The 99,244-nt window shown below is 51.6% G+C and carries 83 protein-coding genes, 1 pseudogene, 1 riboswitch and 1 other annotated feature; of the genes and pseudogenes, 38 read left to right on the top strand and 46 right to left on the bottom strand.

What is annotated here, in order from left to right:
* The 7 genes and pseudogenes from ACFMKP_RS11855 to ACFMKP_RS11825 form a co-directional block, all read left to right on the top strand.
* Positions 1-2,681 (top strand): annotated as a pseudogene (locus ACFMKP_RS11855) (hypothetical protein); the annotation flags it as partial.
* Positions 2,678-3,343, top strand: a complete 666-nt coding sequence (locus ACFMKP_RS11850; protein WP_382292063.1) for a hypothetical protein — start codon at positions 2,678-2,680, stop codon at positions 3,341-3,343. The pseudogene ACFMKP_RS11855 and the gene ACFMKP_RS11850, both read left to right, overlap by 4 nt.
* 19 nt (positions 3,344-3,362) lie before the next feature.
* On the top strand, positions 3,363-5,543 hold the full coding sequence (locus ACFMKP_RS11845; protein WP_382292061.1) for a glutamate mutase L: 2,181 nt from the start codon (positions 3,363-3,365) through the stop codon (positions 5,541-5,543).
* 258 nt (positions 5,544-5,801) lie between these two features.
* Positions 5,802-6,851 (top strand): DUF11 domain-containing protein, encoded by a 1,050-nt coding sequence (locus ACFMKP_RS11840; protein WP_382292059.1) that lies wholly within the window; start codon positions 5,802-5,804, stop codon positions 6,849-6,851.
* 3 nt (positions 6,852-6,854) lie between these two features.
* Complete coding sequence (locus ACFMKP_RS11835; protein ID WP_382292057.1) at positions 6,855-8,582, top strand: polysaccharide biosynthesis tyrosine autokinase; 1,728 nt, start codon at positions 6,855-6,857, stop codon at positions 8,580-8,582.
* Entirely contained in the window at positions 8,566-11,397 is a 2,832-nt protein-coding gene (locus ACFMKP_RS11830) for a DUF4012 domain-containing protein (protein WP_382292055.1), read from the top strand. Before ACFMKP_RS11835 ends, ACFMKP_RS11830 begins: the two co-directional genes overlap by 17 nt.
* Complete coding sequence (locus ACFMKP_RS11825; protein ID WP_382292053.1) at positions 11,394-12,809, top strand: lipopolysaccharide biosynthesis protein; 1,416 nt, start codon at positions 11,394-11,396, stop codon at positions 12,807-12,809. The genes ACFMKP_RS11830 and ACFMKP_RS11825 overlap by 4 nt, the downstream gene beginning before the upstream one ends.
* Positions 12,810-13,031: 222 nt before the next feature.
* Here the strand turns inward: ACFMKP_RS11825 and ACFMKP_RS11820 are convergent, their stop codons facing one another.
* The 9 genes from ACFMKP_RS11820 to ACFMKP_RS11780 all read right to left on the bottom strand — a co-directional run bounded on the left by ACFMKP_RS11820 (position 13,032) and on the right by ACFMKP_RS11780 (position 19,839).
* Positions 13,032-13,535, bottom strand: a complete 504-nt coding sequence (locus ACFMKP_RS11820) for a DinB family protein (RefSeq protein ID WP_382292051.1) — start codon at positions 13,533-13,535, stop codon at positions 13,032-13,034.
* Positions 13,536-13,642: 107 nt separating this feature from the next.
* Positions 13,643-13,807, bottom strand: coding sequence for a hypothetical protein (locus tag ACFMKP_RS11815; RefSeq protein ID WP_382292049.1), 165 nt, complete (start codon positions 13,805-13,807; stop codon positions 13,643-13,645).
* 76 nt (positions 13,808-13,883) lie between these two features.
* Positions 13,884-14,360 (bottom strand): hypothetical protein, encoded by a 477-nt coding sequence (locus ACFMKP_RS11810; RefSeq protein ID WP_382292047.1) that lies wholly within the window; start codon positions 14,358-14,360, stop codon positions 13,884-13,886.
* Between the two features lie 183 nt (positions 14,361-14,543).
* The gene (locus ACFMKP_RS11805; RefSeq protein ID WP_382292045.1) at positions 14,544-15,254 is read right to left on the bottom strand and encodes a DUF4145 domain-containing protein; all 711 of its coding nucleotides are present in this window, start codon (positions 15,252-15,254) and stop codon (positions 14,544-14,546) included.
* A gap of 53 nt (positions 15,255-15,307) precedes the next feature.
* A complete protein-coding gene (locus ACFMKP_RS11800; protein ID WP_382292043.1) occupies positions 15,308-16,048 on the bottom strand; it encodes a DUF4386 domain-containing protein in 741 nt (246 codons plus the stop codon).
* Positions 16,045-16,635: a TetR/AcrR family transcriptional regulator gene (locus tag ACFMKP_RS11795; RefSeq protein WP_382292041.1), complete on the bottom strand. Its 591-nt coding sequence runs from the start codon at positions 16,633-16,635 to the stop codon at positions 16,045-16,047. Before ACFMKP_RS11795 ends, ACFMKP_RS11800 begins: the two co-directional genes overlap by 4 nt.
* 75 nt (positions 16,636-16,710) lie before the next feature.
* Positions 16,711-18,033, bottom strand: a complete 1,323-nt coding sequence (locus tag ACFMKP_RS11790; protein WP_382292039.1) for an RtcB family protein — start codon at positions 18,031-18,033, stop codon at positions 16,711-16,713.
* Positions 18,034-18,179: 146 nt separating this feature from the next.
* Positions 18,180-18,551 (bottom strand): response regulator transcription factor, encoded by a 372-nt coding sequence (locus ACFMKP_RS11785; protein ID WP_204753790.1) that lies wholly within the window; start codon positions 18,549-18,551, stop codon positions 18,180-18,182.
* Positions 18,552-18,585: 34 nt separating this feature from the next.
* Positions 18,586-19,839, bottom strand: a complete 1,254-nt coding sequence (locus tag ACFMKP_RS11780; RefSeq protein WP_382292036.1) for a DUF3095 domain-containing protein — start codon at positions 19,837-19,839, stop codon at positions 18,586-18,588.
* Positions 19,840-19,976: 137 nt separating this feature from the next.
* Between ACFMKP_RS11780 and ACFMKP_RS11775 the strand changes: the two genes are divergently transcribed.
* The 6 genes from ACFMKP_RS11775 to ACFMKP_RS11750 all read left to right on the top strand — a co-directional run bounded on the left by ACFMKP_RS11775 (position 19,977) and on the right by ACFMKP_RS11750 (position 25,594).
* Positions 19,977-20,729, top strand: coding sequence for a sortase domain-bontaining protein (locus tag ACFMKP_RS11775; RefSeq protein WP_382292034.1), 753 nt, complete (start codon positions 19,977-19,979; stop codon positions 20,727-20,729).
* A 13-nt stretch (positions 20,730-20,742) separates the two neighbouring features.
* Entirely contained in the window at positions 20,743-21,414 is a 672-nt protein-coding gene (locus ACFMKP_RS11770; protein WP_382292032.1) for a hypothetical protein, read from the top strand.
* 28 nt (positions 21,415-21,442) lie between these two features.
* Positions 21,443-22,762 (top strand): uridine diphosphate-N-acetylglucosamine-binding protein YvcK, encoded by a 1,320-nt coding sequence (yvcK, locus tag ACFMKP_RS11765; protein ID WP_382292030.1) that lies wholly within the window; start codon positions 21,443-21,445, stop codon positions 22,760-22,762.
* A 461-nt stretch (positions 22,763-23,223) separates the two neighbouring features.
* The gene (locus ACFMKP_RS11760; RefSeq protein WP_382292028.1) at positions 23,224-24,402 is read left to right on the top strand and encodes a DNA double-strand break repair nuclease NurA; all 1,179 of its coding nucleotides are present in this window, start codon (positions 23,224-23,226) and stop codon (positions 24,400-24,402) included.
* A 45-nt stretch (positions 24,403-24,447) separates the two neighbouring features.
* Entirely contained in the window at positions 24,448-25,056 is a 609-nt protein-coding gene (locus tag ACFMKP_RS11755; RefSeq protein WP_054536806.1) for a hypothetical protein, read from the top strand.
* Between the two features lie 13 nt (positions 25,057-25,069).
* Positions 25,070-25,594, top strand: a complete 525-nt coding sequence (locus ACFMKP_RS11750; protein WP_382292025.1) for a hypothetical protein — start codon at positions 25,070-25,072, stop codon at positions 25,592-25,594.
* A gap of 24 nt (positions 25,595-25,618) precedes the next feature.
* Here the strand turns inward: ACFMKP_RS11750 and ACFMKP_RS11745 are convergent, their stop codons facing one another.
* The 6 genes from ACFMKP_RS11745 to ACFMKP_RS11720 all read right to left on the bottom strand — a co-directional run bounded on the left by ACFMKP_RS11745 (position 25,619) and on the right by ACFMKP_RS11720 (position 34,480).
* On the bottom strand, positions 25,619-26,635 hold the full coding sequence (locus ACFMKP_RS11745; protein WP_382292023.1) for a TolB family protein: 1,017 nt from the start codon (positions 26,633-26,635) through the stop codon (positions 25,619-25,621).
* A 60-nt stretch (positions 26,636-26,695) separates the two neighbouring features.
* Positions 26,696-27,691, bottom strand: a complete 996-nt coding sequence (locus tag ACFMKP_RS11740; RefSeq protein WP_382292021.1) for a TolB family protein — start codon at positions 27,689-27,691, stop codon at positions 26,696-26,698.
* Positions 27,688-29,295, bottom strand: coding sequence for a WXG100 family type VII secretion target (locus tag ACFMKP_RS11735; protein WP_382292019.1), 1,608 nt, complete (start codon positions 29,293-29,295; stop codon positions 27,688-27,690). The genes ACFMKP_RS11740 and ACFMKP_RS11735 overlap by 4 nt, the downstream gene beginning before the upstream one ends.
* A gap of 201 nt (positions 29,296-29,496) precedes the next feature.
* Positions 29,497-30,576, bottom strand: a complete 1,080-nt coding sequence (locus ACFMKP_RS11730; RefSeq protein ID WP_382292017.1) for an adenylate/guanylate cyclase domain-containing protein — start codon at positions 30,574-30,576, stop codon at positions 29,497-29,499.
* Between the two features lie 76 nt (positions 30,577-30,652).
* Positions 30,653-32,464 (bottom strand): ABC transporter ATP-binding protein, encoded by a 1,812-nt coding sequence (locus tag ACFMKP_RS11725; protein WP_382292015.1) that lies wholly within the window; start codon positions 32,462-32,464, stop codon positions 30,653-30,655.
* Positions 32,465-32,731: 267 nt separating this feature from the next.
* Positions 32,732-34,480, bottom strand: a complete 1,749-nt coding sequence (locus ACFMKP_RS11720; RefSeq protein ID WP_382292013.1) for an ABC transporter ATP-binding protein — start codon at positions 34,478-34,480, stop codon at positions 32,732-32,734.
* Positions 34,481-34,953: 473 nt separating this feature from the next.
* Positions 34,954-35,196 (top strand) — a binding site (T-box leader).
* Positions 35,197-35,240: 44 nt separating this feature from the next.
* Here ACFMKP_RS11720 and trpS point away from each other — a divergent pair.
* On the top strand, positions 35,241-36,227 hold the full coding sequence (gene trpS / locus ACFMKP_RS11715; RefSeq protein ID WP_382292011.1) for a tryptophan--tRNA ligase: 987 nt from the start codon (positions 35,241-35,243) through the stop codon (positions 36,225-36,227).
* 251 nt (positions 36,228-36,478) lie between these two features.
* Here the strand turns inward: trpS and ACFMKP_RS11710 are convergent, their stop codons facing one another.
* The 6 genes from ACFMKP_RS11710 to rplS form a co-directional block, all read right to left on the bottom strand.
* On the bottom strand, positions 36,479-38,101 hold the full coding sequence (locus ACFMKP_RS11710; RefSeq protein ID WP_382292009.1) for a hypothetical protein: 1,623 nt from the start codon (positions 38,099-38,101) through the stop codon (positions 36,479-36,481).
* Positions 38,102-38,141: 40 nt separating this feature from the next.
* Positions 38,142-39,341: a tryptophan synthase subunit beta gene (trpB, locus tag ACFMKP_RS11705; RefSeq protein WP_382292007.1), complete on the bottom strand. Its 1,200-nt coding sequence runs from the start codon at positions 39,339-39,341 to the stop codon at positions 38,142-38,144.
* Between the two features lie 10 nt (positions 39,342-39,351).
* Positions 39,352-39,894 (bottom strand): SH3 domain-containing protein, encoded by a 543-nt coding sequence (locus tag ACFMKP_RS11700; RefSeq protein ID WP_382292005.1) that lies wholly within the window; start codon positions 39,892-39,894, stop codon positions 39,352-39,354.
* A gap of 55 nt (positions 39,895-39,949) precedes the next feature.
* Positions 39,950-40,573 (bottom strand): ribonuclease HII, encoded by a 624-nt coding sequence (locus ACFMKP_RS11695; RefSeq protein WP_382292069.1) that lies wholly within the window; start codon positions 40,571-40,573, stop codon positions 39,950-39,952.
* A gap of 67 nt (positions 40,574-40,640) precedes the next feature.
* On the bottom strand, positions 40,641-41,288 hold the full coding sequence (locus ACFMKP_RS11690; RefSeq protein WP_382292003.1) for a methyltransferase domain-containing protein: 648 nt from the start codon (positions 41,286-41,288) through the stop codon (positions 40,641-40,643).
* An 81-nt stretch (positions 41,289-41,369) separates the two neighbouring features.
* Positions 41,370-41,726 carry a 50S ribosomal protein L19 gene (gene rplS / locus ACFMKP_RS11685; protein WP_012187786.1) on the bottom strand — a complete coding sequence of 119 codons (357 nt, stop codon included), beginning with the start codon at positions 41,724-41,726 and terminating at the stop codon, positions 41,370-41,372.
* Between the two features lie 650 nt (positions 41,727-42,376).
* Between rplS and ACFMKP_RS11680 the strand changes: the two genes are divergently transcribed.
* The 6 genes from ACFMKP_RS11680 (at position 42,377) to ACFMKP_RS11655 (ending at position 47,840) form a co-directional block, all read left to right on the top strand.
* On the top strand, positions 42,377-43,291 hold the full coding sequence (locus ACFMKP_RS11680; protein WP_382292001.1) for a multidrug resistance efflux transporter family protein: 915 nt from the start codon (positions 42,377-42,379) through the stop codon (positions 43,289-43,291).
* 64 nt (positions 43,292-43,355) lie between these two features.
* Positions 43,356-44,042 carry a hypothetical protein gene (locus ACFMKP_RS11675; RefSeq protein ID WP_382291999.1) on the top strand — a complete coding sequence of 229 codons (687 nt, stop codon included), beginning with the start codon at positions 43,356-43,358 and terminating at the stop codon, positions 44,040-44,042.
* Positions 44,043-44,076: 34 nt separating this feature from the next.
* The gene (locus ACFMKP_RS11670; RefSeq protein WP_382291997.1) at positions 44,077-44,457 is read left to right on the top strand and encodes a hypothetical protein; all 381 of its coding nucleotides are present in this window, start codon (positions 44,077-44,079) and stop codon (positions 44,455-44,457) included.
* An 87-nt stretch (positions 44,458-44,544) separates the two neighbouring features.
* Entirely contained in the window at positions 44,545-45,639 is a 1,095-nt protein-coding gene (locus tag ACFMKP_RS11665; RefSeq protein WP_382291995.1) for an alpha-hydroxy acid oxidase, read from the top strand.
* Positions 45,640-45,972: 333 nt separating this feature from the next.
* Complete coding sequence (locus ACFMKP_RS11660; RefSeq protein ID WP_382291993.1) at positions 45,973-46,224, top strand: hypothetical protein; 252 nt, start codon at positions 45,973-45,975, stop codon at positions 46,222-46,224.
* 17 nt (positions 46,225-46,241) lie between these two features.
* Entirely contained in the window at positions 46,242-47,840 is a 1,599-nt protein-coding gene (locus ACFMKP_RS11655; protein ID WP_382291991.1) for an ABC transporter ATP-binding protein, read from the top strand.
* 43 nt (positions 47,841-47,883) lie between these two features.
* On the opposite strand, the gene ACFMKP_RS11650 is transcribed toward ACFMKP_RS11655, so the two are convergent.
* Positions 47,884-48,543, bottom strand: coding sequence for a PspA/IM30 family protein (locus tag ACFMKP_RS11650; protein WP_382291989.1), 660 nt, complete (start codon positions 48,541-48,543; stop codon positions 47,884-47,886).
* A 175-nt stretch (positions 48,544-48,718) separates the two neighbouring features.
* Between ACFMKP_RS11650 and ACFMKP_RS11645 the strand changes: the two genes are divergently transcribed.
* From ACFMKP_RS11645 to ACFMKP_RS11615, 7 genes are all read left to right on the top strand, one after another.
* Complete coding sequence (locus ACFMKP_RS11645; RefSeq protein ID WP_382291988.1) at positions 48,719-49,483, top strand: LysM peptidoglycan-binding domain-containing protein; 765 nt, start codon at positions 48,719-48,721, stop codon at positions 49,481-49,483.
* A 491-nt stretch (positions 49,484-49,974) separates the two neighbouring features.
* The gene (locus ACFMKP_RS11640) at positions 49,975-51,081 is read left to right on the top strand and encodes a glycosyltransferase (RefSeq protein ID WP_382291986.1); all 1,107 of its coding nucleotides are present in this window, start codon (positions 49,975-49,977) and stop codon (positions 51,079-51,081) included.
* Positions 51,082-51,083: 2 nt separating this feature from the next.
* A complete protein-coding gene (locus ACFMKP_RS11635; protein WP_382291984.1) occupies positions 51,084-52,331 on the top strand; it encodes a serine/threonine protein kinase in 1,248 nt (415 codons plus the stop codon).
* A gap of 9 nt (positions 52,332-52,340) precedes the next feature.
* Positions 52,341-53,411, top strand: a complete 1,071-nt coding sequence (locus ACFMKP_RS11630) for a serine/threonine-protein kinase (protein ID WP_382291982.1) — start codon at positions 52,341-52,343, stop codon at positions 53,409-53,411.
* Between the two features lie 139 nt (positions 53,412-53,550).
* The gene (locus ACFMKP_RS11625; protein ID WP_382292067.1) at positions 53,551-54,081 is read left to right on the top strand and encodes an SIS domain-containing protein; all 531 of its coding nucleotides are present in this window, start codon (positions 53,551-53,553) and stop codon (positions 54,079-54,081) included.
* A gap of 79 nt (positions 54,082-54,160) precedes the next feature.
* On the top strand, positions 54,161-54,700 hold the full coding sequence (gene gmhB / locus ACFMKP_RS11620) for a D-glycero-beta-D-manno-heptose 1,7-bisphosphate 7-phosphatase (RefSeq protein ID WP_382291980.1): 540 nt from the start codon (positions 54,161-54,163) through the stop codon (positions 54,698-54,700).
* Between the two features lie 2 nt (positions 54,701-54,702).
* Positions 54,703-55,092, top strand: a complete 390-nt coding sequence (locus tag ACFMKP_RS11615) for a YbjQ family protein (protein WP_382291978.1) — start codon at positions 54,703-54,705, stop codon at positions 55,090-55,092.
* Between the two features lie 87 nt (positions 55,093-55,179).
* Here ACFMKP_RS11615 and rpoC read toward each other — a convergent pair whose 3' ends face one another.
* The 4 genes from rpoC to ACFMKP_RS11595 form a co-directional block, all read right to left on the bottom strand.
* Positions 55,180-59,811 (bottom strand): DNA-directed RNA polymerase subunit beta', encoded by a 4,632-nt coding sequence (rpoC, locus tag ACFMKP_RS11610; protein ID WP_382291977.1) that lies wholly within the window; start codon positions 59,809-59,811, stop codon positions 55,180-55,182.
* Positions 59,812-59,828: 17 nt separating this feature from the next.
* Positions 59,829-60,524: an LAGLIDADG family homing endonuclease gene (locus ACFMKP_RS11605; RefSeq protein ID WP_382291975.1), complete on the bottom strand. Its 696-nt coding sequence runs from the start codon at positions 60,522-60,524 to the stop codon at positions 59,829-59,831.
* A 77-nt stretch (positions 60,525-60,601) separates the two neighbouring features.
* Positions 60,602-64,255, bottom strand: a complete 3,654-nt coding sequence (locus ACFMKP_RS11600) for a DNA-directed RNA polymerase subunit beta (protein WP_382291973.1) — start codon at positions 64,253-64,255, stop codon at positions 60,602-60,604.
* Positions 64,256-64,614: 359 nt separating this feature from the next.
* Entirely contained in the window at positions 64,615-65,541 is a 927-nt protein-coding gene (locus ACFMKP_RS11595; RefSeq protein WP_382291971.1) for a bifunctional riboflavin kinase/FAD synthetase, read from the bottom strand.
* 777 nt (positions 65,542-66,318) lie between these two features.
* On the opposite strand from ACFMKP_RS11595, the gene ACFMKP_RS11590 reads away from it, so the two are divergent.
* Positions 66,319-66,726, top strand: a complete 408-nt coding sequence (locus tag ACFMKP_RS11590) for a hypothetical protein (protein WP_382291969.1) — start codon at positions 66,319-66,321, stop codon at positions 66,724-66,726.
* 62 nt (positions 66,727-66,788) lie between these two features.
* Positions 66,789-67,256: a GNAT family N-acetyltransferase gene (locus ACFMKP_RS11585; RefSeq protein ID WP_382291967.1), complete on the top strand. Its 468-nt coding sequence runs from the start codon at positions 66,789-66,791 to the stop codon at positions 67,254-67,256.
* A 378-nt stretch (positions 67,257-67,634) separates the two neighbouring features.
* Here ACFMKP_RS11585 and ACFMKP_RS11580 read toward each other — a convergent pair whose 3' ends face one another.
* The 10 genes from ACFMKP_RS11580 to ACFMKP_RS11535 all read right to left on the bottom strand — a co-directional run bounded on the left by ACFMKP_RS11580 (position 67,635) and on the right by ACFMKP_RS11535 (position 78,493).
* Positions 67,635-70,487 (bottom strand): VWA domain-containing protein, encoded by a 2,853-nt coding sequence (locus ACFMKP_RS11580; RefSeq protein WP_382291965.1) that lies wholly within the window; start codon positions 70,485-70,487, stop codon positions 67,635-67,637.
* Between the two features lie 99 nt (positions 70,488-70,586).
* Positions 70,587-70,976 carry a tautomerase family protein gene (locus ACFMKP_RS11575; RefSeq protein ID WP_382291963.1) on the bottom strand — a complete coding sequence of 130 codons (390 nt, stop codon included), beginning with the start codon at positions 70,974-70,976 and terminating at the stop codon, positions 70,587-70,589.
* A gap of 16 nt (positions 70,977-70,992) precedes the next feature.
* Positions 70,993-72,897 (bottom strand): VWA domain-containing protein, encoded by a 1,905-nt coding sequence (locus ACFMKP_RS11570; protein WP_382291961.1) that lies wholly within the window; start codon positions 72,895-72,897, stop codon positions 70,993-70,995.
* A 10-nt stretch (positions 72,898-72,907) separates the two neighbouring features.
* Complete coding sequence (locus tag ACFMKP_RS11565; RefSeq protein WP_382291959.1) at positions 72,908-73,468, bottom strand: hypothetical protein; 561 nt, start codon at positions 73,466-73,468, stop codon at positions 72,908-72,910.
* A 1-nt stretch (position 73,469) separates the two neighbouring features.
* Complete coding sequence (locus ACFMKP_RS11560) at positions 73,470-73,835, bottom strand: hypothetical protein (protein ID WP_382291957.1); 366 nt, start codon at positions 73,833-73,835, stop codon at positions 73,470-73,472.
* A gap of 14 nt (positions 73,836-73,849) precedes the next feature.
* Positions 73,850-74,734, bottom strand: a complete 885-nt coding sequence (locus ACFMKP_RS11555) for a DUF58 domain-containing protein (protein ID WP_382291955.1) — start codon at positions 74,732-74,734, stop codon at positions 73,850-73,852.
* Positions 74,735-74,761: 27 nt separating this feature from the next.
* Complete coding sequence (locus ACFMKP_RS11550) at positions 74,762-75,487, bottom strand: DsbA family protein (RefSeq protein ID WP_382291953.1); 726 nt, start codon at positions 75,485-75,487, stop codon at positions 74,762-74,764.
* Positions 75,484-76,473: a MoxR family ATPase gene (locus ACFMKP_RS11545; protein WP_054536848.1), complete on the bottom strand. Its 990-nt coding sequence runs from the start codon at positions 76,471-76,473 to the stop codon at positions 75,484-75,486. Before ACFMKP_RS11545 ends, ACFMKP_RS11550 begins: the two co-directional genes overlap by 4 nt.
* 94 nt (positions 76,474-76,567) lie before the next feature.
* The gene (locus ACFMKP_RS11540) at positions 76,568-76,762 is read right to left on the bottom strand and encodes a hypothetical protein (protein ID WP_054536849.1); all 195 of its coding nucleotides are present in this window, start codon (positions 76,760-76,762) and stop codon (positions 76,568-76,570) included.
* A 9-nt stretch (positions 76,763-76,771) separates the two neighbouring features.
* Entirely contained in the window at positions 76,772-78,493 is a 1,722-nt protein-coding gene (locus tag ACFMKP_RS11535; RefSeq protein ID WP_382291950.1) for a hypothetical protein, read from the bottom strand.
* 340 nt (positions 78,494-78,833) lie between these two features.
* On the opposite strand from ACFMKP_RS11535, the gene ACFMKP_RS11530 reads away from it, so the two are divergent.
* Positions 78,834-79,334, top strand: a complete 501-nt coding sequence (locus ACFMKP_RS11530) for an FKBP-type peptidyl-prolyl cis-trans isomerase (RefSeq protein WP_382291948.1) — start codon at positions 78,834-78,836, stop codon at positions 79,332-79,334.
* A 344-nt stretch (positions 79,335-79,678) separates the two neighbouring features.
* Here the strand turns inward: ACFMKP_RS11530 and ACFMKP_RS11525 are convergent, their stop codons facing one another.
* From ACFMKP_RS11525 to ACFMKP_RS11510, 4 genes are read right to left on the bottom strand one after another with little or no spacing between them, the layout of a single operon-like run.
* Complete coding sequence (locus tag ACFMKP_RS11525; protein ID WP_382291946.1) at positions 79,679-80,491, bottom strand: sulfate ABC transporter permease; 813 nt, start codon at positions 80,489-80,491, stop codon at positions 79,679-79,681.
* On the bottom strand, positions 80,488-81,330 hold the full coding sequence (cysT, locus tag ACFMKP_RS11520; protein ID WP_204753835.1) for a sulfate ABC transporter permease subunit CysT: 843 nt from the start codon (positions 81,328-81,330) through the stop codon (positions 80,488-80,490). Before cysT ends, ACFMKP_RS11525 begins: the two co-directional genes overlap by 4 nt.
* Positions 81,327-82,367: a sulfate ABC transporter substrate-binding protein gene (locus tag ACFMKP_RS11515; RefSeq protein ID WP_382291944.1), complete on the bottom strand. Its 1,041-nt coding sequence runs from the start codon at positions 82,365-82,367 to the stop codon at positions 81,327-81,329. The genes cysT and ACFMKP_RS11515 overlap by 4 nt, the downstream gene beginning before the upstream one ends.
* Entirely contained in the window at positions 82,364-84,262 is a 1,899-nt protein-coding gene (locus ACFMKP_RS11510; RefSeq protein ID WP_382291942.1) for an ATP-binding cassette domain-containing protein, read from the bottom strand. The genes ACFMKP_RS11515 and ACFMKP_RS11510 overlap by 4 nt, the downstream gene beginning before the upstream one ends.
* Before the next feature lie 436 nt (positions 84,263-84,698).
* Positions 84,699-84,801: riboswitch (TPP riboswitch) on the top strand.
* Positions 84,802-84,858: 57 nt separating this feature from the next.
* Here ACFMKP_RS11510 and ACFMKP_RS11505 point away from each other — a divergent pair.
* Positions 84,859-86,019, top strand: a complete 1,161-nt coding sequence (locus ACFMKP_RS11505) for a thiamine ABC transporter substrate binding subunit (protein WP_382291940.1) — start codon at positions 84,859-84,861, stop codon at positions 86,017-86,019.
* Positions 86,020-86,083: 64 nt separating this feature from the next.
* On the opposite strand, the gene ACFMKP_RS11500 is transcribed toward ACFMKP_RS11505, so the two are convergent.
* Complete coding sequence (locus ACFMKP_RS11500; RefSeq protein ID WP_382291938.1) at positions 86,084-86,668, bottom strand: hypothetical protein; 585 nt, start codon at positions 86,666-86,668, stop codon at positions 86,084-86,086.
* A 386-nt stretch (positions 86,669-87,054) separates the two neighbouring features.
* Here ACFMKP_RS11500 and ftcD point away from each other — a divergent pair, with 386 nt between their 5' ends.
* The 3 genes from ftcD (at position 87,055) to ACFMKP_RS11485 (ending at position 89,085) form a co-directional block, all read left to right on the top strand.
* Positions 87,055-88,539 carry a glutamate formimidoyltransferase gene (gene ftcD / locus ACFMKP_RS11495; RefSeq protein ID WP_382291936.1) on the top strand — a complete coding sequence of 495 codons (1,485 nt, stop codon included), beginning with the start codon at positions 87,055-87,057 and terminating at the stop codon, positions 88,537-88,539.
* A gap of 61 nt (positions 88,540-88,600) precedes the next feature.
* Complete coding sequence (locus ACFMKP_RS11490; RefSeq protein WP_164689801.1) at positions 88,601-88,765, top strand: hypothetical protein; 165 nt, start codon at positions 88,601-88,603, stop codon at positions 88,763-88,765.
* Between the two features lie 182 nt (positions 88,766-88,947).
* Positions 88,948-89,085 (top strand): hypothetical protein, encoded by a 138-nt coding sequence (locus tag ACFMKP_RS11485; RefSeq protein ID WP_204753841.1) that lies wholly within the window; start codon positions 88,948-88,950, stop codon positions 89,083-89,085.
* On the opposite strand, the gene ACFMKP_RS11480 is transcribed toward ACFMKP_RS11485, so the two are convergent.
* The gene (locus ACFMKP_RS11480) at positions 89,056-90,609 is read right to left on the bottom strand and encodes an HD domain-containing protein (RefSeq protein ID WP_382291933.1); all 1,554 of its coding nucleotides are present in this window, start codon (positions 90,607-90,609) and stop codon (positions 89,056-89,058) included. The two genes, ACFMKP_RS11485 and ACFMKP_RS11480, sit on opposite strands and share 30 nt — an antisense overlap.
* Before the next feature lie 77 nt (positions 90,610-90,686).
* Between ACFMKP_RS11480 and rfbC the strand changes: the two genes are divergently transcribed.
* On the top strand, positions 90,687-91,253 hold the full coding sequence (gene rfbC, locus ACFMKP_RS11475) for a dTDP-4-dehydrorhamnose 3,5-epimerase (protein WP_382291931.1): 567 nt from the start codon (positions 90,687-90,689) through the stop codon (positions 91,251-91,253).
* A 191-nt stretch (positions 91,254-91,444) separates the two neighbouring features.
* Here the strand turns inward: rfbC and aroB are convergent, their stop codons facing one another.
* Together aroB and ACFMKP_RS11465 are read right to left on the bottom strand one after the other, a co-directional pair.
* Positions 91,445-93,064, bottom strand: a complete 1,620-nt coding sequence (gene aroB / locus ACFMKP_RS11470) for a 3-dehydroquinate synthase (RefSeq protein ID WP_382291929.1) — start codon at positions 93,062-93,064, stop codon at positions 91,445-91,447.
* 76 nt (positions 93,065-93,140) lie between these two features.
* Positions 93,141-93,278 (bottom strand): hypothetical protein, encoded by a 138-nt coding sequence (locus tag ACFMKP_RS11465; protein WP_382291927.1) that lies wholly within the window; start codon positions 93,276-93,278, stop codon positions 93,141-93,143.
* A 155-nt stretch (positions 93,279-93,433) separates the two neighbouring features.
* Here ACFMKP_RS11465 and prmC point away from each other — a divergent pair, with 155 nt between their 5' ends.
* The gene (prmC, locus tag ACFMKP_RS11460) at positions 93,434-94,276 is read left to right on the top strand and encodes a peptide chain release factor N(5)-glutamine methyltransferase (protein ID WP_382292065.1); all 843 of its coding nucleotides are present in this window, start codon (positions 93,434-93,436) and stop codon (positions 94,274-94,276) included.
* On the opposite strand, the gene ACFMKP_RS11455 is transcribed toward prmC, so the two are convergent.
* On the bottom strand, positions 94,273-95,319 hold the full coding sequence (locus ACFMKP_RS11455; RefSeq protein WP_382291925.1) for a CAP domain-containing protein: 1,047 nt from the start codon (positions 95,317-95,319) through the stop codon (positions 94,273-94,275). The genes prmC and ACFMKP_RS11455 overlap by 4 nt on opposite strands.
* 205 nt (positions 95,320-95,524) lie before the next feature.
* Here ACFMKP_RS11455 and ACFMKP_RS11450 point away from each other — a divergent pair, with 205 nt between their 5' ends.
* Complete coding sequence (locus ACFMKP_RS11450) at positions 95,525-97,714, top strand: ATP-binding protein (protein ID WP_382291923.1); 2,190 nt, start codon at positions 95,525-95,527, stop codon at positions 97,712-97,714.
* On the opposite strand, the gene ACFMKP_RS11445 is transcribed toward ACFMKP_RS11450, so the two are convergent.
* Positions 97,705-98,202 (bottom strand): MarR family winged helix-turn-helix transcriptional regulator, encoded by a 498-nt coding sequence (locus ACFMKP_RS11445; protein ID WP_382291921.1) that lies wholly within the window; start codon positions 98,200-98,202, stop codon positions 97,705-97,707. The genes ACFMKP_RS11450 and ACFMKP_RS11445 overlap by 10 nt on opposite strands.
* A 128-nt stretch (positions 98,203-98,330) precedes the next feature.
* Between ACFMKP_RS11445 and ACFMKP_RS11440 the strand changes: the two genes are divergently transcribed.
* Positions 98,331-99,212 carry an EamA family transporter gene (locus ACFMKP_RS11440; RefSeq protein WP_382291919.1) on the top strand — a complete coding sequence of 294 codons (882 nt, stop codon included), beginning with the start codon at positions 98,331-98,333 and terminating at the stop codon, positions 99,210-99,212.
* Positions 99,213-99,244: the final 32 nt, after the last annotated feature.

Genomic DNA, 99,244 nt, shown 5'->3' with positions numbered 1-99,244 from the left:
ATTTGGAAACCCCAGCGCCAACGGCTCCAGCAGCGAGTAGCGACGTGCCGTCGTGGATGCAAACCGATGCTCCGGCAGCACCAGTAGCCAGTGCGGGCGATGATGTGCCCGCATGGTTGCGAGGCGATTTGGAAACCCCAGCGCCAACGGCTCCAGCAGCGAGTAGCGACGTGCCGTCGTGGATGCAAACCGATGCTCCGGCATCACCAGCAGCGGCAAATGCGGGCGATGATGTGCCAGCGTGGTTACGCGGTGATTTGGCTGATACAGCGCAAACGCCACCAGCAGCGAGCGGCGATGTGCCAGCGTGGTTACGCGGCGACATGGCTGATGCAGCGCAAACGCCACCAGTAGCGAGCAGCGACGTGCCGTCGTGGATGCAAGCTGACGCTCCGGCAACGCCACCAGCCGCCAGTGCGGGCGATGATGTACCAGCGTGGTTACGCGGCGACATGGCTGATACAGCGCCAACGCCACCAGCAGCAAGTAGCGACGTGCCGTCGTGGATGCAAGCGGATGCTCCGGCAACGCCACCAGCCGCCAGTGCGGGCGATGATGTACCAGCGTGGTTACGCGGCGACATGGCTGATATGCCACAAGCCACCCCGACGGTCAAACTTGACAGCACAGAGCAGGATGTGCCCGCGTGGCTGAAGGCTGATTTGGATGCAGCGCCAACGGCTCCTGTAGCAAGCGGCGATGTGCCGTCGTGGTTACAAGCCGATGCTCCGGCAGCGCCACCAGCGGCGAATGCAGGCGATGATGTGCCCGCGTGGTTGCGCGGCGACATGGCTGATATGCCACAAGCCACCCCGACAGTTAAACTTGATAGCACAGAGCAGGATGTACCGGCGTGGCTGAAGGCTGATTTGGATGCAGCGCCAACGGCTCCGGTAGCAAGCGGCGATGTGCCGTCGTGGTTGCAGGCCGATGCTCCGGCAGTGCCACCAGTAGCGAGCGGCGATATTCCGTCGTGGTTGCAGGCCGATGTTGCTGATTTACCGCCTGTGAATCCAACTATCAAACTTGACTCAAATGAGCAAGATCCGAATGTTCCTGCTTGGCTCAATGAGCTTGAAACGCCGCCTTCAGCTGCACCAACTGATTCGCTCAATTGGATGCATGAAGAAGCGCCAACCGTCAAGCTTGATAATCAAGCAGCAGGCTTGCCAACCTGGCTGCAAGAAGATCTGCCAACCGTCAGGTTGGATAGCGCTGCCAGCAATGTGCCTGCTTGGTTGCAAGACGATGTAACGCCGATCGTTCCACCAACCAAGGCTGAGCCGAGCATTCCGCAAACGCCCAGCACAAAGGCTGAAGCTGCGAACGTGCCTGCTTGGTTGCGCGATGATTTAGATATTGAAATTCCTGCTACGCCAGCAACCGCTGCGCCAAGTATTCCTGGCAACACACCTTCGTGGCTATTGGATGATGAGCCAGCTCAAGCTGCGCAAGATGATGGTTTGTTGGGTAGTGTTGATTTGCCTGCTTGGTTGCGTCAAACAGTTAAACAAGAAGAATCAGCTCCCGTTGTTGAACCAGAAGCGGCTCCAACTATCGCTGAATCAGCAGATTGGCTGCGAGTTTTAGGTGAACCAGAGCCTGTGGTTGCGGCAAACGCTGCAACAACTGGCCGTTTGCTCGATCAAGCTCCGCCTGCCTTGCTGAACCGAACGCCTGAGCGGGTTTCGGCCATGCACTTGCTGCAAGATTTGGTTACGAAGCCACTGCCCGAGCCAGCCGAAGTACCAATTGTTGCAACGCCACCATGGTGGCAACGCATTGGCACACAGCGAATTGTGGCAATTTTGATGTTGCTCAGCTTGGTTGTTGGGCTGCTCGTGCCGAATCTGCTTGCGATCAATACTCAAGCCTTGACGATTGGCGGTAATACCAGCGATCTCTACAATTATGTTGAAACGCTCAACCCTGAAAGTCGCGTGCTGATTGCCTATGAAGGCGATTTACGCCATAACGCCGAGTTGGGGCCACTCGAACAATCAATCACTCAACACTTGATCGATCGCAAAGTGCCAATGCTGTTGCTTTCGACCGATACCGAAGGCAGCTTGCTTGCTAGCCAACGAGCCGCCCAATTCCCAATCATCGATCCAACGACCGGCTACACTGGCGAAGGTGCCGAATATCTGAATCTTGGTTGGGTCAAAGGCAACGAAGTTGGAATTGCACAGCTTGGCAGTAATTTGCGCGGTACAATTGCCAATCTCTTGCAAAATCGCGAAGGTGCTGACGTTAATTTATTGCGCATTATGTCGAAGCTCAATTCGAATAATCAGCTTGATCGACCGCGCATTACCACCACCAGAGATCTTGATCTGTTGATTGTGGTTGCTGATGAGCCAAGCGACGTTCAGCGCTGGATGGAACAATTCTGGTCACGTGAACCATCTTTGCCTGTGGCAATTTTAACCACAAACGAAGTTTTGCCCCAAATTCAACCCTATGTTGATGTTAACGTCAACGGCAACCAAGCGGCGATTTATACTGCTGCTGGCTTAGTTGGCGAGCAGCAATATACGGCGCTGCGTTCGATCGACACGACGAGTAATGGCTCGATCAACGCGCTGAGTTTGGGCATGATCACCACGATTCTGGTGGTGCTGGTGGGCGGGGTGCTTCAGTTGCAACGGCGTATCCGTGGAAAGAGGAATAGCTTGTGACAACGCTTGGCCCTTGGATCGCCTTTGGCTTGACATTAATTGTGCTCAGCCGGGCATTTGGCGAAAATCCACTCTTTCGCTTCAGCCAATATTTGTTTGTTGGTTTGGCGCTTGGCTATACCCTAACTGTGGTCATTACAACCGTGTTTATCGTGCCAAGCGGCGATATGATCGATAATCCCGATAGCGTTGGCACGGCATTGTTTATTGTGCCGGTGCTGGTTGGGTTACTGTTGTTGACCCGTTTGCGCACCCAACAGCTTTCATGGCTGGCCAACGTGCCATTGGCACTGTTGTTTGGGGTGGCCGCCGCCATTGCGATTGCTGGCACCATTCTTGGCACGTTGCTGCCTCAACTCCAATCATCGTTCTTCTCGGTCACGAGTTTTACCGATGGCAGTAGTTTAGCCGTCGCCCTTGGCAAACTTGTCTTGGTCATTGGGGTTGTCTTGGTCTTACTGTCGTTTCGCTTTAGCAAGGCCGCAACGCCAGAAGCCGCTGATCATAGCGAAACACTCAAGCCAAGCGTGGTAGCAAAAGTCGGTCGGATGTGGCTCTTGCTAAGTTTGGGGGCGGTCTTTGCCGCTACGTTGATCACCTATCAATCAGCCTTGATTGATCGAATCCAGTTTTTGCTGCGGCAAATAGGCGTGATCTCTTAGGGGTTGCGAAAGGATTGATATGACGACCGCTGATCCTGCTGCACTGCTTGTCGTTGATATTGGCACATTGTTTACCCATGTGGCGTTGCTCGAATTGGTTGCTGGCGAGTATCGCTTGTTGGGTCGTGCCCAAGCACTCTCAACCTTAGAGCCACCAATCGCCGATGCATGGCAAGGAATTCTGACCGCAATTCGCGAAATTGAGCAACTGACCTTTCGGGCGATTGCCCATGTTGATGGTTTGATGACTCCGCATCGCCCTGATGGCTCTGGTGTTGATGGCATGGTGGTCAGCACCAGCGCTGCCGGAACCTTGCCAATTGTGCTGGCGGCGATTTCGAATGATACCACTGGTGCGAGTTTGCGGCGGGTGGCCCGTTCGAGCTACACTACCGTGCTCGATATGGTGACGCTCGATGAATACGGCGACCCCGATTTGGCCGAAGGCGAAAGCTGGATTGACTATCAATTAGCCAATTTGGTGCGCTTGCCAGCCGCCACGGTTTTGATGGCTGGTGGTATCGATGGCGGCAACTCCGCGCCACTTGAGCGTTTGGCCCACATGCTTGGCTTTACAGTGTTGCGGCTCGAACAAATCAATTCGCGCGAGTTTGCCCACGTTATTTTTGCTGGCAATACTGCCGCCTACCCTGGCATCGAAGATGCGCTTTCAACGATTGCGCCGATTACCGCAACCTCGAATGTGCTGCCAGCAATTGGCGTTGAGCAATTAATGCCAGCCCGCTTGGAATTAATTCGCTCCTACAACGATCGGGTGCTCCCAAAATTGCCAAGCTTTAACCGCATGCGCGCAATGAGCAGCGATTTTGTGCGTTCTACCAGCGATGGTTTTGGGCCATTGGTGCGCTTTATTGCCAAACATCATGGCCGCAATACCTTAATTGTCGATATTGGCGCGATGACCAGCGCTGGCTATGCCTCCGATGGCACCCAATTGCATATCACCGTTGAAACCAATTGTGGCACAGCTTATGGGATTGCTGGCTTGGTTGATCAAGCTGGGCCTAGCAATATCACCCGTTGGCTGCCCTTTGAAATGAGCGATTCGGCCTTGCGCGAACATATGCTCAATCGGCTGATTCGCCCGCAAATTGTGCCAATCGATCGCGAAAGTCTTTTGATTGAACAAGCCTTGGTCCGCGAAGCGTTACGAGTTGTCTCAAATGATCTGTTTGATGAACAGCCGCAATTAGCCAGCGATTTGATTATTGCCACTGGCGGCCCCTTGGCTCATACCATTCACCCAGCCCAAGCATTGTTGAGCCTTGTCGATGGGCTTGATTTCGGGCGCTTGCAACAATATCGCGATCGTAGTTTGTTAATTAGCGATATTTACCTTGATCGTGATGGTTTGCTGGCGCTGGCTGGCGCAACCGCATGGAAGTATCCTGATGCAAGTTTTTGCTTGCTCGAACAAGATATTTTGCGCAATGGAGCCTTGGCCAGCTATTTGTTGATCAATAGCTCGTTGCGCTTGGGTGATTTGGTGGCTGAAGTTGAGCTTGTGCCAGTCAGCGGCGCGCCAATCATTATCCAAATTCACCATGGCGAGATTCGGCGCTTGCCATTGGCCCACGGCAAACGGGCAACCTTGCGCTTGCGCCCAACCAAGCAAGTGCAAATTGGCGCAAATTTGCCAGGCGAAGTGGTCGAAACTGCCTTGGCAGCGATTACCGGCAGCACGCTTGGTTTGGTGATTGACGCACGGCCTCGGCCTTTAGCCCAACGCAACAGCGACGCGCAAAGCCGCAATCAACAATGGCAATGGCTCAATCAATTAGGTGTGGTTGATGGACTCATTCCGTATGCACCCCAATCTGATGAGCAACCGCTGCCAGCATTTGAGCCAATTCCGGCAATTAGCCGCATTCCTGAACCTGCGCCTGCGGCAGCCCAAATGCTGCCAGAGCGCGAGGAGCCAAACGCGATTCCCGATTGGCTGCGCGAAGAAGGCGAGAACGCCAACGATCTGGCAATGCCAGCGCCAAGCGAATTTGGCGTAGAAGAACCATTGCCCGATTGGCTGAGCGGCCTTGATGTGCCAGTCAATAGCGAGCCAGTGTTGGATTTAGGCGAACGCCAAGCATCGCAACCAGTTGCGCCCGCCGACTTTAGCGCCTTGCGCAGCGAGTTGGAAGAACAAAACAAACCCAAGCGTGGCTTTTTCCGCCGTAAATAAGCCAATTGTAAGGCGGCCAGCTTTTGGTTAAGCTGGCTGCCCTGCGTTTAATCCCGCTAAAAATCCCCCACAGGATCAAAACTTCTGCGCCAAAAGGGTTTGACAGCGTTTGCTGGCGCGTGTTATGCTGATCGATAGTTCACAGCATTGCGCAAAGAGCTTGATTATTGGCATTTATGCCATTCTAAAGCGCTAGATTGCTGTTTGTAAATTGTTGTCATTTTCCCCTTTTTCACTCTAGCTTAGAAGGAGCAAGCCATGCACAAACGCCTCACGCGGGTACTGGGAACTATTTTCTGTGTCCTCGGCTTGGGTTTGGCGCTCTTTGGCTTTGACGGCGCATGGCGTGCCTATGGTCAAACCGCAGGCCCAACCCCAACTCCTGATTTTGATCTGCCGATTACCAAAGCCGTTAGCCCAAGCAATGGCTTGCCCGGCGATACGGTGACGTTTTCGATCAATGTCACCAACGATCAGCCACAAGCTCAAACCAATGTGGTGATTACCGATAGTGTGGTTAATTTCTTGGAAGTTGTTGGCGCAAGCAGTAGCAAAGGAACTGCCAGCTTCAGCGGACAAGAGGTGCGCGCCGATGTTGGCACTTTAGCCAGCGGCGAATCGGTAACATTAACCATTACAACCAGAATTCGGGCGGGCACGGCAGCTGGCACAGTCGGCCAAAACGTGGCGATTGTCAATACTGCCAGTGGTTCAAGCTCATCAAGTAATATCGTGACTGTCACAGTTGGCGGCGATACGACCGTTACGCCTACGCCGCTACCAACCCAAGCCCCAAGCGGGCCAAAATTGGTAGTTGAAAAGTCGGCTAGCCCAGCAAGTGGCAAAGTTGGCGATTTGATTAGCTTTAAAATTGTCGTGCGTAACACTGGCGGCACAACCGCGCCCGCTGTGGTGGTCAACGACCGAATTCTTGATTTCTTAGAAGTTGTCAGTGTGCAAACCAGCAAGGGTAGCGCAACCACCACTGGCCAAGCTGTCAAGGTGAGCGTTGGTGATTTGGCTGCTGGCGAAAGCGTCACGATTGTGATCACCACCAAGATTCGAGCTGGCACAACCAGCGGCCAACAAGGCATCAACATTGCCGAAGCAGTTGCCAGCGATGGTAGCGGCGGTTCTTCAACCACGCCCAGCAATCCAGTTGCGATTGCGGTTGATCGCAGCGCCCCAGTCGGCTTGCCCGACACCAGCGCTCCGAGCCAAGCCCCATGGATTTTCTGGCTTGGTTTGGGCTTGGCAATCACTGGCGGGTTGTTGCTTATGGTCAGTCGCCGCCGGAGCGAAGCTTAATCAATGAATATCTTTCGTCGTTATCTCACTGGTTTGCGACGTTGGCTCTGGCTGTTAGTGCTAGGGCCAATTGTCGCTGCTGGCGCGGCCTATGCGATCAGCAGCCGCCAAACGCCACGCTATGCCAGCAGCACGCGGGTGATTGTTGGTCAAACCCTGCAAAATAGTAACCCCGATTATGGCAGTTTGGTTGCCAGCGAACGCTTGGTTTCGACTTATGCCCAAATTGCTCAAAGTCGCACAACCATCGAGGCGGTTGAGCAACGCTTAAATGTGCGCGATATTGCCAGTTCGGCGATTATCACGACGCGGCCAGTTCAGGAAACTGAGTTTTTGGATATTGCGGTTGAGGCCGACGATCCGCAGCAGGCTGCCGATATTGCCAATGCCATTGCTGAACAGCTGATTTTGACTAGTCCGGCGGGGCCACAAAGCGCCGAGGCCAAATTGCTCGATGAGGTTAATCGCCAGATTGCGACGCTCAACGAGGAAATTACCCGCACCGACGAGGAAATTAAAACTCTCAAAGCTGAAATTGAACAAATCGGGGCCGATAAGCCAGCCGCCGAATCGTTAATTGCCAATCTGCAGCTCAAGCAACAAAGCCAAAATCAAAATCGCCAAACGCTGAGCACGTTGTATAGCACGGCGCTGGGCAATCGGGCCAATTCAATTAGCGTCGTCGAATCGGCGTTGGTCAATCCTACGCCGATTGCACCACGGCCAATTCGTAGCGCCATTTTGGCTGGCATTTTGGGCTTTGCCTTGGTCTTTGGCTTGGCCTTGCTGCTCGAATATTTCGATGATAGCGTGCAAACGCCAGATGAAGGCGTTGATTTGGTCAATGCGCCGTTGCTGGCAGCGATTGTTAAGCAAGAAACCAAAGTCACCAAAGCTGCTCAGCGCTTGGTTTCGCGGCTCGATCCGCGTTCGCCAACCGCCGAAACTTTTCGTACTTTGCGCACCAATTTGCAGTTTTCGAACGTCGATACCAAAGCCCGCACCTTGATTGTGACTAGCAGCCAACCAGAGGAAGGCAAAAGCACTGTCGCGGCCAATTTGGCGTGGGTGCTGGCTCAAGCAGGCCAAAAAGTCGTGCTGATTGATGCCGATTTGCGTAAGCCAATGATGCATCGGGTGTTTGAGGTCAGCAGCGAATATGGCTTGACCAACTTGCTTACCAATAACGAAGATCCAACCATTCGCGATCGCACGGTGCTGCCAGTTGCCGAAAATTTGTGGCTGATTCCAAGTGGCCCGTTGCCGCCGAATCCATCGGAATTGCTCGGCAGCAAGCGCATGGAAATGCTAATTTGGCTGTTGCAGCAGGAATACGATTGGATCTTATTCGACACGCCGCCAATTTTGACCGTAACCGACCCAATTGCTTTGATTCCGCGTGTCGATGGGGTTGTGCTGGTGGCAGAAGCCAAACGCACCCGCCGCGATATGCTGGCTAAATGTCGTGCCGCAGTTCAAACGGTCGGCGGTCGGCTGATTGGCTTGGTCTTTAATAAGCTTGATGCGCGCTCCGAGGGCTATGGTGTCTACTACACCTACTACTACGATCAGCATCATAACGCGAATCGTGGCCGCCGCTTCTGGAATCGTAAAGATGAGCATCAGCCAGTGCCAAGCATGAGCGAGCCAGCGCCGTTGGATTTGCACGATTCAACGCTTGAGCGCTCAGAATCGGCCTATGAGATGGCTAGCCATGAGCAAACCAAGTAACTCAAGCGCAACCAATCAAGCTCCTACAAAACGCCGCTTGCGGCGTTTTTTCCTATATGCTTTGGGGTTGCTTGGGGTTTGGCTTGGGATACTGGCTTGGTTTAGCTACCAACTCTCTATCCAAAGCCAAAACGTACACGATGTGTTGCAAACTCGACCGCTGGGTAGCAGCCAAGCCCAAGCGTTGTGTGATGAGCTTGCTGCAACCCACAAGAGCGTTATTTGGCTGCGCCGATTGAGCTTGCCGTTACACCCCATCCTGCGCCAAAGTGATGCTTGGATTGGTGCGCTGCCCGCTGCTAGCGATGTTGCGCATCAAGGCTTGGGCTTAACAGCGGGTTATTGCCACCAATTTAATCCCTTGCTTGCGCTGCTCGATCTGCCTGCTGAACAACGGAGCAAGCAAATGTTGGATTGGCTGAATGCCAATCAACCACATTGGCAGCAACTCCAAAGCGATGTGCAGCAATTGCAACAAACATGGCGCAGCGTGCCAACCAGCCTGCAAACAGCGCCATTTTTGGCCAACTATCAAGCCCAAATTGCTCAATTTGACCAGCAATTGACTGCAGCCCAAACCAGCCTTGGCTTGCTTGAACGAGCGTGGCCGTTGCTTGCTGATGGTTGGGGCACGCAAAAACCGTTGCGTTTATTGATTGCTGGCCAAAATCCGCTCGAATTGCGGCCAAGTGGCGGCTTTATTGGCAGCATTGCAACCTTGACGCTTGAGCAAGGCCGCATTAGCAAGCTGGCTTACTTCAATAGCGCCGATTTTGCGGCGGTTGCGCCTGCTGGCTCGGCTATGCCCAAGCCCTACAACCAGTATTTGCGGGCCTCAATTTGGACCTTGCGCGATGCCAATTGGTGGCCTGATTGGCCAACCTCGGCCCAAAGTTTGCAAACATTTTGGCAATTAAACCAACAACCTGAAGTCGATGCGGTGATTGCGCTCGATTTGTATGGCTTGCAAGGTCTGATTCAGGTGCTCGCGCCGTTGGAAATTGCTGGCTACGGCCAAATGGCGCAAGCAGCAAGCCTTGAGCACATTTTTGGGTTTTACGACGGCCAGAACGTAACTGGCGATAAACAATTTTTGGCGGCTTTGTTTCGTAGCACCCTTGAAACTGCTCGCCATGCCAATTTTGGCCAATGGCTAGAGCTTGGCGCGAGCTTGCAAGCATCGTTGCAACAACGCCATTTAAGCATCTATTTCAATGATCAAACCAGCCAAAATCTGATGCTAGCCAATGGCTGGGCTGGCACAATGCCGCAGGTTGAGCACGATCTGCTGGCCTTGGTCGATGCTGATCTATCCTATAGCGATGGCCAAAACTTTATTGAACAGCGCATGCAGCTTGATGTGCAACTCGATGCCCAAGCGCGGCCATTGACCAACACGCTGACAATTACCTACACCAATCGCTACGATACTTGGCGCGCCGATTTGAGCAAGCACGCGGTTTATGGCTATTGCTACAACATCGGCTTGGCAATTCAGCAGCGCATTCCAGGCTGTTATGGCGATTATGCGCGGGCTTATTTGCCGATTAATGCGCTGCCCTTGCAATTGGAAGGCGCTGATACGCCGCCGGATATTGCCCAAGAAGGCCACTTGACCAGCGTTGGTTGGTATATGTTGCTCTACCCGGGCCAAACGCGCACGATTCGGCTGAGTTATTTGCCCAATCTGCAAAGCCAGCCCTACCGATTAAGCTGGTTCAAACAAGCTGGTACGTTGGCGCATCCGATTCATGTTCGTGTTAGTCAAGCTGGGCAACAGGTCGAATGGCGTGGTACGTTGCAACACGATCGCGAGCTGAGCTTGATTGATGCTGCAATTCAGCCAGCTCCAAGCGACATGCCAATAACCACTGATCAGCAGGCCGCCGAACAAGCTTGGCAACGCTGGCAGCAAGGCGAAACCAGCGCCGCCCTTGAGCTTTGGCAAGCTAGCAATACACTTGATCGGGCCTTGGATGCAGTGGTTAGCCTGCGCTGGACGCACGATCCAAGCACTGCCAACCAACTTTTGCGCCAACTGCAACCATTGTTGCCCGATTCTGGGCGCGCGGCCTTTTTAGCTGGTTGGCTGGTCGAGCTAAATAATGATGATGACGCTGCCTTGCAAGCTTATCAAACAGCCTTGGAGCGTGAACCGACCAGCCAAGCCGCGCGTTTGGCCTTGGCCTTGCTACAACTCAAGCGTGGCGATGGCGCTGCTGCCCAAGCAACCTTGCAAAAGCTAGAAAATCCACGTTTGGCGCTCCAACGCTTGGCGTTTGACCAACGTATGGCTGGCGATTTGGCCCAAGCTGAGCGCTATTATCAATTGCTTTTAACCCTCGATCCCACTGATCGCACAGTGTGGGACGATCGCTATTGGCTGCGGCGTTATGCCAACGATCATCCAAATTGGTCAGCAGTTGAGCAATTGGCAAATGAGGGAATTGGCGCTTTTCCAAATGATGTTACGTGGTTGAGCCGCCGCGCTGAGAGCTACGAGCGCCAGAATCTACCTCAACAGGCAATTGACGATTGGCAGCAAGTTACCATAATCTCGCCAACCAATAGCTTGGCTTGGTATTATTTGGGGTTGCAGCAACGGGCTGTGGGCGATTGGCCAGCAGCCCAATCCTCGCTTGAACAATCGATTAAACTTGATCCACAAGCTGATTATTATTTGGTGCTGGGCGATACGCTGCGCGAATTGAATTTACTGGCTGAGGCGCGTAATGCTTATGCCAACGCCGCGAAAATCAACCCTGATCATCCTGGTTTGGCCGAGCGTTTGCGGCTGGTGGATGCAAGCCCGTGAGTCGTCGCTTGCTCAAAGATACTGCGCTCTATGCCTTGACGGGCGTGGCAACCAAGCTGATTGGGGCTTTGCTGTTGCCGTTTATCACCCGTTTGCTCAGCCCCGAACTGTATGGCAGCGTCGATCTGATTAGTTTGGTTGGTTTATTTGCAATCGAGTTGGTGACCTTGGGCAGCGATTTTGCCTTGGCGCTCTATTTTCATGAAGCAACGCTTGATCGACGGCGTTTGGTTGGCTCGCTCTGGCTGGCGCGCTTGCTTTTGGGATTATTCATGGGATTAATTGGCCATGCACTTGCCCCATGGCTCGCCATGCAACTGCTTGAACGCAGCGATCAGCAAACAATTTTGGCCTTGCGCTTGGGCTTGTGGAGCCAGCTGGCGAATGGCATCATCGGCCTGTGGTTTACAACCTTGCGCCAAGAGAGCAAAGCCCTGCGTTTATTTGGCCTGACTGTGTTGCGGGTTGCGGCGACGGCCTTGCTGACGATTGGCTGGATGCTGCAAAGTCGCCAGCGCTTGAGCGCCTATTTTGGTGCGATGTTGGTCGTTGATTGTTTATTGGCGCTTGGTTTGACGCTGCTGATGCGTGGTCAACTTGGCAAGCCCGATTGGCAGCTATTACGAACATTATTGGGCAAAGGCTTGGGCTTTTTGCCGCGCTCGATCTATTTTGTGGCTATGACCTTGATCAATCGCCAAATTTTGCTGCATTTTGGCTCGTTGGAGCAAATTGGCCACTATGCAGCGGCTACCAAAATTAGCTTTATCGTCTGGATTGTGATTAGTGCTGCCAATCAGGCTTGGTTGCCGTATAGCTTAGCGATTGCCAACACGCCGACCGCCAACGCCAGCTATCGCCAATATCTGACCAGCTACACGATGCTGCTGGGCGCTGCAACAACTGGCTTGGCCTTATTTGCCCCCGAACTGCTGCGAATTTTGACGACTGGCGATTATCTGCCAGCAGCGCCTGCAGTTGGTTGGTATGCAGTTAATTTGATGGCGATTGGCTTATTGACGGTGGTGGCAACAGGCCTGACGATTACCAAAGCAACAGCTGTTTTAGGCCAAACTAGCTTATTGAGCGCTATTTTGAATGTTGGTTTGGCGATTATGCTTGTGCCGTGGTTGGGCTTGGTTGGTGCTGCCATCGCCGCCGCAGGCGATCAGTTGATCGCGGCGTGGTTGGTCTATCGCGCGGCCCAAAAGCGCTATCCAATCGATTTTGATGTTAAGGCAGTGCTTGCTTGGCTCGGCCTAACTATCGCCTGTGTGGCGCTGGCAAGTTGGTTGCCGTTGGCGTTTAGTTGGCCATTGATTGGCCTCAAATTGGCGCTTGTTGGCGTGTGGTTGGGCTGTTGTTGGCGTTGGGGCCAGCCCAAAATGTTGTTGAGCTTGCTGCGGAAATAAATGTTAATCCCCTCACCCCCAACCCCTCTCCCGTGGCGCGAGCGAGGGGCGTTCATTCTGTGGTTCTGCTGCAATTATGCGTTGAACAAGATGTGGCTCCTCCTCGCCCGCGTCCAGAGGATTAAAGGCGTAGCGGCTCAGAAAATCGTTGATTTGAACAATCTGCGGCTCCCCCTCGCCCGCGTCCAGTGGGAGAGGGGGCTGGGGGGTGAGGGGATCAGCTTATTGCTCGCTAGGCAGGTTGCGGCCTCGCCCAGTTTCATGGGCATAAGCCCATGGCTGAATATCTGGGGGCTCGATGCCTAAAGATGTCAGGATTGCACAAATCTGCTCGCGGTGAATGTTGCTATGGTGCAGCGCTTGAGCAATCAAGGCTCCGGCGTGAATTTCATAATCCCCTGAAACAAGGATCGTTAGCTGCTCGCCATCGACTGGCTGGGTGAAGAATTGCTGCCAATTGTTGGCTGCTTCGTCAGCGCGCGCTTCAAGCACAGCAAAATCATTGCTCAGATCGCGATTGAGCAGCCAATCAGGTGCATTGCCTGAAAGATGATGCAAATAGCGCGCATCCGATAAAATAATGTGGTTGAAGGTCGCGATGATATTGCCATAACTGCCAACAACCGTTGTGACAAGTTGCTCCTCGTTAAGCTCGCTACAGACCTTTAGGAGCACCTTGGTTGCCCAACTATTGTGCTGAAATGAGTCGAACAGAATCCCATTCATACGATCACCTCTTGCGCAATTGAATAGGACAAATGTACTATACGCCTAGCCATGTGTCAACGCAAGCAGCCAGCAAAACGACAGAATGGCAGCTACGGTTTATCGAATTATTGTTGGGATTTGGAGCGTTGCGCGAGGAGTTGTTGGCGCAGAACGGCTTGTTTGAGGCTGTTGGTTGAGCGTGGTTTGCTCTGCTTGGTCAGCTTAAAGCTGGCGATCAATAAGCCACCGCCAAGCGCTAATTGCAAACAACCAAAAAGTAGATCAACCATCGTTGCCTCAATAAAAACAATTTAATCGGAAGAAACTGTCTAATCAAGTATAGCGATGGCTGATCTGCTTGTCAAATTATTCTAAATGTTTGAAGCTCAGGTCAATCGAACGGGCATGCAGGTGGTTAACTGCGAGGGTAGCCGGATGGGTACGCAAAAATTGCTCAAACTCGCCCAGCTCCTCAGGATGTAAACACCATTGATTGCCCTGGCCCAAACTAGCTAACTTTAAATTGGAAATATAGCGAAACGTCAGCGAAAGCTGCTTAACCGAATCGTCGATCCACTCGCCATCATCATCAACATAGGTTTTTTCAACCACCAAATGGCGGGTCAAATTATAACTAAAATGTGCATTTAAGCCGTTCTGTTCAACACCCCATTGAAACAGCAACATATCACCATCATTGGCCAGATCACAATCGTCAATCCGAATTTCGCGATAGAATCCAAGCATAAGGTTGAGCGCATCTTCAATGGCAAGGTATTCAAGCACTTTGTCAGATTGTTCTAGCCACAGGTTAAAGCGGTCTAGCACATGTTTTGCTTGCATTCCATGTTCCTATTCTAGGTCTATGATTTCGATCCTTGCATGATGTTGTATTGTAAACTATTTATTGTCGTAATTGAAAATGATTCCACCAAACAGCCTAAAATAGGAAACCCCTTGGCTGAATTGCGCAGCCAAGGGGCTTAGTTTAACAATTATTGAAAGCATTGAACTTATAAATTACTCTTATTCTCCTGATTCAGAATCCCGCATTCTTGTTAATATCCTCATCTTAGTCTTCAATTCATTTTGAGCTTCATACATATAGTCGATCATTATTTCAATAGCTTCGATAGCATACTTTATCTCAATGAGAGAAGGATTAATCTTTGTGAGATCATGAATTGCCTCATTTCCCATAAACCGAAATGTATGTAATAATTTTGCTATATCATTTGATAATATTCCTTGAGATGCAAAATTTTCAATCTTTGTATATAAATCCTTACCGGTAATACCTTTATTACTTAATATTCCTTCTAATGCAGCCCTTAAGCAAACAGCACTTGCTCTATAAGCACCAGTGTTATAGCATAATACACTTTCACGATATATACTAATAATTTCTGATGGTAAAATCTTAAAATTTTTTGTACTTTTCTTATTAGAGTTATATTCTGGATAAAAATTTACGTTTGATCTAGTAATTCCATCAGGAAACTCCATGAAGTTTTTTACTTCAAATGTAACATTTTTACATCCCAAACAAACCCAGCTTATATAGAATATTTCTTCAAGATCCTGATAAGTACTATCAGGATTTTGAGGATTGTAATCTTCATCAGCGGTTGTAAAGGTATAGTGTTGGAATATATTCTTATGGGCAGTAATCGTGTTGCAATGGTGACAGCGGATAGATTTTTCTTGACCTTGTTCTGGCCTGCTTTCTTCAGACATGTTTATCATCTCCGTCTATGCGATAAATTTTCAAGAAACAAACATTCTTAAGATTAATTGATTCTAGCATGAAATACCTCATTTATAGCATTTTTCTGGCGCAAAATCATAATGCCAAGGCTGGTCATCCACGCCAACCACAGCAAACTCCCAACCAATCCCGTCCAATCAATCACTGGAATTGTGGGCAGCACGGTTGCCAAAAGCTCAGTTTGGGCAAGGCTATAGATGAATGCCGCCAGCCAGCCCAACCACGCCAGCCACTTCGGAAAGCTCGCCGAACGATAGATAATTGCACTTAGCAGCAGCATCCAGATAATCATAAATAGTTGGCCGATGTGCTCACCCAACACCACGCCGCCATATTGATGCACCACCTGAAACATTGTTGCTAGGCTGGCCTTGGTTGCCGCCGAAGCCAGCGGATCAAGGTAGCTTTGGGCGATTATTGGCACCACAAATACCCAACGTAACAAGCCAATAACCTGCATCACAAAGCCAATTACGCCAATCGTGCTCGCAGTTTCGCTCAAGGCCGCGCCAGCAAATTCGGGCAGGCGTTTGAGCATAATGCTGGCGAACAATAAGGGCAAGCCGACCCAAGCAAATGCCAGCCATATATAAATTAGGCCACTGCCACCAGCAGCAAATTGGCGCAAAATCTGATCAACAGGTGCACGCAAAATGTCGGGATAATCGAAATTGCTAATCAACAAGGCATAGGGAATATTGACCAACAATGAGCCAAGAATCAAACTCCAGCCCGTTAGTTGGCGTACGTATTTGCTGGTCATCGGTTGCTTCCTTGAATGATGTAGGGTTGCAGCACGTGGAGCATCAAGTTCACGCCAGTGTTGATGTTGGTTGGCTCGATTGGGCGTTGATTAATTTCGAGATTGTTAAGCCAAAATTCGCTAATTAACCAACAAACTTGAATTAATTGATCAAGCGTTTTTGGCTCAATTGGCTGCATAATCCCTGCGGCGATGAATTGCTCGACCAAGCTCTGGAAGCCTGCAAAACCACGTTGACGGGTGGCTAAAAAGCTGGCATGTAAAGATGAATCGTGGTGGAGCAACGCCACCAATTCACGGTAGGCAAAACGGTAGCGCCAAATAATTTGGTAGTTGGTTTCCACCAGCGCGGTTAAATCGCGCAATTGGACTGGGCGCTCGCTCGGCACGCTCAGTTCTGTATCCCACGCCGTATACAGTTGTTCAAACAAGGCTTGAATAATCGCGGCTTTGTTACGAAAGTGATAGTACAAGTTGCCCGGGCTGATGCCACAGGCCTCGGCAATATGGTTGGTGCTTACATCAGCAGTGCCTTGGCGATTGAACAGCTCAAGCGCCGTGCTCAAAATTAAATCACGTTTGCTCATGGCTTTAACCCAAACTAGAGTAAATACTCTAAAAATAGTAGAGTATTTACTCTAGTTTGTCAAGCCCTCAATAATTTAGCTTTGGCCTGGCTCGCCGGCCATAATTACGGCAATTGGCTTCATGCGGGCCAATGGCTTAATCAAATCGGCTTCAATTTGCAATTCCATCACCCGTTCGATGTCTTTGTAAGCCAAGGGCGATTCGTCAACGCTCCAGCCTTCGACATGCACGCCATGGGCCTTGATGATTTTTTTGGCCTCGCTCGGGCTAATGAGTTCGCGGGCTTTGGAGCGGCTGTACAAGCGGCCTGCACCGTGTGAGGCGCTATGCAAGGCTTCAGGGTTGCCCAAGCCTTCGACCACATACGAAGCCGAGGCCATGCTGCCTGGAATCACGCCGCGCACGCCTACGCCTGCTGGTGTCGCGCCCTTGCGATGCACAATTACATCGCCTTCGCGCCAAGCAAAATTATGGTGATTTTGAATTGTGGCAACTGGCTTGAGCTTGGTGCGTTGGGCAAATAAGCGGTGAATAACTTCATGATTGGCTTGGGCAAAGGCTCCGGCTAATTCCATCGCTGCCCAATATTCTTGGCCTGCTTCGCTATCCAAATCGAGCCATTCATACATTTTGGGGACGTTGGCTTTGGTGGCGGTTTCTTGCACTGCAATGTTGCTATAGTGCTTGGCGATGGCGTAGCCAACCCCGCGCGAGCCGCTATGAGTCAGCAAGCCAACAAATTCGCGTGGCAAATCGTTCTCGCCCATTCGCTCGCCAATAACGATGTTGGCAAAGTGGTTGCCACTGCCGCTGGTGCCAAGCTGGGCAATCGCCTTTTCACGCAGGCTGCGGGTTTGGGCAGTCAAATTCCAGTTTTTTATGCCTAAAATTGGGTGATCCGGCCCGCGTTTGCGAGTTGCGCCCGAGCCAAACACGGTTACTTCAGCTAAATCACGAAACAATTGCTCGCGATGGCGTTGAATTTCCATTGGCGCTTCAGCAAAAATGGTCAGATGCATACGACAGCCAATATCGACCCCAACCATCATCGGCGAGACGGCGTTGTGAGCGGCAAAAACTCCGCCGATTGGCAAGGCAAAGCCAGGGTGGGCATCGGGCATCAAGGCTCCTTGGGCGGCAATTGGCAGACGCAAAGCAAGTTGCAATTGCTCCAAGGCAGCGGCTTCAATATCGACCCCAATTTGGCCATAGGCTTTGTAGGGTTGGGCCTGCTCATTGAGGCGAGCCAATTCAGCAGGTTTGCCAAATTCGGCCTCAACTTGAGCCACAATTTGCAAATCCTTGGAGCCGCTCTTTTTCAGGGCGGCGGCATACTTGGCAATGGCCGTGAAGCGTTTATCGCCACGCCATGGCTTCAGCAAAACATTTAGTTTCATAAATGTGAGACTCAGTTCTAGTATATGTTGGTTTAGCTGCAACCACTATAATCAACGCAGGCAGGCTTGCATATCAGGCGCAATGTTGACATCTGCTCAGACTAAATCCGTAGCATTGACTCAGCCCATCGCCAACAACTGGCGCGCTAGACGGTTTTGCCATAGCGCAAACGCAACATTGTATTGAGGTATTCGATGAAAACGGGGATGTCAAAGGGTTTGGAGAGGTAGGCATCTGCGCCAGCATCGGCTCCACGTTGAAAATCGACTTGTTCCGAGCGCACAGTCAGCATCATCACCGGAATGCTATAGTTGGTTTTGATCCGGCGGCAAACTTCGGTGCCTTCGATCATAGGCATATTCACGTCGAGAATCACCGCATCTGGGCGTTGGCTGGCAACTTTTTGCAAGGCTTCCAAGCCATCGCGGGCCACCGAAACCCGATGCCCTTCGAGCGCTAAAACCTGTTGAACTAAACGCAGAATATCGTGACTATCATCAACCAATAAAATGTGCATACGGCCTCCAAAAAGTGCAATGAAGCCATTATACTCAGCATGTCCCCCATGATGGTGATGAAGTATCCCCCAATAGTCCTGTTTTAGAGGATGCCACAGCGTTCAGCGTGATCGCTACTTGGTGGGCATGGCTCTGTTGCTTGAGTTGATCGGCGGCCTTCGCATAGCCACCGTTATTGCCATCAATAAAATGAACTTGCCGCCCCATGCGCTCAAAGACAATGCAGGTCATCAAAGCACTATCTGCAACATGCAGGCCATAATTTAAATTGCCAGCCTGGCGTTCTTGATCGAGAAATTGCTCAAGTTGTTGGCGTTGGGCTGGCGTGCCTGCAATCACCATGCGCAACATTGCATCGTATTTGCGATAATCGGTGCTGGCCTGCAAAATCTGAGGATATTCGGCCCAATCAGTTAGTTCGGTTTTGGCCCCAGTTGCCAACAAGAACTTCCCAAGCACATTGAGCCACCAAATGTTGTTAAGATAGCGTAATTGTTGTAATTTGCTAGAGCCGCCGCGCAAACGAGCTTCGGCCCACAGATCTTTGGGCCACAACGATAAGCTGATTTGCTGCACATCAACCGGATGGTGCTCAGCGTCTGCGCCATAAATTGCCTCGATTTGCTCGATCACATGGCGATTGATCCGATTGCGCTCGGTACTGGTAGCAGCTTCGGCCCGTACCAACAACGAAACCGTCTCGCCATAACGACTTGGAATCTCTTGCCAACGGCATTCGAGGCCATCGAGCAAACCTGGCTGATCGCTGGGCTGGGCTGCGAGCAAATATTTGGCTCCCAAAATTGGATCTTTAATCGTTTGCTCGACAAAAGTTAAACCATCGCCATTAATCATGGCTTGGGCATAATTCTCCGAGACCGCAAATTTGGCAATTTCAAGCTGATAGCGATGAGCATAAACTTCGCTGATTGGAATAATACCAACCCGCAGATGCAGATTGTAGATTGATTGGCTCAGATGTTGAACCGCTTGCAGTGCGGGCTTGGCTTGCTCAACCAACCATGGCGGCAACAATAAGGTTGCACCATCGCCACCAAAAACAAATGGCAAATCGAGGTTGGGCTGTAAATTAAGCAAGGCCACAATCGTGCTAGCACCAATGAAATTCACATCTTTATAGCGACCTTCAGCAATCGCTTTGGTCGATTGCTCAATATCACTCACCACAATATACCAATCGGCAGGGACTTTTTGATAGCAACTGGCATCGGTAATTTGGACAAAATCGGTGATAATAGGTAAGGTTGCATAGAAGTTGTGCGCCATTGATGACCTCGATTTGTGAAAAGGTTTCCAAACACCGTGAACAGGGCTATAAAGCTCATAGCGTAGTTAATCGACATTACAATTTAGATTACGCAATTCGTGCCATGTGGATGGATTGCTGAATAAGGAGTTTTGGCATGCGTCGGATGCTATTCGGTTTATTAGGTTGCATTTTAGTTGGATGTGGTGGGACGGTCGGCAATCCGAGTGCAACTCCGTTGCCGAGCCTTGAGCCAACTACGCAGGCAGTGGTGGCAAGTGTTGTGCCAACAAATACGCCTGTTGCCACTGCTGCTACTGCTGCTAGCCCCACTCGTTTGCCAACCCAAACAGTTGCGCCCGAAATTACTAGCAAACCAGTCGAGTTGGATACGCCAACTTTGAACGAGCAAAACGCGCCGCCAACTGCTGCGCCGCAACCAACCGCCAACCCAAGTAGCAACCCTGGCCAACCAGTGCGCATGGTGATTGATGTGATTGGGCTGGATCTTGCGCCGATTTCAGTTGGCCTTGATCAACGCAATGTGCCAATTGTACCAAAACACGATGTTGGTTGGTACAATCTGAGTGCGCAGCCTGGCCAAGGCGAAAATGTGGTGCTTTGGGGCCATGTGTTGCGCTGGAAGGATGCGCCGAATGTGCCAGCGCCCTTTGCACGAGTGAAAGATGTGGCGATTGGTGAGACAATTAAAGTCTATAGTGCCGATGGCAGCGAATATCGCTACCGCGTGACGGAACAAGTGTGGGCTACGCCTGATCAAGTGCAATATATTTTGCCAGTTGGCTCAGAGCGTTTGACCTTGGTTTCGTGCATTGGCGATCAAGTGATTGTTGAAGGTAATTTAGAGCTAAGCCATCGCCTAATTACGATTGCCGAGCCAATTCGCTAAAAGGAACTTGCCAATGCCTGAAAATCTGCCCGCCTTGCATGTGCCATCAGTTCAGACCTTTGGCGAGCGCTATGGCAACGGGCGCTTGTGGTGGTATATGTTTGTGGTGCTGTTTGTGGGCGTTTTCTTTGGCATGATGGCAATTGTTGGCATTAACGATCTTAATGATAGCGTGCGCTTGCCCGTTATTTGGCAATTGGGCATGCAGCGCTTGAGCCTTGTGAGCATTGGCCTTGCGAGCCTGATTTTTGCCAGCTTTGGTTGGCTGATGGGCTGGATGCTGCGCAAAGTGGCAATTTGCCGCGTGCGCTCAGTGGTTTTGGCGACGCTGTTTGGCTATTGGGCGGCCTATATTCTGTTTAATTGGCCGCCTAGCTTATTGTGGCTTACCAATAGCCCGCATACAACCTACTATCGGCATATGCTGAGCGCGATGTTGGTGGCGATTGGCTGTGTGGCTGGACCAATTGCCTTGGTCATGCGACCTCGCCGTTGGGCTGGGATTTGGCTGTTTAGTCAATTGGGGCTTGGTTTTGTGATTGCCAGCATCACTCATTGGCTGGTAATAAACGATTTTGATGGTTTTGGATTAACCTTTTTCTTGCTAGCGATCCTCGTTATCTACCCACTTGGCCTAAGTTGGTGGTTTAGCTATTATTTACGTCGCCAAATAATGCCCTTATAACCGCATTTAGGTCTATAATTGGGGAACTATGAAACAATCTGTACCTGCATCTGCCCGCAAATTATTGGATAGCCGCTGGCTTAAAGTTGGCATTGGGGTCAAGCGTTGGCTGGTACTCATGCTGCTGGGCCTGATGTTTTCGGCGCTGGGCTTGGCATTTGGCCTGCGCGAACTGTATACGACGGTTGAACTGCCAGCGATTTTCTATTATTTGACCTTGCAATTCTGGCCGCGCACCATTCGCATGATCATCTTGTGTTTGGTGGGCATTATGGCGACTGGGATTGCGTTTCGCCATCTGAATCGGGTTTTGCTGAGTGCAGCCTTGCCCCGCAACACCGCGCCAATCGATTTGGCCGAAACCTTGATTGGTCGTAGCCGCACCCGTCATGGCCCCAAAGTGGTGGCAATTGGCGGTGGTCACGGGCTTTCGACCTTGCTCAGTGGCCTGAAACAATATACTGACAATATTACGGCGATTGTGGCGGTTGCCGACGATGGTGGCTCTTCAGGCCGCATTCGCCAAGAATTTGGCATCTTGCCTCCAGGCGATATTCGGCGCTGTTTGGCAGCTTTGGCTGAAGCAGAGCCATTGATGACCCGCTTGTTTGAGCATCGGTTCCAAGCTGGCAGCCTCGAAGGCCATACCTTTGGTAATTTGTTTATCACCGCGCTGGCCGAAGTAACTGGCTCGTTTGGCGAAGGCGTGCGCGAAGCCAATCGGGTTCTTGCGGTGCGCGGTCAAATTGTGCCAGCCACGCTTGATGATGTGGTGCTGTGGGCCGAGTTGGAAAATGGCGAGCATATTAGCGGCGAATCACGGATTGCCAAAAGCGGCCAGCGGATCAAACGGGTCTATTTGCAGCCGCAAACTGCCTTAGCCGTGCGCACCGCGATCAAAGCAATCGAAGAAGCCGATTTGATTATTGTTGGGCCTGGTAGTTTATACACCAGCTTGCTTTCGAGCTTGATGATTAGCGAAGTCAACCAAGCCATCCGCGAGGCGACTCAAGCGGTGCGGGTGTATGTGTGTAATGTGGCAACTGAACCAGGCGAAACCGACCATTTTGGCGTGCGCGACCACTTGCAAGCGCTTGTCGAGCACGTTGGCCCCGATGTGTTTGATGTGGCTTTGGCTAATAGCGATGACCGTCAGAACCATCGTTTTGCGCCAGAATGGCAAGGCCGAACGACGATTGTGCCGCTTGATCAAACCACAGATTTGCCAATTCGCGTGCGCACTGCCAACGTCATCAATCCAGCCAATCCATTGCGCCATGATCCAGTTCGTTTGGCGCGTGAGTTAATGCGGGTTTTGGAAAAAGAGCGCCAAATGGGCCGCTTGTGACATAGATTGACACAGGAAGATGCTAGGGTCTGGAACTAGAGAGCAGGGATACGGAACCACGAAGTTTCGATGTTGATCCACGAAGAGCACGAAGAGCACGAAGGGCTTGGAAACGCGAAGATTACAATGATTGCAACTGAAACAATAACAACAATCCAACAAGCAAATATTAGGGGGTGCAGGGGGATGAAAACCTCTACAAGGATAGGTTTTAAGTATTGATTTGATGTGGCTCATTCCCTCACCCCCCAGCCCCCTCTCCCACGAAAACGCGGGCGAGGGGGAGCCATCGTTTTTCACCAAGGAATTGGGTGAGAACCATGCAGTTAAAGCCCCTCACCCGCGCCACAGGAGAGGGGTTGGGGTGAGGGTCTATCAAAACCCCTACCTCTCTTCGGTGGATAGAAGGGTAGTGAAAACATTGGAATGGTTGATTAAGCCAACTAGGTTAGGAGCACCGCATGCCACTCGATTTTAATCAAGTTGGCCAACAAATTAAACGCATGGGCGGCGATTTGCGCCAAACAGCCAATCAACATGATCAATTGGTTGCTACCGCTTGGGCAAATCTGGAAAAAGAAAGCCCGCGCTGGGAACATTGGGCGCGCCATGCAGAGGAAAATTATCTGCGCAGCCCGTGGCTGTTGGCTGCTCCCGCCGAACCAATAACCAATCGCTATCGTTTGCCCAAATTTGCGCCAAATTATTGTTTGGCAGCGGTTGATGGCTCGCAGATCGACCTTGATCGGCATTGGGCGGTCGAGTGTTTTTTGATTAATCTTGGTTTGGTGACGATTCAATATGGCCAACAGCCCTATTCCAAATTGCATTCGGTGCCAGCCTTGCACTACAACGATCAAGAATTATTGCTGCGCGATAAAGATGGCCGCAGTTATAAAATGGCTGGAGCCTTGGTCCATGCCGAACGCGATACTCGCGAAGGGATTGCGCTGGCGAGCTTAGCCCAAGAGATTTTGGCTACCAGCACTGCACCGTTAGTCGCAATGCAAGATGGTACACTGATTCGCTGGTCGTTGAGCGGGCTTGATCCGTGGGTGCGCAGCCATTTTTTGCAACGCTATCTTGATGAAGGTTTGGCTGCTTTACGCGCCGCCGATGTGCCAACCTGCTCCTACATTAGCCATCCCAAAGCGCCTGAAGTGACTGGAATTGCCCGTTTGATCGCCAAACCAACCCTGAACAGTGCCAGCAAAGCCGAAGGCATTATCGATCCCTATCCTGGGATCAACGATACAAAATTATTTGGCAATGGCTGGTTGGGCAATGGCGAACGCAGCGCATTATTCAAAAGCCTCTCCAAAATTAATGTTGAAGAATATGGCGAGCACGCAATTTACTTCTTCTACCTGAATGTTGGGGCCGAATTAGCGCGAATCGAAATGCCCGAATGGGTGGCGCAACGGCCAGAATGGGTTGATTTGATTCACTCAGTCGCGTATGATCAAGCGCATCGTGGTGGTGGCTATCCGGTGGCGTTGGCGCGGGCGCATGAGCAAGCAGTAGTGCGCGAAAGCGATCGTCGGGTGTTTCGCCAAATGATTGAGCAAGCTCTCTGGCATGCTCGCTTGAGCAATGGCTCATCATTAAAACAAGATGCCAAAGTTCAAGTGCGGGTTTAACTCTTTTAGCTATAGCCTATCCTCGATAGCCTATACCCAACATATATGCAAGAACAACGTATTGGTGAAGTGATCGAAGCAAGCTCAACTCAATGGACAACTGGCGCATATGAGCTGCTGAATGCGCCGCCGTTTGGCTCGTTGATCAAGGCTGGTTGCTACGACAACGATTTATGTGTCTATGGCTTGGTCTACGATATTCGGACTGGCAGCCGTGATCTTGGCGGCAAAGCCATGGTACGTGGTGGGCGGCGCTACGATGGTAGCGAGTTCTACGACGACCAAATTTATAGCGAACACCCTGATCTTGCAGCCGTGTTGCAGACCGAGTGGAGTGCCTTGGTGATAGGCTACGAGCGGGCTGGCCGCATTATCCATTATCTGCCACCGCAACCGCCAACCGTCCACTACAGCGTCCATTTGTGCGATGATAATACCGTGCATCGTTTTACCCAACACTGCGATTTCTTTCGCATGGTCTTACACGCCAATTTGCCGATTGTTGATGAACTTTTGGGCACAGCGATTCGTAATGCGGCAGAATTGCAAGCCAATCGGCGCGAATATGAGCTGTACGCAGGCCGCGAATTAGCCCGTTTGCTGCGCGACGATTATGATCGTTTGCGCGTATTGGTGCGTATGTTGACCAGTTAAATTGGGAGGATGTATGCCGAGTTATGTTGTTAATGGGCGTAAATACAACAGCATCGATGAAATGTCCGCTACCGATCGCCAAGCCTATCAACAAGCGATGGACGCATTAGCTGATAATGACGGTTTTTCTAACCTCTTCGATAAAAATACAACCGTCCAAACAACCCATACAACCAATGTTAGCGAGCAGCATGTGATCAATGGCAGCAGCGATCAGCTGAACGCCATGTTTGCTGATCGCGATGGCAATGGCATTCCCGATATTATGGAAGGAAGCAACGAGCAATTTAGTGCGATGTTTGCTGATCGCGATGGCAATGGCATTCCCGACATCATGCAAGAGCAAAGCAACTTTAGTAGCCAGCAAGCCCCAAATTCCTCAAACACTTGGAAAACTTCTACTCCAAGCGCTGATCCGCTGGCTGGTTCGTCATTACCATGGAATCAACCACAAAAAAGCAATGGCTTTTTGCTAGGTTTGATCGTTGGCGGCGTGGCGATCGGCGCAGCCTTATTGGCATGGTATCTCTTGATGTAAGTGCACCACGCAGCATGCAATCAACTACCGCCGCACCAGATCGGGCACATCAAGCACGATCACGGCATCCTTGTCATCGTCGCCGGTGTTGCTCGGGTCATACCAAATGACGGCGATTTGGCTGCCATCGGGCGACCACGCGGGCCATTGATAGCGACCAGGTGGAGTCAGAGCCAAGCGTTGGCCCGTGGTAGGCTTGAACAGCCACACTTGGTCGGAGGAACGGTCGAAATTGGCGACAAAGACGAGCCATTGGCCATCAGGTGACCATTGCAACCCCGCAATATTGTAGGCATCGGTAAGCCCAACCCGCCGATTGCCCGCCTCAGCATCCATGAAATAGAGATTTTCGGGGCGGGTGAGGGCACTAACCACGCCAGAGCCAGCATCGGGCAAGCCGAAGAAGGCGATGGTGGTGCCATCAGGCGACCACGCGAAATACTGCGCGACATCCACTTCAAGGTCGAGGGGCTGAAAGCCGTCGCTCGCAGTCCACCAATAATACTGTGAGCCAAGATACTGCCCATCAGTCACCAAGGCCCGATCCATGGCGGGATTCCAAATTGCTGAACCAGATTTTAGAATCTCACGCGGCGCGGGGCGTGGGATTAATTCGCTGAGGGTGTTGGTGGTCGGGTCAAACGCACTATAGCCATGTTGGTCCGTTGGGGGGCCATTGATCACCTGCATGTCGGTGCTGTATTTAAACCCAAGTCGTCCATCGGGCAGGCGATCGGGAAGCCGATGGAGGGTAATATCGGCATCGATTGCATCAGGAATGGCAACGAGATCGCCGAGTTTGCGGTCAAAGGTAAGCCAGAAGAGGCGGTAGCGTGAAGGTGCACCGCTTTTAGTGGCAAGCACAACCAGCCCCTGATCGATCCAAGCCAGTCCACTATAATCACCAAGATTTTCCGTTGGCAGCGCTAATGGTTGCGGTGTGTATGAGAGGATGGTTGTGGGTTCTGAAGGATTCCCACAGGAAATGAGCAACAGCGCCATCCCCCAGAGCGCAATCAAATTTCTCATAAAACGCAGCATCGATCCTCTCCGCTCTCTGATAGCAGGTCGTGTCGCATCCGCCGCTCTGCCAGTTGTTTGTCACTTTACGAAGCCTGAAACATCGACGGTTATTACATAATCATTGGGTGCAAACTCAGCTGGTTTCCGCCAAATGACGGCGATCTGTGTGCCATCGGGCGACCACGCAGGCCATTGATAGTCGCCAACAGTATTGGTGAGTTGCCGCCATTCAGCAGTGGTAGGATTGACTAACCAAATCTGATTGTCGAAGCCATCGAAGTAGCAAATGACGACCAGCCACCGACCATCAGGTGACCACTGCAACCCAGCAATACCGCGCAGCTTTGTGCCAATTTCGCGTCGATTCGAGCCATCGCTATCCATAAGATACAGATTTGAACGGATGTTCCTTAAGCCACCGAAGGAGCCAGCAGTATCAGGTGAACCGATCAGGGCAATGGTTGCGCCATCAGGCGACCAAGCGACGTATTGACAGATGCCAAGGCCCGCATCAAGTGGCTCGTGGCCAGTGTCAGCAGACCACCAAAAAAGCCGCGACTGGAGATAACCGCCATCGGAGAGGATGGCGCGTTGCATGTCGGGGGCAAGACTGAAACGAAGATGTTGGCTGAGATCTTGAGGCATGGCAGGCTGCAAGAGCGGCGTAAGCGCATTCGTGGTCGGATCAAATTGCCATAATCCAAACTCCCTATCAGCTGCCCCAGTTTTAAGATTTGGAGTCCAGTTATAGCGTCTCAACCCCAATTTTCCGTTAGGAAGACGCTGGGGGAAATAATAGGAAGTCATAATAAATGACTGTTCGAGTGGAATTGATAATGGGTCATCAAGATTGCCATATTGATCGATCCAATAAAGATTCTCTACAGGATTGCTGGTGGTTCTTGCCTGAAGAACTAAACCTTGATCAAGCCATGCAAGGCCCGAATAGCTTCCTGCGGGAACCGCTAATTGAGTGGGTGTAATGGGCGTTGTAGAAATGTGAGTCATAGGAATGGCCTTCGTGCATCCAATAATGGTTAATAAAAAAGCTAAAAGGATAAAAAGTCGTTTCATTTAGCACTTGTTCCATCACTTAATGTATATGATCCATCTGGGTTCATGCGGGTACCGGCTGCGGGAATCAATCGACCTGTGGCAGTTGTAACAGTTCCATTTGCCCTAATAATCGTGCCATCAACTAACCTTGCATCCCCATTTACCTCAATAATCGTTCCATTATCCAATTGAACTTCACCACTAGGGTCAATCTTGATATGTGGAAGAGTTGGAATAAGCTCATATTCAACTAATTTGGACATATAATAGGTATTACCATGAGTCATGACAACATTCCAAGGTTCAGTTGGCTTGCCTGATGGGGGGAAGAGCGGCATATGGGGTGGTAATTTGGGAAAGGATAACGGTGGTGTTCTAGAATCGGTATACATATCGATTCCAATCACATTTTTTGGATCAAAGAACCATGAGCCTGCTTCATCAGGAACAACAAAATCTGCTGCTTCTCCGCCTATCTCTTGACCTATTGGGGTTACTTTTGGTAACCATATAGCATTCAAGATCTCTTTAACTGGTAAATCAACCCCAAAAGATCTATTAAATATAAAATCGCCGATTGTTGTGGTAAATTGGGTTCCTTCTTGTGCAATGGTTCCACCAACATCTTGGCCAATTCGTGAGCTATAGCGATTAACAAACACATTCCCACCTCCCTCATTACGGGCAATAAAGCGATAGAGATTGCCATAGGCTACGAATTGGGGTATAAGATCGCCTGCCGCTGTTCCGCGCGCTGGAATACCAGCCCGTAAGTTTGCTGCATCTGAGCCATAATTTACCCCCATTTGTTCAGCCATTGCCCAATATGGGATGAGTTTTTCTTCTGCTAAACCGCTTAATTGTTGAACAAAGAACTCTTTCCATGCAAATGCTGCCCCAGCACAATCATTGAATCCAGCAGGGATTGGTCTTCCTTCGTTCTGGAATAAGAAAAAGCCATTTTGAATTGCTTCTAAAACCCCTGCATCAGCCCACGAAGCCCATGTGCCTGGACCCATATGCCCAAGCGCCGATGATTCATCGAAAAACGCAATAATATCTTGAATATTATGAAAAGAATTTGGAGAATCTATTTTTCTTTCTAAGGCTTCGACCCATTGAATGCGTTCGGGGACGGTGAGCATTTCAAACTCAGCAAGGGTTAAATCGAAACGAATTATGTTGCCAGCGGCATCGAAGACTGGCCCACCTGGTAGTTTTGCTGCACCGAGGCGTGGTGCAGGTGGAGCTGTGCTTAAGTTAAAGAGTGTAGCAAACCCTGCCTCCAAGCCTGCTGCAGCGATGTCGATCCCACCATCAAAATTGGCTCTGAAGAGCGCCGCCGCTGCCTCTTCGGCATTCCGCATACCTGTGTGAATTGCGATAGCAACATCGCGGGCGGTTTCAAGCGCCTTACGTAAACGCTCAAACGCCGGTTCAACTTCATCTTGATACTCATGGAAAAAGCTTGTAGCCGCTGTGCCACTCCAACTGTGTTGAAGTTGGCTCACCATGCTTTGAAGCTGCTGGCGCAGGGTAAGCACCGTTTCAGCTTTGGTTTGGAACCGCTGGGCAACCTGAAGAAGCTGGTTGTACTCCACCAGAACAATTGGGGTAGCCATATGCTCTCCCGTTGGGTAGGTTGATAGCGTGGATGCTTCTCTCTCGGGGGTGAGGATTGCTAGAATGGGTGATGCTGCATCCTTTGCCGAAAAGTATACGCCATGTGGTATAGAAAAAACTCACTCGCATGGGGGATTTTGGCTTTTAAACAACAAACCCTTCTCAATTGCTGAGAAGGGTTGCCTAACAATAATCTGCTTTTAGTTGGTATGCTGAAGTCGCACAACATTAAATGGCAGATCATCAAGCCCACGCAAAATCAGGGTTTCGTTGGCCAAATCAGCGGGCAAGATTTCGGCCACGCCTGGCGCTTCGAGCACTTGCTGGGTTACCACCAATTCTGCATAGTTGGCGCTCGATTGTACCCGCGCCGCTGCATTAACCGTCGTGCCAAAGTAATCAAGCCGATCATTGAGCGTGACGGCAAGCGTTGGCCCTGCATGCACACCAACTTTGAGCGTCAAGCGCTCGTCATCGGCCAACTCGCGCTCGCGGTTGAAGGCTTCGATTGCAATCAAGGCGTTTTGGCCAGCCTTGACCGCCGCCGCACCATCTACAAACACTGCCATAATTGCATCGCCAATGGTTTTGACGACTGCGCCACCTGCTTGATTAACTACATTAAACAAGATGTTGAAGTGTTCGCGTACCAAGCTGTAGGCCCGTGGGTCGCCTTTGCGTGCATACAAGGCGGTCGAGCCGCCAAGGTCGGTGAACATCAGTGCCGCCCATTTAATCTGGAAGCTCTCGCCGTCGGGCAATGGCTCGTCGATAAACAAATCGCGGAAGGCCTGCACCGTCAGTAATTCATGCGAAGTCGTTACGCCCAAACGGCGGTCGGTTGCTTCGCGCCATGCTTCATTATCGATGCCTGCTGGCAAACTGCGCACCCGCTCAGCCACTGAGAAGGTCACATGAATGCCATCATCGAGCTTGGCTTGGAAATCGTCGCGGCACATTGCACAATATTGTTTCGAATGGGCTTGGGTCAATTTATCAAAGGCATGAGCTTGGTAGCCGCAATAAATACAGCGCGCTTCCCAATTCAGGTTGAATAGGCCAACCTGAACGGCCGCCGCCATGAGTTGCAAGCCCGCGCGACGCGAAAGCGCAACTTCTTCGGCCAAATAGGCCGGATTAAAGCGATAGAGCATCGCGCCTGGAGCTGTATCGACCATGCTTGCCAAGGCGTTGCGAACCGTTTCGTCGATGCCGTAATTCGCCAATTCTGCTACCAACGTGCTACTTGATGGTGTGTGTTGTGCTTCATCTAAAGCCATAGCATAGCCTCCTAGATACCTATGAAATTGTAGCACGCTCTTGCTACTATTGGCAGCCCTAAGGATAAAATAATTGCTAAACGCTGCGGGCTGCACCACGCGATTCAATGTAGCTCAACGATTGATGGCGGAAGTAGGTATCGTATAAATCGGCATAATGCCCACCCTGATCCATCAGTTGCTCATGGCTGCCTTCTTCGATAATTTGGCCTTGGTTGAGCACAATAATCCGGTCGGCTGAGCGCACGGTCGAAAGTCGGTGGGCAATCAGAATCGCCGTCGAGCGCGAGAGAATCAGATCCATCGCTTGCTGAATTTGGGTTTCAGTAAATGGGTCGATGCTCGCCGTGGCTTCATCTAAAATGAAGATTGCTGGTTGCGCTGCCAAAACCCGCGTCAAGGCCACCAATTGGCGCTGACCAAGCGAAAGTTTGTTGCCGCGCTCGCCAACTTGCGATTGCAAGCCTTGGGGCAGGGTTTCGAGCCATTCGCCGCCACCAATTTGGGTCGCCACCGCTTCAAGCTCTGCATCGCTCAAGTGTGGCGCTGCATAACGAATGTTGTCGGCAACCGTGCCATCAAACAAAAACGGAGTTTGGGTCACAATCCCCAATTGTTGGCGATAGCTGCGCAAATCGAGCGAGCGAATATCATGGCCATCAACCGTGATTTTGCCCGTCTGAAACTCATAAAACCGCGTAATTAATTTGGCGATGCTCGATTTGCCAGCACCAGTATGCCCAACCAAGGCAATACTTTCGCCTGGCGCAATCGTGAGGCTGAAATCGTTCAGCACTGGCTCTTTGCGGCCATAACGAAATTCCACATGATCAAACACAATTTCGCCGCGCAAACGCTCGGTCGTCTGCTGATCGGTTTGTTTGACGCTATGCTCTGCATCAATTAGGGCAAAAATGCGCTCAGCAGCGGCCAAGCCAGCCTGAAATTGGCTCCAAAAGGCCGAGATATTCAGCAAGGGAAACCAAAAAAGGTCAACCGAGCGCACAAACACATACCAAGCAGCCAAGGTAATCGAGAGATCGATAACCGACAAACCGCCCCAATAAATCAGCGCTGCCGTGCCAAAGCCAGAAACAATGTTCAGGGTTGGGAATACATTCGAGAGCACGAAGCCGCGGCGCAGGTTTACGCCATACGATTGCTGGTTGATCTCGCTGAATTCGCCATAAATGCGGGCTTCTTGGCGAAAATTCTTGGCAATGCTGATCCCAGTTACGGCCTCTTGAATTGAGCTATTGACCTCGCCCAGCACCTGAAAGCCTTTGCGCGTGACGAAGCGCGCCAAACGCCGAAAGCCCAAAGCCAAGCCAATAACGATTGGGGTAAAGCCGATAATGCCCAAACTGAGTGGCACCGAAACGCTGAGCAAATAAATCAGCAAGGCAATCACGGTCAGCACTTGGCTCACAATTTCGATGATCAAGCGTGAAACTTGGGCAAACTCTTGCGTGTCCGAGGTGATCCGGCTGATAATTCGGCCAGAGCGTAGATCATCGAAGAACGAAAGATCATGGCTGATAGCGGCATTAAACGCATCGTTGCGCAAGGCGCTAATCACATCGGCCACGATTTTGGCGGTTAGGCGTTGGCGTACCCAGCCCATGGCCCATTGCAGCACGCCAAAAACCACCCCGCCGCTCGCCAGCAACCAGATAAAATTCCAATCTGGGTTGGCCTCGCCAATCCGTTGCACCGCTTGGGCCACCAAAAATGGCGGTACGGTGTTGAGCAAGCCCAAACCACAAATCAGCAGCACTGTCCACAATGCGGTGCGCCGATGAGCACGAAAATAGCTCAGCATCCGCCCCATTAATTCGCGGTCGCCATACTGACGATCATAATTTTCGGTATCTAATCCTGCAAACATAAGCACCCTTTTGAAAGGATGAAGGATGAATTATGAGGGATGAAATATTAAATTCATCCTTCACATTGCATTCTTCGTAATTCATAATTTCGCGAAAATTGCCCGATTTGAAAGGATGAAGGATGAATTATGAGGGATGAAGCATTGCATTAATGGCTATTTTGCAATCATCCTTGGTTGTTCTTCCTTCATTATTGATATTTCAATCGCTGAAGAATCAATGAATCGAAAGCCTGATCCCTGATCCCCAACCCCTGAACCCTACTTTTATAATTTCGCGAAAATTGCCCGATAGGCTTCGGATTGCTGCATGAGATCTTCGTGCGTGCCAACGGCGCTAATTGTGCCTTTGCGAATCACGATGATCAGGTCGGCCCAGCGAATTTGCGAAAGCCGATGGGTAATCAAAATCGTGGTGCGATCTTGCGAGGCTTGTTCAATTGCTTGTTGAATTCGATCTTCGGTCGCGCTATCAATGGCGCTGGTCGAATCGTCAAGCACCAAAATTGTTGGGTCGGTCAAGAATGCCCGTGCCAAGGCCAAGCGTTGACGTTGCCCACCAGAGAGGGTCACGCCGCGCTCGCCAATAATCGTATCGTAGCCATCGGCCAAGCGCCCAATAAAATCGTGGGCTTGGGCGGCCTTGGCGGCTTCGATAATTTGCTCGCGGGTGGCGTTTGGCACACCAAAGCCAATGTTATCGGCGATTGAGCGCGAAAAGAGGAAAATATCTTGCTCAATGATTGAGATTTGGCGGCGCAAGGCTGCTAAATTCCAATCGCGCAGATCAACGCCATCGATCAAAATTCGGCCAGATCGGGCATCGTAGGTGCGGTTGAGCAGCTTGGTCAGCGTGGTTTTGCCTGCGCCAGTTTGGCCAACCAAGGCTACGGTTTGGCCTGGCGCAATCCGAAAATTCACATTTTGGATTGCATCAACCTCGCTGTGATAGCCAAATGCCACATTTTCAAAGACAATTTCGCCGCGCATTGGCTCGGCATAGCCTTGGGCATTTTCGTCTAACTCAGTTTCGGTGGTAATTAATTCCAAAATCCGTCGCCCACCAGCAAGGCCGCTCGAAAGCTGCGAGTAGGCAAATTGGGCGGTAAAGGTGGGGAAGCCAAACAGCAACAATAAGCCGTTGAACGAAACCACATCGCCAACGCTAATCAAGCCATTGCGGAAAAGAATCAGGCTATGGATAAAGCCCAAGCCTTGGCCCAAGCCCAACAACAGCACTGGCAAAAAGACCGCTTCCACATTGCCTTGGGCGACAAAAGCATTGCGCCATTTGGTGACCGCAGCCCGAAAACGGTTGCGTTCGCGTTCTTCTTGGGCAGTGGCTTTGACGGTTTCCACACCGTCGATTGCTTCGGCCAAGGTGGCGTTCAATTCGCCAAAGCTTTGGCGCACAGCGGTGGTTACGGGCTTGAGTTGACGTAAATAGTGCCAAACCAACAACCCATAAAATACCAAATAGAGAATCGGCACGACCAGCAGTTGCGGGTGCGGCGAGGCGATCAGCGGCATAATTAAGAACATCGCTGAGCCAACGACCAAATTGACCCCGGGATTGAGCATCAAGTTCATTTCGCGCACGTCATTGGTGGCGCGGGCCATCACATCGCCGGTTGGTTGGCTATCGTGGAAGGCCATGCTTTTGCCCAATAAACTGGTGTAGAGTTCATCGCGCACATCGCGTTCGAGCCGTTGGCCAATTACTTCCGAGGAGAAATTGCGCAAGAGCTGCACAAACGCCCGCAAGAATTGCCCGCCAACAATCAGCAACGCCGCCCACCACAAGCCGTTTTTATCGCCAGCTTTAACCGCCTCGAAGGCTTGGCCAGTGACCACTGGCACTTGCGCGGCAAATAATGCGTTGCCAAACGCCCCGATAAACAGCCCGATAATCCACCAAAGATTGCGCCGCGCATGCGACCAAACCCAGCGTACTGGCGTTGAACGATTGATCTTCCACGATCGTTCAACTACAAATTCACTATTTGAAAGCGCCATGAAATCCCTTTCCAGTTGGAAGCATCTGCTCAATATTCTACCATTGAAACAGGTTTGCTATCCCCGCCTTATGACCGATTGCACATAAGCTGATAAATTTTGAGCGAGGGATTAGGGTTAAGTTGTCAGGGGCTGGGACGATAGAACATAGAACAAAGAGCATAGAACATAACCCAAGAAAAGCAAAAGTCAGGGCGAGGATTTTAACGCAGCGGCGCAGAGAACGAAAGGATGAGGGATGAAGGATGAGGGATAAGGGATGAAGGATGAAGGATGAGAGCTATGGCAATGCAAGAACCTAATCATAATAATCTGTGGGAATCTGTGGCTAAAAACTTAACTTCCTGCTCTTCGCGCGCTTCGTGGTTTCAAACTAGCCCCTGACAACTGAACCCTGAATTCTGGCCCCTCGCTCAATCGTTGGACTGATTGACAAGCATGCTGCTGCTGCATACAATAAGCGCCACAAATTGAAAACGACGTTGACGCGGAAGAGTAAGCAAAAGCGCACTTGTCCAGAGAGTTATCCCTTGGCTGCGAGGATAATCAAGCTGACTTTGCTGAATGGCCCGCTGAGTTGCTCACCGAATCTGGGTTGCTACCTGGTAGTAGGCTGAGCCGTGATTGCCTCCGTTAACGGGCTACGAGCGCGTAACTATGCTTTAGTTGCGAATTCGGGTGGTACCGCGAGAATCAAGCCGTCTCTCGTCCCGTATGTGGATCGAGAGACGGCCTTGTTTTAGTTTAGCGGAGGATGATCATGGCTGCATTACCAAGAGTCTTTTCGGGCATTCAACCATCGGGCAATTTGCACCTTGGCAATTATTTGGGCGCGATTCATAACTGGGTGCAAGAGCAAAAACAATACGATAATTTCTTTTGTATTGTCGATTTGCATGCGATTACTGTGCCTCAAGACCCAGCAGAGTTGCGCAAAAACGTACGCGATTTGGCCGCGCTCTATCTTGCATCAGGCATTAGCTTGGACCATGCGACAATCTTTGTGCAATCGCATGTGCCCGCCCACGTTGAGCTGGGCTGGATTTTAAATTGCCAAACGCCGTTGGGCTGGTTGAATCGTATGACTCAATTTAAGGATAAATCGCAAAAGCAAGAAACTGTCGCCGCAGGCTTGCTCAATTATCCAACGCTGATGGCTGCCGATATTTTGCTGTACGATACCCAAATCGTACCCGTCGGCGATGATCAACGCCAGCACATTGAGCTAACCCGCGATATTGCCGAGCGCTTCAATCATCTGTATGGCGAAACATTTGTGATTCCCGAGCCGCTGATTCGGCCTGTGGCTGCGCGGGTGATGGGCTTGGATGAGCCAACCCAAAAGATGAGCAAAAGCAACAAAGCCGCCAACCATTCGATTCCCTTGCTGGGCGATTTGAAGGCGACGCGCAAAGCGATTATGCGGGCGGTCACCGATTCGGGCAGCGAGATCAAATTCGACGAGAAGCGCCATGGAGTGCATAACCTGTTGGGCATTTACCAAGCCTTGACTGGCAAGGATAAAGCGTCGATTGAAGCTGAGTTCGAGGGCCAAGGCTATGGCAAACTCAAAGGCGCGGTCGCCGATGTGGTGCTGGCAACCTTGGAGCCGTTGCAACAGCGCTATAACGAGCTAACTGCTGATCCCGCTGAGCTTGATGGAATTCTCAAACGCGGAGCCGAGCGCGCCGCCGAAGTTGCCAATGCTACCTTGTTGCGCGCCTATCAGCAACTTGGGTTGCGGTAATTCGCAGGGATCTATGATTTTTAACCACGAAGGACACGAAGATCACGAATGTTGAGTCTGTTGGAAACTTTGAATATCTGCGTATGCCAAGAAATTACTTAACTAAGCTTTGCGGTCTTCGCGTCCTTTGCGGTTATCGTGCTCCTAAGCCTATCTTTTTTGTGAAGGAATTTAGTTTAAATTGGAACCGCTGGCTAGAGCTAAAAGCCACTAGCCAGCGGTTCATCCTTCATCCCTCATCCTTCATCCTTTTACGGTAGCCACTCGACGATTGTGCCATTTACAAAGGGAGCTGCTGCTTTGCCAGAGCCAATTTCGTAGATAAACGAGCCTTTGCCAATTGCCTCGTAGGTGACATAACGGCCATCGGGCGACCATTTGCCCCAAACTCGCACTTCGTAGGAGTCGGCACTGCTTGGTGGTGCAACCAATTCTTTATCGCCAGTATCTGCATTGATAATCATGAATGAGCCATCGCTGTAGTTATCGAGCATATACCACTTGGCATCGGGCGAAATGCCGCTAAGATAAAAATCACCAACTTTTTGCAAGGTTTCTACCTCGCCTGTAGCTGGGTCAAGCAAACAAACGCCACGATCAAATTTGGCAGAATCGCAAAAAGCATCGTAAATGATCTTGCTATCTTTAGTCCACCACGCATCGGTGGTATAGACCGTAGCGATTTTAGTTTGATCGCTGCCATCAGCTTTGATTGTGTTCAGTTCAATTCCATCTGCGCCAGCCATAAACATGAGCGTTTGGCTATCTGGTGCCCAACTTAATGGGTCGAAATCGATCATGCCAGCGGTTGTTAATTGCTTTTCGCTACTGTTTGCAACATCGTAGACATAAATATTTTGGTCGTCCTTGGTTTCAAAATCGATGTCGCTCGTGACGAAGGCAAATTTGCTGCTATCTGGTGCCCAGTTCAAGCTTTGGGGTGCAACATCTTGCAATTCCATGACGCTGCGCACGTTTGAGCCATCGCCATTGGCCAGATAAATTGTTGTTTTGGCCCCATCACGCACATAAAAAGCCATCGTTTTGCCATCAGGCGACCAGCGCAAAAGATCGCTGTAATAGTTGTAGTCGCTTAGATCGAATGGTAAGACCACCCCATCATTCAAGGTTTGGCGCACGAGGTTAAAGTCTTCGAGATAAATCAGATTGCCGCTGAGATCGGTTGGCACGCTGCCACCAGCCGCTTGGGTTGGCAAATCGCTTGATTCATTGGTTGGTACTGGCTCAGCGGTGGCATTGCCGCTGGCTTGGGTTGGCTCGCTGGTGGCGGTTGCTTCAACTTGGGGATTGGCAGCGGTTTCCTCGGTTGGCTTGGCCAAATTGGTTGGCAAGGGTGTCCAGGTTGGCGCATTGGCCAGATTGCCACCTTCGCCACCATTCGAATCTTTATTGCTCAGGAAATATGCGCCAGCACCGCCAGCCACCAAAAATAACGCCAAACCACCGCCAATCAACCAGCGGGCTGTTTTGTTTGATTTGGCAACTGGTGGTTGATAATTTGGCTGTTGATAATTTGCTTGGTTATTGGGCGGATATTGCGGCAAGGCAAAATTAGGCTGGGTTGATGGCTCTTTGCCAAAGCCACCAAGCTTGCTGGTCGAGCTATCGGTTTGGTAATTTGGCAGGTTGACCACTTGCGTTGGTGGATCGTTCAATGGTTGGGTGCCACTACGCCGTGGCGCATACGGCGAATCATCGGACGTATCGCTGCTCGGTAAGGGCTGCGAGCCAAAAACGCCACTGCCAAGTGCTTGGGTCGATGCCCCCGTTTCTGGCTGGCGCGAGCCACATTCGGAACAATAGACCGAGCCATCGGCCAACGCCGCTCGACAAACCACACATGCTTGAGCCATAACTACTCCTTACACACTGGCCTCATCAGAAGCCGTTACGCTACATTTGTACTCCCAAAACATCTGCAACGGTGAAAATATCTTTATCGCCCCGCCCCGACAGATTGACCAAAATAATGTTTTCTTTGCTCATGGTTGGCGCTAAGCGTACAGCTTCGGCAATCGCATGCGACGATTCCAAGGCTGGAATAATGCCCTCGGTGCGGCAGAGCAATTGAAAACCGTTTAACGCTTCTTCGTCGGTGGCATAGGTATAAAAAGCCCGTTCTTCGTCGTGGAGCCAAGCGTGTTCTGGGCCTACAGCAGCATAATCGAGGCCAGCAGAAATGCTATGGGTATTGGCAATTTGGCCATCGCTATTTTGCAATACATACGAACGTGTGCCTTGGAAAACGCCCAAGCGCCCACCAGCAAATCGCGCTGCATGGCGACCTGGCTCGATGCCATGGCCACCAGCTTCAACCCCACGCAGATCAACGCTTTCATCATTGATAAAAGGATGAAAAATGCCAATCGCATTTGAGCCACCGCCAACACAGGCAATAATCGTATCTGGCAGTTTGCCGGTTGCCGCTAAAATTTGCTCGCGGGCCTCGATGCCGATGATGCTTTGAAATTCGCGTACCATCAATGGATAGGGGTGCGGGCCAAGTGCCGAGCCTAGCAAATAGTACGAATCTGGATTGCTGACCCAATCGCGCATGGCTTCGTTGACTGCATCTTTGAGCGTTTTGGCTCCAGTGTTCACGCCGCGCACATCGGCTCCTAGCAAGCGCATGCGAAAGACATTGGGTTTTTGGCGCTCCATATCTTCGGTGCCCATGTAAACCACACATTGCAGCCCAAGCAAGGCACAAACTGCCGCCGTTGCCACGCCATGTTGGCCTGCGCCGGTTTCGGCGATAATTCGTTGCTTGCCCATGCGTTTGGCTAAAAGACCTTGGCCAAGCGCATTGTTGATTTTATGCGCGCCTGTGTGAGTCAGATCTTCGCGTTTGAGCCAAATTTGTGCTCCGCCAAGCTCTTCGGTTAAGCGCCGCGCAAAGGTCAGCGCGGTTGGGCGGCCCGTATAGGTGCGGTGCAAATGCGCCAATTCGGCCTGAAACTCAGGGTCGGTGCGAATGCGAAAAAACGCCTCGGTCAATTCCTCAATTGCCGCGACTAAGGTTTCGGGCACATAGCGCCCACCAAAATCGCCGTAGCGGCCATTTAACTCATCAAGAACAACGTGATCAGTCATAGATCTTCCTTTAGCGTGCTTGGATAAAATCTTCAGCGACCCAGCCTTGGCCAATTGCCGATTCGATCAGCCACCAAGTGTAATCATCGCCTGAGCGTGGCCCATCGACGATCGTAATCACTTCGCCTGGATCAAGCGCCCCAATCGGTTCGCCTTGGATGCTTGGGTCGGGCCGGATGCGCACTTGTTCGAGTGTAATCGCCTCGCTGCCAATTTCCAGCACCAATTGGGTTGGCGTTGGTGGAGCTGGAGTGGCAATTGAAAATGGCGGGAAGGTTGGCGAAGCAGTGACTGGCGTTACCGTTACCATCACAACTAACGGCGTTGGCGGGGTGCTCAACACGCCGCGATCGCGTAAAAACCAACCGCCAGCAAGCCCAACCAGTAACAGCGCCGGAATCAAAAAATAGAGGAAATTTGGCTTTGGTTTGGGTGGGCCATTGACAATTTCGTCGTAGCCACGCTTATAATCGTGGTAGGTATGATAAAACAATTGATTCAGCGTGCCTTCTTCAGCATCACGCCGTCCCTGATCATAATATGGCGAGGGCATAGCAACACTCCATAAAAGCCATGTTTGACCTTAGTATCATTCTCTGGCGATTTTGTCAATCAACAAAGGCCGCAAGCGGCTTGAACGAGCGTCGATGGAGCTGGGTTGGACCATGCGCTGCCAAGGCTTGTTGATGTTGAGCCGTGCCATAGCCTTTGTGCGCTGCCCAGCCATAACGCGCATCACGCTGATCATATTCGTGCATCAAATTATCGCGATAGACTTTGGCCACAATTGAGGCTGCCGCCACCGAGATACTGACTGCATCGCCCTTGGGCAGCGAGCGTTGCAATAAGGGCAATTCTGGCAGTTTAACCCAATCGATCACCAAGCCATCGGGCAAGGCTGGTAGGCTCAAAACCGCATGCATCATCGCCCATTTGGTGGCAACCGCAATCCCAAATAAGTCGATTAGGTGGGCTGAAACCACACCCAGCCCAATTCCGCTAGCTAATTGGCGAATGCGTAAGGCCATAGCTTGGCGGGCTTCGGCGCTGAGTGTTTTGGAATCGTTAATGCCTGCCAAAGCACTTGGGTCGCTCAGCAAATGCTGCGGAAACATCACTGCTGCTGCCACGACAGGCCCAGCCCAGCAGCCACGGCCAACCTCATCAACGCCCGCCACGAGCTGCGCGCCTTGGTTCCAAAGTTGTTGTTCTTCGTAAATTCCAATTGTCATCATAATGTAGGGGTCAGGGGCCAGGGATCAGGCTTGATCTGCATGAACCTATGGCCAAAGAATGAATTTAGATGTTCGATTTCTCGGCGATAAACAGTTGAACTTGCGAGCGCCCAACCTGCTTCATCTGCGTGCTGACGCGAAAGCCAGCCTCGTGCAAACGCTGAATCCGTGGGTCGAGCTGGCTAGTTGGCAGATCGGGGTGGCTTTGGCGGCCAAAAACTAGCCGATAGATCAAGCCAATCACAACTGCATACAGGCAATTGGGAATGCTACCGCCATCGACAATATACAACTTGCCCTCGTTGGTTAGTACGCGCTGAATCTCGGCCAAACTGCGGCGATCAAATAGATAGGGCGCGGGAAAGGTCGAAAGCACTGCCGACCAACTGCCATCGGCGTAGGGCAAGGTTTGGGCAACTGCCCGCACCAAGTTGGCTTGCGCTGCGCGGCGGCGGCTTAAAGCCAGCATTTGGCGCGATTCATCGAGGCCAACCGTTAGGCTTGCTTGATGTTGGCGGGCTTTTTGCACATAGCCTGTGCCACAACCAACCTCTAGCAATGGCTGATCGGCAATTTCGGGCAAGGCTGCCAAGACCCATTGGCTCCAATAGCCCTGCGACATGAGCCACGCTACCACATCGTAGGTGAACGCGCCTTCGTGATAAAAGCGTTCAAAGGCCCAAATGACCAAGCGTTGCATTCGTTGTAGCATTGCCAAAGCTCCCAAAAATACAAACGCGAGTGCAGGCTTGGCCCACACCCGCGCAGGGTTTTGCAGCTATAACGAAAACGATTAACCGCGGCGTTCTTTGATCCGAGCGGCTTTACCAGTACGACCGCGCAGGTAGTACAGGTTAGCTTGGCGAACTTTACCAGTCCGCACCAGCTTCACGCCGTCGATGCGGGGTGAGTGCAGCAAGAACGTCCGTTCAACGCCAATACCGTGCGAGGCAATCCGGCGCACGGTGAAGTTTTCGTTCACACCCATGCGGCGGCGGCGAATTACGACACCTTCAAAGTCTTGAATCCGTTCGCGCGTACCTTCAACAACCTTGACGCTAACGCGAACCGTGTCGCCAACGCGGAATTCTGGCACATCTTTGCGCAGATATTCGTTTTCAATTTCGTGAATGACGGGAGCCTGTTGCATTGCTCTGCCTTTGCATTTCTAACGCGTAGAGCCGTATCTCTCGGCGCTGGTTGAATAGCTAAATTTCATTGGCATACAGCGGATACGGTCGCTGGACAAACAACAAGCGTGTGAATCTTCACACGCCGTTTCTTTTCGTGCCAATCAATTGACCGCGCGATTATAGCATAACTGGTTAGTTATGGCAACTGCATGTGGCTATGATTGGGCCATTCCCTCACCCCCCCAGCCCCCTCCTTTCAAGAGTAAGTTGTTAACAAAGAGTGTGGTGGTCAAACATTCCCTCACCCCCCAGCCCCCTCTCCCACGAAAACGCGGGCGAGGGGGAGCATCAATTTTCACCACCAATCATGCAAAAACCACAGGATTAAAGCCCCTCGCCCGCGCCACGGGAGAGGGGTTGGGGTGAGGGGATCTTAAATCCTACCCTTGTAAGACAGCCCTCTCGCCCACGAAAACGCGGGCGAGAGGGATCACCTATTGTTCACCGATGTATTGCGCAAGAACCACATGGTTAAAGCCCCTCGCCCGCGTTCAGTGGGCGAGGGGGCTGGGGTGAGGGCATGCTCAAAATTCTTACAATCCTAATTTACTCAAGCCCCGTGCTATACTTGGCCAATGCTGGTACTTAATTGAATAGGATCACGGCTATGCGCGCATTGTTTTTGGGCTTGTTGGCCTCGCTGTTTTTTGCCTCGACCTTTGTGCTCAATCGCTTGATGGAGCTGGCTGGCGGCCATTGGCTGTGGAGCGCGAGCCTGCGCTATCTGTTTATGCTGGTTCCGCTGTTGGCGATTGTCGCTTGGCGCGGCAAGTTGGGCTTGGTATTGCACGAGCTGCGTCAACAACCGTGGCAATGGCTGTGGTGGAGCACAATTGGCTTTGGTTTGTTTTATGCGCCGCTCTGTTTTGCCGCCAAATATGCGCCTGCTTGGCTGGTTGCTAGCACATGGCAGATTACGATTATTGCTGGAGCGTTAGTTGCGCCCTTGCTCCAATCCAAATCAGCCCCCAATCAGGCAGCTTGGCATTGGCGGAGTTTGGCAATTTCGGGCCTGATTTTGGCGGGCGTGGCCGTAATTCAATTGCAATATGCGGCCACAATTAGCTGGCGGGAAGTGCTTTTGGGCTTTGTGCCAGTCGTTATCGCTGCTTTTGCCTACCCGCTTGGCAATCGGGCTATGATGCAGCTGTGTGGTCAGCGTTTGGCAACCTTCGAACGCGTCTTGGGTATGACGATTGCCAGTTTGCCGTTTTGGCTGATTTTAGCGGGCGTGGCCGCAAGCACGGTTGGTTGGCCAAGCGCAAGCCAAATTGGCCAATCGTTGCTCGTGGCCTTGTTGGCGGGCGTAATTGCCACCGTGCTCTTTTTCAAAGCTACCGATTTGGCTCAGCATCACCAAGGCCAATTGGCGGCGGTTGAAGCAACCCAAGCTGGCGAAGTGGTTTTTGCCTTGGTTGGCGAGATTGTATTGTTGAACAGCCCCGCGCCAAGCGCCCTGACCTTGGTCGGCATCGGCGTGATTATTATTGGTATGGTTTTGCACAGTTGGCTCAGCCACTAAAGCCATTTAACATCCATTTAGGCTTGCTATGCTGCTTCTATCACGATTTAGAAGGAGCAAGGCTATGCTACGGCGCTTGTTATGGATTGGAATGTTGTTGCTGTTGGTTGGTTGCCAGCAACCACCACAGCAACTTGCATGCTTTCGCCCGCTGATAAATACACCCACTACCCAACTGGCAACAGGTGAACGTTTGGTGCTGCTTGATCGGATTTTGGCGATTGAACCAGCTCCGACCAAGCCAATCACGTTACAATTTACCTTAGTGAATCATCCATTAACGCGATTCAGTTTCAATTTCAATCAAAAAAATAACCACGTTAAGTTTATCGATCTGGAAAACTTTTTTCATATAAAGCCTGTTGCAACGCTTGAATGCCAAGATACATTTTTGCCCAAAAGCTATTCTTTTGTGTTAGAGATTATGTCCAACACCAAAACGTATACTCAACCATTTGATGTTAGCTACAAAGCTGATATTAATGATTTTAATTTCTATGATCTGCAATTTACTCAGGCAACAAATGTTAAATTAATGATGTTTGCTGTTATTATTATTGGATTGATATTTTTATTAATTATCTATAGTATAATTTGGGTTGTAATATTTAAAAATAAATTGTATACTAAAAAATTAATAATAACTATCTTATTGGTTAAATTTATTTTAGCAATATTTATTTTGCATATTGACTTTTATAATTTTAATCAAAAAAAGACTCTTTATTGCTACTCCATGATTACAGTTTAATGAAAAATATCAACCATTAGCAGAAGGCATAAAAATGTTTCCAAATGGAATTCAAAGCCAAGATATTGATCTTAATTTTTATCCATTGCATATCGATCTTTCTGATGAAGAGAATAATTATATGTATAACGATAGTAGATATTTTTATCGATTTTATTTCAAGCATATGCCAGCACTAAGTTCTGTTCCTACTTATCCTCATTGTAATCGAGAATTGAATCGTACCCATATTGATATGTACCTGTTTAAGCAACATAATGAAGTTAGCACTATTCCAATTATAATCAAACCATTGTATAAAGATAATCTTGATAATAATATTGGTTTTATTCGCGCCTATGATTTTGCCGGAGCAATGTTGACCTTATCAATCCTTGCAATTCCACTGCTATTGTTTATCCGCTCGCAGCGCTAAGTATTGGCTCCATTAAGCTGCTTAAATTGGCTTAAGCATCTGCTAAACTGTGCCCACTGGATTATTGCAGGCTGCGAAAGGATCGCTATGAGCAAGCCGATTAATCTCCACGAGTATGAACAACAGGCAATGACGCTATTGGAAGGCCCAACTTGCGATTATTATGCAGGCGGCTGCGAGGATGAAGTGACGCTGCGGGCTAATCTGCAATCGTTTGAGCAGGTGCGCTTGCGTCCGCGCTTTTTGGTCGATGTGCGCGAAGTTTCGACCGCGACGACTCTACTTGGCAAGCCACTTGATTCACCAATTCTCGTCGCGCCTTCGGCTTATCATGGCTTGGCCCATGCCGAGGGCGAATGTGAAACTGCGCGCGGTGTGGCCCAAGCTGGCTCGTTATTCACCGTCAGCACCTTGGCCACTCGTTCGCTGGAAGAGGTGGCTGCTGCCGCCGAATGCCCGCTGTGGTTTCAATTGTATGTCTATCGCGATCGCAGCGTTTCCGAGCGCTTGATTGCGCGGGCTGAGGCCGCAGGCTACCAAGCCTTGATGCTAACGATCGATCGGCCTTGGCTTGGGCGACGCGAGCGCGAGTTGCGCAGCGGTTTTGGTGTGCCAGCCCATCTGAGTATGGCCAATTTTCGCGATGTGCCTGCCGCGCAAAACTATCGTCGTGCTGGCCCAAATGCCTTGCCCGACCCCAAAGCCGATATGTTTGATGCTGGCTTGAATTGGGAATCGATCGCATGGTTGCGCTCAGTCACCAGCTTGCCAATTATTGTCAAAGGCATTTTGACTGCTGAAGATGCCGTCTTGGCAGCTCAAGCAGGCGCGGCAGCGGTGGTGGTTTCAAATCATGGTGGCCGCCAAATTGATGGTACGGTGACCACACTCGAAGCCTTGCCCGAAGTTGCTACTGCTTTAGCTGACAGTGCGTGCGAAATTTATATTGATGGCGGCATTCGGCGCGGCAGCGATGCGCTCAAAGCTTTGGCCCTCGGCGCGCAGGCAATTATGCTTGGGCGGCCTGTCTTGTGGGGCTTGGCGGTTGCTGGTAGCGCAGGAGTTGCCGATGTGCTGACGATTATGCAGCGCGAATTGCAACGCTCGATGGCGCTCTGTGGCCGCCCCAATTTGGCCAGCATCGATCGTAGCCTTGTCCGCCCAAGTGGCATGCTGTTCTAATGATAGAACATAGAACATAGAACATAGCGTTTGGCGATCAGGGGGCGGGGGCTGAGGATCGGGCTATGGGCATTGGGCTGGCACGAACATAATCCCAAAAATCTGTGCCAATCTGTGGCTAAAAGCGTTTCATAGATCACATATTTAACGCGGAGGCGCAGAGTAGCGAGGGATGAGGGATGAGGGATGAAGCGTAATACTTTGGAAAGAGAAACCTTCGCGATTTTCGTGTCCTTCGCGGTTTTACTCCTTCGTGTTCCTTCGTGTCCTTCGTGGATCAAACCCTAGCCCCCTCGATCATAATGGTATAATTCAAGCCAGGAGGTCGTACCCATGAATGGATTTATGATTGGCTTGACCCTAACAATGATCGTTGGTGGCTTGATTCTGATCGTCGGGCCAATTTATTTGCGCCGTCGTTGGGATAACGAGACCCAGCGCAATTGGGAGCACGACGAATTTGATCGCAAGGTCAAGCGCTATAACGACGATATTGCCAATCGCCAGCGCGATTACGATATTGTGAATGTGCTGAGTGGCCGAGAAACGCCAACCGTGGTTGATCGCTATCGTGATAAAGAATAAACTGGATTGAGCGCTGCGTGATTGATTTTCAACAGGTACGCTATTTTTATCCCCAAGCCACAAGTGCAGCGCTTGATCGTTGTACGTTGCAGATCGCCGAAGGCGAATTTGTGCTGGTCTGTGGTGCGTCGGGCAGCGGCAAATCAAGTTTACTGCGCGCTATCAATGGCCTAATTCCACATTTTCATGGCGGCACATGGCAAGGGCAATTAACCGTTTGTGGCCGCGATACTCGTCATTTTACGCCGCGCGATTTGGCTGAATCCGTTGGCTTTGTCTTTCAAGACCCAGATGCTCAATTTGTGGTCGATATTGTCGAGGATGAATTGGCGTTTGCCATGGAAAATGCTGGCTTGCCCCAAGCAACCATGCGCCGCCGGATTGAAGAAGCCCTCGATCAACTTGAAATTGCTCATTTGCGCCATCGCTCTTTGGCCAGCCTCTCTGGTGGCGAGCGCCAACGGGTCGCGATTGCCGCCGCCTTAACCGTTCAGCCCCAGATCTTAGTTCTCGATGAACCAACCTCGCAGCTTGACCCCCACACTGCTGAAGAAGTGCTGACCGCCTTGCAAAAGCTCAACGCCGATTTGGGCCTGACGATCGTGCTTTCCGAGCATCGCTTAGAACGGGTGGTGCAATATGTCGATCGGATTGTGTGGATGCATGCTGGCAAGATTGCGCTGGCTGATGTGCCGCGCACTGTTCTGGCTCAGATGCCATTTGCGCCGCCGTTAGTCGAAGTTGCCCGTCATTTCAACTGGCAACCGTTGCCATTGACCATCAAACAAGGCCGCGCTGCTGTGCGCCAACAGCCAATTAGTGCCGAACCAAAATTGCCAATAGACCCAACTTTGGGTGCTGAATTGTTACGCGCCGAAGCCTTGGATGCTCGTTATGCTGAGCAACCAGCCTTGCAGGATGTCAATCTGCGCCTGCATGCTGGCGAAATTCTGGCGATTATGGGCCGCAATGGTTCGGGCAAAACCACCTTGTTGCGCCATTTGGTCGGCTTGCAACAACCAACCAAAGGCCGCGTGTTGTTGCAGCAACAACCAATTGCCAATCGTGCGGTTGAGCAATTGGCCCAGCAGATTGGCTTTGTGCCGCAAAACCCCAGCGACATCTTGTTTCACCCCAGTTTAGAGCAAGAGCTAGCGTGGACGCTCAAAAATCATGGCCAGGCAATTGATCAAAGCCAAATTGAACAAACTTTGCAACGCTTGAATTTGCAGCATCTGCGTGATCGTCATCCGCGTGATCTTTCTGGTGGCGAGGCCCAACGGGCTGCGTTTGCCGCGATTGTGGTTGCCAAGCCGCAAATTCTCTTGCTCGATGAGCCAACCAGAGGCTTGGATTATGCCGCCAAGCAGCAGCTTGCTACCTTTCTGCAAGCCTTAGCTAGCGAACAGCATGGGATTATCGTTGTAACTCACGATGTCGAATTTGTGGCGTTGTGTGCGCAGCGGGTAGTTTTATTGGGCGAGGGCGAAGTCGTGGTTGAGGGCACGCCGCAAGTGGTGTTGGGCGATTCGCTGCTATTTTCAACCCAAGTTGGCAAATTATTTCCCAAATTTGGCTGGCTGAGCGTTGCTGATGTGCTGGCTGGTACGCAATAAAGCCCGCTAGCTTTATCAAACAGCGGGCTTGCTACAAACACAATTAGCTTTGATTAACTTTGGCCTTGAGCGCAGCCAATTCGGCTTCGAGCGAGGTTTCTTGCTCCAAATCGCGGAATTTATTTTCCAGCGAATTGCTCTCCAATTTGGCCATTGCCTCGGCTTTGTACAAGCGATCGTCGATCCGTTCTTCCATTGCGCCCAAGCGATCGCCTAATTCGCCTGAGCCTTGCATATTTTGCAGTGCCCTGGTGGCGGCTTCTTGCGAATTGGCGCGGCTGGTTTTGGCTTTGATCAAATCGCGTTTGGCGCGAGCCTCACCAATTTGCTGTTCCAAGCGGGCAATTGCATTGCGAAAATCCTTAACTTGCGCGCTTTGGGTTTCCGATTGGGTCGCATATTCGCTGGCAGCGGCGCTAAAATGGCGCTTGCGTTCCAATGCTGCACGCGCCAACTGTTCGTCGTTGCGTTCGAGGGCATTGGTGGCTTTGCGTTCCCAATCATCAGCTTGTTTGCGATTCTCGTCGCGCTTTTGCTCCATGCGGGTTGCTTGGGCCATGGCCATGGCAGTTGCTCGTTTGGCTTCGCCATATTGAGCTTCAAGCTGGCGAATATATTCATCGGCCATGGTCACCGGGTTCTCGGCCCGATCAAACAAGGCGTGCAACCAAGCGCGTACAATTGTTTTGATGCGTGTCCACATTGTGTAATGCTCCTACTGACTACTGTTGCATAGTACGTGTCACTGCTCGGAATGTTGCTTAAGCATACCGTATCTGCAAGAGCAAATGCAAGGATGTACCATTGCATTGTGCTCGTTGGCATCTATAATGCTTATACATGCCTAGGTTACAATCGCTTGCTAAAGGAGTTGAACTATGGCCGACAAGGAAAAAAAAGGTTTTTTTGGTAATTTGGCTGATCAGATGAAGGATGCGATTGACCAAAGTCGCGAACGTGCTGAAGCCGAAGCGGAAGCCAAACCTGCTGCACCTGCGCCAGGGAATGTAATTGGTCAAATCCGTGAGCGTTTGAATGATCTGCACGAGAAGCAAGAAGATGCAGCTTCATCGTCAGTATCCAGTGCGATGAATGCAATTAAAGAAGCGCAAGAGGCCCGCGAAAAGGCCGATACCCAAACCGCTGCCACCAGTAACGCACTTGCCGAGGCCGTGCGTAAAGCCCAAGAAACTGCCAAAGCCGAAGAAGCCGCTAAGGCTGAAGCAGCCAAAGCTGAAGCCGCCAAGGCCGAAGAAGCCGCTAAAGCAGAGGCCGCCAAAGCTGAAGCCGCCAAGGCCGAACAACGCTATACCGTTCAAGGTGGCGATACGTTGGGCAAAATCTCAGGCCGTTTTTATGGCGATCCAGCCCAATGGCGACGCATTTATGAGGCCAACAAGGCAATTATCGGCAATAACCCCGATGTGATTAGCGTCGGCCAAGAGTTTGTGATTCCCGATGCTAGCACGCCACTGCCAGCTCAACGAACCTATACGGTGCGCTCTGGCGATACCATGCGCGCCATCGCCCAACGCTTCTATGGCGATGAAATGCAGTGGAAACGGATTTATCAAGCCAATCGCGACCGTATTCCCAACCCCGATGTGATTCACGTTGGCCAAGAATTTATCATCCCCGAATAAATCATACTCTGCTGCGTGGATGTTGGTTTTTACTGGCATCCACGCAATAAAAGAGCATAGAGGATAGAAGTTTTTTGGCCACGCATTGCCCGAATTACACGAATGATTAAGCTTCATCCTTCATCCTTTCGTTCTCTGCGCGTCTGCGTTAAATGCTGATCCACGAAGGACACGAAGCGCACGAAGGTTAAGTTTTTTCGCCACAAATTGTATGAATTCCCCGAAGAATGCTCCGATAGCCAAAAGCCAATAGCCTTGCTTTCTCTGCGCCGCTGCGTTAAATTTTTAGCCACGAATTACACGAATTCCACGAACAATGTTCCGCTAGCCAATCACCAAGCATCTACCTGGCCCCCGGCCCCTGATCGCCGACACCTTATCCCTTTTGCCTTTTGCCTTTTGCCTTCATCCCTCATCCCTCATCACTCATCCTTTTCCCAATGTTCTATAATGCTCATAGCGATTCTTTCAGCGAGAGCATACAAACATTCATGCATATTCTTCACGTGTATAAAGATTATTTTCCGGTGCTTGGTGGGATGGAAAACCATATTCGGGTGGTTGCCGAGGGCTTGGCCGAGCGCGGCCATCAAGTTACGGTGGCGGTCAGCAACACCTATCCTAAAACCGAGATTGAGCGCCGCAATGGTGTGGCGGTGATCAAAGCAGCCCAATGGTTGCGCAAAGCCTCAACCCCAATTAGCCCAATGAGCCTGCCGCTGAGCTGGCGCGTGCCCGCCGATATTATCCATTTGCACCATCCCTTCCCGCCTGGCGATTTGCTCTATTGGCTGCGGCGGGGCAAGGCCAAATTGGTCATTACCTATCAGAGCGATATTGTGCGCCAGCGCCGTTTATTGCAACTCTACCGGCCATTGCTGACCCGCACCTTGAACGCCGCCGATCGAATTATTGCTGCCAGCCCGCAGTATATTCAGACTTCGCCATGGCTTGCACCGCACGCTGCCAAATGTCGGGTTATTCCGTTGAGCGTCGATACCGAGCGCTTTAATCAACTTGATCATGCGGCAATTCAAGCTTTGCGTGTGCAGGTTGGCGCGCCCATGCTGTTGTTTGTTGGGCGTTTTCGCCATTACAAAGGCTTGCACTATCTGCTTGAGGCCCTGCCAAAAATTCCGCATGCCACGTTGGTTTTGGTGGGTATTGGCCCCGAAGAGCCACGGCTGCGCGATTTGGCGCAACGCTTGGGGATTAGCGAACGTATTGTATGGGCTGGCGAAGTCCCGGATGAAGCCTTACCAAATTACTATGCCGCTGCCGATGTATTTGTGCTACCATCCCATTTACGAGCAGAAGCATTTGGAATTGTGCAACTTGAGGCATTGGCAGCGGGCATTCCAATCGTCAGCACTGAATTGGGCACTGGCACAAGCTTTGTCAATGCCCACGGCGAAACTGGCTTTGTTGTGCCGCCAGCCGACCCTGCGGCGCTTGCCCGTGCGATCAATGTGCTGTTGGAAAATCCAGCCTTGCGCGCGCAATTTGGGGCCAATGGCCGCCAACGAGCAAGCAGCACCTTCAGTCCGCAGCGTATGCTCGATCAGATTGAAGCACTCTATAACGAGATTGTGAGTTAGGTATGTTGTTACAAGCAGGAACCGAATTGTTGGGGCGTTATCATATCGTGCGGGCCATCGGCCAAGGCGGTATGAGCGCGGTCTATGCAGCCTTTGATCGCCAATTGAATACGCCGGTGGCGATCAAACACTTTCGCAATTCCGATCCTGCCTTGCATGCCAACCTCGACCGCGAAGCTCAGATTTTGGCGCGCTTGCAGCACCCCGCCTTGCCCCGCGTCTATGATATTCGCCGCGAGCACGACGATGCCTATTTGATTATGGATTTGATCGAGGGCGACACCCTCGGCACGTTGCTAACCCAACGTGGCAGCGGCTTCGAGCCAGCAACGGTGGTGGCGTGGGCGGCAACCTTAGCCGAGCCACTCAGCTACTTGCATCAACAAACGCCGCCCGTGATTCACCGCGACATCAAGCCGCATAATGTGATGCGCACGCCCGCTGGTAAGTTGATTTTGCTAGATTTTGGTTTGGCCAAGCAATGGTCAACTGGTCAGCAAAGCGTGATTGCCTACACCCTGCCGTATGCGTCGTTGGAGCAAATTCAAGGCACGACCACGCTCGATCAGCGCAGCGATGTCTATGGATTTGGCGCGACGCTCTATCATTTGCTGACCAATCGCGAGCCAGTGGATGCCCTGACGCGGGCCAGCGCCCAAATTTATGCCAACCCTGATCCCTTGCCCGTGCCGAGCAGCCTCAATAGCGCGGTCAACTCAGCGCTGGATCGGGTACTGCTGGATTGTTTGGCCTTGCGTGCCCACGAACGGCCAGCGAGTATTCGTGATGTGGTGAATTTGTTGCAAGCAGCGCAAACCGCCACGGTCAGCGTGCCTATGGTTGTAGCCACGAGCGCTGGCCAGCCAACGCTTCGAGTCGATGCTCAATTGCCCGATGGCGTGAGTTATGCGCCGCCACGCCGTTTCGAGCCACGGCCTGCACCAGCCTCAACTCCGGCTGCTCCACCCCGCCCACGCCGCTCGATCTCACGCTGGAGTGCGGCTGAGCAGATGAACCGCGCCCAGTGGAGTATGCCCAACTACGAGCAGCTGTATCAAGATAGAGCAGATCCAAAGCCATTTAGCCCAATCAATAATCCACAATGGATGATTGCCCAAGAGGCAACCAAAAGCAGAATCAGCTCGGCACTTGATGATGATGACGATGTGATTAGCCCTAATCAGGTCATGAACGTCATCTTTTTTCTTTTGGTAATTATCGTTTTAGGGTCTTGTCAATTTTTTGGCTAGGGAGCAGATATGAGTTTAGGTGTTGGTTCAATCTTGCTTGGGCGCTATCAAATTTTGCGCTTAATTGGCCAAGGTGGTATGGGCACGGTCTATGCAGCCTTCGATCAACAGCTCAAACATCAGTTGGCCATTAAATATTTTCGCGGCCAAGATGCGGTTTTTCAAAGCAATTTGGAGCGTGAAGCCCAATTATTGGCTCGCTTGCGCCACCCAGCCCTACCCCGCGTCTACGATTTGCAGCGGGTTGGTGACGCTGCCTTTTTGATTATGGATCTGATCGAGGGCGAGAATCTTGGCACGCTTTTGGCCCAACGCGGTGCTGCGTTCGAGCCAGATGTGGTACTGGCGTGGGCCAATGCACTTGCTCCGGCAATCAGCTATTTGCATCATCAAACGCCGCCCGTGATTCACCGTGATATTAAGCCGCAAAATATTTTGCGTACACCCGAAGGCCAATTGATGTTGGTCGATTTTGGCTTAGCCAAGCAATGGGCTTCTTCAACCCAAAGCGTCGTTGCCTACACCTTGGCCTATGCCGCTTTGGAGCAAATTCAAGCCACTAGCCCGGTCAATCAGCGCAGCGATGTCTATAGTTTTGCCGCCACGCTCTATCATTTGCTCACCAATTGCGAGCCAGCAGATGCGCTTACTCGCGCTAGTAGTCTGATTAATGGCCAGCCTGATCCGTTACTCAGCGCTGATATATTGAATCTAGCAATTTCGCCGAGCTTAGCAGCAGCATTACATAATGGATTGGCGTTAGCTGCGCACGAGCGGCCTGCTAGCATCGATCAATTAATGCGCCAATTGCAACAGGGCTACCAGAATCAAGCGCTGCTGAGTAGCGCAGGCCAACCAACAATTGTGCAACGCCAAGCAGTGCAAACGATTGCCTTACCAACTGCCACCAAGCCCGCAGTTTCGGCCCAGCAAATCTTGCAACCGCAAATAGCACCACAACAGATGACCTACCAAGAAACGACCGACATGGAAGATCCATTAACGCGCTTTATTGTTTTTGCTGCGGTTTTCATTGTGCTAGCCTTAGTCGCACTTTGCTTCTACGGACAATCATTCTAACAATCCTCTGTTTTGGCTGATCTGCGCTGGGCAAGGTTTTGTGGTATGCTTGGCGTATTTGAGCTTTAAAATCAAAGGAGTCGCATCCGTGGCTGATTACAGCGCCTATATTGAAAAAAGTTTTCGTGAACATATTGCGATGGCCGAGCAGGTCTTGGCCGAACAATCAGCAACGATTAATGCCATGGCCAATGTGTTGATCGCATGCTATCAACAAGGCCATAAGGCTATTTTTTGTGGTAATGGTGGCAGTGCCGCCGATGCTCAACACTTGGCCGCCGAATTTGTCGGGCGCTATTTGATCGACCGTCGCCCAATTCCGGCGCTGGCGTTGCACACTGATACCTCGACCTTAACCGCCGTCGGCAACGACTATGGCTACGATCAAGTCTTTTCGCGCCAAGTCCAAGCTCATATGAACCCAGGCGATGTGCTGGTTTGTTTGACCACCAGTGGCAACTCGGCCAATGTGATCAAGGCTGCTGAAGTGGCCCGCGAGTTGGGCAACCCTGTGCTGGCCTTGCTTGGTGGCGATGGCGGCAAGATTCTGCCATTGTGCGACCATGCCTTGGTTGTGCCATTCAAATTGCCCTATCTGGTGCAAGAAATTTCGATGCTCGTTGGCCACTTGTTATGCGACCTGACCGAACAAGCCTTGTTTGCCAAATAACTGGCGTGATCGACGCAATGACGCAGCGATTGAACGATCGCTGCGTTTTTTAATTAAGTTTTTTAGGTGAGATTTAACGATGAGTCAAGCAGCTGTATTTATTGATCGTGATGGCACAATCAATGTTGAAGTGAATTATTTGCATCAACCAGAACTGGTGCAGCTTGAGCAAACGGTTGGTCAAGCAATTGCCCGCCTGAACCAAGCTGGTTTTTTGGTTTTAGTGGTGACAAATCAATCGGGAATTGCTCGCGGCTACTATAGCGCTGAGGATATGCAGGCGGTGCATCGGCGGATTAGCGAACTGCTCGCGCCGTTCAATGCCCATATCGATGGCTGGTATTATTGCCCGCATCATCCTGAGGTAACTGGCGAATGTGCTTGTCGTAAGCCCAATTTGGGCATGTTCGCGCAAGCCCAAGCCGAATTCGCGATCGATCTCAGCCGTTCGTGGATGATTGGCGATAAACTGCTCGATGTGCAAGCTGGCATCCATTTGGGTGTGCCTGCCATTATGGTCCAAACAGGGTATGGCGCACAGCATCAACACGATTTGCCTGCCCATGCTATGCTGGTAGCGAATCTCAATGCTGCGGTCGACCTGATTGTGCAGGAGTAAATATGCAACCTCAATCACCCCAACCACCCCATCTTCAACAACAACCAACCGTTCAAATCGTGCCGCCATGGATGATCTCGGCTACCTTCGATTTGCCAGGCTTTCGGGTTGTGCAAAATCGGGGGATTGTGCGGGGCATTGTGGTGCGCTCGCGTTCAGTTTTTGGCACGATTGGCGCATCATTGCAAACTTTAGTCGGCGGTAATATTACTATTTGGTCGAAGCTGTGTGAGCAAGCACGGCTCGAAGCGTTTGAAATTATGTCGTTGCATGCTGCCGAATTAGGTGCAAACGCGATTATTGCCATGCGCTACGATGCGACCGAAATTAGTGCTGGCGTGACTGAAGTGTTGGCTTATGGCAGCGCCGTGATTGTTGAGCCAGTTCGCTAAATCTCATGGCTTGATACAATTTATTTTAAGCAAAACCCCCGTTGGAATAGCTCCAACGGGGGTTTGTTTTGATTATTTGGCTCAGATTTAGACGTTTTCGTCGTCTTCGTCGGTGCCAAGCAGTTCGTTCAAGGTTGGTTTGCGACCTTCTTCTGCTTGCAAGCGAGCCATCGCTTGTGCAAAGAGATCATCCTTCGGCCCGTTGCCGCTATCAATGTTGGTGACAGCGGTCAAGGCTTCGTCGAATGAACGTGGTGGCACTGGCTTGGGTTCGCTGGCGATTGCTGGCGCTGGCGTTGCTGCTGGCGTTTCGCGATCTGCTGGCGCGCTGGTGATTTGGGCAACGCGCAAGGCGGCTTCTTCGGCCAATTTGCGGCGTTGCTCCATACCCGTGCCTGCTGGGATGAGCTTGCCAATAACCACGTTTTCCTTCAAGCCACGCAGGTAGTCGATTTTGCCGTTGACGGCAGCTTCGGTCAATACGCGGGTGGTTTCTTGGAACGAGGCCGCCGACAAGAATGAGTCGGTCGACAACGAGGCCTTGGTAATCCCCAACAGCACTGGCACTGCCAACGCTGGGTCACCACCTTGGCTCACAATCGAAGCATTGATGCGATTGAGTTCGTGCAGTTCGACCAATTCGCCTGGCAACAGTTCTGTATCGCCTGGCTCCTCGATGCGTACCCGCCGCAACATCTGGCGCACAATCACTTCAATGTGTTTATCGTTGATCCCCACACCTTGCGAACGATAGACCTTTTGGGCTTCGTTGGTCAGGTATTCTTGAACTGCTTCGCGACCACGCAATTGCAGCATTTCTTGTGGGTCGGACGAGCCTTCGGTCATTTGCTGGCCAACTTGGACTAAATCGCCATCTTTGACCCGCAAACGAGCGGCGTGAGCAATAACTTCTTCATGTTCTTCGATGTCCTTGGCTTGAATCACCAAGCGATCATCGTCGACATAGACATTGCCTGCCAAGCCTGCGACCAATGGTGGGCGGCTGTCGCCGTCAACATTGCTTTCGGCCAAGAGGTTGCCAATTTCAACCGCATCACCGTTTTTGACGACCACGCGATAGTCTTTGGGCAACATTTGCTCGTCGGTATACACTTCCTCAGAGACGATCCGCAAACGCCGAATGCCTTCTTCTTCGCGCACAATCTGGACGCGGCCAGCAATTTGTGCCAGCACGGCTTTACCCTTAGGAATCCGCGCTTCGAAGATTTCTTGCACCCGTGGCAAACCTTGGGTGATGTCGGTATCGGTTGCAACACCACCGGTGTGGAACGTCCGCAACGTGAGCTGCGTCCCTGGCTCACCGATTGATTGGGCTGCGATAATCCCGACAGCTTCGCCAATTTCGACCATCTTGCCTGTGGCAAGGTTACGGCCATAGCACTTGCGACAAATGCCATAATCGGCGTTACAGGTCAACACTGAACGGACATAGATGCCGAATTCAGCTTGGGCCTCTTTGTCGAGCGATTTCAGGACGTTGGCGATGTGTTTGCCATCATCTTCTAAGATTTCGCTATCGGTTGGGAAAACGACTTCGCCAGTTACTGGATTGGTGACTGGAGCCACCGTCACGCGCCCAATGATGCGATCTTCGACCGAGGCCAAAATATCGCGGCTGACCCGAATCCACATGCCTTCGGTGGTGCCACAATCTTCGATTGTCACAATCACATCTTGGGCAACGTCCACCAAACGGCGGGTCAAATAGCCAGCGTCTGCTGTCCGCAAGGCGGTATCAGCCAAACCTTTCCGGCCACCGTGGGTCGAGATGAAGTATTCGATAACGCTCAAGCCTTCGCGGAAGTTGGCGGTAATCGGCAATTCGATAATCCGTCCGGTTGGGTCGGTGGTCAAACCCCGCATCCCAGCCATCTGGCGAATTTGCTCAACATTACCACGCGCCCCAGAGGTTGACATCATCGAGACTGGCCCGAATGGATTCAACGAGCGTTGGACTTCAACCTTGATTTGGTTGGTTGCATCAAGCCATGCCGAAACCACTTCGCGATAGCGTTCGTCGTCGGTAATCAGACCACGGCGCTGCATCTTTTCGATGTCTTGCACCTTCTTGTAGGTTTCTTCCACAATCGCATTTTTGGTATCGGGAACTTCTACGTCCGAAGCCGAGAAGGTCATCCCGCCCAAGGTGGCGTGCTTGAAGCCCAAGGCCTTGATCCGGTCGGCCAAACGTGCGGTTCGTTCTGAGGCATAGAAGCGCAACAACGATTCTTCCGAGGTCTCAGGGCCAAAGCGTTCAATTAATTCTTGATACACGTCGGCAATGATGTTCTCGCGTTGTGAGTGGAAGCGATAACAATCGGCAATCAAGGCTTTCAAGCCCGATTTACCAACCAAGAAGTTGCGATAGTGCAATGGTGAGCGATAGCCGTTTTCGCCAGCTTTTGGCTCGCCTTGGTAGCGCAACGCATTGTTGAAGATGATCCGTCCAACGCTGGTCTCAATCAAGACCCGTGGGGTCACACCATCCAACGATGGCAATTCTTTATCGCGCAAATCGCTGCCTGGCAGAATGTAATCTTCGATCACAATCCAAACTGGCGCTTGAATATGCACGATGCCGTTGGTATAGGCCAACAAGGCTTCGTCAATTGAACCAAAGCGCTTGCCACCACCCTTGGCTCCAGGCCGAACTTGGGTCAGATAGAAACAACCCAACACGATGTCTTGCGATGGCGTAATAATGGGATCGCCAGTTGCTGGTGACAATAGGTTGTAGGTCGAGATCATCCGGCGACGCGCTTCTTCTTGGGCCTTGCGCGACAATGGTACGTGGACAGCCATTTGGTCGCCGTCAAAGTCGGCGTTGAATGCAGCACACACCAAGGGGTGCAATTGAATCGCCGAGCCTTCGATCAGCTTGGCTTCAAAGGCTTGAATTGACAAACGGTGCAGCGAAGGCGCACGGTTGAGCAATACCAAGTAGTCTTTGATGACTTCTTCGAGCACATCCCACACTTCAGGCCGGACCCGCTCAACAAAGCGCTTGGCTGATTTGATGTTGTGGGCAAAGCCTTTATCGACCAAGCGGCGCATAACGAATGGCTTGAACAATTCCAAGGCCATTTTCTTAGGCAAACCACATTGGTGCAATTGAAGGGTCGGCCCAACCACAATTACCGAACGGCCAGAGTAGTCGACCCGCTTACCTAAAAGGTTTTGGCGGAAGCGACCTTGCTTGCCCTTGAGCATATCGCTCAAGCTCTTCAAGCGATGCTTGCCCTTGCCACTAACTGGGCGGCCACGGCGACCGTTGTCGATCAAGGCATCAACTGCTTCTTGCAACATCCGTTTTTCGTTGCGCACGATGATTTCAGGTGCGTTCAGCTCCATCAAGCGCTTGAGCCGGTTGTTGCGATTGATCACCCGTCGATACAGGTCGTTCAAGTCGGAGGTTGCAAACCGACCACCATCAAGCTGCACCATCGGGCGCAAATCTGGTGGAATCACTGGCAACACGGTCATAATCATCCATTCAGGACGATTGCCGCTCTTGCGGAATGCTTCAACCACGCGCAGCCGTTTGGTGGCTTTCTTGCGGCGTTGGCCCGATGAGCTTTGTACTTCGGCTTGGGTTTGATTCGACAATTCGTCGAGATCAACCATCGACACGATGTCGCGCACCGCGCCAGCACCCATATCGGCCTTGAAGGTGTAGGGCGCTAAATCACGCAGAATCCGATATTCGTTTTCCGAAATGATCCGGTGCAACTGAATATCATCCAAGCGATCAAGCTTGTCTTTTTCTTCTTTGTTGAGGTCTTCAAGCTGCTTGATCAAGGCCGTGGTCAAACGCTCTTGTTCAGCATCAGCCACCGATTGGCGTTGATCACGCTCGCCGTCGGCCAACAAGCGCACGTTTTCGATTTCGTATTCGCGGCGTTGTTCAAGCTTTTCGCGCTCTTGATCGATCAACTGTTCGAGTTGTTCCAAGCTGCGCTCGCGTACTGGCTCGTTTTCTTCGAGCAGCACCGTACCCCGATAAACAATATCTTCATCGGCTAATGCGTCGATGCCGATCAGTTCTTCGAGGTGTTCGCGCAAGGCGTTGGCTTCGTCTTCGATTTCTTGGCGTTGACGGGCAAATTGTTCATGCGTGCGCTCCAACGTGCCTTCCATGGCATTATCCATCGCCGCAAGGTCTTTGCTTAAACGGGTTGCCTTTTCGCCACGTTGTTCAAGGATTTTTTCTTCTAGATCTTTGCGCCGCACACCAAAGTCGGTCTTCATTTGCTCACGTACATTGCCCAATGCCAGATCATCGACATCGGTAATAATGTATGAGGCAAAATAAAGCACCCGCTCAAGATTACGCGGCGAAATATCTAAAAGTAAACCCAAACGCGATGGTGTGCCTTTAACAAACCAAATGTGCGATACAGGCGAGGCAAGTTTGATATGACCCATGCGATCGCGTCGCACTTTGGATCGGGTGACTTCTACGCCACATTTATCGCACACAATGCCCTTATAACGCACACGTTTGTACTTCCCGCAGTAACATTCCCAATCGCGCGTGGGTCCGAAGATTTTTTCACAGAACAAGCCATCGCGTTCAGGACGCAGGGTTCTATAATTAATCGTCTCTGGTTTTGTTACTTCACCGTGCGACCAGCTCAGGATGTCTTCTGGTGAAGCGAGACTGATACGAATTGCATTGAATTCATTGATTTCGAGCATGGTTGAACGCTCCTCGGTTAAGGAAGATAGTTTGCAAAATGCAAGCGCATCTTCTCGGTAATTGTTCCCCGCTCAGGCGACTTCTTTGGTTGCCATTGCTCAAATTGCTGCGCGATAGCAGCTTTTCGTGCTAGCATCAGGCTATTATTATTACGATACAGCCAAATTGCTAAACACTTCGCACGAATTGTGCTCCACTTGATGTAATAATTATTGCGATTATGGCTAATATTTGGTGCTGGTATTCCGGTCATTAATTCAATATATCTACCTGTTTCAAGCAGTAATTGCTGAGAGCCAGAATAAATTTGAATGACAGGCCGATCACCATTCCAAACTAAGGTACCATCACCATCAATAAACCCACGAATAAAATCCACGAGATATTCGGTTGGTACATTAGGAAAGCCTATAACATGCGATTTATTTGGAATTCCTCCAAGGTTGAGTAGATCATGATACAAGCCTTGATTACAAATAACCATTTCACGACAGCTTGATTCTTTCCGTACTTGACGTAAAGCTGTTGTCGCTCCCATAGCATCAGCAATAGCTTGTAAATGTTCTATATCGATACTAGCGATCTGAACAAAATGACCACCAGTATTGGGATGAATTCGCATATATCCATCGGCCCACCAATAGCCTAGAACATAGGCCATGGTTGGTGACCATGTGCGAAAGAAAGGATTGCTAGCAGCAGGTCGAGCCATGGTAGCACCGTGCGATAACGAGGCGGTAGTTCACGTCATTGGGAACTACCGCGCGAGCAATGGATCGCAACCGAAGTTTAGAGTTCGCCTTTTTCCATCCCCGACAGGTTGATGCCGTCGAGTGAGATTAAGTCATCGGCTTCGCTATCGGTTAGCTCAACCGGGCGTTCATCAGCGGTCAAGACATCGACCGACAGACCAAGCGATTGCAACTCTTTGATCAAGACCTTGAACGATTCTGGTACGCCGGCTTCGTTGATAGGATCGCCCTTGACGATCGCTTCATACGTTTTGACCCGACCAACCACGTCGTCGGACTTGACCGTGAGCATTTCTTGGAGAATATAGGCTGCGCCATAGGCTTCGAGCGCCCAGACTTCCATTTCCCCAAAGCGCTGACCGCCGAACTGCGCCTTACCGCCGAGTGGCTGTTGGGTCACCAAGCTGTAGGGGCCAGTTGAGCGAGCGTGGATCTTATCTTCCACCAAGTGCGCCAACTTGAGCATATATTTGTAGCCGACGGTCACCGGATTATCGAATTTCTCGCCGGTGCGACCATCGTAGAGATCGATCTTAGCATCGTAGGGCAAGCCTGATTCGGAAAGTGCTTTGACGATATCCTCATCGCGAGCGCCGTCGAAAACTGGCGTGGCGATGCGGAAGCCCAAGCGTGAAGCTGCCCAACCCAAGTGGGTTTCCAAAATCTGGCCGATGTTCATCCGGCTTGGCACAGCCAACGGATTCAAGACGATATCGACAGGCGTGCCATCTGGTAAGAATGGCATATCTTCGATTGGCAGCACGCGGCTGACCACGCCTTTGTTGCCGTGGCGACCGGCCATCTTATCGCCAGGGCTGATTTTGCGTTTTTGGCAGAGCATAACGCGCACGGTTTGGTTGACCCCGACTGGCATTTCAGTCGTTTCATCGCGGGTAAAGACCTTGACATCAATGACTTTACCTTTGACCCCGTTTGGTACGCGCAAGCTGCTATCTTTGACTTCGCGAGCCTTTTCACCGAAGATTGCTCGCAAGAGCCGTTCTTCCGCGGTCAGGTCGGTTTCGCCCTTGGGTGTGATTTTGCCAACCAAAATATCGTTTGGCTGCACATCAGCACCAACGTAGATAATCCCGCGTTCGTCCAAGTTTTTAAGGCTATCTTGGCCGACGTTTGGAATATCGCGGGTAATTTCTTCGGGGCCTAGTTTGGTATCGCGGGCTTCGACTTCATATTTTTCAATGTGAATCGAGGTGAAAATATCTTCGCGGACCAAGCGTTCGCTCACCAAAATAGCATCTTCGAAGTTCCCACCTTCCCAAGGCATATAGGCCACGAGAATGTTTTGACCAAGCGCAAGCTCGCCATTTTGGGTCGAAGAACTATCGGCGATGACCTCGCCAGCCCGAATTTTATCGCCAATAAAGACGCTTGGGCGTTGGTTGATACAGGTATCTTGGTTCGAGCGCAAGAACTTGAGCAATGGATAGGTGCGTTCGGTGCCATCGTTTTCGCGCACCAAAATGCGTTCGCTATTCGATGAAAGCACCACCGCATCGGCGCGAGCCACAACCACCTGACCAGAGTCGCGGGCGGCTTTGTGTTCCATGCCAGTGCCGATAATTGGCGCGTCTGGGCGCAACAATGGCACAGCTTGGCGCTGCATGTTCGAACCCATCAAAGCGCGGTTTGCGTCGTCGTGTTCCAAGAACGGAATCAACGCGGTTGAAACACTGACCACCTGTTTGGGCGAAACGTCCATATAATCGACCGAGGCAATTGGTGATTGGACGAAATCTTCAGCGTGGCGGCATGAAACCGTTGCGTCGATAAAGCGGAAACGTTCGTCGAGCAAAGCGTTTGCTTGCGCAATGATGAACTTATCTTCTTCGTCGGCTGGCAAGTAGTCGGTTTCATTGGTGACAACTGGGTGAATTTTGATTGCGCGCAAGGGCAAATCGGCAATTTTGGTTGCCAAAGCACGGTCAATTTCGGTGCCAGTTTCAGCGATCAAATCGCCAGTAGCTGGGTTGACAATATCTTCGCGCAGCAATTGGCCATTCAGCACGCCGATGGCAATGATCTTGGCTAATTCCTCATCGACGCGAGCGCCAGCGCGGGCGATCAACTCGCCAGTGCTGAGGTGGCGAACATCGCGCGTGGTCATGCCGCGTTCAAGCCAAAGTGGCGTGTTATCGACTTCACGGTAGACGCGGCGATATGGCGTTTCGAGGAAGCCCATTTCGTTGACGCGAGCAAAGGTCGACATCGTGCCAATCAGACCGATGTTTGGCCCTTCAGGCGTTTCGACTGGGCAGATCCGGCCATAGTGCGAGTGGTGAACGTCGCGAACTTCAAAGCCTGCGCGATCGCGGCTCAGACCACCAGGCCCAAGCGCTGAAAGCCGGCGTTTGTGGGTCAACTCAGCCAATGGATTGGTTTGATCCATGAACTGGGAAAGTTGCGAACCGCCGAAGAACTCGCGCATGGCAGCGACCACAGGCCGGATATTGATCAAGCCGTTGGGCGTTGCTGCTTCTGGTTCTTGCAACGACATGCGTTCTTTGATGACCCGTTCCATGCGCAACAAACCGACGCGGAATTGGGTTTGAATCAATTCGCCGACGGTCCGCACACGGCGGTTGCCAAGGTGGTCAATATCGTCTGGGTTGCCAATCCCATTATTGAGATCGATCAAGCGCTCGACGATTTTGAACAAATCGGCTTTGCTCAAGACGCGCATGCTGAGGCTGGGAATTTCTTGGCCTTCGAAGAGGCGGCTTTTTTCCCAGAGATTGCGATTTAATTTATAGCGACCGACTTTGCCCAAGTCGTAGCGGCGTGAGTTGAACAGCAAAGTTTCCAATAACGATCGAGCGTTATCGACGGTTGCTGGGTCACCTGGGCGCAAGCGCTTATACAATTCCATAATCGCTTCTTTGGCATTGGTTGAAGGATCTTTATCCAAGGTCGAAGCGATATATTGGTGGTCGCGGTTAACATCAACATTCGCGAACAAGGCCATAACTTCTTCGTTGAGCCCACATTGATCAAGTGGTTTCTCGCCGAACAAGCCCAGCACTGCGCGAATCAAGATCGTGACCGGCAACTTCCGTTTGCGGTCGACCTTGACCGAAAGCACATCGCGCTTATTGGTTTCGAACTCCAGCCAAGCACCACGATTGGGGATCAACTTGGCGCTATGGAGCGAACGACCGCTGGTTGGCTCTTTTTCTTCCTTGAAATACACGCCAGGCGAACGAATCAACTGCGACACAACAACCCGTTCTGCGCCGTTGATCACAAACGTCCCATTATTGGTCATCAATGGGAAGTCGCCAAGGAAAATATCGCTTTCCTTGATTTCGCCAGTCGTTTTGACCTTCAACCGCACGCGGACACGGAGTGGCGCGGCGTAGGTCATATCGCGTTCACGGCACTCAAATTCGTTATAGCGGGGTTCGCCGAACTCATAATCGCTAAACGAAAGCTCTAGGTTTTTGCCTGTGAAGTCGTCGATGGGATTAATTTCATCGAACAACTCACGAAGCCCTTCACGTTGAAACCAGCGAAACGAATCGATCTGGGTTTCGATCAACTTCGGTAATTCAATCGCATCGGTAATGCGAGCAAAACTCCGACGTGATGCGATCATCGCACGACCTTGGTCATCGCGGAAGATACTGGACGTGATCAGCGGTGGCAGGATAACAGTTGACTGAACTTGCGGCATCAGCTTCGCTCCCTAGCCCCGCAAAAGCACAAAATGCTCACATCCAAACACCCGTAGTCAAAAAGGCGACTTGTGGTTGTCCGGCTGCGAGTTTGACTGCTTTTGGCGGCAGCGCAACGAAAAATACGCCCAACGGCGTGGTATTGATATACATTCTTGGCGTGGATCGAAAGCCTCGTCCAAACACTACGAAAAGCTATTTTTGCAAAAGGAGATTATAGCACCAAGGTTGAGAGGTGTCAAGAGACAATACGAGGTTTAAACTTGCGGGCATTATACTCTTGCGCCCGAGAGAAGTCAACCCCTTTTTTTAGAAATTCGCACATATGTTTTGAATGCTAAGAAAAGGGGTTGTTTGGTTAGTGTTGTTCAAGCCATTCACGGGCAAATTGGGCATCGCGGCCAATTTGGGCTACCAGCTGTTCGATGCCAGCAAATTTTTGTTCGCCGCGAATATGCTGCAAAAAGCTGATTCGCAACGGGCGGCCATAAATATCTTCATTGAAATCGAAAAGATGGGCCTCAACCGCCCGTCCAAGCACGCCAAAGGTTGGCCGAACGCCAATGTTGGTTACCGCACCAAAACTGCGCCGATCATCAAGCAACTGCACCTTGCACACATACACGCCATCTGCTGGCAACATGTGGTTGCTGGCAATTTGCACATTGGCAGTCGGAAAGCCAATTTTGCGCCCGCGCTGGTCGCCTGGCACAACCGTGCCTTGCAAGCTAAACGGTCGCCCAAGGTAGTGATTGGCGGTTTGCACATCGCCAGCGGCCAAGCAGGTGCGAATTGCGGTTGAGCTAACAATCTCATCATCAAGCGTCCAATAGGGAATTGGCTCAATTGTAAAGCCCAGCTCTTGCCCTAAATCCTGCAACACGGGCATTGTGCCAGCGCCACGGTGGCCAAGCTTAAAATCTGGCCCAACCCATAATTCGCGCACAGGAATGTGGTTTAACAACAGTTGTAAAAAAGCCTTGGGGCTGAGTTGCGAGGTGGCCTGATTAAACGGCAGAACGGCCAAAATATCGATGCCAATATCTTGCATTAATGCTGCGCGCTCGTTGATGGTGGTCAAATAGCGAATCTCACGCTCAGGCCGCAGAATCTCATCGGGATGCGGATCAAACGTCAGCACCGCACTATGGCAATCGAGTTGGCGAGCGCGTTCAACCAAACGGCGAAGAATGTGTTGATGAGCTTGATGCACACCATCAAACTTTCCAATCGTTAAGAGCGTCGGAGTTTTATACTGCACGCTGGCAAGTTCAGCAAAATGCATGGCCTAATTCCAATTCATTAAAGTTACCAATATCGCCTCAAAAGATACCATTGTCACTGGTAAATAGCAAAGGATTTGCGATGAAGGATGAAGGATGAAGGATGAAGGCAGAAATCAAAAGGCAAAAGGCAGAAGGCAGAAATCACAATGATCAGGTAATCGACCCGACTATGAGCACAGCAGGATAATCAAGCAAATCTGTGTCAATCTGTGGCGAAAAACTTAACCTTCGCGATCTTCGTGCTCTTCGTGGATCAATAATTCAACGCAGAGGATACGAGGCTTTTGGCTATTGGCTTTGGGCTAGCGGAAGGATAATCAAAACAATCTGTGTAATCTGTGGCTAAAACGTTCTTCGTGCAATTCGCGATCTTTGCAGTTTCTGTCCTTCGTGCTCTTTGTGATCTTCGTGGATCAATAATTCAACGTAGAGGCGCAGAGGAAGTGAGACTATTGGCTATAGGTAGCATAGGTGAGTTTGGGTAGGGCGCTGGGGAAGCAACAAGCAACTGATCCCTAGCGCCCGAACCCCTAGATTTATGCCTTCGCTCGAGAGCGCAACAGCAAGCCACCAAGCGTAACCAAATGGCGTAACATCCGCACCGAAACTTGCGCCAAGCATGAGAATTCACCAATTTTGAACATCGCAACCATCCCATCCTTGTATAACGCTGCCGTTGATGCTACACCCTAGCACAGTGGTAGAGTCAACCGCCAATTAATCGCAGCATTTAACCAAATAGAGAGGAGCAGATCATGATGTATTAGTTTCGAGTTATGCGCTGGACAGTATTGGGCGTTATTGCTAGTTGTTTTGTGTTAATCGGCATTGCAATGTGTGCAATTAATAGTTTTTTTGACCGAGATACGCCTGAGAATGCGCGGCTTGCACCAATTATTATTGATGAACCTATGATCTCGTGCAGTATCTCACCGACTCGTAATTTTGTTTTAACGAGGACGATTCAAGGCGGAGCGGAGCAAAAAATTTACAACCTGAAGACTGGTGACGAAATTGCCTATCCTGATAATCGTGAAACCGATCCCTATAGAAATAACCCTTATGGTAGCCCATTCGGCTGGATTAATGACCCAACCCAAGATATTGTGGTAGTCTCTCCATATTGGTTAGTTAACGTAACGACAGGGGGTGTAACAAAAGTTGAGCTGTCGGCTGAGCAATAGTAACGCTAGCGAGGCTTGAACATGCTGTTTAAGTTGCATACATACCAAGAAAGGGATTAATTATGGCGATAACCATCGATCGGCTTGGGGTTGGCGACGAGGCGATTATTCAACAGCTGGCACTTGATGATGCCTTATTTGGGCTAGAGCCTGATGTCGATGAGCCATTAATTGCGCTTGACGATCAAGCTGCTCGCCAATTTTTGGCCAATCCGGCGGTGCTCTATTGGGTCGCCCGCGAAGCCGAAGTGATTACTGGCTTTTTGTATTGTGTGGTCGTGCCGCTGCGTTCAGGCGAAGGCAGCGAAGTTTTGCTTTATGAAATTGGCGTACATCACCAGTGGCGACGCAACGGCATTGGCCAAGCGCTGATCCAAACTATGGAAGCATGGATGGATGCGCATGCAATGAGTGCAGTCTGGGTGCTAGCCGATAATCCAGCTGCTACGCTGTTTTATCAGGCTTGTGGCTTTGCAATCGAGGAAGAACAACCGACCTACCTAGTTAAGAACATAGAACAAAGAGCATAGAGCATAGAAATTATGAAGGATGAAATGCCAAAGTCAAAACCATAATCGATTAGTTTTAACGCAGAGGCGCAGAGGAATCATGGCTATTGGCTATTGGCTATCGGAATATTATTCGTGGAATTCGTGGCTCAACAATTGAGGCTATTGGCTATTGGCTTTGGGTCAGCAACAACATAATCTCAAAAATCTGTGCCAATCTGTGGCTAAAAACAGCCTTCGCGTCCTTTGTGTTCTTCGCGGTTTCAGCCCGTCGTGAATCAGATTTAACGCAGAGGCGCAGAGAAACAAAGGATGAGGGATGAAGCCTATAGCCTCATCCCCTTCGTGTGCTTCGTAAATTACTATCTGGCCCCTAGCCCTTGACCTCTGCTCCCTCGTTTACTGCCGACGGGCACGATTTTTGGCGGCCCGCAAGCGTTCGATTGGATCTTCTGCTTCGTCAACGGCTTTGGTGGAATGTTCCGGTTTGCCCGTCAATGGCGCGGTTGGTGGGTTGTCTTTGGGCTTGACTTCGCGCTCGCTCTTATCGCTGAACATTTGCTGGCGCGCACGGCCCTTAGCGCCTTGCAAGCTGCTCATGGTGGCAGTTGGAGCCGCAGCAGCGGTTTGGCGTTCTTTGCGGGCTGTTTGCAAGGCCGTAAAATCTTTACGCCGCAAGTTAAGCCGGCGAGCTGCAACATCAAGCAGCAGCAAAATCAGCGCCGCAAACAATAAGCCCAAATCAATTGGCGTAGCGCGGCGTACCGCATCGAGCGTATGATCAAAGGCTTGGATTGGTTGGCTCAAACTGCGGCCAGCTGTTGCCTTTGCCAAGGTGCTGAGCAATTCAGGGTTGGCTTGACCTTGGCGATATTCAGGCGAGTAGGGCACGATCAAGCCCAACGTGCGGGCAAAAGCTGGCTTGCCATTGGCATCATTGCCAACAACCTGAATCAAATAGGTGCCTGCAATGGGGCTGGCAACCCGTGCCCGATATTGGCCCGGCCCAACTTCGACCAAGGTTGCGTCGATAGCCTCGTCGGTTGGCCCAACCATACGCGCATTGACGTTCATTGCAGTTTGAGGAGCGCCCTGCTCGTCGTTGGCTACAATATCAATTTGTACATCGCTACCAATCAATGAAGCTTCGCCACTGACGCTATCGTTGCTAATCCGTGGCAAAAGCCAGCCAACCAATTGGGCGGTGAAGCGTGGAAATTGATCCCACGTAACCCAATTGCTGGCCCACTTGCCCTTGAGATCGCTCGTCCAAGCGATGCTGCGGCCAAGCCCATATTGCCATTGAGCCAAGATTGGTGATCCATCGCTGGCCGTTAAAATAACCTGAGCATTATCTTTTTCAACTGTACCGTTGTAGCCCAACAAGCTTGGCAAGCCCTCTTGCAAATCGGCCAGCACTGGGCTATCGCCAGCATAGGCTGGGGTAAATTGCTCCTCGACGATGTAGGTGCCAACTGCTTGAATTGTTTCTTGCAAGAAGATTTGGGGCACTTCTTCCATGGCACGGGCTGGATAATAACGTCCGCCGCCAAGCTCTGCGTAGCGTTGCAAGGCGTTATCCGAGCCATTACCAGCAGCAACGACCGAGAGCGTGATGCCATCTTTGTTCATATTTTCGGCAATGTTGCCAATATCGGTGGCATGGCCCCAGCCATCAGTCAACAGAATCGCATGTTTGATTTTGGCATCGCTTTGACGCAATTGCTCGTAGGCGGCGTTCATGCCGCTGACCACGTTGGTTTGGCCATTGGGTGCTACCGGCGATAACGCTGCAACAACATCATCTTGGCTGGGCACTTTGTTGAGTTCAATCGTCCAGTGGGCTGCATCATCAAAGGTTACAACGCCCAATTTATCGTCTTTACCCAACACAGCTGCTGCTTGAGCCACAGCTTCTTTAGCAATATCGATCTTGCGCGTGCCACCACCAGCACGAGCTGACATATCGCCACCGTTACAGTGACAGGCATCCATACTGCCCGATTTGTCGATGATAAACACCAAGGCAATATCTGGGCGTTGCTGACGATTACGCACGTCCATACTGACTGGCAGGGCTTCTTCGATTGGCGTGGCGGTGTAGCCACCAACCCCAAAACTTTGGCGACCGCCGATCATGGCCAAGCCGCGCCCAAGATCGCCAACATACGAGCGCAGCAATTTTTGGGTATCTTGGTCGATAGTACGCGAAGGCACATTCAGCAACAAAATCGCTTCATAATCGCTCAGCGCTGCTAAATCGGTCGGCAAGCCAGTTGCTGGCACCACCACGGGCACTAAATTGGCTGCTTCGAGGGCTGGCCGCAGCGCGCTCGCATCACCAACTTCGCCTTCGACCAACAGAACTTTGGGCGGGCCGCCAATTTGCACCAACGAAGCTGCCACATTATTTTGAGCACGAGTATCGCTGGTTGGCACAACTTGGGCGCTATAGCGATGAAAGCCTTGATCGTTGACAACTAAGGTGGTGGTGAAGCTCGTCGTACCAATCGGCAAGCTAATCGCTTCTTCGAACACAATTTGCTCATCGGCGCGCCAACGTAATTGAGCTGATTGGGCCGTGTTGCTTTCAATCGTCGCGATCAGCTGAATCTCTTGGCCAGTGCGGGCTGCTGAGGGAGCGCGAAACGCACTAATCGCCACTTCGGGGTTGCCTTGCTCGATGCCAGTTGGCACAATATCAATTGGTACATTGCGGCGTTGCGCCAGCGGAACCATTTCCAAGGCGCGGCCACTGTTCTCGCCACCATCGGAGAGCAACACAAGCCGTTTTTGGGTATCGGCGGGAAAGAGCGCCAAGCCAAGCTGCAGCGCCTCGCTAATGTCGGTGCGCGCCGCGATTGGCACCGATTGAATCGTGCCTAAGCGCTGAATATCCGATGGCACGCGCTCAACCAAGGCGTTCTCGCCAAAGACCACAACCGCTGCTTTATCGCCTTCTTGCATGCTTTGGAGCGCTTCAGCAATAAACTGCTCGTTGGTGGAGCGTTGGCTAGGGGCGATCGAGTCGGAGCTATCGAGCAAAAACACCGTGGTCAAGTTTTGAACTGGTTGGCGCACTTGGGTTCCGGCGAGGCTGCCGATCAAACATAGCAGCAACAGCGTGCGCAAGCCAAGCGCCCACCAACGGCGTTGACCGCTACGGCCACGGCTGTTGAACCAGCCCAACAGCCATACCAACGGCAGCGCCAGTAAAAACCATAGATATTCTGGTCGAACAAACGAGAGCATAACTTCACCCTAGCAAGGCCAAATGCCAACGGCATCGGGAGCCTCTCCATGAACAGCCTGCCCAGCAAAAGCGCTAGGCGGTTGAATGTTACGGTTCAATTAGATTGCAACTGGATACGGCAGTTGGAGTTCGTCGCCAGTAACGCCGCGAATGCCCCAATTGTGAGCTGGCGTTTCGATCAGCGTAATTTCTACATCCTGTGGTTGAATGCCATGCACTTGGGCAATTTGGCCAAACAACCCTTGGATTAAGGCTTTTTTGGCGGCAATGCTACGTCCAGCAAAACAGCTAATTTCAATAATCAGATAGTTGCTTGAGCGATCAGCTGGCATCAACCAATCATCAGCTGCCATTGGAAAAAAGCGTTGAAAGCGTTTATTGGCCGGCAATTGAAAATGCTCAACCATACAGCTATGAATGGTTTCGGCTAAGGCCGCCTTGATTGGGTTGAGGCTACTGGTTAAGCCATAGATTTTGATTTGCGCCATAAATCCTCGCTGTTTTTTAGGCTGCACTGCGGCGGGCATTCCACCAAAGTTTGAGCCGCGTCAAGGCGCTGCGTTGGGCAAAAACCCATTCAATCAAAACGAAAATTAATGCTGCCAAGGCCAACCAACGCCACCATTCTTCGCGGCCAGCTTTGGCTTGGGTGGTTTCGCTTGAGCCAACTTGGCCACCGCCAATTTGGGCCACATCGAGCACCTGCACTGGCGTGATTTTGGCTTCGCTTTCGCGATAGGCATTGACGACATAGCGTTGGCTACGGGCAACCACGCCATCATTTAGCAATTCGACGCTATAAATGCCTGCTTGGTTCATGAGGCTGCCATCGAAGCTGACTAAGCCATTGTTTGGCGCTGCTTCGTGGGTTTTGCCGTCAGGCTGAATCAGCCGCACGCCGCTAATATCGTTGGTTACCGCAAAGGCAAATTCTTGGTCGGGCGGCAAAATCGCTGAATCGCCACCAGTGCCCGGGGCCAAGTAGCCAACCAAATTGGCAATCAACAAGGGAAACGAAATATTCAAGGGCAAATCTGAATCGTGGGTGTCAAAGCCCAGCACCGCAATCCGCCGCCCATCCACTTCGCCAGCAATCAACAATGGCCCTGCGGCGCTATCGATGACCGTATGTGCCCAAGGTGCATTTTCAATCCGTGCCGATTTCAAGATGTTGACTTCGCCAAGTTCGACGTTGCGCAACAACGGGTCATCGGTTGGGGCTGGGCGCGGCACTGGTCGATCTAGGCTGCCTGTGACCGAAAAATATTCGGTTGAGCGATAGGGCGCGATAAACAGCAAGTTGCCTGGCGGTAATGGCTCTGGCAAGCTGGCATCGAGAATCGTCAACAAAGCCGTGTCGGTAAAGGTCGCAGTTTCCGTCAGATAGGCTGAAACTTGCACTCGTGGCATCAAACCCAAGGCCGTGGCCAAAAAGCGATTGCCCGGCGTGACAAAGCGCACTGGAATTGCATCACTTGAGGGCCGAATCGCCCACGCCACATCATCGCTGGGCAAGCTATCACTGCCATCAAGCCACGCCTCGACGGTGCTGGCAGTTGACGGCACATCGATATTGACGGTTTGATCTTGGCCGGGCAGAATTTCCAAGTCGTAGGCGTTGAACAACGTGCCATCGAGAGTCACCAACAAGCGGCGGGTGACCCGTTCTTGGCCTTGGTTGGTGACGCGGGCAAAAAAGGTCAGCGTGCCAGGCGCTAGCTCGTTCAAGGCAATTGCGGCAATTGCTTGGTTGTTGTTACTGCTGCCAACCGGAAAATAGCGAATTTTGGCTGGCAAAGTTGCGCTCATTGGCACGGTCACTTGGCCGTCGGTCAAAATTGCCACTTCCGATTCTTCTTCGCGGGCGGCCAAAGCTCCAGCCAAACTCAAGGCTTGCGACATATCCGAGCCGCCGCCCAAGCGCAATTCGATGCCTTCGATTGCGTCGCGAATTTCGCGGCGGTCGGTGGTGGCGGCAGCAGGCACATCAAGCTCGCCGCCGATGGCCATAATCGTGGCCCGTGCGCCATCGGGCAGTTGGTCGACCAAGCGAATTGCTTCGTTTTTGGCTGCTTCAAGCCGATTGGCCTCAACATCAGTTGCGCCCATCGAAGCCGAGCGATCAATAATTACAATGAGATTTTGCCCACTAACCCCAACGGTTTCGCGAAACGGTCGCGCGATTGCAAACGCCAAAAGCAAGGCAATCAGCAATTGCAGCCAGAGCAACCAATTGTGGCGCAGGCGTTGCCACGGCGCGTTGGCCTCAACATCGCGAACCAATTGATTCCACAAAAAGGTTGAAGAAACCGTGCGTTCCTCGCGGCGCAGGCGCAAAATGTACATGGCCACAATGCCAGCCAAAACCGTACCGCCGGCGATAAACATTAATGGTGCAATGAATCCCATACTTATCTACTCACTCTGCTAGCTGCGCATCAGCATGATATTGCGCAAATTGTTGCAACGCCATCTGCTGATCGGCTGGCGATTTAAAGGCTCGCTTGGGAATAACAACCACTCGATTGTTATGGCTAATCAAAAGAATATGCTCTGCTTCATTCAGCATCGTTTGAATAAAATTCCATTTAAAATCACTCATAAAGCAAGGATTTGTTTCTTGAATATGATTTGCATCGCCTAGAAATGTTGTTGGCAGTTCAAATGTATCCTGTTCATGGCGATAATTCTTTTTCAAATAATCTAAAGTGAATTCACGCATATCACGGTGATTGTAAATAATCCAACCACTCAGTAAAATCAAGCCCAGCACAATTAACCAAACAACCAACTGATCGACTTGGATCAGCGCAGCAATAAAGAACGCGATTGTTCCAGCGCCTAAAACATACAGCAATAATTCATAATAGCGATTCAAATTAAGCGACTGCTGATAGCGTGGGTTATGCTTATACATCGCTAAATTGGCTGCTTGATAATCGTTAAAATCAAGTTGATAGGTTAATTCAATTGGTTGCATATTAAACCTTATGCTTTACTGCAACAACTGTATCACGTGGGCCTGCTTGGGCTTCAGCGCGCCGAACTTTGGCTTTGGCTTCTGCATCTGGCAATAGATTACCTGCATCATCAACAATCGAAACATAGATAACATTGGCTGATTCTTGGCGATGGCGCGTAATTCGTGGATCGTCGATGATTTCATCACGTTCTAAATAGCCAATGTAGCGAATGCCACGATAACAAGAAAGCAGGCTGGCAATAATCAAAATAGCGCCGATAAACGGTCTATTTAGTTGAGTTGCGATATATATTCCTGCAATCGACAAAACAATCGTTAAGCCATAGACAAAACGCCGTAAGCGTTTAAATTTATCCTTCTCCATTTGTCCCTCAATCTCTAGCGCACAATTTGGCGTTCACGTAAGACTGAAACTAACAATGATTCTAGTGGCAAGCTGGTATCAACAAAGATATAGTTGATGCCGCGGGTTGTGCAAAAATGCTCAACTTCTTCGCGCCATGCTTGCAAGCGTTCAACATAGCGTTGCAATAAATCGAGATCAGCGCTAATATCGAGCGCTTCGCCACCTTCAGCGTCGAGCAATTTCAAATCGCCCTCGAATGGTGGGTTTAGCTCATCTGGTGAGAGCACATGCAGCACCGTTATTTCAAATGGGCGGCGGCCAAGCGTGCGCAAGGCTTCTTCCCAATCGGGCGTGAGCAAATCGCTGCACAACAGTAGTGGCCCAGCAACCCGCGCGGTTTGCACATAGCGGCGGCTGGCTTGCAACAAGCTGGTGTTGCCGCTGCCTTTGAGTTGGCTGAGCAAGTTAAATAAGGGTGGTACGCCTGCCCGCCCGCGCCCAGCCGGAATCCGTTGCTCGTTGCCACCCCCAAAACTGGTCACTTGAGCGCGATCAAGGCTGGCTAAGGCGATGTAGCCCAAGGCTCCCGCTGCTTGGGCTGCATAGCGCAGCTTGTTTGGCTCGCCCCAATCCATCGAAGCGCTGGTGTCGATCAACAGGTGGAGCGTAATTTCTTCTTCGGCCACAAACAGCTTGAGGAAGAACTTCTCCAAGCGGGCATATAAATTCCAGTCGATTTGGCGAAAGTCGTCGCCGGGCGTGTAGGGCTTGAAATCGGCGTATTCGACCGACGAGCCACGCCGCGGCGAGCGGCGTTCGCCTTGCATCTGGCCTGCAATATTGCGGCGCGTCAGCAGCGCCAAACGATCCAATTGTTTTAAGAATTGTGGTTCAAATAGCGCTGCTTGTTCGCTCATGTCAACGTCTCCACACTCAACCAACGATTATTGATTTTGGCTTGCCAAGGTAATTGCTGCATCGAAGCCTTCCATTGGGTAGGCACCAGGAATGATGTAGTTGCCAATGAAAAAGGCTGGCGTGCCAGTTGCTTGCGCAGCGACGGCCTCGGCGGTTTCAGCGTTAACTTTGGCTAAAACTGCTGGGTCGGCTTGGCATTGGGCAAATGTTTTGCTATCTAAGCCCAATTCTTCTGCATACTTGAGCATTGTTTTGGGTGCAAGCGTTGGGTCAATGCCCCATTCGCTGGCGCGCACAAATAAGATGTCGTACATCTCCCAGAATTTGCCTTGATCCATGGCGCAGAAGCTGGCAACTCCTGCTGCTGGCGCTGAAGTATGGCTTTCGACGGCGATATAGTTGCGGAATACATAGCGCACTTTGCCAGTGTCGATATATTTGGCCTTCAGGTCAGGAAAAACCGACACATGATGGCGTTGGCAGAATGGGCATTGGAAATCGCTATATTCGACAATCGTTACTGGCGCGTTTGGATCGCCAAGTGATCGTTGGTCGTCGGCAGGAATTTGGGCTGGCTTGGCCAACGGAATAAACTCGCTGGCAATGCCCAACGTATCTTTGGTTGCTGGCGGCGCGGGCGTTGATGGCACAATCGTTGGGCGAATACTGACTTGACGGCCTGTATCAGCTTCGTAGCTGCCACAGCTGGCCAAAACGAGAGCCAAGATGATTAGGGCAATACGGCGGGTCATGCTTCTTCCTTAATTGATTCCAAAATGCTATTGACGATGCTTTCGCTATTAACTCCCTCAGCTTGACCCTCAAACGACAAAATAATCCGGTGGCGCAAGGTTGGGGTTGCCATATCGCGCAAATCGCGGTAGGCCACATTGGTGCGGCCATCGAGCAAGGCGCTAATTTTGCCAGCCAAAATCAAGGCTTGCATGCCCCGAGGACTGGAGCCATAGCTAACATAGCGTTTGACTTGCTCTGGTGCGAGCGCACTATCTGGGTGGGTTGCGCTAATAATGCGGGCGGCATAACTCAACACATGGGTCGCAACTGGCACCGAACGCGCCATCTGTTGCAGCTGAATCAAGGTCGCGCCATTAATCACTTTTTGCGGCTTGGCTTGATCCGTGCCAGTGGTGCGTTGGGCGATTTCTACCAACTCTTGCGGTGATGGAAATGGCACATTAATTTTGAAGAAGAAACGGTCAAGCTGCGCTTCTGGCAGCGGGTAAGTTCCTTCCATTTCGAGTGGGTTTTGGGTGGCGAGCACAAAGAATGGCTCTTCGAGCTTGTAACTGGTGCGGGCCACACTGACCGTATGTTCTTGCATGGCCTCAAGCAGCGCCGATTGGGTTTTTGGCGTTGCGCGGTTAATTTCATCGGCCAGCACAAGGTTGGAAAAGATCGGCCCGCGTTGGAAGCGGAACTCTTTTTGACCTTGTTCATCTTCGGCGATGATCGTGGTACCGATGATGTCAGCAGGCATCAAGTCGGGGGTAAACTGAATCCGACTAAATTGGCAATCGACAGCATCAGAAAGCGTCCGAATCAGGGTGGTTTTGGCCAAGCCAGGCACACCTTCGAGCAAGGCATTGCCGCCTGCCAGCAAGGTAATTAATGTTTGGCGGATCAAGGCGCGTTGCCCTACAATCACTTTGCCTATTTCAGCCTCAATCGCAGCGGCAGTGCGCCGAAACATCTCAGCATCGCGTTCAGTGTATTGCATCCAAACTCCTTATCAACAAAAGGCTATAGGTCTCTGAATCATACCTGATTCAAGCAAAAACCTATAGCCTCGAACCTAAAACTCTTGCTCTTCGCTACGTGAGTTGTGTTGTGGCATAAACCAACAGAGCAATTGTGGTGAGCAAAAAGCCCATCCAGCCGAGCGCAGTAGCAGCAAACGAAATCGTCATTGCACGTTGGCTGATGTTGAAGCGTCGCGTCGCGACCAACAGGGTCCACATACCGCCTGCAAGCAGGCTCAAAAACACGAACTCAAGGGCTAGAAACATAGAATCCTCTTACTGTTCCAATTGGTTAAAGTAGTCGCGGATAAAGTTCTTCAGTTGTGGTGGGATGTATCCGCTATCCACAGCCCGACCTGCCGATTCTTGGTAGTCCGGGTTGGCTTGATTATAAGGTACTTGCGAGCCATTGGCGATGCCAGGGCCTGTGCTGCCGCTTGGTTGGCTTGGGGCGCTGCCGCTGCCATTGGGCTGGCCAGTCACATTGCTTGGGTTATTTGGGTCGCCTGGTTTCCAAGGTTGGTAGACCATACCTTTGTCGTTGCCAGTGCCCGGGAAGCTGCGATCGTTACGGCCTGTGCCGTTGCCGCTGCCATTGCTGTTGCCGCTGCCAAGATTCCCTGCTTGGCTGCCACCGCCGCCTCCAGCACCATTGCCCTGGCCTTGACCTTGACCCTGACCCTGACCTTGGCCTTGACCCTGACCTTGACCCTGACCTTGACCTTGGCCTTGGCCTTGACCCTGACCTTGGCCTTGACCTTGACCTTGACCTTGCTGACCTTGCTGACCTTGCTGACCTTGTTGACCTTGTTGACCTTGCTGACCTTGTTGACCTTGCTGACCAGCTTGCTGATTTTGTTGGCCTGGTTGGCCAGCTTGGGCTGCTTGATCACGGCTATTTTGGACTTCGCTCAAGGCTTGTTCAACGCCTTGTTGATCCTGCAATTGTTCAGCGCTTTGGCTGGCTTGGTTGCTGGCTCGTTGCAAAGCTGAGCGGGCATCGGCAAGGTTGCTATTGCGTAAGGCGCTCGCAGCATCGCGCAACGATTGAGCCATTTCTGGATTGGTTGCAGCTGTTTGGTTTGCTTGTTGCTCAAGCGCATTGGCCAATTGCTCGCGCTGTTCAGGAGTCATCTTTTCTGCATCCTGCGCTGCTTGCTCAAGCTCTTTGGCTGCATCGCTGGCCTCTGGGCGTTGCTCTTGGCTGGCACCACGCTGATTCTTCAAGGCTTGGGCTAGCTCTTGCAACGAGGCTTGACGAGCGCTGGCCCGTGAATCCAAACGCTTTTGCAGTTGTTGCTCGGTGCGCGAGATTTTCGCTAGCGCATCTTCGCGTGAGCCAGTATTTTCGCGCAAATCCTTGGATAATTCAGCCAATTGGCGATCCAATTCGGCGCGTTCTTCTGGCGAAAGTTTTTCGTCTTTGGCAATTTCTTGGCGCGTTTCATCGATGCGGTCAGCGATCCGTTCGAGATCGGTTTTGACTGCTTCGCGTTCAGCTAAGACATTGCTTTGCAGATTCGGTAATACGGCAGAGGTGATGCCCAGCATTAAAAATAATGCTGCTAAGCCCCACCACAAGCGATGTTTGAGCGGTGGTGCAACCCGAATATCCTTGGCATTGGCTGTGCGGGCTTTATCGAGCGCATCGTTATATTGCACGTCATCGAGTGGCCCACGATCATCGCGTTTGTGCAATTCGAGCGCGGTTGATAGGCGTTCGCGCAAATCAAGCTCAAGATCGCTGCGTTGGGCGATGCGGCTGCTGGATTGTGGGCGCAGGGCTACGACCAATAAGGCAACCAGCCAAATTGCGAAGGGTACTAATGACCACAATGTCCAGTTGGGAATCGGGAAGAGCCGACCTGCGCCTTGAATTAAAGCAAAGCCAAGAGCAGGGAGCCAAAATGTGCGACTCAGCCATTGCAATGTATCGGCAAGGCGTAAGCGCCGCCCGAATGGGCGTAGCAGATGAACAATCTCGGTTGGTTGTGCCATACCTAATCTCCTTCGCCGCATTATACACGACTCATGTGCTGAGCGAGATTAATATTTGGCGACAGTCACTTTTACTTTAGCTGCCGCTAACAATTGCATATAAAAAGGGTATCGACAGAAGCATAACGACAAATAATGCGGCTGAAATTTTGTCTGACAATCGTTCCATTGGGAACCCCCTTTGTGTTTGCCTATCAATAGAACGTCAACCATGCACAGATTGTTCCACGCCCTATCCTAGAAGATTTTGGCGCGCTTGAAAATGATGCAAAGCTGATGAATATGTGAAGCAAGGTATAATAGCGACGTTTGGTTTCAATTTGCAATGAAAGGGTTTTACGTGAAACGGATTTTGCTTTCGATGCTGGTTGCAGTGACGTTGGTTGGCTGTGGTGCAGTTGAGCGGCCTGAAAACCCGACTGTTGTGCCAACCTCAGCCACCGCAGGTGTCGATATTTCAGATGTTTCGGCAGTTATTCCTGCCTTACCTGCTGGCTTAGAAGCCAAGCAAACTGCAAGTGGTTTGCGCTATGTTGATATTGTGGTCGGCACTGGGCCTGAAGTAATCGCTGGCTCAACCGCCGAAGTCTATTACACTGGCTACCTGAAATCAGATGGCTCACAATTCGATTCAAATGTCGGCGGTCAGCCATTTCCGGTTGAAAATGTTGGTGCTGCAATGGTTATCACTGGCTGGAACGAAGGTTTGGTTGGCATGAAACAAGGTGGCAAACGCCGCTTGATCATTCCTTCAGCACTTGGCTATGGTGCTCAAGGGCAAGGGCCAATTCCTGGCAACGCCGATTTGGTGTTTGATGTTGAGGTAACTGTCGTTCGGTAGGACAATAATCAGTTCTAGCATTTTTAACCACGAAGAGCACGAAGAGCACGAAGATGGGCTATCGAGTTTGGGGTATTTCAACCAAAACTCCGATAGCCCAGAGCCTATAGCCAAAAGCCCTGACTCCTATGCTCTATGTGTAATGGTTCATTGGATTGGCAACCGTGTCCCCTCACCCCTCACCCCCCTCTCCCACGAAAACGCGGGCGAGGGGGAGCATCCGTGGTGCACCAAGGAATTGGGAGAGAACTACGGCGGTAAAGCCCCTCTCCCGTCCGACGGGAGAGGGGTTGGGGTGAGGGGATCAGGCGGTGGTTAACCTCATGTACCAATACATCTATGCTCTAGGCTCTATGTTCTATGCTCTTTTGTGAGCGTCGATGAAACACATCGATCACTAAAACTAAGACCAACGAGATTGCACCAAGCAGCAAAGCGGCGCTATAGGCTCCAGCATATTGGCGATCGTCGAGGGCGCGGAAAATATAGACAGTTGCGGTTTCGGTGCGGCCTTGAATCCCACCGCTAATCACCAACACCGCTCCGAATTCGCCCAAGGCGCGGGCACAGGTCAGGCCTAAACCGTACAAAAAGGCCCAACGCAAGGCCGGAAAGGTGACTAAGCGGAAGGTTTGCCAGCCACTTGCGCCTAAGGTTGCGGCGGCCTCTTCTTGCTTACGGCCAAAGGCTTCGAGCACCGGCATCAATTCGCGAATCATAAACGGCAAGGTCACAAACAAGGTTGCTAAAATCATGCCTGGCAAGGCAAAGGCAATTTGCCAGCCCATGGCTTCGGTCAGCGGTTTGATCACCCCGTTGCGCCCAAAAAGCACAATTAGGGTAAAGCCCACAATCACTGGCGACATGGCAAATGGCAAATCAAGCAAACGATTGATCAGTGCTTTGCCCACAAATTGATGGCGAACCAACACCCAAGCCACCAGCGTGCCAAAAATGCCATGAATCGCCACTACCACCAAGCAAATGATGATGGTTAGGCCAAATGAGCGTAGCACATGCGGGTGTTGCAAGGCTTCAAGCATCGCAGGCACACCTTCGCGAAACGCACCAAACACAATCGCACCCAACGGCGCAATGATCAACATGCCCATATAGCCCACGACAATGCTAATTAATAGCCATTTGCGCCAGTTCATGGCTGCACCTCCTGCCGGCGGCGACTGAGCCAATCAACCAAGGTCATTGTGCCAAGCGCAATCGCCAACATCACCAACGACATGGCGCTCGCATCGCGTTGGCTGCCCGATTCGATTTCGCCGTAGACGTAAATGGCGGCAGTTTGCGAGCGCAAGGGAATGTTGCCAGCAACCACCACAATCGCGCCAAATTCGCCAATCGCACGGGCAAAACTCAGCAATGTGCCTGAAACCAAGGCTGGCAGGAGCGCAGGCAAGGTGACGCGCCAAAAAATTTGCCAAGCTGGCGCGCCTAAGGTGGCCGCAGCCTCTTCGCTCGACCGATCAAGGTTGATCAAGACTGGCTGAACCGAGCGCACCACAAAGGGAAACGAGGTAAATAGCAAGGCCAGAATAATGCCTGAGGGAGCGAAAATTACTTTCCAGCCAAGCTGCTGATCGAGCCAGCTGCCAATTGCTGCTTGCGGCCCATACAAAATCACCAGCATCACGCCAGTAACCAGGGTGGGGATGGCAAATGGCAAATCGACCACGGCATTTAATAGGGTTTTGCCGGGAAACTCATAGCGCACCAGCACAAAGGCGGTCAATAAACCCATGACGGCATTAATCAACGCCATCACGAGGCCTGTCCAAATGGTGAGCCAAATGGCATGGCGAGCAATTGGTGAGCTAATAATGCTGGTGATTGATTCTACGCCAGCGCCCAGCCCATCAACAACCACAACAATTAATGGCAATACCAAAAACACTGCCAAATAGGTTAAGGCAGCGCCGCGGATACTCCAACGACCCCACGGTAAACGTGGGGTCGTGCGTTCAATTGTTTGGGTTGTCATTGCTGTACCTGCGCTAGCACTTTGGCATAAACGCCGTTATCGCCAAAGTATTCGGGCGTGGCTTTGCTCCAGCCGCCAAATTCATTGATTGTAAATTGATCAGTAATGGCGGGATAGCGCTCAGCAGTGGCCTTGGCAACATCAGCATCGACCGAGCGCAAGCCAAATTCAGCAAACACTTCTTGGGCTTCGCGGCTGTGTAAGAACGTGATAAAGGCTTCGACTGCTTGGCGATTGCCATGTTTTTCAACCGATTTGTCGATCAAGGCAATTGGATTTTCGATCAAGATGGTTGATGATGGAATGACCATTTCATATTTTTGGCCGCCTTTTTGGCCAACCAACACTTCGTTTTCATAGGTGATTGCCACATCGCCAACGCCTTTTTCAAAGTTGGTGATGCTTTCGCGTGCGCCTTTGTCGAACACGACGACATTTTTGAGCACGCTGGCCAAGAAGGCTTGGGCGGCTGCTTCGTCGTTGGCTGGCACGCCAGTGACGTGGCCACGTTTGGCTGCGCCATACAAGGCCAAAATATTCCATTGTGCGCCGCCGCTAGTGCGTGGGTCGGGAGTCAAAATTTGCACCCCAGGCTTAGCCAAATCAGCCCAATCTTGGATGCCTTTGGGGTTGCCTTCGCGCACCGCAAACACCACAACCGAGGTGCTGACCATGCCCGAATGCGTGCCAGCTTTCCAATCGTGAGTAATCAGGCCTGCATCACTGATGCGGTTAATATCGGCTTCGAGCGAAAGCGCTGCTAAATCGGCCTCAAACCCTTCTACGATGGCCCGTGATTGTGCGCCCGAGCCTTGGTACGATTCTTCAAACTTGACCTCACCGCCGGTATCGGCCTTCCATTTTGCTTGGAACAGTGGAATTAATTTGGCATAGGCTTCGCGCGGCGTGGTATATGCGCCCAAGGTGATGGTGGTAACTGCGCCATTGCCGCTGGTGCTGGTTGGGCTGGCTTCGCCACATGCTGCCAACAACGCGACGATTAACAAGCTCAATAAGCTAAAATGCAAGCGTTTCATGCCACTGTCTCCAAAACATTCAAAGCCAGCCGTTCAGGCATTGGCTGAAGATAACTTGAACGAATAATCAAAACTGGTACGCTAAGTTGGCTCAAGAGTGGGCCAACCACGCTGCCAAGGTCGTAATTGCTGCTGTAGGCTCCCAGTGGCGCGCCAACAATCACCAGATCATAGCCCCCGCGTTTGATCTCGGCGTTGATGGTTTGCGCGATGTTGCCCACCAGCACTTTGCTGTCGGTCACAACTTCATGGCGACGTAAACTAGCGGCGCTGCTTTGTAAAAATCGCTCGAGGCGGTCAATGTCGTTGGTTTGGGTTGCTATCGAAATCAGGGTTGCGCTTGCGCCCACCGATCCCAGCAAGCGTCCGGCAAACGCTACATCTTCTTTGCTTGGCTCGCCATCGCTCAGGCAAATAAGGGCTTTACTGCATGCTTTGGCGGTTGGTGGTACAAGCAGTACATGCTGTTGGGCCACGCTCAACAATTGGGTTGCATCACGTTCTGCATTGCGTGCTTCCGTGCCGAGCACCACAATATCGCAGGGTTCGTGTTCGGTTTCGCGGCGCACAGTTTCGATCAAACTGGTAGTTGATAAACGGGTTTGTAAATGCGGCAAGCCAGCGCCAAGCTGCTCACGCACTGCTTGGATGCGAGTACGCAACCCAGCTTCGTTGCCATCGCGGGCCACGACCGTCGCGCGAGCATGGGCGAGGCGAGCTAAATTACCGCCAATATTCAAAGCTGTTTCGGCAACTGGCTGGCTATCGGAAATCATTAAGACATTCAGACCACGTTGACTGAGTGCATGTAAACGGCGCACGCCAATCCACAATTGATCGCCGCTGTGAATTGGCAAATTACGGGCTTCATCTGGATTGCGTAGGGCATCGATCAAAATTGCGTGCTCGCCAAAAGGCCGCACTGGCGCAATCGAGTGGACATCGGGCAAGGCTGGCAAACGCAGGCGAATCCGTTCAAATGCGCCAACAAAGGTTTGGGTTTCGACCGTGGCTTGGCCCAGCGATGGCGAGCGCAAGGCGGCCTCGGTTTTGGCCAAAACCACATCTTCTGGGCGAATCACGACTTGCACAGCAGGATGATGCTCGGCAGTGCTTGAGGTTTGCAGCGGGAAGGTCATCGACCCAACCTGCACCCCAACATCATTGCACTGGCCAAGTAGCACATTGGCACTGCCAAGGAAGGTGGCGACAAATTCAGTTTGCGGGCGTTGATAGAGTTCATTGGGCGTGCCAACTTCGAGCAAACGGCCCATATTCATCACGCCAAGCCGGTCGGCCAATTCAAAGGCTTCTTCTTGATCGTGGGTCACGAAAATCGTCGTAATGCCCAGTTCGCGCTGAATGCTACGCAAATTGCGGCGCAAATCGGTACGAATTTTGGCATCGAGTGCGCCAAATGGCTCGTCGAGCAGCAAGACTGCTGGGTTGTGGGCCAAGGCGCGGGCTAAGGCTACCCGTTGTTGTTGGCCGCCAGAAAGTTGGCGCGGCAAACGCTTGCCCAAGCCTGCTAAGCCAACGAGTTCTAATAATTGGTCGCGGCGTTCGCTGCGTTGCTTGCGCTCGACCTTGCGAATGCGTAAAGCAAATTCAACATTTTCGGCGACTGTCATATGTTCAAACAGCGCATAATTTTGGAAAACAAAGCCCACATCGCGGGCCTGAGGATTCAAATCGGTAACATCGCGGCCATGCAGCACAATCCGGCCAGTATCAACCGGAGCCAAGCCTGCGATCATGCGCAAAATTGTGCTTTTGCCACTCCCGCTCGGCCCCAGCAGCACAAAAAATTCAGCATCGTGAATTTGTAATGCCACTTTATTGACCACCGCATGTTGCTCGTAGCGTTTGGTCAGTTGATCAAGCACAATCGACATCGCACCCTCCTTATGGTTCCAAGCATGTTCCAGCTATGTTCCAATTCGGTTCCAAATTGGCTAACTGGCGCGTCGTTGGGCTAGTTGCCTGTTTGATCGATCAACCGAGCGCATCCGTGGGTGATGCTGCTAGGCGGGTTGGCCATACCGCATAGGCCTGCCAATTCGATCAAAGCTGTGGTGTTGCTAGCTACTCTTATCATCACACCTGCCAATTCCAAAGGCTGTTCCAAAGGCCGAGTGATGCCCTCACCCCCCAGCCCCCTCTCCCACTGAACGCGGGCGAGGGGGAGCCGATCGTTTTTTACCAAGGAATTGGAAGCAAACCATGGAGTTAAAGCCCCTCGCCCATCGGATGGGAGAGGGGTTGGGGGTGAGGGCATACTGATTTTTGCTGATTCAAATTTTTTGTGCTATTGTGTGGGCAATTACAGATAACAACCGCTAGGGGTGCCACATGGCTGAGATTTCGCAACGGCGAAAGACCCTCTGAACCTGATCTCGTTAGCACGAGCGAAGGAAAGCGGCGTGGTTTAATCCCGCCGTGCGCGGGATTTTTGCATGTGGTCTCTAGCCAATGTTCAAGGAGTTTATTCGTGAAACGTTGGTTACTTAGTTTCTTAACAATCAGTTCATTGGTTTTAGCTGGCTGTGGTGCGGCGGCTACGCCAACTCCTGAAACTGCGGTCGAACCTACGCCAGCCACAACCGCTGCTGCTGAGGTTACGCCAGCAGCCACCCAAGCCACTCAAGTGCCCACCGATAGTGGCCAATTTGCTGGCCAAACCTTGGTCGTGGTTTCGCACGATAGCTTTGCGATTAGCAGCGAAGTTATTTCTGGCTTTGAAGAAATGACCGGCGCAACCGTGCAGATTCTCGAATCGGGCGATGCTGGCGAAGCGCTGAACAAGAGCATTTTGGCCAAAGGCGCACCCTTGGGCGATGTGTTGTATGGGGTTGATAATACCTTTTTGAGCCGCGCGCTTGATGCAGATATTTTCGAAGCCTATGCATCCAAAAATCTTGAGCAAATTCCTGCCGAATTGAAGCTTGATGCTCAAAATCGGGTCTCGCCAGTTGATGTTGGCTATGTCACCATCAATTATGATAAAGCTGCTGTGGCCGAAGCTGGCCTGAGCTTGCCAACCGATTTGCGTGATTTGACCAAGCCTGAGTGGAAAGGCAAGTTGGTGGTAGAAAATCCAGCCACCTCATCACCTGGTTTATCATTTATGTTGGCCACGATTGGTCACTTTGGCGAGAGCGGCGAATATACCTGGCGCAACTTCTGGAGCGACTTGCGCGCCAACGAAATTAAAGTCGCCAGTGGCTGGGAAGAAGCCTACTATGGCGATTTTAGCGGAGCCAGCGATGGCCAATATCCGTTGGCGGTGAGTTACGCCACTAGCCCAGCTGCCGAAGTGATCTTTGCGACCACGCCTTTGACCGACGCACCAACTGGTAATTTGTTGTTGCCTGGTGCTTCGTTCCAACAAATTGAATTTGTGGGCTTGTTGAAAGATGCCAAAAACCCTGAATTGGGCAAAGCATGGATCGACTATATGCTCAGCGATGCATTCCAAAGCGATATTGGCGGCCAGATGTTTGTGTATCCTGCTTTACCAAGCGCCAAAGTTCCCGCTGAATTTGGCCAATATGCCCAAGTGCCAAGCGAAGTTGTGACGCTTGCACCAGCAGATATTGCAGCCAACCGCGAGCGCTGGCTCAACGAATGGCAAGAAACCGTGCTGCGCTAAAAAACAAACATCCCCTGCAATTCCAAGCTGGTTGCAGGGGATGTTTTTGGTTTAACAGGCTTTTTTAGTCGCCAGTGGTTTTGACTGCTGGCCAATCGCCAACCATCAAGCCGCCGACAGCGCCGATCAATGCGCCGAAGCCACCACCGAGCAAATATTGGCCGGTAACGCTTGCCAAGCCCAAGCCGATCAAGACACAGAAGGCAACGCCAACGAGAATCCGTTTGAGCCGACCAAGCATAGTCAGCGAGATAATCGAATTGGCGCTGATTGAATCGTTGCCAGTGCTGGCTGGTGCGGCTGGTTTTGGTGCGACAGGAGCGGCAGCAGTTGCTGGCGCGGCAGGTGTGGCGGCAACCACAGGTGCAGCGGCGGCAGGCGCTGGCGTTGCGGCTACAACTGGCGCAGCAGGTGCATCAGCGGCGGCAGCTTTTTTCGCAGCCCGAATTGCTTCCAAGCGTGCTTTTTTATCATCCGACATATTGGCACCAACCGCAGCAGTTGCGGGAGCCTCGGTGGTTGCCGCTACGATCGGCGCAGCAGGTGCAGGTGCAGCCGCAGGCGCTTCGCCTTCAGCAGCTTTTTTTGCGGCATTGGCTGCGCGAATCGCATCGAGCCGCGCCTTTTTTTCATCGCTTGTATCAGCCATGTGCGTCCCTCAGATAGCAAAGATTAAATTGATCGACAAGTGTTGTTACGATAGCACGTTATTTTCAATCGCAAACAAGCCAGTAATCCTCAACTCATTGAGTTAAGGCTTCCAACTCGCGCTGTATTGTATCATGCTTGGTTGGTCTTGGTGCAGCTATTTGGTGAGGAAAAATCAGTTCCGTTGAGCCAGCCGTGCCGTTCCACCCAAGAGCACGGCTGACCTTTTCGGATTGAGAGGAAACGCACCTGTAGTATGCCGCCAACAGATGAGTATTAGGTGAGGATGATGTCAATGGGCGATTAAGATTCTGGGCCTGGTGCTTAACCAAATTCTCAGCATCTGATCTATACTTGGGCCGTTGTGGTTCGTCAAAGGAGACAGCAATGGGCTTGGTCGAAAGTATTATGAATTTTAGCGAAGGCCGTCGCACTGAGGTTGTGCACGCCATTCGTGATGCAATTACGGCAGTTGCTGGGGTGCAATTGCTCGATGTTCAATCTGACGCTGATCATAATCGCACGGTGATTAGCTTTGCTGGCGAGGCCGAGGCGGTTGGCGAAGCTGCCTTCCAAGCCACGCGCACTGCTCAAGGCTTGATTAATCTGGACGAGCATCGCGGCGAACATCCACGCATCGGCGCGACCGATGTTGTACCGTTTGTGCCGCTGGGCCAAACCACTATGAAGCAATGTGTAGCCTTGGCGCGCAAAGTTGGCAAGCGTATTGGCGACGAGCTGGGCATTGCCGTCTATCTTTATGAAGAGGCTGCCACCCGCCCCGAGCGCCAAAATTTGGCTGATGTACGCAAGGGCGAATACGAGGCTTGGCGCAAAGCAGTTGGGGTTGATGCTGCTCGCGAGCCAGATTTTGGCCCACCCGTAGCAACGCCCGCTGGAGCAACCGTCGTCGGCGCACGCCAACCATTGATCGCCTACAACATCTATTTAAATACCACCGATGTTGAGATTGCCAAAAAAATTGCCAAATCGATTCGCTATCTTGGCGGCGGCTTGCGCTATGTCAAAGCTTTGGGCTTGCTGGTCGATGGCCGCGCTCAAATCTCGATGAATTTGGTGAATTTCCGTGGCACACCTATTCATCGGGTGCAGGAATTGGTGCGCGCCGAAGCCATGCGCTATGGCGTGACGATTACCGAGGGCGAAGTAATTGGGCTGGTGCCGCAAGATGCGCTGTTTGATGCCGCCGAGCACTATCTGCAACTCAATAACTTTCGCCGCGACCAAGTGCTTGAGGCCAAATTGGCCGCGCCAAGTGGCGACAATTGGCTGCCAAATAGCACCTTGCAAGCCTTTGCTGCTGGTACGCCAACGCCCGGTGGTGGCTCGGCGGCAGCCTTAGCTGGAGCTTTGGCTGGTTCGTTGGGCCAAATGGTGGCCAATTTAACGGTTAGTCGCAAAAAATATGCCGCCGTTAAGCCAGTTATTGCCGCGGCTTTGGAGCGCTTGAGCGAAGCAACAACAAATTTGGGCAAATTGGCTTTGGCTGATAGCGCAGCATTTAATGCCATTAGCGTTGCCCGTAAATTACCTGAGGATCAGGCTGATCGGGAGCAACAAATAGCCGCTGCGATTGTGCATGCCTGCGAAATTCCCTTGCAGGTTGCCCAACAAGCTGCCAGTTTGTTTGCTGATTTGCAGCTTTTGGCGACCCAAGGCAACGTCAATGCCCGCACCGATGCCCAAGTTGGCGGCTATTTGGCCTTTGCGGCGGTCAATGGCGCGTGCTTAAATGTGTTGGTTAATCTTGGCGATCTGAGCGATAGCCAACAACGCGACGTGTTCAGCGCTAAGGTTGCCACCTTGCGCCAACAGGCTGAACAAGGCTTGCAACAATTGGTGACACTCTAAGCAGGGTTATGCTACAATGAGCACATAGATCAACTTCTGCGTATCGCGAGGAGATTTTTCAATGGCTCGTTGGCTTCTGATTGTCGTTGGCTTGGCTGCTTTGGTGCGCGTCATCGACTTACAACGTAAACTTGATGCCGCCCGATCCCGGGGCGATATGTACCGCGACATCTCAGCCCGCCTTGATCGTCAATTGGCGGACTTGCAAAAGCAAGCTAAAGCCTAAAATTTAGGCAATTAAACGAGCCGATCAATCAACCAATGCATGGTTATTGATCGGCTTGGCATTTAATCGGTCTTACGGCGGAGTGTCAGTCGGCCATCAGGCGCTCATCAGATAGTCATACTGGCGTAGCATGAAGTTATTGAGTACGCTGCCTCTGGAAACACAAGCCCATGGAGGTCGCCATGCTGACGACATTATTTTTTGTTGCGCTCCTGCTTGTGGCATTAGCCGCATTGCCCTATGTTTCGCGCTCAACGCCTGTAGTCGAGGATGACAGCGATGAGCCACAATTACGTATGAAGCCGACGCGCCAGCGCTAAGGCGCTTTCACGATCGGTCACTTCGCCAGCTGCTTGAGCTTCACGAATTGCCTCAAGCAAGGCTCCAATTTGCGGGCCAGCTGGCAAACCTAGCTCTTGCATCAACGTGTGCCCATCAACCAAGGGTGCACGTTTTTGTTGGGCCTCTGCATCCCAGTGAAAGCCAAGCATTGCGTCTGTCCAAGCGGCTTGGTAGGCCCAATGATGTTCTTGTAGCAGCGGCCCGCGCGTGGCCATATGGTCGGCCAAGGCGTGTAATAAGGTATCAACCGCGCTTTCCTTTAAATCGCGAAAGAAGCGATAGGCCGCTTTGGCACTGGTTTCTGGCTGCGAATAGAGCTGGCCTGGTCGCATATGCCCCGCAATCACCTTGCACATATAGTCAATTTCTTGGTTGCTAAATCTTAATCGCTGATACACGCCGCGCGCAATTTCGGCTCCAACTGTTTGATGTTCATGAAACGACACGCTGCCATCGGGCTTATCAACACGAGTCGCAGGCTTAGCGCAATCGTGGAGCAGGATGGCCATTTTCCAGAGTGCCCGATGGCTGGCGGTGTTGCCGATTGGCTGCTGAATTTGAGCCACAACCTGCGCGGCCCATTGCAACTGCAAAGTTAAATTTGGCAGCATGCGCAAGGTTGCTGGCTGTTGAAAAAATGCTGGTGGATGCCAATCGTCGGCCATGGCTGGTGGGGCTTGCGGCGCTGGCTGTTGATCATGCTCCAACTGAGCCAGCAGCCATTCGCCAGCCGTAATTGTTTCGAGCGAATGTTCCCACACATCCAAAAAGTGAATATTGGGCTGGGTGTGGTGGTACATCGGGCGAATCTCAGGAATAATGCTTGGCAAAAGATTAGCTCGATCCAAATAGCGCAGCCAACTGGCGCTCCAACGTGTGGCTAAAATTGCCAATAGTTCAACGCGTACTCGTTCAACTGCGACTTGCGTGATTGCTTCGGCGTGCGCCCGAATTGCCTGATCGGTTGCCGGATCAAGTTGCCAGCCAAGTTGGGCGGCGATCCGCACGGCCCGCAGCATGCGCAAGGGATCGTTGGCCAAGGCATTGGCTTGCACCATGCGCAGGGTTGCGCTTTGAATATCGGCTAAGCCAGCGTGAGGATCGATCAGCTGACCAAGTTGGGCTTGCTCGAAGAGCGGCGCGGCCATGGCATTAATCGTAAAATCACGATCAGCCAAATCGCCCGCCAAATCGGCGGCCCGCAAATGCGCCAGATCGAGATAGTTGCCATCGTGCAGCACGACGCGGCCAATATCGCGCGCTGCATCAAGCACCACCAAACTGGCGTTGAGCTGGTTCGCAAGGGTTTGGGCTAAGGCAATTGCTGGTTGATCGACAACTAAATCAACATCCTGCAAGGCCCGCCCAATTACCAGATCGCGCAGTGTGCCGCCAACGACCCAGGCTGGCCGAGCGCCGAGCAATTGTTTGAGCACGCTCAAGGCTTGGCGTAAACTTAAATAATCCGCAGTTTGGGGAAACTGAATCTGACTGATCTGCATACAAAACTCACTTTAGGCAGCTATGCTCTATAATTGTTGGATAATCGAACCACAGAATGGCGAAAGGAATAAAGGCAATGAGTTTGACCGTAACGCAAACGGCGCTTGATGGCGTTGTCATTATTAAACCAAGCGTGTTTGCCGATGAACGCGGCTTCTTCCTTGAAACATACCACCAGACCAAGTTTGCTGAACTCGGTCTGCCTACTGATTTTGTGCAGGATAATCACTCACGTTCCAAGCAAGGCGTGCTGCGCGGCTTACATTATCAAGATGAGCGCCAGCCAATGGATAAATTGGTGCGTTGTAGCGTTGGCAAAATTTTCGATGTGGCAGTGGATTTGCGGGTGGGTTCGCCGACCTTTGGCAAGTGGGTTGGGGTTGAACTCAGCGCCGATAACTTTTTACAATTTCTGATTCCTTCGGGCTTTGGCCATGGCTTTGTGGTGCTCTCGGAGTTTGCCGAAGTGCAATATCGCTGTACAGGCTTATATGCGCCCGAAACCGAGGGCGCGGTGCGCTGGAACGACCCACAAATTGGCATCGAATGGCCAATTAGCGAACCAACGCTCTCTGGTCGCGACCAAGCTGCAATGGGCCTCGAAGCCTATTTGGAGAATCCGGCGTTTCGCTATCGTGGGTAATTGGCTATGGTTTAGATGTAATGGTATATTCGGTTAAATAGACCTGATTCCCTCACCCCAACCCCTCTCCCACGGAGCGGGCGAGGGGCTTTAACATTGTGGTTCTTGCGCAATTCGTCGATGAACCACGGATGCTCCCCCTCGCCCGCGTTCAGTGGGAGAGGGGGCTGGGGGGTGAGGGAATTAACCTTTTAGGCTTGGTCGACCAACTCGTGGACGAGTTTGCGCACGAGTTCTGGATCGACGTGTGATTCGACTTGGGCATGGCCAATTCTGGTTGGTAGCACCCAGCGCACGCTACCTTTGGCGCGTTTTTTATCTAAATTGAGGGCTGCCAGCGTGGCCTCGATGTCCAAATCGCGTGGCAAGGCGGTGGGCAGATCTAAGGCTTGCAACAAGGCTCGTTGGCGCTCGGCTTCGGCGTTCGTCCACATGCCAAGCTGCACTGCAAGGTTGGCGGCAAAAGTCATGCCAATCGCTACCGCTTCGCCATGCACATAGCGTTTGTAGTGGGTTGCTGCTTCAACTGCTTGGCCCAGCGTATGGCCATAATTGAGCAGCATGCGCTCGCCAGTTTCGCGCTCATCGCGATTGACCACGCCAATTTTGACCGCCGCCGAACGCACCAACAGCTCGCTGGTGATATTGGCAGGCACATCATTGAGGCTGGCTCCTGCACGCTCCAAATCATCAAACAAAACTGCATCAGCAATAACCCCATGTTTGACGGCTTCGGCCCAACCTGCGGCACGTTCGCGGCGTGGCAAGCTGCTCAGCACCGCATCATCAATTAAGACCAAACGTGGCGGATGAAACGCGCCAATCAAATTTTTGCCACGTGGGTGATTAATGCCCGTTTTGCCCCCGATGCTGCTATCGATCATCGCCAAAATCGTGGTTGGCAATTGTACAACCGCGATGCCACGCAAAATCGAGGCCGCGATAAAGCCCGCCAAATCGCCAACCACGCCGCCACCAAGTGCCAAGACTGTATCGCCACGTTGTACGCCATTTTCCAGCAGCCAGGTGTAAAGTTCGCCAGCTTGTTGCCATGATTTGCTGGCTTCTTGGGCCGGAATATCGTAGCGTTGGCAGCTAAAGCCTGCATTCTCCAAGGCTTGGATTACGGTTGGCGCATACAGCGGCCCGACATGGGTATCGCTAATCAGCCAGCATGTGCCAGTCAAGCCGAGATTAGCAAGTTCGTTGGGCAATGCTGCCAGTGCGCCGCTTTTGACATAATAGCGACTGTTGAACGAGCTAAATACTTCGCTGGCCTGTGGTTTGCCGACCAAGCCCCAAGCCCGAATCAGTTGCTCAACCACAATTTGTGGTGCTAAACCATCGGTTTGAATCGTCCAGTTGGCCAGCGTGCTATAGAGTGGCAAGCGCTCGGCCAGCTGAATGACCAGTTTTTGGCTCACATCGTCGGCCAACAATGGCCGCGGATTGCTTGGATCGTCGCTGAGGCGTTGAACCAAGGTGCTGATGGCGCTGGTGAGATAGACGCACCAGGCTTGTTCGCGCAGTAATTGGCGATTAACTTCGCGCAACACAATGCCGCCACCGCATGCGATGACGGCCTGTTCGGTTTGTAAGGCTTGGACCAAGGCCGCGGTTTCGCGTTCGCGGAATCCAGCCTCGCCCTCGTCGCCAAAAATCTCGCTAATGCTTTTTTCTGCGCGCTCAATAATCAGCTGATCTAAATCGATAAAATGCCAGCCGAGGGCTTGCGCCAAGCCTACGCCAACGGTGCTTTTGCCTGCGCCGCTTGGGCCAATTAATGCAATCGATTGCCCAGATGGTTGCATGGTTGTATCCTTCCGTTACCACTAATGCCAAGCTTGGCATTTCATCTGGAGCGAATGGTAGCACCTTTGGCGATGCTCAGGCAAATTGGGCGATTAATAGTTGCGCGCTGCTGCTTGCAGTGGCTTGATCATTGTCACCAAGCGCCACGATCAACAAGAGAATCAAGAGTATAATAACCACCAACAAAATAAAAAAAATCACACCACGATCCACAATCCAACCTCCTTCGAGTGTGAAACTGCCGCGCCTGTGGGTTTGTTTGCTGCTAGCGCAATGATGCCTGATTCGCCAAGGAGTCTCTAGATGTGCAGATTACGAGTGCATTACGTAGGTATCGCAATATGCTGAGGAATTCCTGAATGGCAACCATAACTTTGCGCGAGGCATTAATTGAGGCCGCCAACCAATTGAGCAGTGTTTCGCTGACCCCGCAGCTTGATGCGCGGGTGTTGTTGGCCCATGTGCTTGGCCTTGATTCGACCCAAATTTTGGCCCGCTTCAACGAGCAACTTGAGGCCGAGCAGGCCGCCGCTTTTCAAGCCTTGATCGAACGCCGCAATGCCCTAGAGCCAATTGCCTACCTGATTGGCGCGCGCGAATTTTATGGCTTAACATTTAACGTCGATCAACGGGTTTTGGTGCCGCGGCCTGATACCGAGATTTTGGTCGAGCAAGCCCTGACGTGGATCAAACAGCAAAACCGGCCTTTGGTGGTTGCCGATATTGGCACTGGCAGCGGTTGTATTGCAGTGGCGGTGGCCAAACATGCCCCCAATATCAAACTGTATGCGGTTGATCTTTCGCCTGCTGCTTTGGCGGTTGCTCAAAGCAATGTTGAGCGCCATGGCCTGCACCAGCAAATTCAGCTGATTCACGGCGATGGCGTGAGCCAACTGCCTGAGCCAATCGATTTGCTGTTGAGCAACCCACCCTATACCTTGCTTGATGAAATTGAGCCTGGCGTGCGCTTGCACGAGCCAACGTTGGCGCTCGATGGCGGCCCCGATGGCTTGGATTGTTATCGTCAATTGCTGCCCGCCACCGCCACAGTTTTGCGCCAAGGCCAGCCAACCGCAGCGTTGTTTGAAATTGGGGCTTGGCAAGGGCCAGATGTCGTTGCCCTTGCCGAAGCCAGTTTTCCTCATGCCACAATTCAGCTGCTGCGCGATTTAGCAGCCCGTGATCGCGTGGTACAGATCGAGCAAGCCTAGCGCGCGCCGAAGTTGGCTGTCCAATAGATTTTATAGGTTGTATTTGGGTTGCGGGCGATGCCAATGCCAATTTCCGTTACATCGGCGGAGAGCATATTTGTGCGATGGCCGGGGCTTTGCATCCACGCATCAACCAAGGCTTGAACATCGGTGTAGCCAGCTGCCAAATTTTCGGCCCAAGCCCGCCAAGTGTAGCCAACCCGCTGCATGCGTTCGCCAGCGTTGGAGCCATCGCTGCCTGTATGCTCGAAGAAGTTATTGCGCGCCATATCATCGCTATGAATTTGGGCAGCTTGGTTGAGGGTTGGGTTGATCGTCAGCGCACTCAGGCCATTTTGGCTGCGCTGGCGATTAATCACCTCGACCAAGGCCGTGACTTCGCTGGGATAGCTGGGGTTGGCGGCGGGCTTGAGTTCTGCGCCCAACCGCCCAAGCAAAATGCCCTTGGCTTCGTGATTTTCGAGCCGAGCGCGTTCAAACCATTGGGTCATCACCCAATCGCCGTCGGGATTTTGCTCAAGGCGTGGCTCGGTCAGCGGCAAGCCCAACAAACTCAACGATTGCTCGTAGGCATTCAGCGCGTCGTCGAGCAAGCCATGATTAACCCAATAACTCAGATATGGCTCACAAACCGAGCGCCCAGTTTCGTTAAAGACTAAACAACCTTGGGTATTCAGATTGGTTTTGGGGGCGTTGCGCCAGTTGCCATGGCGTTGCTCGTAGATTTCGGCTCCCAAGCGCCCAAGCAAAATATCGTATGGCGCTGCCAATTCGGGGTGAAATTCAAAGCGTTGGCGCTCAAAATATTGGGTCGTAAAAGTTCCATTGGCGGTTGTTTCGCTTTGAGCAGGCGAGAGCGGATAGCCAAAGACCGCCAAGCCGCCGTTTTGTTGCCAATATTCCAAAAAGCGCCCGCTAATACAATTAGTAATGCCTGGTACATCAGCAAAACAGAGGTTGGTTTGCGCCGCAGTGCTCGCAGGTCGCAGACTTAAACTGCCAAAAAGCAGCAGCAGCAGCAATAAAAAACGCAAGTGCATCATTGCTCCTTGGTAAATGGTTTGGTATCAGTCCTTTCATTGTAGCGAGCTATTGGTCGAATAAACGAGGTACTTTCTGGCTAAAAGAGGATAGAATGCCAAGCTACCGATCGTCATAGTACGATTGGCAGATTTAAACTGGCCATGACCTTTGTTTTTACAGCGCTTTTGCGGCATACTACACAATCAAGCTACGGGAGATCAGGTTATGCAACGCATTGGGTTTCCAACCTTCACCACACCATTGATTGGCCGCGATGCAGATGTTGCAGCGCTTGTGACTCGTTTGCGGCAATCGCCAACTCGTTTTACCACGTTGCTAGGCCCAAGTGGCACTGGCAAAACTCGCCTCAGCATTCAGATTGCCGATCGCTTGTACCATGAGTTTCGCGATGGCGTGGCCTTTATCTCACTGGCAACCCTTGCTGATCCCGATTTGGTGATTCCAACGATTGCCCGCACTTTTGGCTTGGCTGAGCGCGGTAGTTTGCTCTACGAAGAAGCCTTAGTGCAATTTTTGCGCGCTAAGCAATGCCTGATTGTGCTTGATAATATGGAGCAGGTGATTGCTGCCGCGCCGCATGTGATTGGCTTGCTCAGTCAAACCGAACAGGTGCGCGTGCTGGTTACCAGTCAGCAAGCAGCCAATGATCCCAACGAGGAAGTTATTCCCATTCCACCATTGGCGATTCCGCTTGGCGGCGGTGCGGTGCAAATTGAAACTATTAGCATGAGTCCAGCGGTGGCGCTGTTTTTGGATCGGATTCGGCGGGTGCGGCCAGAATTTATGCTCGATCAAGCCAATGCCTTGCATATTGTCGAGATTTGTCGGCGCTTGCGGGGTTTGCCCTTGGCGATTGAGTTGGTTGCAGCCCATAGCGATACCTTGCGGCCAGCCGATTTGCTACTGTTGTTGCGCAATTATTTGCCTGCTGAGCAAAATGTGGGAGCCGCGCCAGCCCCCGAACAAGTGCTACATCCAGTCTTAGATTGGTGCATTTCCTATAGCATTCCGGCGATTCGCTGGCTTTTGCCGCGTTTGGGCGTGTTTCAGGGCGAATGGACGCTCAGCCAAGTGCAATTATTGGCCAACGAGGCTCCCAACGCGATTGATATTGCCAAAACCTTGGATGCAATGGTCGCCAAAGGGCTATTGCTGAATAACGCCGTCTTGGAAGAACCAACCTATACCATGCTCGATACGATTCGCCAATATGCTGCGCGCCAACTCAAACGCAACGCCCAGCTTGATGATGCCTGTCACGCTGCCCATGCCAAGGCCTTTCAACAATTGGCCTTGGATATTGATGCGGGCATTCGCCAAGGCCAAGGCATGGTGTGGAGCAAACGTCTGAACCAAGCCATGCCCAATATTCGCAGCGCCTTGCAATGGCTCTATCAACAACAACGCTACAGCGATATTGCGCGCTTTATTGCGAGCATGGTACTGCCGTTGTATCAACAAGGCTATATCCGCGAAGGATTGAGCTGGATTGCCCGCGTTGGAGCGCATGCTGCCAGTTTCGAGCCGCAAATTCAGCTGCATTTTGGCTATGCCAATGGCCTGCTCTCGTATGCAATTAGCGATTATCCCTCGGCGTTGCAAGCCTATGGCCAAGCGCTACCCCACGCAAAAATGCTCAACGATTTGGATTATCAAGCGCGTTTGTTGAATAATCAGGGCATGATTTACGGTGAGCAAACCAATTATGCTGCGGCTCGCGAGGTCTACGAAGCGGCCTTGGCAATTCGCCAGCAACAAGCTAATGTTTGGGGTGAAGCAATTATTTTGAATAATCTTGGCTCGGTCGCGCAATTCCAAGGTGATCACCAGGCTGGCCGCGATTATTTTCAAGCCAGTTTGGCAATTTACCAACAGCTCGGCGACCAAATGAGCCAAGCTGTCTCGTTTCAAAATATTGCCACGACCCAGCTGAATCTGGATGAATATGCTGAGGCTGAGCAATTATTTCGTGAAAGCATCGCGATTCATCGCCAAAGCGAAGAATCATCGCCATTAATTATGGCTTTGTATGGTTTGGGCTTGGCCTTGCTGCGCCAAACGAGCAGCGAACGCAGCGAAGCAGGCGACGTGTTGCACGAAGCAGTGACAATGGCGGCGCGCTTGAATGTGCAACGCTCGCTGGCAATTGCCTTCGAGGGCTTTGCAGAATGGCTTGCTCCCGTAAACCCGCAGCATGCTGCCTATTTGGTTGGTGGCGCGGCGAGCTTGCGCCAAACCTGCGATGTTGGCTATTCGAGCATCAGTTTGCGCGACGTGGCCAATCTGCGCGCACAACTTGACCAGCGTTTGGGCCAATCAGCGCGCCAAGCTGCCGAAGCTACTGGCGAAGCGCTAAGCCAAGCAGAACTGGTGATGCTGGTTTCTCAAGCTTGAGGTTGTTCCAAATCCAGCAGCCATGTGCGTAGCAATTCGGCTAATTGGCTGTGTTGATCAGTGCTCAAGCTGGCAATCAGTCTCCGTTCGTTGGCAAGATGAGCCTCGACCGCCTGATTAATTAAATCCAAACCCTGCGCGGTGAGCTGCACCAACAGGCTCCGTCGATCGTGCGGATCGGGGATGCGCTCGATCAAACCGCGAGCAGCCAAGCGGTCAAGGCGGTTGGTCATGGCTCCTGATGAAAGCATCAGCGTATTGAATAAGGCGGTTGGGCTGCGCTGATAGGGTGCTCCCGACCGCCGCAAACTTGCCAGCACATCAAATTCCCCGCGTTGTAAGCCGAATTGGCTGAATACCCGCGCCAACTCGCGGCTCAAATGCTGCTCCAAGCGCGCAATTCGCCCAATCAAGCCCATCGGCGACGCATCAAGATCCGGTCGTTCGCGCTGCCACTCGGCAATAAAACAATCTACTTGGTCTTGCATAATATATCTCGATCTAAAGATACTTGACATGAAGATAAATTACTTATATCTTGATGTCAAGACAAATTATCAATACCATCAGGATAGCACAGCCAAGGTGCTGATGGAATTTAGTGAAGGTGGCGGCGATGCAACGGCTTTGGAATATGCTTTTAACGGCGATTGCGCCAATGTTATGGGGCACGACCTATATTATTACGACCGAGTGGCTGCCAGTCAATCGACCCTTGTTGGTGGGCGTGATGCGGGCCTTGCCGATTGGCCTGATCTTTTTGGCGTGGGGGCGACAATTGCCCAAAGGCATTTGGTGGTGGCGCTCGTTGGTGTTGGGTGCGTTGAATATTGGCTTCTTCTTCCCATTATTATTTATTGCCGCCTACCGCTTGCCTGGTGGCATTGCCGCCACGTTGGGCGCATTGCAGCCGTTTATTGTGGCATTTTGGGGCTGGGTGGTGCTCAAAGAACGGGTTACTTCGCGCTTGCTATTGATGGCGGGTTTAGGCGTTTTGGGCGTAGCGATGATGCTGATCAGCCCACAGGCCCAGCTTGATGCTTGGGGCATGCTCGCAGCATTTGGCGGCGCGATGCTCTATGGCGTGGGCATTACGCTGAATAAACATTGGGGCCGACCAGTGCCATTGATGACCTACACGGCGTGGCAATTGGTGGTTGGTGGCTTGATGATTGTGCCGATTGCGTTGTTGATCGAAGGCATGCCGCCAGTCTTTACGCCAACCAACTGGCTTGGCTTTGGAATTATTGGGATTGTCAATACTGGTATCGCTTATCTCTTCTGGTTTCGCGGCATCGAACGCCTGCCAACGACCACAATGTCGTTTTTGATATTGCTCAGCCCAGTTTCGGCGACAATTCTCGGCTGGTTGGTGCTTGATCAACGCTTGAGTTTGCTGCAAATGATCGGTGCGTTGGTCGTGCTGGCGAGCATCGTCTTCAGCCAAATGCCAAATCGCAAGCCAGCCCAGCGTTTGCAGGTAGCACGGAGAAGTTGATCCACGAAGAGCACGCAGGCTAGAAACCGAGA

It is taken from the genome of Herpetosiphon sp. NSE202 (assembly GCF_042688385.1).
Lineage (GTDB): Bacteria > Chloroflexota > Chloroflexia > Chloroflexales > Herpetosiphonaceae > Herpetosiphon.
The sequence above is the reverse complement of the archived record's forward strand: the minus strand, read 5'-3'. Positions and strand labels throughout refer to the sequence as shown.

Coding starts and splice junctions, on each gene's coding strand:
- ACFMKP_RS11845 (WP_382292061.1), top strand. CDS start 3,363: ATGACGACCGCTGATCCTGCTGCACTGCTTGTCGTTGATATTGGCACA.
- ACFMKP_RS11840 (WP_382292059.1), top strand. CDS start 5,802: ATGCACAAACGCCTCACGCGGGTACTGGGAACTATTTTCTGTGTCCTC.
- ACFMKP_RS11835 (WP_382292057.1), top strand. CDS start 6,855: ATGAATATCTTTCGTCGTTATCTCACTGGTTTGCGACGTTGGCTCTGG.
- ACFMKP_RS11830 (WP_382292055.1), top strand. CDS start 8,566: ATGAGCAAACCAAGTAACTCAAGCGCAACCAATCAAGCTCCTACAAAA.
- ACFMKP_RS11820 (WP_382292051.1), bottom strand. CDS start 13,535: ATGAATGGGATTCTGTTCGACTCATTTCAGCACAATAGTTGGGCAACC.
- ACFMKP_RS11815 (WP_382292049.1), bottom strand. CDS start 13,807: ATGGTTGATCTACTTTTTGGTTGTTTGCAATTAGCGCTTGGCGGTGGC.
- ACFMKP_RS11810 (WP_382292047.1), bottom strand. CDS start 14,360: ATGCAAGCAAAACATGTGCTAGACCGCTTTAACCTGTGGCTAGAACAA.
- ACFMKP_RS11805 (WP_382292045.1), bottom strand. CDS start 15,254: ATGTCTGAAGAAAGCAGGCCAGAACAAGGTCAAGAAAAATCTATCCGC.
- ACFMKP_RS11800 (WP_382292043.1), bottom strand. CDS start 16,048: ATGACCAGCAAATACGTACGCCAACTAACGGGCTGGAGTTTGATTCTT.
- ACFMKP_RS11795 (WP_382292041.1), bottom strand. CDS start 16,635: ATGAGCAAACGTGATTTAATTTTGAGCACGGCGCTTGAGCTGTTCAAT.
- ACFMKP_RS11790 (WP_382292039.1), bottom strand. CDS start 18,033: ATGAAACTAAATGTTTTGCTGAAGCCATGGCGTGGCGATAAACGCTTC.
- ACFMKP_RS11785 (WP_204753790.1), bottom strand. CDS start 18,551: ATGCACATTTTATTGGTTGATGATAGTCACGATATTCTGCGTTTAGTT.
- ACFMKP_RS11780 (WP_382292036.1), bottom strand. CDS start 19,839: ATGGCGCACAACTTCTATGCAACCTTACCTATTATCACCGATTTTGTC.
- ACFMKP_RS11775 (WP_382292034.1), top strand. CDS start 19,977: ATGCGTCGGATGCTATTCGGTTTATTAGGTTGCATTTTAGTTGGATGT.
- ACFMKP_RS11770 (WP_382292032.1), top strand. CDS start 20,743: ATGCCTGAAAATCTGCCCGCCTTGCATGTGCCATCAGTTCAGACCTTT.
- yvcK (WP_382292030.1), top strand. CDS start 21,443: ATGAAACAATCTGTACCTGCATCTGCCCGCAAATTATTGGATAGCCGC.
- ACFMKP_RS11760 (WP_382292028.1), top strand. CDS start 23,224: ATGCCACTCGATTTTAATCAAGTTGGCCAACAAATTAAACGCATGGGC.
- ACFMKP_RS11755 (WP_054536806.1), top strand. CDS start 24,448: ATGCAAGAACAACGTATTGGTGAAGTGATCGAAGCAAGCTCAACTCAA.
- ACFMKP_RS11750 (WP_382292025.1), top strand. CDS start 25,070: ATGCCGAGTTATGTTGTTAATGGGCGTAAATACAACAGCATCGATGAA.
- ACFMKP_RS11745 (WP_382292023.1), bottom strand. CDS start 26,635: ATGCTGCGTTTTATGAGAAATTTGATTGCGCTCTGGGGGATGGCGCTG.
- ACFMKP_RS11740 (WP_382292021.1), bottom strand. CDS start 27,691: ATGAAACGACTTTTTATCCTTTTAGCTTTTTTATTAACCATTATTGGA.
- ACFMKP_RS11735 (WP_382292019.1), bottom strand. CDS start 29,295: ATGGCTACCCCAATTGTTCTGGTGGAGTACAACCAGCTTCTTCAGGTT.
- ACFMKP_RS11730 (WP_382292017.1), bottom strand. CDS start 30,576: ATGGCTTTAGATGAAGCACAACACACACCATCAAGTAGCACGTTGGTA.
- ACFMKP_RS11725 (WP_382292015.1), bottom strand. CDS start 32,464: ATGTTTGCAGGATTAGATACCGAAAATTATGATCGTCAGTATGGCGAC.
- ACFMKP_RS11720 (WP_382292013.1), bottom strand. CDS start 34,480: ATGGCGCTTTCAAATAGTGAATTTGTAGTTGAACGATCGTGGAAGATC.
- trpS (WP_382292011.1), top strand. CDS start 35,241: ATGGCTGCATTACCAAGAGTCTTTTCGGGCATTCAACCATCGGGCAAT.
- ACFMKP_RS11710 (WP_382292009.1), bottom strand. CDS start 38,101: ATGGCTCAAGCATGTGTGGTTTGTCGAGCGGCGTTGGCCGATGGCTCG.
- trpB (WP_382292007.1), bottom strand. CDS start 39,341: ATGACTGATCACGTTGTTCTTGATGAGTTAAATGGCCGCTACGGCGAT.
- ACFMKP_RS11700 (WP_382292005.1), bottom strand. CDS start 39,894: ATGCCCTCGCCATATTATGATCAGGGACGGCGTGATGCTGAAGAAGGC.
- ACFMKP_RS11695 (WP_382292069.1), bottom strand. CDS start 40,573: ATGACAATTGGAATTTACGAAGAACAACAACTTTGGAACCAAGGCGCG.
- ACFMKP_RS11690 (WP_382292003.1), bottom strand. CDS start 41,288: ATGCTACAACGAATGCAACGCTTGGTCATTTGGGCCTTTGAACGCTTT.
- rplS (WP_012187786.1), bottom strand. CDS start 41,726: ATGCAACAGGCTCCCGTCATTCACGAAATTGAAAACGAATATCTGCGC.
- ACFMKP_RS11680 (WP_382292001.1), top strand. CDS start 42,377: ATGCGCGCATTGTTTTTGGGCTTGTTGGCCTCGCTGTTTTTTGCCTCG.
- ACFMKP_RS11675 (WP_382291999.1), top strand. CDS start 43,356: ATGCTACGGCGCTTGTTATGGATTGGAATGTTGTTGCTGTTGGTTGGT.
- ACFMKP_RS11670 (WP_382291997.1), top strand. CDS start 44,077: ATGTTTCCAAATGGAATTCAAAGCCAAGATATTGATCTTAATTTTTAT.
- ACFMKP_RS11665 (WP_382291995.1), top strand. CDS start 44,545: ATGAGCAAGCCGATTAATCTCCACGAGTATGAACAACAGGCAATGACG.
- ACFMKP_RS11660 (WP_382291993.1), top strand. CDS start 45,973: ATGAATGGATTTATGATTGGCTTGACCCTAACAATGATCGTTGGTGGC.
- ACFMKP_RS11650 (WP_382291989.1), bottom strand. CDS start 48,543: ATGTGGACACGCATCAAAACAATTGTACGCGCTTGGTTGCACGCCTTG.
- ACFMKP_RS11645 (WP_382291988.1), top strand. CDS start 48,719: ATGGCCGACAAGGAAAAAAAAGGTTTTTTTGGTAATTTGGCTGATCAG.
- ACFMKP_RS11640 (WP_382291986.1), top strand. CDS start 49,975: ATGCATATTCTTCACGTGTATAAAGATTATTTTCCGGTGCTTGGTGGG.
- ACFMKP_RS11635 (WP_382291984.1), top strand. CDS start 51,084: ATGTTGTTACAAGCAGGAACCGAATTGTTGGGGCGTTATCATATCGTG.
- ACFMKP_RS11630 (WP_382291982.1), top strand. CDS start 52,341: ATGAGTTTAGGTGTTGGTTCAATCTTGCTTGGGCGCTATCAAATTTTG.
- ACFMKP_RS11625 (WP_382292067.1), top strand. CDS start 53,551: ATGGCCGAGCAGGTCTTGGCCGAACAATCAGCAACGATTAATGCCATG.
- gmhB (WP_382291980.1), top strand. CDS start 54,161: ATGAGTCAAGCAGCTGTATTTATTGATCGTGATGGCACAATCAATGTT.
- ACFMKP_RS11615 (WP_382291978.1), top strand. CDS start 54,703: ATGCAACCTCAATCACCCCAACCACCCCATCTTCAACAACAACCAACC.
- rpoC (WP_382291977.1), bottom strand. CDS start 59,811: ATGCTCGAAATCAATGAATTCAATGCAATTCGTATCAGTCTCGCTTCA.
- ACFMKP_RS11605 (WP_382291975.1), bottom strand. CDS start 60,524: ATGGCTCGACCTGCTGCTAGCAATCCTTTCTTTCGCACATGGTCACCA.
- ACFMKP_RS11600 (WP_382291973.1), bottom strand. CDS start 64,255: ATGCCGCAAGTTCAGTCAACTGTTATCCTGCCACCGCTGATCACGTCC.
- ACFMKP_RS11595 (WP_382291971.1), bottom strand. CDS start 65,541: ATGCATTTTGCTGAACTTGCCAGCGTGCAGTATAAAACTCCGACGCTC.
- ACFMKP_RS11590 (WP_382291969.1), top strand. CDS start 66,319: ATGCGCTGGACAGTATTGGGCGTTATTGCTAGTTGTTTTGTGTTAATC.
- ACFMKP_RS11585 (WP_382291967.1), top strand. CDS start 66,789: ATGGCGATAACCATCGATCGGCTTGGGGTTGGCGACGAGGCGATTATT.
- ACFMKP_RS11580 (WP_382291965.1), bottom strand. CDS start 70,487: ATGCTCTCGTTTGTTCGACCAGAATATCTATGGTTTTTACTGGCGCTG.
- ACFMKP_RS11575 (WP_382291963.1), bottom strand. CDS start 70,976: ATGGCGCAAATCAAAATCTATGGCTTAACCAGTAGCCTCAACCCAATC.
- ACFMKP_RS11570 (WP_382291961.1), bottom strand. CDS start 72,897: ATGGGATTCATTGCACCATTAATGTTTATCGCCGGCGGTACGGTTTTG.
- ACFMKP_RS11565 (WP_382291959.1), bottom strand. CDS start 73,468: ATGCAACCAATTGAATTAACCTATCAACTTGATTTTAACGATTATCAA.
- ACFMKP_RS11560 (WP_382291957.1), bottom strand. CDS start 73,835: ATGGAGAAGGATAAATTTAAACGCTTACGGCGTTTTGTCTATGGCTTA.
- ACFMKP_RS11555 (WP_382291955.1), bottom strand. CDS start 74,734: ATGAGCGAACAAGCAGCGCTATTTGAACCACAATTCTTAAAACAATTG.
- ACFMKP_RS11550 (WP_382291953.1), bottom strand. CDS start 75,487: ATGACCCGCCGTATTGCCCTAATCATCTTGGCTCTCGTTTTGGCCAGC.
- ACFMKP_RS11545 (WP_054536848.1), bottom strand. CDS start 76,473: ATGCAATACACTGAACGCGATGCTGAGATGTTTCGGCGCACTGCCGCT.
- ACFMKP_RS11540 (WP_054536849.1), bottom strand. CDS start 76,762: ATGTTTCTAGCCCTTGAGTTCGTGTTTTTGAGCCTGCTTGCAGGCGGT.
- ACFMKP_RS11535 (WP_382291950.1), bottom strand. CDS start 78,493: ATGGCACAACCAACCGAGATTGTTCATCTGCTACGCCCATTCGGGCGG.
- ACFMKP_RS11525 (WP_382291946.1), bottom strand. CDS start 80,491: ATGAACTGGCGCAAATGGCTATTAATTAGCATTGTCGTGGGCTATATG.
- cysT (WP_204753835.1), bottom strand. CDS start 81,330: ATGACAACCCAAACAATTGAACGCACGACCCCACGTTTACCGTGGGGT.
- ACFMKP_RS11515 (WP_382291944.1), bottom strand. CDS start 82,367: ATGAAACGCTTGCATTTTAGCTTATTGAGCTTGTTAATCGTCGCGTTG.
- ACFMKP_RS11510 (WP_382291942.1), bottom strand. CDS start 84,262: ATGTCGATTGTGCTTGATCAACTGACCAAACGCTACGAGCAACATGCG.
- ACFMKP_RS11500 (WP_382291938.1), bottom strand. CDS start 86,668: ATGGCTGATACAAGCGATGAAAAAAAGGCGCGGCTCGATGCGATTCGC.
- ftcD (WP_382291936.1), top strand. CDS start 87,055: ATGGGCTTGGTCGAAAGTATTATGAATTTTAGCGAAGGCCGTCGCACT.
- ACFMKP_RS11490 (WP_164689801.1), top strand. CDS start 88,601: ATGGCTCGTTGGCTTCTGATTGTCGTTGGCTTGGCTGCTTTGGTGCGC.
- ACFMKP_RS11485 (WP_204753841.1), top strand. CDS start 88,948: ATGCTGACGACATTATTTTTTGTTGCGCTCCTGCTTGTGGCATTAGCC.
- ACFMKP_RS11480 (WP_382291933.1), bottom strand. CDS start 90,609: ATGCAGATCAGTCAGATTCAGTTTCCCCAAACTGCGGATTATTTAAGT.
- rfbC (WP_382291931.1), top strand. CDS start 90,687: ATGAGTTTGACCGTAACGCAAACGGCGCTTGATGGCGTTGTCATTATT.
- aroB (WP_382291929.1), bottom strand. CDS start 93,064: ATGCAACCATCTGGGCAATCGATTGCATTAATTGGCCCAAGCGGCGCA.
- ACFMKP_RS11455 (WP_382291925.1), bottom strand. CDS start 95,319: ATGATGCACTTGCGTTTTTTATTGCTGCTGCTGCTGCTTTTTGGCAGT.
- ACFMKP_RS11450 (WP_382291923.1), top strand. CDS start 95,525: ATGCAACGCATTGGGTTTCCAACCTTCACCACACCATTGATTGGCCGC.
- ACFMKP_RS11445 (WP_382291921.1), bottom strand. CDS start 98,202: ATGCAAGACCAAGTAGATTGTTTTATTGCCGAGTGGCAGCGCGAACGA.
- ACFMKP_RS11440 (WP_382291919.1), top strand. CDS start 98,331: ATGCAACGGCTTTGGAATATGCTTTTAACGGCGATTGCGCCAATGTTA.